This is a genomic window from Bacillus sp. F2HM (genome assembly GCF_019266135.1).
Classification (GTDB): domain Bacteria; phylum Bacillota; class Bacilli; order Bacillales; family Bacillaceae; genus Bacillus; species Bacillus safensis.
Genome location: NZ_LRMO01000009.1, coordinates 55,473 through 170,815 on the forward strand (window position 1 = coordinate 55,473; position 115,343 = coordinate 170,815).

The 115,343-nt window shown below is 41.4% G+C and carries 118 protein-coding genes and 1 pseudogene (1 of these 119 only partly in view); 42 read left to right on the plus strand and 77 right to left on the minus strand.

Annotation, left to right across the window (positions count from 1 at the left end):
- Positions 1 to 51: 51 nt before the first annotated feature.
- Entirely contained in the window at positions 52 to 276 is a 225-nt protein-coding gene (locus AWT60_RS05465) for a YuzI family membrane protein (RefSeq protein ID WP_041107610.1), read from the minus strand.
- Between the two features lie 126 nt (positions 277 to 402).
- Here AWT60_RS05465 and AWT60_RS05470 point away from each other — a divergent pair, with 126 nt between their 5' ends.
- Positions 403 to 1,389 (plus strand): potassium channel family protein, encoded by a 987-nt coding sequence (locus AWT60_RS05470; protein ID WP_041107611.1) that lies wholly within the window; start codon positions 403 to 405, stop codon positions 1,387 to 1,389.
- Here AWT60_RS05470 and AWT60_RS05475 read toward each other — a convergent pair.
- From AWT60_RS05475 to AWT60_RS05495, 5 genes are all read right to left on the minus strand, one after another.
- Positions 1,386 to 1,787, minus strand: coding sequence for a YugN-like family protein (locus tag AWT60_RS05475; RefSeq protein ID WP_024423291.1), 402 nt, complete (start codon positions 1,785 to 1,787; stop codon positions 1,386 to 1,388). The two genes, AWT60_RS05470 and AWT60_RS05475, sit on opposite strands and share 4 nt — an antisense overlap.
- Before the next feature lie 44 nt (positions 1,788 to 1,831).
- Complete coding sequence (locus tag AWT60_RS05480) at positions 1,832 to 2,035, minus strand: spore germination protein (protein ID WP_226015519.1); 204 nt, start codon at positions 2,033 to 2,035, stop codon at positions 1,832 to 1,834.
- A 111-nt stretch (positions 2,036 to 2,146) separates the two neighbouring features.
- The gene (locus AWT60_RS05485; protein WP_041107612.1) at positions 2,147 to 3,502 is read right to left on the minus strand and encodes a glucose-6-phosphate isomerase; all 1,356 of its coding nucleotides are present in this window, start codon (positions 3,500 to 3,502) and stop codon (positions 2,147 to 2,149) included.
- Positions 3,503 to 3,628: 126 nt separating this feature from the next.
- Positions 3,629 to 4,801: an iron-containing alcohol dehydrogenase gene (locus AWT60_RS05490; RefSeq protein ID WP_041107613.1), complete on the minus strand. Its 1,173-nt coding sequence runs from the start codon at positions 4,799 to 4,801 to the stop codon at positions 3,629 to 3,631.
- 121 nt (positions 4,802 to 4,922) lie between these two features.
- Entirely contained in the window at positions 4,923 to 6,086 is a 1,164-nt protein-coding gene (locus AWT60_RS05495) for an iron-containing alcohol dehydrogenase (RefSeq protein WP_041107614.1), read from the minus strand.
- 144 nt (positions 6,087 to 6,230) lie between these two features.
- Here AWT60_RS05495 and AWT60_RS05500 point away from each other — a divergent pair, with 144 nt between their 5' ends.
- Complete coding sequence (locus tag AWT60_RS05500) at positions 6,231 to 6,467, plus strand: DUF378 domain-containing protein (protein WP_003212952.1); 237 nt, start codon at positions 6,231 to 6,233, stop codon at positions 6,465 to 6,467.
- Between the two features lie 243 nt (positions 6,468 to 6,710).
- Here the strand turns inward: AWT60_RS05500 and yugI are convergent, their stop codons facing one another.
- From yugI to AWT60_RS05515, 3 genes are all read right to left on the minus strand, one after another.
- Positions 6,711 to 7,103 (minus strand): S1 domain-containing post-transcriptional regulator GSP13, encoded by a 393-nt coding sequence (gene yugI / locus AWT60_RS05505; protein ID WP_007500519.1) that lies wholly within the window; start codon positions 7,101 to 7,103, stop codon positions 6,711 to 6,713.
- Positions 7,104 to 7,301: 198 nt separating this feature from the next.
- Positions 7,302 to 8,495, minus strand: coding sequence for an aminotransferase (locus AWT60_RS05510; protein ID WP_041107615.1), 1,194 nt, complete (start codon positions 8,493 to 8,495; stop codon positions 7,302 to 7,304).
- Positions 8,496 to 8,996, minus strand: a complete 501-nt coding sequence (locus AWT60_RS05515) for an Lrp/AsnC family transcriptional regulator (RefSeq protein WP_003213765.1) — start codon at positions 8,994 to 8,996, stop codon at positions 8,496 to 8,498.
- A 175-nt stretch (positions 8,997 to 9,171) separates the two neighbouring features.
- On the opposite strand from AWT60_RS05515, the gene AWT60_RS05520 reads away from it, so the two are divergent.
- Positions 9,172 to 9,996, plus strand: a complete 825-nt coding sequence (locus AWT60_RS05520) for an alpha/beta fold hydrolase (RefSeq protein ID WP_041107616.1) — start codon at positions 9,172 to 9,174, stop codon at positions 9,994 to 9,996.
- Here the strand turns inward: AWT60_RS05520 and AWT60_RS05525 are convergent.
- Positions 9,993 to 10,253: a YugE family protein gene (locus tag AWT60_RS05525; protein WP_041107617.1), complete on the minus strand. Its 261-nt coding sequence runs from the start codon at positions 10,251 to 10,253 to the stop codon at positions 9,993 to 9,995. The genes AWT60_RS05520 and AWT60_RS05525 overlap by 4 nt on opposite strands.
- Before the next feature lie 83 nt (positions 10,254 to 10,336).
- On the opposite strand from AWT60_RS05525, the gene AWT60_RS05530 reads away from it, so the two are divergent.
- Positions 10,337 to 11,512: a MalY/PatB family protein gene (locus AWT60_RS05530; protein WP_218677006.1), complete on the plus strand. Its 1,176-nt coding sequence runs from the start codon at positions 10,337 to 10,339 to the stop codon at positions 11,510 to 11,512.
- Between the two features lie 133 nt (positions 11,513 to 11,645).
- Positions 11,646 to 12,938 carry a sensor histidine kinase gene (locus tag AWT60_RS05535; protein ID WP_041107619.1) on the plus strand — a complete coding sequence of 431 codons (1,293 nt, stop codon included), beginning with the start codon at positions 11,646 to 11,648 and terminating at the stop codon, positions 12,936 to 12,938.
- On the opposite strand, the gene AWT60_RS05540 is transcribed toward AWT60_RS05535, so the two are convergent.
- Positions 12,939 to 13,115 (minus strand): hypothetical protein, encoded by a 177-nt coding sequence (locus tag AWT60_RS05540; RefSeq protein WP_162860193.1) that lies wholly within the window; start codon positions 13,113 to 13,115, stop codon positions 12,939 to 12,941.
- 91 nt (positions 13,116 to 13,206) lie between these two features.
- Between AWT60_RS05540 and kapB the strand changes: the two genes are divergently transcribed.
- Positions 13,207 to 13,599: a kinase-associated lipoprotein KapB gene (kapB, locus tag AWT60_RS05545; RefSeq protein ID WP_056765914.1), complete on the plus strand. Its 393-nt coding sequence runs from the start codon at positions 13,207 to 13,209 to the stop codon at positions 13,597 to 13,599.
- Here the strand turns inward: kapB and kapD are convergent.
- Positions 13,596 to 14,213, minus strand: a complete 618-nt coding sequence (gene kapD, locus AWT60_RS05550; protein WP_041107621.1) for a 3'-5' exonuclease KapD — start codon at positions 14,211 to 14,213, stop codon at positions 13,596 to 13,598. The two genes, kapB and kapD, sit on opposite strands and share 4 nt — an antisense overlap.
- Positions 14,214 to 14,431: 218 nt before the next feature.
- Between kapD and AWT60_RS05555 the strand changes: the two genes are divergently transcribed.
- The 3 genes from AWT60_RS05555 to AWT60_RS05565 all read left to right on the plus strand — a co-directional run bounded on the left by AWT60_RS05555 (position 14,432) and on the right by AWT60_RS05565 (position 18,048).
- On the plus strand, positions 14,432 to 15,610 hold the full coding sequence (locus AWT60_RS05555; protein ID WP_024423302.1) for an MFS transporter: 1,179 nt from the start codon (positions 14,432 to 14,434) through the stop codon (positions 15,608 to 15,610).
- Positions 15,611 to 15,717: 107 nt separating this feature from the next.
- Positions 15,718 to 17,619: a transglycosylase domain-containing protein gene (locus tag AWT60_RS05560; protein ID WP_076839908.1), complete on the plus strand. Its 1,902-nt coding sequence runs from the start codon at positions 15,718 to 15,720 to the stop codon at positions 17,617 to 17,619.
- Positions 17,620 to 17,637: 18 nt separating this feature from the next.
- Positions 17,638 to 18,048, plus strand: coding sequence for a thiol-disulfide oxidoreductase DCC family protein (locus tag AWT60_RS05565; RefSeq protein ID WP_056765908.1), 411 nt, complete (start codon positions 17,638 to 17,640; stop codon positions 18,046 to 18,048).
- Between the two features lie 42 nt (positions 18,049 to 18,090).
- Here the strand turns inward: AWT60_RS05565 and AWT60_RS05570 are convergent, their stop codons facing one another.
- A complete protein-coding gene (locus AWT60_RS05570; protein WP_024423305.1) occupies positions 18,091 to 18,648 on the minus strand; it encodes a YufK family protein in 558 nt (185 codons plus the stop codon).
- A gap of 185 nt (positions 18,649 to 18,833) precedes the next feature.
- Between AWT60_RS05570 and malK the strand changes: the two genes are divergently transcribed.
- From malK to AWT60_RS05605, 7 genes are all read left to right on the plus strand, one after another.
- A complete protein-coding gene (gene malK, locus AWT60_RS05575) occupies positions 18,834 to 20,432 on the plus strand; it encodes a malate sensor histidine kinase MalK (RefSeq protein WP_024423306.1) in 1,599 nt (532 codons plus the stop codon).
- A complete protein-coding gene (locus AWT60_RS05580) occupies positions 20,425 to 21,132 on the plus strand; it encodes a response regulator (RefSeq protein ID WP_024423307.1) in 708 nt (235 codons plus the stop codon). The genes malK and AWT60_RS05580 overlap by 8 nt, the downstream gene beginning before the upstream one ends.
- Before the next feature lie 394 nt (positions 21,133 to 21,526).
- Complete coding sequence (locus tag AWT60_RS05585; RefSeq protein ID WP_024425935.1) at positions 21,527 to 22,609, plus strand: BMP family lipoprotein; 1,083 nt, start codon at positions 21,527 to 21,529, stop codon at positions 22,607 to 22,609.
- A gap of 159 nt (positions 22,610 to 22,768) precedes the next feature.
- Complete coding sequence (locus AWT60_RS05590; protein ID WP_075621899.1) at positions 22,769 to 24,304, plus strand: ABC transporter ATP-binding protein; 1,536 nt, start codon at positions 22,769 to 22,771, stop codon at positions 24,302 to 24,304.
- Positions 24,297 to 25,343 (plus strand): ABC transporter permease, encoded by a 1,047-nt coding sequence (locus AWT60_RS05595; RefSeq protein ID WP_075621898.1) that lies wholly within the window; start codon positions 24,297 to 24,299, stop codon positions 25,341 to 25,343. The genes AWT60_RS05590 and AWT60_RS05595 overlap by 8 nt, the downstream gene beginning before the upstream one ends.
- Entirely contained in the window at positions 25,344 to 26,303 is a 960-nt protein-coding gene (locus AWT60_RS05600) for an ABC transporter permease (RefSeq protein ID WP_024423311.1), read from the plus strand. It abuts the gene before it with no gap.
- A gap of 176 nt (positions 26,304 to 26,479) precedes the next feature.
- Positions 26,480 to 27,817, plus strand: coding sequence for a 2-hydroxycarboxylate transporter family protein (locus AWT60_RS05605; RefSeq protein WP_024423312.1), 1,338 nt, complete (start codon positions 26,480 to 26,482; stop codon positions 27,815 to 27,817).
- A gap of 74 nt (positions 27,818 to 27,891) precedes the next feature.
- Here the strand turns inward: AWT60_RS05605 and AWT60_RS05610 are convergent, their stop codons facing one another.
- Positions 27,892 to 28,101 (minus strand): hypothetical protein, encoded by a 210-nt coding sequence (locus AWT60_RS05610; RefSeq protein ID WP_024423313.1) that lies wholly within the window; start codon positions 28,099 to 28,101, stop codon positions 27,892 to 27,894.
- A gap of 219 nt (positions 28,102 to 28,320) precedes the next feature.
- Between AWT60_RS05610 and AWT60_RS05615 the strand changes: the two genes are divergently transcribed.
- The 7 genes from AWT60_RS05615 to mnhG are packed head-to-tail and all read left to right on the plus strand — an operon-like array spanning position 28,321 to position 34,091.
- On the plus strand, positions 28,321 to 30,726 hold the full coding sequence (locus tag AWT60_RS05615) for a Na+/H+ antiporter subunit A (RefSeq protein ID WP_103131552.1): 2,406 nt from the start codon (positions 28,321 to 28,323) through the stop codon (positions 30,724 to 30,726).
- A complete protein-coding gene (locus AWT60_RS05620) occupies positions 30,723 to 31,154 on the plus strand; it encodes a Na(+)/H(+) antiporter subunit B (protein ID WP_024423315.1) in 432 nt (143 codons plus the stop codon). Before AWT60_RS05615 ends, AWT60_RS05620 begins: the two co-directional genes overlap by 4 nt.
- Positions 31,154 to 31,495 (plus strand): Na(+)/H(+) antiporter subunit C, encoded by a 342-nt coding sequence (locus AWT60_RS05625; RefSeq protein ID WP_024423316.1) that lies wholly within the window; start codon positions 31,154 to 31,156, stop codon positions 31,493 to 31,495. The genes AWT60_RS05620 and AWT60_RS05625 overlap by 1 nt, the downstream gene beginning before the upstream one ends.
- Positions 31,488 to 32,966 carry a Na+/H+ antiporter subunit D gene (locus tag AWT60_RS05630; protein ID WP_202738662.1) on the plus strand — a complete coding sequence of 493 codons (1,479 nt, stop codon included), beginning with the start codon at positions 31,488 to 31,490 and terminating at the stop codon, positions 32,964 to 32,966. Before AWT60_RS05625 ends, AWT60_RS05630 begins: the two co-directional genes overlap by 8 nt.
- Positions 32,967 to 32,972: 6 nt before the next feature.
- A complete protein-coding gene (locus AWT60_RS05635) occupies positions 32,973 to 33,452 on the plus strand; it encodes a Na+/H+ antiporter subunit E (RefSeq protein WP_024425941.1) in 480 nt (159 codons plus the stop codon).
- Positions 33,452 to 33,733 (plus strand): Na(+)/H(+) antiporter subunit F1, encoded by a 282-nt coding sequence (locus AWT60_RS05640; RefSeq protein WP_024425942.1) that lies wholly within the window; start codon positions 33,452 to 33,454, stop codon positions 33,731 to 33,733. The genes AWT60_RS05635 and AWT60_RS05640 overlap by 1 nt, the downstream gene beginning before the upstream one ends.
- Positions 33,717 to 34,091 (plus strand): monovalent cation/H(+) antiporter subunit G, encoded by a 375-nt coding sequence (gene mnhG, locus AWT60_RS05645; RefSeq protein ID WP_024423320.1) that lies wholly within the window; start codon positions 33,717 to 33,719, stop codon positions 34,089 to 34,091. The genes AWT60_RS05640 and mnhG overlap by 17 nt, the downstream gene beginning before the upstream one ends.
- Positions 34,092 to 34,183: 92 nt before the next feature.
- Here the strand turns inward: mnhG and AWT60_RS05650 are convergent, their stop codons facing one another.
- The 6 genes from AWT60_RS05650 to degQ form a co-directional block, all read right to left on the minus strand.
- On the minus strand, positions 34,184 to 34,573 hold the full coding sequence (locus AWT60_RS05650; protein WP_024423321.1) for a hotdog fold thioesterase: 390 nt from the start codon (positions 34,571 to 34,573) through the stop codon (positions 34,184 to 34,186).
- A 23-nt stretch (positions 34,574 to 34,596) separates the two neighbouring features.
- On the minus strand, positions 34,597 to 35,238 hold the full coding sequence (gene comA, locus AWT60_RS05655) for a two-component system response regulator ComA (RefSeq protein ID WP_024423322.1): 642 nt from the start codon (positions 35,236 to 35,238) through the stop codon (positions 34,597 to 34,599).
- Positions 35,239 to 35,318: 80 nt separating this feature from the next.
- Positions 35,319 to 37,610: an ATP-binding protein gene (locus AWT60_RS05660; RefSeq protein WP_218677007.1), complete on the minus strand. Its 2,292-nt coding sequence runs from the start codon at positions 37,608 to 37,610 to the stop codon at positions 35,319 to 35,321.
- A 13-nt stretch (positions 37,611 to 37,623) separates the two neighbouring features.
- The gene (gene comX, locus AWT60_RS05665) at positions 37,624 to 37,797 is read right to left on the minus strand and encodes a competence pheromone ComX (RefSeq protein WP_041107629.1); all 174 of its coding nucleotides are present in this window, start codon (positions 37,795 to 37,797) and stop codon (positions 37,624 to 37,626) included.
- Entirely contained in the window at positions 37,775 to 38,698 is a 924-nt protein-coding gene (locus AWT60_RS05670; RefSeq protein ID WP_218677008.1) for a polyprenyl synthetase family protein, read from the minus strand. Before AWT60_RS05670 ends, comX begins: the two co-directional genes overlap by 23 nt.
- A 151-nt stretch (positions 38,699 to 38,849) precedes the next feature.
- Complete coding sequence (degQ, locus tag AWT60_RS05675; RefSeq protein WP_003213123.1) at positions 38,850 to 38,990, minus strand: degradation enzyme regulation protein DegQ; 141 nt, start codon at positions 38,988 to 38,990, stop codon at positions 38,850 to 38,852.
- A 505-nt stretch (positions 38,991 to 39,495) separates the two neighbouring features.
- Between degQ and AWT60_RS05680 the strand changes: the two genes are divergently transcribed.
- Positions 39,496 to 39,852, plus strand: a complete 357-nt coding sequence (locus AWT60_RS05680; RefSeq protein ID WP_041107631.1) for a YuzC family spore coat inner layer protein — start codon at positions 39,496 to 39,498, stop codon at positions 39,850 to 39,852.
- 35 nt (positions 39,853 to 39,887) lie between these two features.
- On the opposite strand, the gene AWT60_RS05685 is transcribed toward AWT60_RS05680, so the two are convergent.
- The 9 genes from AWT60_RS05685 to AWT60_RS05725 all read right to left on the minus strand — a co-directional run bounded on the left by AWT60_RS05685 (position 39,888) and on the right by AWT60_RS05725 (position 46,266).
- Positions 39,888 to 41,114 (minus strand): EAL and HDOD domain-containing protein, encoded by a 1,227-nt coding sequence (locus AWT60_RS05685; protein ID WP_041107632.1) that lies wholly within the window; start codon positions 41,112 to 41,114, stop codon positions 39,888 to 39,890.
- A gap of 137 nt (positions 41,115 to 41,251) precedes the next feature.
- Complete coding sequence (locus AWT60_RS05690) at positions 41,252 to 42,724, minus strand: nicotinate phosphoribosyltransferase (protein WP_024423327.1); 1,473 nt, start codon at positions 42,722 to 42,724, stop codon at positions 41,252 to 41,254.
- Between the two features lie 17 nt (positions 42,725 to 42,741).
- Entirely contained in the window at positions 42,742 to 43,293 is a 552-nt protein-coding gene (locus tag AWT60_RS05695; RefSeq protein ID WP_024425949.1) for a cysteine hydrolase family protein, read from the minus strand.
- A gap of 60 nt (positions 43,294 to 43,353) precedes the next feature.
- Positions 43,354 to 43,761: a YueI family protein gene (locus AWT60_RS05700; RefSeq protein ID WP_163114982.1), complete on the minus strand. Its 408-nt coding sequence runs from the start codon at positions 43,759 to 43,761 to the stop codon at positions 43,354 to 43,356.
- 27 nt (positions 43,762 to 43,788) lie between these two features.
- On the minus strand, positions 43,789 to 44,037 hold the full coding sequence (locus tag AWT60_RS05705; RefSeq protein ID WP_076840239.1) for a YueH family protein: 249 nt from the start codon (positions 44,035 to 44,037) through the stop codon (positions 43,789 to 43,791).
- A 96-nt stretch (positions 44,038 to 44,133) separates the two neighbouring features.
- Positions 44,134 to 44,355: a spore germination protein gene (locus AWT60_RS05710; protein ID WP_024425952.1), complete on the minus strand. Its 222-nt coding sequence runs from the start codon at positions 44,353 to 44,355 to the stop codon at positions 44,134 to 44,136.
- Between the two features lie 98 nt (positions 44,356 to 44,453).
- The gene (locus tag AWT60_RS05715; protein WP_024423332.1) at positions 44,454 to 44,675 is read right to left on the minus strand and encodes a spore germination protein; all 222 of its coding nucleotides are present in this window, start codon (positions 44,673 to 44,675) and stop codon (positions 44,454 to 44,456) included.
- A 67-nt stretch (positions 44,676 to 44,742) separates the two neighbouring features.
- The gene (locus AWT60_RS05720; RefSeq protein ID WP_024423333.1) at positions 44,743 to 45,846 is read right to left on the minus strand and encodes an AI-2E family transporter; all 1,104 of its coding nucleotides are present in this window, start codon (positions 45,844 to 45,846) and stop codon (positions 44,743 to 44,745) included.
- A gap of 183 nt (positions 45,847 to 46,029) precedes the next feature.
- Complete coding sequence (locus AWT60_RS05725) at positions 46,030 to 46,266, minus strand: YuzF family protein (RefSeq protein WP_024423334.1); 237 nt, start codon at positions 46,264 to 46,266, stop codon at positions 46,030 to 46,032.
- 176 nt (positions 46,267 to 46,442) lie between these two features.
- Here AWT60_RS05725 and AWT60_RS05730 point away from each other — a divergent pair, with 176 nt between their 5' ends.
- Entirely contained in the window at positions 46,443 to 47,930 is a 1,488-nt protein-coding gene (locus AWT60_RS05730; protein ID WP_256928325.1) for an esterase/lipase family protein, read from the plus strand.
- On the opposite strand, the gene AWT60_RS05735 is transcribed toward AWT60_RS05730, so the two are convergent.
- From AWT60_RS05735 to AWT60_RS05770, 8 genes are all read right to left on the minus strand, one after another.
- Positions 47,927 to 48,460 (minus strand): HD domain-containing protein, encoded by a 534-nt coding sequence (locus AWT60_RS05735; protein ID WP_024425954.1) that lies wholly within the window; start codon positions 48,458 to 48,460, stop codon positions 47,927 to 47,929. The two genes, AWT60_RS05730 and AWT60_RS05735, sit on opposite strands and share 4 nt — an antisense overlap.
- Before the next feature lie 299 nt (positions 48,461 to 48,759).
- Complete coding sequence (locus AWT60_RS05740; RefSeq protein WP_229137107.1) at positions 48,760 to 49,503, minus strand: (S)-benzoin forming benzil reductase; 744 nt, start codon at positions 49,501 to 49,503, stop codon at positions 48,760 to 48,762.
- A gap of 102 nt (positions 49,504 to 49,605) precedes the next feature.
- A complete protein-coding gene (essA, locus tag AWT60_RS05745; RefSeq protein ID WP_041107636.1) occupies positions 49,606 to 50,088 on the minus strand; it encodes a type VII secretion protein EssA in 483 nt (160 codons plus the stop codon).
- A complete protein-coding gene (gene esaA, locus AWT60_RS05750; protein WP_218677010.1) occupies positions 50,078 to 52,975 on the minus strand; it encodes a type VII secretion protein EsaA in 2,898 nt (965 codons plus the stop codon). The genes essA and esaA overlap by 11 nt, the downstream gene beginning before the upstream one ends.
- On the minus strand, positions 52,972 to 57,447 hold the full coding sequence (essC, locus tag AWT60_RS05755; RefSeq protein WP_218677011.1) for a type VII secretion protein EssC: 4,476 nt from the start codon (positions 57,445 to 57,447) through the stop codon (positions 52,972 to 52,974). The genes esaA and essC overlap by 4 nt, the downstream gene beginning before the upstream one ends.
- A gap of 51 nt (positions 57,448 to 57,498) precedes the next feature.
- Entirely contained in the window at positions 57,499 to 58,812 is a 1,314-nt protein-coding gene (essB, locus tag AWT60_RS05760) for a type VII secretion protein EssB (protein WP_076839926.1), read from the minus strand.
- A gap of 14 nt (positions 58,813 to 58,826) precedes the next feature.
- Positions 58,827 to 59,066 carry an ESX secretion system protein YukD gene (gene yukD / locus AWT60_RS05765; RefSeq protein ID WP_003213579.1) on the minus strand — a complete coding sequence of 80 codons (240 nt, stop codon included), beginning with the start codon at positions 59,064 to 59,066 and terminating at the stop codon, positions 58,827 to 58,829.
- Between the two features lie 95 nt (positions 59,067 to 59,161).
- Positions 59,162 to 59,455 (minus strand): WXG100 family type VII secretion target, encoded by a 294-nt coding sequence (locus AWT60_RS05770; protein WP_003213769.1) that lies wholly within the window; start codon positions 59,453 to 59,455, stop codon positions 59,162 to 59,164.
- Between the two features lie 406 nt (positions 59,456 to 59,861).
- Here AWT60_RS05770 and AWT60_RS05775 point away from each other — a divergent pair, with 406 nt between their 5' ends.
- From AWT60_RS05775 to AWT60_RS05785, 3 genes are all read left to right on the plus strand, one after another.
- Positions 59,862 to 61,091 carry a sporulation transcriptional activator AdeR gene (locus AWT60_RS05775; RefSeq protein ID WP_024423341.1) on the plus strand — a complete coding sequence of 410 codons (1,230 nt, stop codon included), beginning with the start codon at positions 59,862 to 59,864 and terminating at the stop codon, positions 61,089 to 61,091.
- 110 nt (positions 61,092 to 61,201) lie between these two features.
- The gene (gene ald, locus AWT60_RS05780) at positions 61,202 to 62,338 is read left to right on the plus strand and encodes an alanine dehydrogenase (RefSeq protein WP_076839928.1); all 1,137 of its coding nucleotides are present in this window, start codon (positions 61,202 to 61,204) and stop codon (positions 62,336 to 62,338) included.
- Between the two features lie 116 nt (positions 62,339 to 62,454).
- Positions 62,455 to 63,051: a biotin transporter BioY gene (locus AWT60_RS05785; protein ID WP_034282595.1), complete on the plus strand. Its 597-nt coding sequence runs from the start codon at positions 62,455 to 62,457 to the stop codon at positions 63,049 to 63,051.
- Between the two features lie 39 nt (positions 63,052 to 63,090).
- Here AWT60_RS05785 and AWT60_RS05790 read toward each other — a convergent pair whose 3' ends face one another.
- From AWT60_RS05790 to AWT60_RS05800, 3 genes are all read right to left on the minus strand, one after another.
- On the minus strand, positions 63,091 to 63,867 hold the full coding sequence (locus AWT60_RS05790; RefSeq protein WP_041107645.1) for a sporulation protein: 777 nt from the start codon (positions 63,865 to 63,867) through the stop codon (positions 63,091 to 63,093).
- A gap of 158 nt (positions 63,868 to 64,025) precedes the next feature.
- Complete coding sequence (locus tag AWT60_RS05795) at positions 64,026 to 65,354, minus strand: Na+/H+ antiporter family protein (RefSeq protein ID WP_041107647.1); 1,329 nt, start codon at positions 65,352 to 65,354, stop codon at positions 64,026 to 64,028.
- 140 nt (positions 65,355 to 65,494) lie between these two features.
- A complete protein-coding gene (locus AWT60_RS05800) occupies positions 65,495 to 66,985 on the minus strand; it encodes a leucyl aminopeptidase (RefSeq protein WP_076839930.1) in 1,491 nt (496 codons plus the stop codon).
- Between the two features lie 322 nt (positions 66,986 to 67,307).
- Here AWT60_RS05800 and AWT60_RS05805 point away from each other — a divergent pair, with 322 nt between their 5' ends.
- Complete coding sequence (locus AWT60_RS05805; protein ID WP_218677012.1) at positions 67,308 to 67,784, plus strand: divergent PAP2 family protein; 477 nt, start codon at positions 67,308 to 67,310, stop codon at positions 67,782 to 67,784.
- A 40-nt stretch (positions 67,785 to 67,824) separates the two neighbouring features.
- On the opposite strand, the gene AWT60_RS05810 is transcribed toward AWT60_RS05805, so the two are convergent.
- The 4 genes from AWT60_RS05810 to AWT60_RS05825 form a co-directional block, all read right to left on the minus strand.
- Complete coding sequence (locus AWT60_RS05810; protein ID WP_163114991.1) at positions 67,825 to 68,469, minus strand: 3D domain-containing protein; 645 nt, start codon at positions 68,467 to 68,469, stop codon at positions 67,825 to 67,827.
- 99 nt (positions 68,470 to 68,568) lie between these two features.
- The gene (locus AWT60_RS05815; RefSeq protein ID WP_024423349.1) at positions 68,569 to 68,889 is read right to left on the minus strand and encodes a YuiB family protein; all 321 of its coding nucleotides are present in this window, start codon (positions 68,887 to 68,889) and stop codon (positions 68,569 to 68,571) included.
- Between the two features lie 81 nt (positions 68,890 to 68,970).
- Positions 68,971 to 69,096, minus strand: a complete 126-nt coding sequence (locus AWT60_RS05820) for a YuiA family protein (RefSeq protein ID WP_157834354.1) — start codon at positions 69,094 to 69,096, stop codon at positions 68,971 to 68,973.
- Between the two features lie 135 nt (positions 69,097 to 69,231).
- The gene (locus AWT60_RS05825; protein ID WP_024423350.1) at positions 69,232 to 70,449 is read right to left on the minus strand and encodes an NAD(P)/FAD-dependent oxidoreductase; all 1,218 of its coding nucleotides are present in this window, start codon (positions 70,447 to 70,449) and stop codon (positions 69,232 to 69,234) included.
- Positions 70,450 to 70,840: 391 nt separating this feature from the next.
- On the opposite strand from AWT60_RS05825, the gene yumC reads away from it, so the two are divergent.
- Positions 70,841 to 71,839 (plus strand): ferredoxin--NADP reductase 2, encoded by a 999-nt coding sequence (gene yumC, locus AWT60_RS05830; protein ID WP_034282604.1) that lies wholly within the window; start codon positions 70,841 to 70,843, stop codon positions 71,837 to 71,839.
- 46 nt (positions 71,840 to 71,885) lie between these two features.
- Here yumC and AWT60_RS05835 read toward each other — a convergent pair whose 3' ends face one another.
- Entirely contained in the window at positions 71,886 to 72,092 is a 207-nt protein-coding gene (locus AWT60_RS05835; protein ID WP_024425965.1) for a hypothetical protein, read from the minus strand.
- Positions 72,093 to 72,331: 239 nt separating this feature from the next.
- On the opposite strand from AWT60_RS05835, the gene AWT60_RS05840 reads away from it, so the two are divergent.
- A complete protein-coding gene (locus AWT60_RS05840) occupies positions 72,332 to 73,099 on the plus strand; it encodes a MerR family transcriptional regulator (protein WP_218677013.1) in 768 nt (255 codons plus the stop codon).
- 297 nt (positions 73,100 to 73,396) lie between these two features.
- Here AWT60_RS05840 and AWT60_RS05845 read toward each other — a convergent pair whose 3' ends face one another.
- The 3 genes from AWT60_RS05845 to AWT60_RS05855 all read right to left on the minus strand — a co-directional run bounded on the left by AWT60_RS05845 (position 73,397) and on the right by AWT60_RS05855 (position 75,194).
- The gene (locus tag AWT60_RS05845) at positions 73,397 to 73,759 is read right to left on the minus strand and encodes a HesB/IscA family protein (RefSeq protein ID WP_024423354.1); all 363 of its coding nucleotides are present in this window, start codon (positions 73,757 to 73,759) and stop codon (positions 73,397 to 73,399) included.
- 73 nt (positions 73,760 to 73,832) lie between these two features.
- Entirely contained in the window at positions 73,833 to 74,687 is an 855-nt protein-coding gene (dapF, locus tag AWT60_RS05850) for a diaminopimelate epimerase (RefSeq protein WP_218677014.1), read from the minus strand.
- Positions 74,688 to 74,957: 270 nt separating this feature from the next.
- Complete coding sequence (locus tag AWT60_RS05855) at positions 74,958 to 75,194, minus strand: YuzB family protein (RefSeq protein WP_008346813.1); 237 nt, start codon at positions 75,192 to 75,194, stop codon at positions 74,958 to 74,960.
- A gap of 255 nt (positions 75,195 to 75,449) precedes the next feature.
- Here AWT60_RS05855 and AWT60_RS05860 point away from each other — a divergent pair, with 255 nt between their 5' ends.
- Complete coding sequence (locus tag AWT60_RS05860; protein WP_218677015.1) at positions 75,450 to 76,517, plus strand: NAD(P)/FAD-dependent oxidoreductase; 1,068 nt, start codon at positions 75,450 to 75,452, stop codon at positions 76,515 to 76,517.
- Positions 76,518 to 76,567: 50 nt separating this feature from the next.
- Here the strand turns inward: AWT60_RS05860 and AWT60_RS05865 are convergent, their stop codons facing one another.
- Positions 76,568 to 76,798, minus strand: a complete 231-nt coding sequence (locus AWT60_RS05865) for a WYL domain-containing protein (protein ID WP_041107660.1) — start codon at positions 76,796 to 76,798, stop codon at positions 76,568 to 76,570.
- Positions 76,799 to 76,899: 101 nt separating this feature from the next.
- Positions 76,900 to 77,229 carry a YuzD family protein gene (locus AWT60_RS05870; protein ID WP_034282615.1) on the minus strand — a complete coding sequence of 110 codons (330 nt, stop codon included), beginning with the start codon at positions 77,227 to 77,229 and terminating at the stop codon, positions 76,900 to 76,902.
- Between the two features lie 121 nt (positions 77,230 to 77,350).
- On the opposite strand from AWT60_RS05870, the pseudogene AWT60_RS05875 reads away from it, so the two are divergent.
- Positions 77,351 to 77,650, plus strand: a pseudogene (locus tag AWT60_RS05875) (NifU family protein).
- A gap of 224 nt (positions 77,651 to 77,874) precedes the next feature.
- On the opposite strand, the gene AWT60_RS05880 reads toward AWT60_RS05875, so the two are convergent.
- From AWT60_RS05880 to yutH, 6 genes are all read right to left on the minus strand, one after another.
- Complete coding sequence (locus tag AWT60_RS05880; RefSeq protein ID WP_218677016.1) at positions 77,875 to 79,848, minus strand: S9 family peptidase; 1,974 nt, start codon at positions 79,846 to 79,848, stop codon at positions 77,875 to 77,877.
- Positions 79,849 to 80,152: 304 nt separating this feature from the next.
- Positions 80,153 to 81,085 carry a homoserine kinase gene (gene thrB, locus AWT60_RS05885; RefSeq protein ID WP_218677017.1) on the minus strand — a complete coding sequence of 311 codons (933 nt, stop codon included), beginning with the start codon at positions 81,083 to 81,085 and terminating at the stop codon, positions 80,153 to 80,155.
- On the minus strand, positions 81,082 to 82,143 hold the full coding sequence (thrC, locus tag AWT60_RS05890; RefSeq protein WP_024423361.1) for a threonine synthase: 1,062 nt from the start codon (positions 82,141 to 82,143) through the stop codon (positions 81,082 to 81,084). The genes thrB and thrC overlap by 4 nt, the downstream gene beginning before the upstream one ends.
- The gene (locus AWT60_RS05895) at positions 82,143 to 83,444 is read right to left on the minus strand and encodes a homoserine dehydrogenase (protein ID WP_076839942.1); all 1,302 of its coding nucleotides are present in this window, start codon (positions 83,442 to 83,444) and stop codon (positions 82,143 to 82,145) included. Before AWT60_RS05895 ends, thrC begins: the two co-directional genes overlap by 1 nt.
- A gap of 223 nt (positions 83,445 to 83,667) precedes the next feature.
- A complete protein-coding gene (locus AWT60_RS05900; RefSeq protein ID WP_076839944.1) occupies positions 83,668 to 84,636 on the minus strand; it encodes a 2-hydroxyacid dehydrogenase in 969 nt (322 codons plus the stop codon).
- A gap of 74 nt (positions 84,637 to 84,710) precedes the next feature.
- Positions 84,711 to 85,733, minus strand: coding sequence for a spore coat putative kinase YutH (gene yutH, locus AWT60_RS05905; RefSeq protein ID WP_076839947.1), 1,023 nt, complete (start codon positions 85,731 to 85,733; stop codon positions 84,711 to 84,713).
- Positions 85,734 to 85,865: 132 nt separating this feature from the next.
- Between yutH and AWT60_RS05910 the strand changes: the two genes are divergently transcribed.
- Positions 85,866 to 86,366 (plus strand): phosphatidylglycerophosphatase A family protein, encoded by a 501-nt coding sequence (locus AWT60_RS05910; RefSeq protein ID WP_041107672.1) that lies wholly within the window; start codon positions 85,866 to 85,868, stop codon positions 86,364 to 86,366.
- A gap of 39 nt (positions 86,367 to 86,405) precedes the next feature.
- Here AWT60_RS05910 and AWT60_RS05915 read toward each other — a convergent pair whose 3' ends face one another.
- Genes AWT60_RS05915 through AWT60_RS05925 form a run of 3 tightly spaced genes read right to left on the minus strand, consistent with a single transcriptional unit; the run spans position 86,406 to position 87,927 of the window.
- Positions 86,406 to 87,179 (minus strand): TIGR01457 family HAD-type hydrolase, encoded by a 774-nt coding sequence (locus tag AWT60_RS05915; RefSeq protein WP_087978090.1) that lies wholly within the window; start codon positions 87,177 to 87,179, stop codon positions 86,406 to 86,408.
- Between the two features lie 18 nt (positions 87,180 to 87,197).
- Positions 87,198 to 87,632: a DUF86 domain-containing protein gene (locus AWT60_RS05920; RefSeq protein WP_076839949.1), complete on the minus strand. Its 435-nt coding sequence runs from the start codon at positions 87,630 to 87,632 to the stop codon at positions 87,198 to 87,200.
- Positions 87,633 to 87,651: 19 nt separating this feature from the next.
- Positions 87,652 to 87,927, minus strand: coding sequence for a YutD family protein (locus tag AWT60_RS05925; RefSeq protein WP_024423368.1), 276 nt, complete (start codon positions 87,925 to 87,927; stop codon positions 87,652 to 87,654).
- 120 nt (positions 87,928 to 88,047) lie between these two features.
- On the opposite strand from AWT60_RS05925, the gene AWT60_RS05930 reads away from it, so the two are divergent.
- Positions 88,048 to 88,683 (plus strand): YhcN/YlaJ family sporulation lipoprotein, encoded by a 636-nt coding sequence (locus AWT60_RS05930; RefSeq protein ID WP_024425978.1) that lies wholly within the window; start codon positions 88,048 to 88,050, stop codon positions 88,681 to 88,683.
- Positions 88,684 to 88,722: 39 nt separating this feature from the next.
- Here the strand turns inward: AWT60_RS05930 and lipA are convergent, their stop codons facing one another.
- Positions 88,723 to 89,619 (minus strand): lipoyl synthase, encoded by an 897-nt coding sequence (lipA, locus tag AWT60_RS05935; RefSeq protein ID WP_008360456.1) that lies wholly within the window; start codon positions 89,617 to 89,619, stop codon positions 88,723 to 88,725.
- Between the two features lie 326 nt (positions 89,620 to 89,945).
- Between lipA and AWT60_RS05940 the strand changes: the two genes are divergently transcribed.
- Positions 89,946 to 90,890, plus strand: coding sequence for a M23 family metallopeptidase (locus AWT60_RS05940; protein WP_239500369.1), 945 nt, complete (start codon positions 89,946 to 89,948; stop codon positions 90,888 to 90,890).
- Positions 90,891 to 90,916: 26 nt separating this feature from the next.
- Here AWT60_RS05940 and yunB read toward each other — a convergent pair whose 3' ends face one another.
- The 4 genes from yunB to AWT60_RS05960 form a co-directional block, all read right to left on the minus strand.
- Entirely contained in the window at positions 90,917 to 91,681 is a 765-nt protein-coding gene (gene yunB / locus AWT60_RS05945) for a sporulation protein YunB (protein WP_034282711.1), read from the minus strand.
- A gap of 75 nt (positions 91,682 to 91,756) precedes the next feature.
- Complete coding sequence (locus tag AWT60_RS05950; RefSeq protein ID WP_024425980.1) at positions 91,757 to 92,062, minus strand: YunC family protein; 306 nt, start codon at positions 92,060 to 92,062, stop codon at positions 91,757 to 91,759.
- Positions 92,063 to 92,129: 67 nt separating this feature from the next.
- Positions 92,130 to 93,503, minus strand: a complete 1,374-nt coding sequence (locus tag AWT60_RS05955) for a bifunctional metallophosphatase/5'-nucleotidase (RefSeq protein WP_076839953.1) — start codon at positions 93,501 to 93,503, stop codon at positions 92,130 to 92,132.
- A gap of 66 nt (positions 93,504 to 93,569) precedes the next feature.
- Positions 93,570 to 94,421 (minus strand): DUF72 domain-containing protein, encoded by an 852-nt coding sequence (locus AWT60_RS05960; RefSeq protein ID WP_218677018.1) that lies wholly within the window; start codon positions 94,419 to 94,421, stop codon positions 93,570 to 93,572.
- A 305-nt stretch (positions 94,422 to 94,726) separates the two neighbouring features.
- Between AWT60_RS05960 and AWT60_RS05965 the strand changes: the two genes are divergently transcribed.
- On the plus strand, positions 94,727 to 95,896 hold the full coding sequence (locus tag AWT60_RS05965) for a PucR family transcriptional regulator (protein ID WP_218677019.1): 1,170 nt from the start codon (positions 94,727 to 94,729) through the stop codon (positions 95,894 to 95,896).
- Between the two features lie 64 nt (positions 95,897 to 95,960).
- Complete coding sequence (locus tag AWT60_RS05970; RefSeq protein ID WP_218677020.1) at positions 95,961 to 97,118, plus strand: oxalate decarboxylase family bicupin; 1,158 nt, start codon at positions 95,961 to 95,963, stop codon at positions 97,116 to 97,118.
- 52 nt (positions 97,119 to 97,170) lie between these two features.
- Here AWT60_RS05970 and AWT60_RS05975 read toward each other — a convergent pair whose 3' ends face one another.
- On the minus strand, positions 97,171 to 98,361 hold the full coding sequence (locus tag AWT60_RS05975; RefSeq protein ID WP_041107682.1) for a tetracycline resistance MFS efflux pump: 1,191 nt from the start codon (positions 98,359 to 98,361) through the stop codon (positions 97,171 to 97,173).
- A gap of 167 nt (positions 98,362 to 98,528) precedes the next feature.
- Positions 98,529 to 99,755 carry a pyridoxal-phosphate-dependent aminotransferase family protein gene (locus tag AWT60_RS05980; protein ID WP_218677021.1) on the minus strand — a complete coding sequence of 409 codons (1,227 nt, stop codon included), beginning with the start codon at positions 99,753 to 99,755 and terminating at the stop codon, positions 98,529 to 98,531.
- A gap of 175 nt (positions 99,756 to 99,930) precedes the next feature.
- On the opposite strand from AWT60_RS05980, the gene AWT60_RS05985 reads away from it, so the two are divergent.
- Positions 99,931 to 100,809 (plus strand): endonuclease I family protein, encoded by an 879-nt coding sequence (locus AWT60_RS05985; protein WP_218677022.1) that lies wholly within the window; start codon positions 99,931 to 99,933, stop codon positions 100,807 to 100,809.
- Positions 100,810 to 100,821: 12 nt separating this feature from the next.
- On the opposite strand, the gene AWT60_RS05990 is transcribed toward AWT60_RS05985, so the two are convergent.
- From AWT60_RS05990 to AWT60_RS06025, 8 genes are all read right to left on the minus strand, one after another.
- Positions 100,822 to 101,565 (minus strand): IucA/IucC family C-terminal-domain containing protein, encoded by a 744-nt coding sequence (locus tag AWT60_RS05990; RefSeq protein ID WP_218677023.1) that lies wholly within the window; start codon positions 101,563 to 101,565, stop codon positions 100,822 to 100,824.
- A 21-nt stretch (positions 101,566 to 101,586) separates the two neighbouring features.
- A complete protein-coding gene (locus AWT60_RS05995) occupies positions 101,587 to 102,624 on the minus strand; it encodes a FecCD family ABC transporter permease (protein WP_041107690.1) in 1,038 nt (345 codons plus the stop codon).
- Positions 102,617 to 103,633, minus strand: coding sequence for a FecCD family ABC transporter permease (locus AWT60_RS06000; RefSeq protein ID WP_041107692.1), 1,017 nt, complete (start codon positions 103,631 to 103,633; stop codon positions 102,617 to 102,619). Before AWT60_RS06000 ends, AWT60_RS05995 begins: the two co-directional genes overlap by 8 nt.
- Positions 103,634 to 103,706: 73 nt before the next feature.
- Positions 103,707 to 104,663, minus strand: coding sequence for an ABC transporter substrate-binding protein (locus AWT60_RS06005; RefSeq protein ID WP_218677024.1), 957 nt, complete (start codon positions 104,661 to 104,663; stop codon positions 103,707 to 103,709).
- A gap of 563 nt (positions 104,664 to 105,226) precedes the next feature.
- The gene (locus AWT60_RS06010; protein ID WP_218677067.1) at positions 105,227 to 105,787 is read right to left on the minus strand and encodes a cupin domain-containing protein; all 561 of its coding nucleotides are present in this window, start codon (positions 105,785 to 105,787) and stop codon (positions 105,227 to 105,229) included.
- 356 nt (positions 105,788 to 106,143) lie between these two features.
- On the minus strand, positions 106,144 to 106,572 hold the full coding sequence (gene psiE / locus AWT60_RS06015; RefSeq protein WP_024423385.1) for a phosphate-starvation-inducible protein PsiE: 429 nt from the start codon (positions 106,570 to 106,572) through the stop codon (positions 106,144 to 106,146).
- Between the two features lie 37 nt (positions 106,573 to 106,609).
- Positions 106,610 to 107,923, minus strand: coding sequence for a HAMP domain-containing sensor histidine kinase (locus AWT60_RS06020; RefSeq protein ID WP_218677025.1), 1,314 nt, complete (start codon positions 107,921 to 107,923; stop codon positions 106,610 to 106,612).
- A complete protein-coding gene (locus AWT60_RS06025; RefSeq protein ID WP_218677026.1) occupies positions 107,904 to 108,605 on the minus strand; it encodes a response regulator transcription factor in 702 nt (233 codons plus the stop codon). Before AWT60_RS06025 ends, AWT60_RS06020 begins: the two co-directional genes overlap by 20 nt.
- 249 nt (positions 108,606 to 108,854) lie before the next feature.
- On the opposite strand from AWT60_RS06025, the gene AWT60_RS06030 reads away from it, so the two are divergent.
- Both AWT60_RS06030 and AWT60_RS06035 read left to right on the plus strand, forming a co-directional pair.
- On the plus strand, positions 108,855 to 110,060 hold the full coding sequence (locus tag AWT60_RS06030) for a DUF418 domain-containing protein (protein ID WP_218677027.1): 1,206 nt from the start codon (positions 108,855 to 108,857) through the stop codon (positions 110,058 to 110,060).
- A gap of 324 nt (positions 110,061 to 110,384) precedes the next feature.
- Positions 110,385 to 110,957 (plus strand): peptide arginase family protein, encoded by a 573-nt coding sequence (locus AWT60_RS06035; RefSeq protein WP_218677028.1) that lies wholly within the window; start codon positions 110,385 to 110,387, stop codon positions 110,955 to 110,957.
- A gap of 275 nt (positions 110,958 to 111,232) precedes the next feature.
- Here the strand turns inward: AWT60_RS06035 and AWT60_RS06040 are convergent, their stop codons facing one another.
- Together AWT60_RS06040 and AWT60_RS06045 are read right to left on the minus strand one after the other, a co-directional pair.
- Positions 111,233 to 113,101, minus strand: coding sequence for an alpha/beta fold hydrolase (locus tag AWT60_RS06040; RefSeq protein ID WP_218677029.1), 1,869 nt, complete (start codon positions 113,099 to 113,101; stop codon positions 111,233 to 111,235).
- Between the two features lie 58 nt (positions 113,102 to 113,159).
- Positions 113,160 to 113,726 (minus strand): TetR/AcrR family transcriptional regulator, encoded by a 567-nt coding sequence (locus AWT60_RS06045; RefSeq protein WP_218677030.1) that lies wholly within the window; start codon positions 113,724 to 113,726, stop codon positions 113,160 to 113,162.
- Between the two features lie 465 nt (positions 113,727 to 114,191).
- Here AWT60_RS06045 and AWT60_RS06050 point away from each other — a divergent pair, with 465 nt between their 5' ends.
- Positions 114,192 to 114,620: a hypothetical protein gene (locus AWT60_RS06050; RefSeq protein ID WP_218677031.1), complete on the plus strand. Its 429-nt coding sequence runs from the start codon at positions 114,192 to 114,194 to the stop codon at positions 114,618 to 114,620.
- A gap of 415 nt (positions 114,621 to 115,035) precedes the next feature.
- Here AWT60_RS06050 and sufB read toward each other — a convergent pair whose 3' ends face one another.
- On the minus strand, positions 115,036 to 115,343 hold the end of the coding sequence (gene sufB, locus AWT60_RS06055; RefSeq protein WP_007500362.1) for a Fe-S cluster assembly protein SufB. Its footprint extends 1,090 nt past the window's final position; only the last 308 of its 1,398 coding nucleotides appear in the window; its start codon lies off the right edge, out of view; the stop codon is at positions 115,036 to 115,038.

Consider the following 115,343-nt stretch of genomic DNA (forward strand, 5'->3'; position numbering starts at 1 on the left):
TATTTATTTACAATTTTAATGACTTTTATGTACCATGTACAGCAAAAAGCACTAGGTCTTTTTTAGGGGAATAACCGCACCAATGAAAAAGAAGAACACACCTAAGCAAGCTGTATAAAAGGTCCCTGTACCATAAAGGTCTTGAAAAAAGTGCAGCCATGAAAAATCATTCATAAAATGATTCACAGCATTTAAATCAAACACGAGTAAGATGACAGCTGATGATAAAAAGTGCGCGCCAATAAAAAGAAGTACGGTCTTTTGAACAAACGACATTCGAATTCCCTCCTTCTTCTCCCTTATTTTAAGATATGGGTTCTATTTCAATACATGACGAAGATGAAAAATTGTTTCCTCAATCGGGCATACTGACATTAGCAGTCTCCTGAAAGGAAGAGTCCGATGAAATCAAACCGTATCTTTATCGCTTGGCTAAGGTGGCCACTTTATCTTCGAATTGCCATTATCATCTGTTTCTTGCTTCTCTTTTTTGGACAATTAATCGTTTTACTTGAACCGAAGCAGTATCATACGATCTTTGATGGGATCTGGTGGGCACTCATTACAGTCTCTACGGTTGGCTACGGTGATTTTGTGCCGCAAACCATGCCAGGGCAGGTGGCAGGTATGGCGCTCATTTTTATCGGAGCCAGCTTTGTCACCGCTTATTTCGCCACACTTGCCGCCGCTGTGTTCAGCAAGCAGCACCATTATGTTGAGGGCAAGGTAGCCTTTAAGGGGAAAGGACACCTCATTATCGTCGGCTGGAATGAGAAAACGAACAAACTGCTTCAGTCGTTTCAAACGATTGATCCAGCCATGCCGATTGTGCTGATTGATGACTCCTTGAAAGAAGGGCCTCTTTTGGAAAATGTTCATTTTATTAAAGGACATGGGACTGAAGATGTCACACTGCGTAAAGCCAACATTACCGGTGCAGATGCAATCATGATTACCGCGGATCAGCATGAAAATGAAGTGACAGCCGATATGCAGAGTGTTTTAACCTTACTTGCAGCAAAAGGATTAAATCCTTCGCTATATTGTTTAATTGAAATCTTAACAGATCGTTACGTGAAAAATGCCGAACGTGCTGGTGCCAACCAAGTCATTCATACCTCTGATGCTGTCAATCATTTAATGGTTGAACATTTTCTAATAAAGGAACAGCTTACGGCATTAACAAAAAAACGACAAATGACCTTGCATAAAAACGTCACCATCATACCTGTACCAGCTTCATTAGCCGGAGAAACCTTCTTAACAGCGCTCCATCATTTTTTAGAGCATCATGTGATCATCGTCGGCGTACAAAAAAAAGAAGGACCCATGATGAATCCTCCCTTTGGCTATGAGCTTCATCCAGAGGATGAACTGATCAGCCTTTAAAGCAGTGCGTCTTCTAATTCCTTGACGAGCGAAAAGCCAATCTCAGCATAAGCCTTTGATACATCCCCATCTTTCTCTTTTGGCTCTTGGAATTGGTTAAAGGATGCGCCCACATTTCCAACCATCGCATGATCATCTAACTTGTCTTGATAGACATGCTTTAAGAGAAATGGATGTCCCATTTTCACCACAACACCTGGCTGATCGAGCTGGCCTTTCTCGGCTGTAAAAGGAACTCTGAGAAAGGTATAGCCATCACGGTTATCAATTTTATAATCAAAATACCCGTGATCATAATCCCAGTTCCCATTAATGACATAACCGAGCGGCTTCATCGTTTCTTCTAAATGGTAAAGTGAAAAGCTTTCACCAGGCAGCCTGGATGGTACATGAATCATACGAAACCCTCCTTTTTGTATTAGGGTTCGTTAAAGAGAGGAATTCATACATTTCCTCTCGCGATTTGGACATTGTTTGTAAACGCGGCATCAAATAAGCTTTGATTGGTTGATTGATTCGTCTCGTTATCACTGCCGGAACCTGCTGTTTCCTTCGTAGCACTCTTAGAACAAATGCGTCCGACATTACCAAAGTTCACGATCGCCTGGCCAGAAATATCATGAATATAAATATGATTCGTCCTCATTTTTCACCCTCCTCCATTCATTATTCTATGTACAGAACACAGGAAAGCTTGCACAGGAACCTGAAGAAAACAAAAAAGGCACACCTTTATGAAAAGGTGTGCTTTTTGTTCTTATGATTGTTTTAAACGGCTTTCAAGCTCTGCTTTTTTCTCTTCGAAGCCTGGTTTTCCTAGTAAAGCAAACATATTCACTTTATAAGCTTCTACTCCAGGCTGATCAAATGGATTGACGCCTAGTAAATATCCAGACATCGCACATGCTTTCTCAAAGAAGTACACGAGGTATCCGAATGTATAAGCATCCATCTCAGGAATTGTCACGATAAGGTTCGGTACTTTTCCATCTGTATGGGCAAGCATCGTTCCTTCAAATGCTTTTTTATTGACGAAATCAACCGTTTTTCCTGCTAGATAGTTCAAGCCATCAAGGTCTTGTTCTTCTGCTTCAATTACAAGCTCATGTCGAGGCTTGTCTACACTCACGATTGTTTCAAACAAGTCTCTTCTTCCTTCTTGAACATATTGGCCAAGTGAATGAAGATCTGTTGAGAAGTTAGCAGATGAAGGATAGATTCCTTTTTCATCTTTCCCTTCACTTTCACCGAATAATTGCTTCCACCATTCTGCGAAATATTGCAGGCCTGGCTCATAGTTAATCAGCATTTCAATTGTTCTGCCTTTATTGTAAAGGACATTGCGGACGACAGCATATTGGTAAGCTGCATTTTCAGAAAGCTCAGATGAAGCGAAGTCTTCGCTTGCTTTTGCCGCACCTTCCATCATCTGATCAATGTCTGCACCGCTCACAGCGATTGGCAAAAGACCGACTGCTGTTAATACAGAATAGCGTCCACCAACATCATCAGGGATGATAAATGATTCGTAGCCTTCTTCAGTTGCTAATGTTTTAAGTGCACCGCGTGCCTTGTCAGTTGTCGCATAAATACGTTTTTTCGCTTCTTCAGCACCGTATTTTTCAATAAGGAGCTTTTTAAAGATGCGGAACGCAATGGCTGGCTCTGTTGTTGTACCAGATTTTGAAATCACGTTAATGGAGAAATCTGCATCTTCCAATAGATCCATCACATCTGTTAAATAAGAAGAACTGATGTTGTTTCCAATAAAAATGATTTGCGGTGTCTTGCGCTTGCCTTTTGGCAAAGTGTTATAGAAAGAATGGTTCAAAAACTCAATCGCCGCACGTGCACCTAGATATGACCCGCCGATTCCGACAACGAGCAGGACGTCAGAGTCAGACTTAATTTTATCTGCACTTTTTTTAATGCGGGCAAATTCTTCACGGTCATATTGCTTCGGCAAGTCCACCCAGCCTAAATAGTCACTGCCTGCACCCGTTTGTTCATGAATATTATGATGGGCTACCTTCACAAAATCTTTTAAATATGTAAGCTCATGTTCTTGAAAGAAAGGTAACGCTTTCGAGTAGTCAAATTGAATATGTGTCATCGCTTGTAAGCCCTCCATTACGTTAGTTCTGTCCCTTTCACTTTAGCGGAACTAGCTATTGAAATCAAGTGATCGTCACTGGCATGGCAAAAAGCCGCTTCTCTGGATGAAAAGCGGCAATCTGGATTATAAAGAAGCTTTCAAAATCGCTAGAATATCATCACGGTTAAGTTTCATAAAGTTTCCAAAACCACCGTATTCCATTTCTTTTGCTGCAATGTCGGCAATTTTGTCCAGCTGATCCTCACCAATGTCATAATCAGCTAAACGGCTTGGTGCACCAAGGCTTGTCCAGAAAGCTGACAGTTTGTCGATTCCTTCTAATGCGATGTCACGATCTGATTTTCCTTCTGTTTCAATGTCAAACATGTTCAGCATAAGATTTTTAAAGCGTTCTACATTATGATCGAGCGTGTGGCGCATCCAGTTTGGGAAGAGGATAGCAAGCCCGCCTGCATGCGGAATGTCATAGACAGCTGATACAGCATGCTCAATCGTATGGGACGCCCAGTCGCCAAAGTAACCCATTTGCAGCGTGCCATTTAAAGCAATCGTTCCTGCATAGAGAATCGTTTCACGATGCTCATAGTTTTGTAAGTCTTCCAGCAGTTTTGGTGCTGTCTCGATAACTGTTTGAAGAACAGCAAAACACATCCGGTCCTGTAAAGGCGTGTTTTTCACATTATGGAAGTATTGCTCAAAAACGTGGCTCATCATATCGACCATGCCATACACCGTCTGGTTTTCTGGCACAGAGTACGTATGCTCAGGATCTAGAATTGAAAAAGCAGGGTGAGTGACAGAGCTGCCCCACACATATTTTTCATTCGTTTCCCAGTTTGTGATGACAGAGTCAGGGTTCATTTCTGAACCAGTTGCTGCAAGTGTCAGCACTGTGCCAAACGGCAATGCTTTTTGAGCGGTTGTTTTCTTTGAAATAATATCCCATACATCACCGTTATACTCTGCTCCGGCTGCAATCGCTTTTGTACAGTCGATCACACTTCCGCCGCCAACGGCTAATAAGAAATCAATGTTCTCCTTTTGGCAGATATCGATTCCCTTTTTCACTGTTGTGAGGCGCGGGTTTGGTTCAACGCCAGACAGCTCAAACACTTCAGCATCTGCTTCTTTTAACGCACTGATGACATTGTCATAAAGACCATTTTTCTTAATGCTGCCGCCGCCATATACAAGTAACACTCGTTTTCCATAACGAGCGAGTTCGCTTTTGAGTCCTTCTAGCTGTCCTTTTCCAAACATCAATTTTGTTGGATTATAATAAATAAAATTCTCCATCTGTTGAAACATCTCCTTACAACGAATATATCCAAAAACATGAAAGACTACTGTAACATATGTACACGATGAACTCAAAAAAAGATAACTGCCCGCAAGCAGCTATCCCTTTGTTGTTCAATTATAAAGAAGCGTTCAAAATGGCTAAAACATCTTCTTTGTTTAGCTTTTTAAATTGACCAAATTCACCTCGTGCCATTGCACGGTCTGCAATTAAATCAATTTTCTCATCGTTGATGTCATAATCCGCTAAACGGCTTGGTGCACCAAGACTTGTCCAGAAAGCTGACAGCTTGTCGATTCCTTCTAAGCCAACTTCTTCGTCTGTTTTGCCCGCAGGATCTACATCAAATACACGCACCGCTAATTGTTTAAAACGGCCTGGGTTTTCTTGAATCACATGTTTCATCCAGTTCGGGAACAAGATCGCAAGACCGCCTGCATGAGGAATATCATAGACAGCAGATACTGCATGCTCAATGTTATGAGATGCCCAATCACCACGTGCCCCCATTGAAAGCATGCCATTAAGCGCAATAGTGCCAGTGAATAAAATCGTTTCACGCAGCTCGTAGTTCTCTAGATCGTTGATCAACTTCGGTGCCGTTTCAATGACAGTGCGAAGAAGTCCTTCACACATACGATCTTGATAAGGTGTATTTTCTGTGTGATGGAAATATTGTTCGAACACATGTGACATCATGTCAACCATTCCATAAATCGTATGGTTCTTAGGCACAGTGAATGTGTTGACTGGATCAAGAATAGAGAATTTCGGGAAAACTGCTGGACTTCCCCAGCCATACTTCTCATTTGTTTCCCAGTTTGTGATAACTGATCCAGAGTTCATTTCAGAGCCTGTTGCGGCAAGTGTTAACACCGTACCGAACGGAATAGCTTCCATTGGGACGTGTTTGCGTGTCACGATATCCCAAGCATCTCCATCGTACTTCGCACCAGCTGCGATTGCTTTCGTCGCATCAATGACACTGCCGCCGCCAACTGCCAAAATAAAATCAATGCCGTTCTCTTTGCAAAGCTCGACCCCTTTTCTTACTGTTGTTAAGCGCGGGTTAGGCTCTACACCAGCAAGTTCAGTGATTGCAGCTCCTGATTCTTTTAGGATGCTGACAACTTGGTCATAAAGGCCGTTTCGTTTAATACTGCCTCCACCATATACAAGTAATACGTTTTTTCCGTAGTGTTTGAGTTCATCTGAAAGGGCTGATACTTCTCCCTTTCCAAAAATTAATTTCGTTGGGTTCCAATAAGTAAATCGATCCATGTGATCTCCTCCTCGCGCTACATTATGCGCCTCATTCATTCCAAAAGTAAAGTAATTTGCTTTCATCCATTTTCTTACGCATAGTTTGGCTAAAAATCTGCAAAATATAAATGTATTGATGCTGTAGCGAAAGGAGGAATCACGATGAGTGCTATTCAGCGTATTGCCCTCGTGCTCACGATTATCGGTGCTATTAACTGGGGACTAATCGGCTTTTTTCAATTTGACTTAGTAGCAGCGATCTTTGGCGGACAAGGTTCTGCATTATCACGTATTATTTATGGTCTTGTTGGAATTGCAGGTCTTGTCAACCTTGGTCTGTTGTTCAAACCAAGCGAAGAAGCTGTTCGCCGTGACGAGCCAAACCCAGAAGTTCGTTAAATAAAAGGGCATAAAAAAGGCTGCCTACATGAGGCAGCCTCAGCGTGTAGACAAACCCTCGCATTCTTTGTCAGGTCTGCGCGCTGGTGCTCACGAATGCTAAATTCGTCCGCAAAAGTAGCCGCCCTTCCTAGACTTCAAAGGTTTTCTATCACGCCGAAAAAGAAGACAAAGGGCTAAAATAAAGATCATTTTAGCCCTTTGTCAACAATCTAAGGCACCGTTTGAAGCGGTGCTTTTTTATTATTTCTTGATAAGGTCTTTACGGTTTGATTGCTCAATCCACTCTTCAAGTTTATCTTTAAGCGTATTGAAACCTTGTGGTGCAGCAGCTTCTTCTTTCACTTGCTGTGGTCTTTGTTTCTTTGGTTTGCTTTCTTTTCTTTCAGGTGCATCTTGTGTCGCACGGATAGAAAGGCTGATTTTACCTGCATTTTCATCAACAGAAAGAACTTTTACTTGTACTTCGTCACCAATTGAAAGGTGCTCGTTGATGTCTTTTACAAAGCCATGTGTTACTTCAGAAATATGCACAAGTCCTTGAGTTTCTTCATCTAATGCAACAAACGCACCATACGCTTGTAATCCTGTTACTTTACCAGTGTAAACACTGCCTACTTCAAACTTTGTCGCCATGATAACAACTCCTAAATAAATGTTTTAATATTCGTTTATACGCAATTAAAAACTATATCACAGAACGGGCAGTTACGCAAAATATTTTTTAAATAGGTTTAGATGAGAACAAAAGGGGGAATACCTGAAAACAAGAATGCTTTCTAGTATTCCCCCCTAATTTGTGAGGCATGAGTCCATTTGGATTGATGCCTTTTTTTATTTTAAAATGGCTGATGCTTCTTCCTTCACTTGTCGAGCCTGCAAAAAGCGCTGAATTCTTGAAAGTGATTCCTGAAGATGATCAAGTGACGAAGCATATGAACAGCGGATATGGCCCTCACCGCTCGGTCCGAATACATTCCCAGGAACAACGGCCACTTTTTCGCTTAGGAGCAGCTCCTCAGCAAATTGTTCTGACGTCATGCCTGTGCTTTTAATCGATGGGAATGCGTAAAACGCTCCGTTTGGCTGGTGGCATGTGAGTCCTAGTTCATTTAAGGAGCCGACAAACAAATTACGGCGCCTTCTGTAGCTTTTCTTCATTTTCTCTACATCTTCAAGCCCATTTTTTAATGCTTCTTCTGCCGCATATTGTGCCATCGCCGGTGCGCACATCATAGAATATTGATGTATTTTCAGCATGGCATCCCGCAATACAGGTGGTGCTGCCACATATCCTAAACGCCAGCCCGTCATGGCAAAACCTTTAGAAAAGCCTGAAATCAAGATCGTTCTTTCCTTCATATCTTGAATGGCCGCGACGCTTGTAAAAGCTTCATCGTACGTCAGCTCTGCATAAATCTCATCCGTAATAATGAGCAGGTCATGCTCTTTCGCAAATTGAGCAATATCTTCAAGCTCTTCCTTTGAATAAACAGACCCAGTCGGATTTGATGGCGAGCAAAGCAAAATAGCTTTTGTCTTCGGCGTCAGCTTCGTGCGAAGATCCGCAGAATCTGCTTTGAAATCTTTTTCAGCGGATGTACTTAAATAGACAGGCACTCCGCCTGCAAGTGTCGTAAGTGCCCCGTATGCTACGAAACAAGGCTCTGGAATGATCACTTCATCCCCGCTGTTTAAAATCGCACGAAAGGCCAAATCAAGTGCCTGGCTTCCGCCAACTGTGATAATGAGTTCTTCTTCTGGACTGTAGTTAATGTGAAACCGCTTATATAAATAGTGGCTCAGTTCTTTTCGCAAAGAAATTAAACCTGCATTCGCCGTATAAGAGGTCAGCCCTTGTTCTAATGACATAATACTTGCCTCTCTGACATTCCAAGCTGTCACGAAATCTGGCTCGCCGACACCAAGGGAGATGACCCCTTCCATTGTGGCAGCCAAATCAAAGAATTTCCGAATACCTGACGGCTGAATGCTTTGTACCGTTTCAGATAAATAAGACTTTTTCATTTAAGGAGACACCACGATTCTTTTGTCATCGTCTCCTGTTTCAAACACTTTCCCATCATGTTTATATCTTTTTAAAATAAAGTGGGTAGTTGTTGAAACAACGGAATCAAGTGTCGATAATTTTTCAGATACGAAGCGGGCAATATCAGACATTGATCTTCCGCGAATCACAACGGAAAGATCATAAACACCTGACATGAGATAGACAGACTCCACTTCCTGAAACCGATAAATCCGTTCAGCAATTTCATCGAATCCGACGCCTCTTTTTGGTGTCACTTTAACATCAATCATTGCTGTAACGCCTTCATGACCATCCACTTTTCGCCAGTCAATCATGGTTGAATAATCAATAATGACTTTTTGATCTTCAAGTTTTTGAATGATGGCTTCGGCTTCTTCTGTTGTCACACCTGCCATTTTTGCAATTGTATTTAAATCGGCGCGGCTGTTTTCATCTAAAATCTCTAATATTTCAGTTTCTTTTTCTGTTAGTTTCATTTGATTTCACACCTCAGATTATAAAAGCTAGTTTTAAAAAATCTTCTGAACATTATAGCACGTTTTTCCCATTATGCTAAGCAGGGAAAAGATTCTAATGATAGCTTAAAATCCACTTTTTAGGGTACAATACAGTCACCTAACAGAGAGAGTATCTAGTATCGGAGTGAAGAATGTGGACATTGTTCAGCCAGCTTATATGAAAAGTACATTCGGTTTAGATATCTATTACGAGCACTATCCAAATGAAGGCAAGAAGACATTGATCTTAATTCACGGTCTCTTTTCTTCTACCTTCAGCTATCGAAAGCTCATCCCGCTTCTGAAACAGGATTTCAATTTAATTGCAATCGATCTGCCGCCATTTGGACAGTCCGAGAAGTCGAATACGTTTATTTACAGCTATCGCAACATGGGAAAAATTATTATAGAGCTAGCTGGTTATTTACAGATTCAGCATGCGATTCTAGTGGGTCATTCAATGGGTGGACAGATCGCCTTATACGCTGCATCTGAACGGCCGGATTTATTTGAAAAGGCGGTTCTATTGTGCAGCTCAGGCTATTTGAATAAGTCAAAAAGATCACTTGTTTACAGCACATATATTCCTTATTTTTATCTGTATCTAAAAAGAAAGCTTTTAAAGCAGGGCATTATGAAAAATTTAACAGCCGTTGTACATGATCATTCCATCATTGATCAAGAGATGGTCGACGGCTATTTAAAGCCGTTTTCAGATGATCAAATCTTTCGGGGGATATTTCGTTTGATTCGGCACCGGGAAGGAGATTTAACCTCGGACGTTTTAAAGAAAATGGAAACACCCGTGCTGCTCATTTGGGGCGAGGAAGATCGAATCGTTCCCATTCAAATAGGCGAAAGACTGCACAAAGATCTGCCTAATTCGACCTTACATGCATTAAAAAAAACCGGGCACCTCATTCCTGAGGAAAATCCGGTCTTTGTGTCTGATCAAATCGGACATTTCAGCCTGTCTTAGCGTGAACAGGAGCTGCTGTCTCGTATGACAAAAAGCTGATTCGCTGTATGCTGACAGCTCTCTATCGGAAGAAGCTGTTCAAATGAGTGATGATAGATGGCTTGAATCTCTTTTGCTAAAGATAACGGGTCTTCTGCGTCGTATAATGCACTGATGACGTCAGCAGGCTCCGTTTCATAAAAATCCTCTCCATAATGAAAAGGGTCCCATGCCTTAATAAATTGAATCATCTCTTCTACAGCTTGACTATCTTTCATCGGTATCACCGCTTATAATAAATTTTGTGATGTTTATTTTAGCACAACCAAGAATGGTTGAAAAACAGCTAGAGGTGGGTTTCATGAATTTCGACGAACAAATCATACGTAAAGGTTCAAAATCAGTGAAATGGGATCAAGCAGAGTCTTTGTTCCTGACAACAGATGCCCTCCCGATGTGGGTGGCTGATATGGATTTTAAAGCCCCGCAGGTCGTCCTTGATGCATTGAAAGAGCGATTAGATCACGGTGTATTTGGCTATGCATTTCAGGATCAGGATACGCAGCAGGCAGTCGCTGGCTGGCTCAAAAGAAGACATGGATGGACAATCCAGACAGATGCCGTCACCTTCACACCAGGAATTGTAACGGCACTTAGTTTTGCTGTTCAAGCCTTTACAGCACCGCACGACGAAGTAGTTATACAGTCACCAGTGTATACACCTTTTTATCAAATGATTGAACGAAATGGACGTACAGTCTCAACCAATCCTTTAAAAATAGAAAACAACCGCTATATGATGGATTTTGATGATTTAGAGAAAAAACTGAGCAGACCACAAGCAAAGCTCATGTTCTTTTGCCATCCGCATAATCCGTCCGGAAGAGCATGGTCAAAAGAGGAATTAAAGCGAGTCGGAGACCTATGTGTAAAGCATGGAGTCACAGTCGTTTCAGATGAGATTCACTCGGATTTGATGCTTTACGGGAAACAGCATGTGCCCTTCGCCAGCCTTTCTGACGACATTGCACATATCACGGTAACGTGTATTGCGCCGAGTAAAACCTTTAATCTAGCGGGGCTCCAGGCATCTGCTATTATCATTTCAGATGAAGAAAAAAGAACCCTTTTCAACAATGAAGTGCAAAGAAACGGACTGTCCAAACTGAATGCCTTTGCGATTCCAGCGATGGAAGCAGCATACCGCCACGGGGATGAGTGGCTCGATGCCCTTGTTCTTTATCTCGAAGGCAATATGAAGACGGCGATGGACTATATCGACGAAAATCTTCCAAATATGCGTTATATGAAACCAGATGCTTCTTATTTATTGTGGCTGGACATTCGGGATTATCAATTCAGTCAAGCGGAATTGAAACGGAATCTGCTGAAAAAAGGGAAAGTGATCCTAGAGCTTGGCCACGTGTACGGACACGAAGGAGACGGCTTTATTCGGATGAATCTCGGCTGTCCTGCTGCAACAGTCAGAGAAGGACTGAAACGTCTCCACCAAGCGTTCACGCTATCAGCTGAATAAGACCTATACGATAGAAAGAACATCCTAACGGGTGTTCTTTTTAAAGAAAAAAACCCTCCTTTTATCATATCTACTTTGTACATGAAATGATATAATGAGAGGAATTACAATTATTTACGAGGAGAGCATTTAAATGGAAATGTTCAAGGATTTTCTGCTCCATGTATCTTTTATTCTATTTCCAATCTTTTTATATCATGCGCTATGGTTAAGCCGGACCCCTGCTCATTTCCCAAAAACGAATAAACTGCTCATCACAGTATTCGCATCCATCTCTTCAGCACTATGTATTATGTATCCAGTTGGTTCGATTTTAGATTTGCAGACTGGGCTTCAATCCATTCCCCTTGTACTTGCTATTTTATACGGAGGATATATGGCGGGGATCGTTGCCATCTTGATAAGCATCATTGTCAAATTCGTGATGTACGGCTCTTTCTTATGGATTGGACTCATCGTTGTCCCAATTTACTTTTTTATCCCATTTCTGTTCTACCGAAAATGGCATCAATATTCGAAGCTAAATAAGCTGTTTTACGGAGTGCTTATCGGTTTATCCAAAGGATTCTTTATTTACATTGGACTGCTTGCGGTCAGCTTAATGGCTTACAGCCCAGCTTTTATTATGCAGCAAAAGCTCCTTGAGTTATTTTTCTCAACTCTTTACTACATATTCTTTCTTGTGCTCAGTATCTATTCCATTGAATTCGTTAAGGAAAATGCGGAAATGAGATCACAGCTTGTCCAGTCAGAAAAACTGACCATTGTAAGTGAACTTGCTGCAAGTGTTGCCCATGAAGTACGCAATCCGCTGACAGTTGTGAGAGGCTTTATTCAATTGCTCTTTTCGAGTGATCATACAAAAGAGCCACCTGCCAATAAAGATTATAAAAATCTCGTTCTGTCCGAGTTAGACCGGGCGCAGGACATTATCACGAGCTATCTTGACATTGCAAAACAAAACTATTATCAAATTGAATCTCTTAATCTCTCTAAATTACTTGAGGAATGTGCATCACTGATGACATCCTATGCGAATTTTAAATCGGTCACGATTCATCAATCCATTGAACCTGACTTATACATTCAAGGTGACGTAACGAAGATCAAGCAAGTCATGATTAATTTAATCAAAAATGCGATAGAAGCGGCTCCTGAACATGAAGGGAAAATTGAACTTTTTGCTTCAAAAGAAAATCATAAAATCTGCCTTTATTTCGTTGATAACGGTGTAGGTATGACAGAAAGTCAGATGAAAAAGCTTGGCGAACCCTATTACACCTTGAAAAATAAAGGGACTGGACTTGGGCTGACAGTGACTTTTTCAATTATTGAAAATCACCATGGAACGATTCGTTTCAAAAGCTCGCTGCAGTCTGGAACAACCGTCACCGTGAAATTTCCTGAAGATACAAGAAGAAAATGATTAATCCATTTTTTTTGTTCTTTTTTCATCTATCCGCTCCTGCTTCTTAGACGCACGAACGATGAGACGAAAACAAATAAACGCAGCAATAAAGAAAATCACCGTGGTGATAGCCGCTGGGATGTACTCCCTTTTATCTTCAGGAAAATATAGTAGAAAAAGTACGATGAATGACATCTCGCCATTCCCCCTTTTGCTCGTTTACTTCACTATATTGGCTAAAAGAAATGAAATACCTTCCTATGAGAAGGAAATGGAGGAATTTCACATGACCGACATTCAAATTGGACAAGTTGTGAAAGGTTTTTATAAAACAGGTGTATACGTTGGGGAAGTGACAGCAGTGAAACCATCGACCTATCTCGTTCAAGTAAAAGCCGTTCTGACACATCCCACTCAAGGCGACCTGCATCATCCAAAAGAAGCAGACGTGCCTTTTTTCCAAGAGAGGCGGGCTTTGGCCTATAGAGAACAGACAAATATCCCTCATCATATGGTGAAGCCTTATGATGGCGATATCCCTGATTATGAAGAGTCACTGAAAGAAGCTGTAGATAAATTGAAACAAGCACTCCGTGCGGATAATTCTAAATGGGCTGAAAAATCAAGAGCGTGCCTATCTTCTCTTGAGAAAGATTATTTTCCAGAAGACGTCCGCTAATCAGCCGAATCAAAAAAATGTGAGAAATCGATCAGCTCACCAATTTTGGTTGTTTGTGGATTTTCCACATAGGCTCTGTCTTTTTCAAAAAGGGTGAACAGCTGATAAGTCGTCATGGCATCATCGAGTGCTTTATGATGCTTACCAGCTCCTTCACTGCCGTATTCCTTTGCTGCTTTTCGAAGCCCTGTCAGTGTGCGGTCACCAAAAAAGGTTTTATATTCAAAGGCCAGGTCCCTCAGCTTCCCCTTAAAAGGAAAGGCAATGTGATTGAGCATACAATTTTGCTTCAATACCTTCATGTCCATATTGCCCCACGTAATAATTTCACAATTCTCTCCCCCATCAAGTGACACGAGCTTCTCGATAAATTCCTCAAATGAAATTCCGCTCTCTACATCCTCCTGCGTAATTCCGAGGAAAGATTTACAGCGCTTCGTCAGCTTCGGGAACTTTTTCGGTTTGACGTAGCTAGAGAATGTGTCTATGATCGTTTCATCTGCTGCTTTCACTGCCCCAGCTTCAATAATTTCAGGAAAAAAGTTTTGTGGATGATATTTTCCATCAGGCATCGTAAATTCAAAATCGACCACAAGCACTGTCTTCTGTTCCACCAGTTTCACCTCACTTTTTCGTCAGCTTTTCATTCTCATACCATTATATTAAGACGGACCTTGAAATCACTTCATTTTCGTGAAAATAATGCAGATTCACTATGCCCAACCTATTCATCTGATGAAAGATCGTTTATTTTCCTTTATAATTATTAAGGAACACGAAATAAATAAAGAAGGTGATCTCTATCACAAACAGGAAGAAAAACTTGTACATCATGTGGTTTGTGAACTTTTTTGTATCTGCGAGCATTACAATGATCGTCCCTTTTTTATCACTTTACATAGAATCTCTTGATAGCAGCTATTCAAATGAATTTGTTCAAAGATGGAGCGGCTATGTCTTTGGGGTCACGTTTTTAACAGCCTTCCTGATTTCTCCGATTTGGGGACGGATTGGCGACCGGCATGGCTATAAAAAGATTTTATTAATTAACGGAATTGGCATCGCCACAAGTATTCTATTAATGGGGCTTGTGAACACCGTGTATCAGCTATTCGCACTAAGGCTCTTCATGGGGCTTGTCACAGGCTTTATCTCGACTTCAATGGCACTGATTTCTGCACAGACCGAAAAGGCAACTGCCGGTAAAACCCTTGGCACGATGCAAATGAGTAATGTTGCCGGAGGATTGTTTGGTCCATTAATGGGTGGATTCATGGCAGACAGCGTCGGATTTATTTATACGTTTTTCCTTACAGCGGCTGTCATTTATGTGTCAGCTATTGTAATTATCTTCGGAGTGAAAGAACAGCCGATCCGATCAAAAGAAGCAAAGCGTGTTTCTTACTCACGGAAGGATGTACTCTTTCACATTTTCAAACAGCCTTTGCTTGTGGTCACGATGCTTTTAACGTTTATTACACAAGTAGGGAACTTTAGCATTCAGCCGCTTTTGGCTTTATACATTCATGATTTACATGGTCCTGTCAATCTCGCTTTTTATGCGGGCCTTGCTTTTTCTGCAACTGGACTTGGCAATTTGCTGTTTACGCGAAAATGGGGAGATCTCGGAGATCGAATTGGTCACGACAAGGTGCTGCTTGCCCTTCTCATTCTCTCCTCTATTTTATTTATCCCGCAAGCGATGGCGGATTCGTACGTCATGTTAGTCATTTTCCGTTTCCTATACGGGATGGCACTTGGCGGAATTATTCCGTGTACGACGGCGTATATCCGGATTAAAGCACCTGCTTCTATGCAAGGGGAAGTGCTCGGATACAATGTCAGCTTCCGCTTTCTTGGGAATGTCGTCGGTCCGGTAATCGGCGGCATTGTGGCGAGTCATTACGGGATTCCAGCTGTCTTTTATGTCACTGCCGGCATTTTTCTGTTTGGCGCGTTATTTTTATGGGCGGTCCGCTCGCATGCGAAAACAAAGGAAAGGAGTGTCTGATCATCTTCAGATACTCTTTTTTCTTGCGGAAAAGCCTTATTCACTAGACTTCACGCCCTTTCTTTTCTAAAAATAACCTTCTCGTATCCGCAAAAGAATGGTACGATATGGCTAGAAAATTGAAGAAAGTGAGTGACCTCATGTTTCGTGCAATCATTGGTTGGTTATTACTTGCTGCCCTCATCCCATTATTTGCTCTGACTTTTTATCTATCAAAGGAAGAAGCTGCAAGTGTAAAGCCTGTTAACGAAGTGCTTGATCAAAAAATCAAGCTGGAAAAGATAGATTTTTCCCAAAACAGTTATATGTATGACCGGGATGGTTCTCTTATCTCCGAGATCGTCTCAAACGATGAGAACCGAGTGTTCGTGAAATACGATAACATTCCTGAACCTGTGAAGGAGCTGTTCCTTCGTTCAGAGGACCGCAACTTTTATGACCATAAGGGAATTGACTTTATGGGGGTTGTTCGTGCCCTTGCTGCAAATGTCAAAAACCATGGCATCAGCCAAGGAGCGAGTACGATCACACAGCAGCTGTCCCGCAACTTATATTTAAGCCATGAACGTTCGTTCAGCCGAAAGTTTACGGAGCTACTCTATTCCTATGAACTTGAGCGGAAATTCTCGAAGGATGAAATTCTCGAAAGCTATTTAAATACGATTTATTTCAGTAATGGTGTTTACGGTGTTGGTTCAGCGGCTAATTACTATTTTGATAAGCCGCTTAGTTCTTTAACACTGGCACAAATGGCATTTATCTCTGCTATTCCAAACAACCCAACACTGTATGACCCATTAAAACAGTTCAAGCACACAAAGAAACGCCAAGAACGACTGCTTGGTATCTTGAAGAAAGATGGCGTCATCACCAAAAAGCAATACAAAAAAGCCGTCAAAGAAAAAATCAGCCTTTCTTTAAGTGAAAAGAAAAACCTATACCCTGACTATGTGACATATGCCAATGAAGAGTTTACCGATCTTGTGTCTGATCAGGAGGGCTTTACAAAACGATTGAAGAAAGCCAAAACAGCTGAAGCGAAAAAGGCGATTCAAAAGGAATTATCTGAAAAGGTCAGTGCCCTGCTCCAGGATGGTGTGAAAATTTATACGGCGCTTGATCCTTCCTTACAGCAAAGAGCCGTCTATCAGCTTAATGCTCAATTGCCTTACCAAGGTGTGGAAGGCGGATCAGCCGTCATTAATCATGAAACGCATCAAATTGTTGCACTTGCTGGCGGGAAAAACTATAAGAAATTTGATTTTAACTACGCTTATCAAGCGCAAAGACAGCCTGGTTCTGCGATTAAGCCGCTTTTAGACTATGCGCCTTATATTGATCAAACCGGCGCAACGGCTTCAAGCACCATCAGTGCCGGCAAGTTTTGCAGCAGCGGATACTGTCCGCAGAACTATAATCATAAAACGTATGGAACAGTCACACTTGAAACAGCCTTTAAACATTCTTACAATACCCCTGCGATCCGAATGCTGGATACAGTAGGTGTCAAAAAAGGCTTCAGCTATTTAGAGAAGTTCTCATTCGAGCATATCGTAGCGGATGATTACCGCCTTCCTTCTGCACTTGGCGGATTTACGAAAGGCTTCTCACCGCTAGAAATAACAGATGCGTATACCGTCTTTGGCAACCAAGGAGCCTACACACAAAGTCATTCGATCACAAAAGTGACAGACTTAAACGGTAAGACCCTTTACAAGTGGAAAGAGTCGCCAAAGCAAGTATATTCTCAGCGTACAAATGAAACGATGCGTAAGCTGCTTACCTCTGTTGTGAAGAGTGGGACAGGGAAAAAAGCGAATTTCAACGCCCCTTACATCGGTGGTAAAACAGGGACATCCAATGACTACAAAGATATTTGGTTTGTGGGACTGACAGATCAGTACACAATGGGTGTCTGGGTTGGAAGAGATAGAGGAACGGTGGAATCGATTTATCAATCAAGCCCGCACTTACGTATTTGGAAAAATACGATGCAATACGCCAGATAAACAGGAGGTTTGATTGCGATGCATTCAACACATCCACCCCATTTAATCTTATTTGACGGTGTCTGCAACGTGTGCAGCGGCGCTGTTCAGTTTGTGATTAAGCGCGATCCGAATGAACGGATGATGTTCGCTTCCTTACAATCAGATACAGGGCAGCATATTTTAAAGGAAAACGGTTTGCCTTTAGATGAGTTCAATTCATTCATTTATATCGAAAAAGGGACCCTTTATACGAAATCAACAGGCATCTTAAAAGCCGCGCGGCATTTAAAAGGGATATACAGATGGAGCTTTTTACTCCTAGCCATACCTCGCCCAATCCGTGATTGGTTTTATCAGTTGATAGCAAAAAATCGCTACAAATGGTTTGGTCAAAAAACATCTTGTATGATGCCTACACCCGATATTCAAAAACGGTTTCTTTCATAAAAAAAGCATCCTCCATCATTGGAGGATGCTTTCTTTGTCTGCTTATGAAGGCAGACTTGCCATCACACTGTTATAAAGCTTAATAAATAAGTACAAAATACCGATCAAAAACGTCGCCCAGAACAGCAGAATAAACATCATAAATCCAATCAAATTCAGCATAGAAAGCGATTGATAAATGCGAACCACAACCCAGATAAAATAGACAAGACTTGCTAATGCAAAAAGTCCGACTAGCAGAATGAGCTGCTGCGTCAACAGAAATGCTAGCAAGCTGGCAAATAAATAAACAACGGATGCAATCCGAATTTTCTTTAAGTTCTCCCCTTCAGGGTCCTTAGCGAAAAAGAGCAACGCCAGCTCTAATACCGTATCTGCAATCAGTTTTAAGGCAGATAAGATCATAAAATAAACAAGTGCAAAAGCAGCAAAGAGAGCAAGACGAATGCCCTGTTCAGAGAAAAATTCAAGCATTCCTTTTAAAATGCCTGCTTGAGTCAAGAAATCAGTTGTGATACCTACTGTGAAAATCGAAAAAGCAGAGCTGAATAGTAAAATTGAAATCAGCGGAAAATATCCAGTCAAATATGTATTTTTCATAAATAGATCCTTTCTCATAAGCTCACATTTATTATGGCTCACTTAAAACGGATTGACAAGATGCTTTCAAAGTAAACCGACAGCAAAATCAAATTTATGATTTTGCACGTACATTCCTTCACAAACTTACATTTTCCCGTTAAAGTATTACTGTTACGAAAAAATCGTGCGTTAGGGGTATACTCGTGAAAAAAACTTTAAGACTGCAAACACGGCTGACGATCTTTGTGTGCATCGTTGTCCTGATCTCCCTTTGTATCACATTCTTTACGATATGGTCGGAAACAGCCAAGAACATCCATCAGCAGGAACGTGACATTGCTCTTTCTACTGCCAAAATGGTCGCAGAGGCACCGATCACAGCACAATCATTAGAAGATCATTCATATTCCGCATTACGAAAATATACAACAAGTGTTCAGCAAATCACCAAAACCGAATTCGTTGTCGTCATGGATATGAACGGTATCCGCAAAACACACCCGAATCCGCAGAAAATTGGAAAGCGGTTTGCCGGCGGTGATGAAAAAGCAGCATTACAGGGAAAAGAACATATTAGTACGGCTTCTGGAACACTCGGCAGATCCATGCGTGCTTTTGTTCCTGTTTATGATCAAAATGGAAAGCAGCTTGGGGCTGTGGCCGTAGGGATTACGCTAAAGGAAATTGACTTGATTATTCATCAAAGCTTACTTCCACTCTACTTCGTCACATCACTCAGCCTTCTATCTGGCATCATCGGAGCACTCATTGTGGCAAGAAAAGTGAAGAAGATTATGTTTGGACTTGAGCCGGATGAGATCGCCACATTGTTAAAAGAACGAAGTGCCATGCTAGAATCAACAAAAGAAGGGATTCTGGCCGTCGATCAGCACGGTAAAATCAAACTGGCCAATGCAGAGGCAAAACGGCTCTTTCATAATATGGGCATTATGGTTGATCCTAGAGAACAAGATGTACAAACTCTCCTCCCTTCAAGCGGCTTAAAACAGGTCATTGAAACACGCAAGCCGCTGCTTGATCGTGACGTGAGAATGAATGGACTGGAGCTCGTCTTTAATGAAGTGCCAATTACGGTAAAAGGTGAAATTGTCGGAGCCATCGCCACCTTCCGTGACAAAACAGAAGTGAAACATCTGGCTGAGCAGCTTAGCGGGGTCAAAATGTATGCGAATGCGCTCCGTGCCCAGTCCCATGAATTTATGAACAAGCTGCATGTCATTTTAGGATTGGTTCAGCTCAAAAACTACGATGACCTTGGCACCTATATCAAAGATATTGCTATCTATCAGCAAACGGAAACAAATGAAATCATCAACCATGTGAAAAACTCTGTTTTAGCAGGATTTTTACTAGGAAAACAAAGCTATATCAGGGAACAAGGCGCTGCCTTGGAGGTTATTTGCAGCACACAAGTGCCAAATACGGAGGACCCGGCAGTGACGCATGATCTCATTACCGTGATTGGCAACTTGTTAAATAACGCACTCGATGCTGTTTCACATACTGACACGAAAAACATCTCGATCTCCTTCAGATACGTCCATGAGCAGCTTCACATTGAAATCACGGACACAGGTGTTGGTCTCACGAAAGAAGAACAAGACATCATGTTTGATCAAGGCTTTTCAACTAAAGGAGAAGACCGAGGGTTCGGACTCTACTTCGTTGACCAAAGCATCAAGAAATTGAACGGACATATGATTGTCACGAGTGAAAAAGGAGAAGGAACGACCTTTAGTCTCCGCATTCCGTATAAACAAAAGGAGGATTCACATGATTAATGTGTTAATAGTAGAAGATGATCCAATGGTTGGGGAGCTGAACAAACGCTACCTGACCCAAATCGACGGCTTTGAGTTAAAGGGGATTGCCACCTCCTTTCAGCAGGCACTTGAAGTGTTAAAAACAGAAGTCATTCACCTCGTACTGCTCGATATTTATATGCCTGGACAAAATGGACTGGCATTACTAACAGAAATTCGCCAGCAAAATCATGCCGTTGATGTCATTGTCATTTCGGCTGCAAATGAAGTCGATGTTGTACAGCAAACGATGCGAAATGGAGCAGTTGATTATTTAATTAAGCCGTTTGAGTTCGAACGATTCCAATCAGCACTGGCAGAGTATAAACGGAAACACGCCCTGTATCAATCCATGAACAGCATTTCGCAAAATGATTTAGATGCGAAGCTTTTTCATAAAAAAGCAGAGGCGGAAAAAGTCCTCTTGCCAAAAGGACTGACCAAAAGCACACTTAAACTCATCTGGACAAGCATTCAATCATTTGGCCAGCAGGCTTTCACAACCGAAGACCTAGCCAATCATACAGAAATCTCTCAAGTCTCCATTAGAAAATACTTGAAATTCCTTGAGGATATCGAAGTGGTGGATGTTGAAATGGCATATGGGACAATTGGACGTCCTGTTTTCCAATATAAACTGAACACGAGCAATATGAATTTGATTCAGCAATATCTTTAAAATACTACATCTGACCTTTCACAAAGGCCAGATGTTTTTTTATGGCATAAGATGTAACAAACCCCTTGATATCAGTGGTTCTGCTGTAGCGGAGCACATCACAAAAGCGGCATTATATCATATTTCAGCAGATAAAAAGACATCAAATAAAGCCATTTAACATTTTTTTAAAAATAAAACAAATTTCTATTTATTTATTCGATCGGAAATGATAAATTATGATTGATTAGTTCAACGAGATATAAGTCTGATGTCTTACATCTTCTCTCCTGCCCTCCATAAGTTTCATGAGAAAGCAGGATAAAATACCCTCTTCAGAAGGGTGAGAAGAGATAGATCGGTCTTTTTTCGCGAGACTTTTCTGAAACTTTTAAATTTTATAGGGGGTTATGTTTTGAAGAAGCGCAAAATTGGACTAGCATTGTCCTTAGTCGTAGCAGCAGGAACCATCCTTGGAGCATGCGGCAACTCTGGCTCAAACAGCGGTGAAAGCAAAAAAGATAAAGATCAATTCACTGTTGCAATGGTAACTGATGTCGGTGGTGTCGATGACAAATCGTTTAACCAATCAGCTTGGGAAGGTTTACAAGCATTTGGGAAAGACAACAATCTAAAAAAAGGTAAAAACGGCTTTGATTACTTACAATCTAAATCAGATGCTGACTATACAACAAACTTAAACACACTTGCTCGTGAGAAATTCGACCTGATTTACGGAATTGGTTTCTTAATGGAAGATGCTATTTCTGAAATTGCGGATCAACGTAAGAAAAACCACTTTGCGATCGTTGATGCCGTCGTGAAAAAAGACAACGTAGCCAGCATTGTATTTAACGAAAACGAAGGATCATTCCTTGTGGGTGTTGCGGCTGCTCTTTCTACAAAATCAAACAAAATTGGATTCGTCGGCGGCGTTGATTCTGAATTAGTCAGAAAATTCGAAGTTGGCTTCCGCGCAGGTGTTGAAGCAGCTAATCCGAAAGCAAAAGTTGAAGTGAAATATGCCGGTGCATTCGATAAGGCTGACATCGGGAAAGCAACAGCTGAAAGCATGTACAAATCTGGCGTCGACATCATCTATCATGCTGCTGGCGGCACTGGAACTGGTGTCTTCACGGAAGCGAAAAACCTGAAAAAAGCAGATCCTAACCGTAAAGTTTGGGTTATCGGTGTAGATAAAGACCAGTATGACGAAGGAAAAGTACCTGGAACAAAACAAAGTGTCACCCTTACTTCTATGGTTAAGAAAGTAGACACAGCGGTACAAGACTTAACAACGAAAGCAAAAGAAGGTAAGTTCCCTGGCGGCGAAGTAATCACATACGGTCTGAAAGAAGGCGCTCTTGACATCTCTCCATCTAAGGAAAACCTTGATAAAGATGTATTAAAGAAAGTTGAAGAATGGAAACAAAAAATCATCAAGGGTGAAGTGAAAATCCCTGCAACACGTGATGAACTAAAAGATTTTAAAGCTTAATTTGAGCATCGGGATAAGCGCGCCTTATCCCCTTGCCTCTCCTTTACCTCCTCTTTATTCGTAAAAGGTGGTAAAAGAAAAGCTGCAGCCTCGTTTTGCAGCTTTTCTTTTGCTAGTTTTTATCTTTATCAGCACCCTAAAAAAGGAGCGGTTAAACCTGTGGATTATGTCATTGAAATGTTGAATATACGCAAAGAATTCCCTGGCATTGTAGCAAACGACAACATTACGCTGCAGCTAAAAAAGGGCGAAATTCATGCGCTGCTTGGTGAAAACGGCGCTGGAAAATCAACGCTCATGAACGTGCTTTTCGGACTGTACCAGCCTGAAAAAGGTGAAATCAAGGTACACGGAAAACCTGTGACCATCTCTAGTCCAAATGATGCTAGTGATTTAGGCATCGGAATGGTGCATCAGCACTTTATGCTTGTCGATACCTTCACTGTCGCTGAAAACATCATTTTAGGTAAAGAGCCCAAGAAGTTTGGAAAGATTGACAAAGAACAAGCCATACAGCAAGTACAAGAGCTTTCTGACCGCTATGGTTTGAAAATAGATCCTGCCGCAAAAGTATCTGACATCTCTGTCGGCATGCAGCAGCGTGCAGAAATCTTAAAAACACTTTACCGCGGCGCTGACATTTTGATCTTCGACGAACCAACGGCCGTTTTAACACCTCAAGAAATCAAAGAACTCATACAAATTATGAAAAACTTAATCAATGAAGGCAAATCCATTATTTTAATCACCCATAAGCTGAAAGAAATTATGGATGCCTGTCATCGCGTGACCATTATCCGAAAAGGCCAAGGCATTCGTACACTTGATGTGGAAAGCACAAATAAAGACGAACTTGCAAGCCTCATGGTTGGCCGTGAAGTGTCATTTAAAACAGACAAAAAAGCTGCTTCTCCTGCTGAGGAGGTTCTTCAAATTCAAGACCTCACAGTAAAAGACGCCAGAGGAATTGAAGCTGTCAAACAGTTGAACCTCTCAGTGAAGGCTGGCGAAATTGTCGGAATTGCTGGGGTAGATGGCAATGGCCAGTCTGAATTAATTGAAGCCATTACTGGTCTAAAAAAATCAGAATCTGGCACAATCATGCTGAACGGGAAAGCCATTCAAAATCTCCCGCCTCGTAAAGTGACCGAATCTGGGATTGGACATATTCCTCAGGACCGTCATAAACATGGACTTGTACTCGATTTTTCAATTGGAGAAAACATTTCCTTACAAACGTATTATCAGCGTCCTTATTCAAAATTCGGCTTATTGAATATGAAAAATATTTATCAAAAAGCAAAACGAATCATTGCGGAATATGACGTCAGAACACCGAGTGAATATACAGAAGCGCGCGCTCTGTCAGGCGGTAACCAGCAAAAAGCCATTATCGGCCGTGAAGTTGACCGCAATCCTGATTTATTAATTGCCGCTCAGCCGACACGAGGACTTGATGTTGGTGCGATTGAATTTGTTCATAAACGTCTAATCGAGCAAAGAGACGCAGGCAAAGCCGTTTTGCTCATCTCCTTTGAGCTTGATGAAATTATTAATGTCAGTGATAAGATCGCTGTTATTTTCGAAGGCAGCATTGTCGCCATTGTTGATCCAAAAGAAACAACAGAGCAAGAGCTTGGTCTATTAATGGCTGGAAGTACGCAACAGGAAGTGGGGAAAGAAGCAAATGTCTAATCGCTTAACAAATCTGCTGATTCCGCTTATAGCCATTGTACTTGGTCTTTTGGTTGGGGCCATTATTATGCTGGCAAGCGGTTATAGTGTCATCGAAGGCTATAGCGCCCTTTGGAATGGCGTTTTCGGTGAAACCTATTATATGGGAGAAACCATCAGGCAAGTGACACCTTATATTTTATCAGGGCTTGCTGTTGCCTTTGCATTTCGGACAGGCCTGTTTAATATCGGTGTAGAAGGTCAAATGCTTGTTGGCTGGGTAGCTGCTGTATGGATTGGAACAACTGTCCATGCACCTATGTATATTCATCTACCGCTTGCACTCATCACCGCAGCTGCTGCAGGTGCTTTATGGGGCTTTATTCCCGGTTTTTTAAAAGCTCGTTTTTATGTGCATGAGGTCATCGTTACTATCATGATGAACTACATTGCCCTTCATGTCACAAACTATTTAATCTCAAATGTCTTAACAGATAATAAAGATAAAACAGATAAAATCGATGCCACTGCCTCGCTCCGCTCTGGATTTTTTGAGCAGATCACTGATTTTTCCCGAATGCATAACGGTATTTTTGTTGCCATTATTGCTGCGGTCGTGATGTGGATCATTATCCAAAAAACGTCTAAAGGGTTTGAATTACGAGCAGTTGGAATGAACCAGCAAGCATCACATTATGCTGGTATGACCGTTCGCCGCAATATCATTTATGCGATGCTCATTTCAGGTGCTTTTGCAGGTCTTGCAGGCGCTATGGAAGGTCTTGGTACATTTGAATATGCCTCTATTAAAGGCTCGTTTACTGGCGTAGGTTTTGATGGAATTGCCGTCGCTTTATTAGGTGGAAATACGGCTGTTGGTGTTGTCCTTGCTGCATTATTGCTTGGTGGATTGAAGGTCGGTGCATTAAATATGCCGCTTGAATCAGGCGTACCGACTGAGGTTGTTGATATTGTCATTGCGATCATCATTCTTTTCGTCGCCTCAAGCTATATTATCCGTCTTGTGATTCAACAAATGAAGAAAAAGGGGGGAAAATAAGTGGGATTTCTGCAAATACTTGAAATCATCGTCCCAGCTACACTTGTTTATGCTGCACCACTTATTTTAACCGCTCTTGGAGGCGTCTTTTCAGAAAGATCAGGTGTTGTCAATATCGGTCTTGAAGGGTTGATGGTCGTCGGAGCATTTTCCAGTATTATCTTTAACTTGTTTTTTGCTGATACGTTTGGAGCCTTGACCCCGTGGCTTGGGCTTCTCGTCGGAATGGCCGTTGGCGGATTGTTCTCACTGATTCATGCAGTGGCGACCATTACCTTCCGAGCTGATCAAACGGTCAGTGGTGTGGCGATTAACATGCTGGCACTTGGCGCAACATTGTTTGTCGTCAAACTGATTTACGGAAAAGCACAAACTGATAAAATTACAGAGCCTTTCTATAAAGGAGATATTCCCCTTTTAAGTGACATTCCGATCATTGGTGATATTTTCTTTAAAGATGTTTATTATACGTCTATACTCGCCTTAGCTCTTGCGGTTGTTGCTTGGTTTGTTTTATTTAAAATGCCGTTTGGTCTTCGTCTTCGTGCAGTCGGAGAGCATCCAATGGCAGCTGATACAATGGGTATCAAAGTGTACCGGATGCGTTACATTGCTGTTTTCATTAGTGGACTGTTTGGCGGTCTTGGCGGAGCTGTTTATGCCTCAACGATCGCGCTTGATTTCTCACATGCCACCATTACTGGACAAGGCTTCATCGCACTAGCTGCGCTTGTATTCGGTAAATGGCATCCATTTGGCGCAATGGGCGCTGCTTTATTCTTTGGATTTGCTCAAAGTTTAAGCATCATTGGCTCTCTCCTGCCGCTGTTCCAAGATATACCGAATGTGTATATGCTCATAGCACCATATGTGCTCACCATTTTAGCACTTACTGGCTTCATCGGACGTGCCGATGCACCGAAAGCACTTGGTACGCCTTATCTAAAAGGAAAACGATAAATACGATGTATGATCAATCCCCTGAAGGACAAACTACCTTCAGGGGATTTTTGTATGATAAAAAACTCAAAAACTCCTGTTTATTTTACTTTTATTACACTTATTTTAGTTTAATAAATAGAAGAGTGTCATTGAATCTTCTACAATTGAGACAAATAGCATTTGGGGGTGTTTATGTGGCTAATGCACAACAATTGAAATCGATTACAGACGATTCTGACAATAATAAAAGCGTTTTCCGTAAGATCATGTCTTGGAAAATTGGTGTTATTGATCTACCTGTGTATTTAGTACTTGCAGCGATTATTTTAACTGCCGCTTATTTCAATAAAATTCCAGCAAATATGCTTGGTGGTTTCGCTGTTATTATGATTTTGGGGATTTTCCTTGGAGATGTAGGACAACGTATTCCAATCTTAAAAGATATTGGTGGACCGGCGATTCTTTCTTTATTCGTACCATCGTTCCTGGTCTTTTTTAATGTTCTGAATCCGAACTCATTGGAAGCGGTTACGTCTCTTATGAAAACGTCGAACTTCCTTTACTTCTATATCTCTGCTCTTGTAGTAGGTAGTATTCTTGGGATGCAGCGAACTGTTTTAGTACAAGGCCTTATTCGTATGTTTGTTCCTCTCGTTGCAGGTACAATTGCAGCTGTGAGTGCTGGTATCCTTGTTGGCCTTTTAGTTGGTTACACACCGCATCATTCATTCTTCTTTATTATTGTACCGATTATTGCCGGTGGTGTTGGAGAAGGGATTTTGCCATTATCTATCGCTTATTCACAAATTCTTGATGTATCAGCAGAGTCATTAATTTCTCAATTAATTCCTGCGGCTGTCATTGGGAACGTCATTGCCATTATCTGTGCTGGCGCATTGAAGAAGCTTGGTGAAAAACGTCCTGAACTAAACGGAAATGGCCGTCTTGTGAAATCTAAAGAAGCAAACGAAATTTTCGAGCAGCCAGATTTGGATGCAAAAGTTGATTTCGGGTTAATGGGTGCTGGTGTACTCGTTGCTTGTACAACCTTCATCTTTGGTGGTTTGTTAGAAAGCTTTGTTCATATTCCAGGTCCAATCTTAATGATTGTTCTTGCTGCTTTAATCAAATACTTAAACGTGATGCCTCAGCATCTTCAAAACGGCTCACAGCAGTTCTACAAGTTTGTATCTAAAAGCTTTACATGGCCGCTAATGGTTGGTCTTGGTATTCTATACATTCCACTTGATGATGTAGCAACTGTCATCTCCATTCCATTCGTATGCGTATGTATCGCTGTTGTACTCGCAATGGTTGGTTCTGGTTACTTCGTTGGAAAACTAATGAACATGTATCCAGTAGAATCTGCTATTGTCACTGGCTGTCACAGCGGACTTGGCGGTACTGGCGACGTTGCGATTCTTTCAGCTTCTGGAAGAATGGGTCTTATGCCTTTCGCACAAGTATCTACACGACTTGGCGGAGCAGCAACTGTTATCTGTGCAACGATCTTACTCAGAGTGTTTAGTTAAACTACCACACATAAAAAGCATGGGCTCTCACATGGGCCCATGCTTTTTTTATATTTCTTTTCTCCTATAGGATCTTATTCATCAGCTAATACAATTCGTAAATATTCCCTGGGCTGAAAAGGATACAGCTTGGTTTCTTGATAGCTCATGTGAAGAAGATGCTCAGAAAACAGCGGCCATTCACTCCCGGCCTGCCACCTTTTTTGATCATTTCGGTCAATCAAGAATGCTCCTCCTAAAATCGTGCAGAATAGGCTTAAGCTGATGGCGATCTTTCGTTTCATTTGATCAGCTCCTTTAGGAAAAGCATGTACGAAAAACAAAACAATATACAATGAGTATCATTTTTGATAAAATTATTTTTGTGGTCAAAAGAACCTAAAACAAATACAGTTTGCTTGAAATCGTTTCAAACCAATGCACTATGGCTGTATTTACGCTATAATTTTAATTACCAGTTCTTTAGAACGTGAATTTATATTGATCAAAGGAGGTTCATTTTCTTGCAGCTTATTCACTTCGCCATCCTATCACCTTTTTTACTCGCTTTTGTTGTACCTTTCCTTTACAAATATGTGAGGCGTATACATACAGGATGGTTTGTTCTCATCTTGCCGATTCTTTTATTTACCTATTTCATCCAAATGTTACACATCACTTCGAATGGACGAACGCTTTTCTCACAGGCTGAATGGATTCCATCTTTAGGGATGAATTTCACTGTGTATGTCGATGGTCTCAGCCTGTTATTTGCTTTATTAATTACAGGTATCGGCTCACTAGTGGTGCTGTACAGTATTTTCTACTTATCAAAGGAAAAAGAACAGCTTGGCTCTTTCTACACGTATTTGCTCATGTTTATGACCGCGATGCTGGGTGTCGTTCTTTCTGACAACATGGTGGTTTTATACTTGTTTTGGGAGTTAACGAGTATCTCTTCCTTCCTCTTAATTGGGTATTGGTATAAGCGGGAGCGCTCTAGGTATGGAGCAACGAAATCACTGCTTATTACTGTTTTTGGCGGATTAGCTATGCTTGGTGGCTTCATCCTCATTTACCTGATTACTGATTCATTCAGTATTCGTGAAGCAGTCAATCAGCTTCAGCTCATCATGGCATCACCTTACTTTATCCCTGCCATGATCCTAATCTTACTAGGTGCCTTTACGAAATCAGCGCAATTCCCATTCTATATCTGGCTGCCTGATGCAATGGAAGCACCAACCCCTGTGAGCAGTTATCTGCATTCTGCTACGATGGTGAAAGCCGGTATTTATCTTGTTGCCCGCTTCAGTCCAATCTTTGCTATATCAGAGGTATGGTTCTGGACCATTTCCATTGTTGGGCTTGTCACATTATTCTGGGGATCATTCCACGCCGTCCGGCAAAACGATTTGAAAGCCATTCTGGCCTATTCGACAGTGAGTCAGCTCGGCATGATTATGCTCATGCTTGGCGTCGGCGCAGCTGCGATTCATGAAAACAATCCTGCCTTTTTTGGCGCAGCCGTTCTTGCAGCTATTTTTCACCTCATTAACCATGCTACGTTTAAAGGCAGTCTCTTTATGGCAGCTGGTATTATCGATCATGAAACAGGAACTCGTGACATTCGGAAATTAGGCGGATTAATGACGATCATGCCGATTACCTTCACAATTACGTTAATCGGTACATTTTCAATGGCCGGATTACCGCCATTTAACGGTTTCCTAAGTAAAGAGCTATTTTTCACAAGTATGATACGGATTTCTGATATCAGCTTTACGGACGTTTCAACATGGGGTGCCATCTTCCCAGCACTCGCTTGGCTCGCTAGTGTCTTTACGTTCATTTATAGTATGATGCTCCTCTTTAAAACTTTTAGAGGCCGTCTGAATATAGACCAATTGGAGAAAAAACCGCATGAAGCACCGATCGGCATGCTCATTCCGCCCATCATTCTAGCTGCACTTGTGGTCACCTTCTTCTTTTTCCCTAATATTCTTGCCTATTCTGTCATTGAACCTGCAATTGCGGCGATCATTCCTGAAGCGATTGAAACAGGAAGCCGTTTTTCTGTGAAAATTGAAGCATGGCATGGCTTCCAGCCAGAACTCTATATGACAATAGGTGTCGTTGTACTCGGCACAATCGGCTACTTGACGCTTTCAAAATGGCGTCCAATGTACAACATCTTTAAGGAAAAGTGGTCATTTAACGCTTTATACGACCGCTCTCTTATCGGTTTAGAAAAAGGTTCATACCGCCTGACAAACAGTTATATGACTGGTTTTCTTCGTGACTATCTTGTCTATGTGTTTGGGTTCATGATTATCGTCATTGGCGGCGTGATGTTTTATCAGCAGGCCTTTTCATTTCAAACTGATCAGGCTGCCTCAATTGGCACGTATGAGGTGATTCTTTCACTTGTGATGGTGGCGGCGACGATTGCCACAGTATTCGCAAGTTCACGATTAACAGCTATTATTGCACTAGGTGTCATGGGCTACACGCTGTCATTATTCTTCGTGATTTTCAGAGCACCTGACCTTGCGCTGACGCAGCTGATTATTGAAACGATTTCTGTCGCACTGTTTTTGCTTTGCTTCTATCATTTGCCGAAGCTGAGCTTAAAACAAAAAACAAGAAGATTCAAAATGACCAATTTCATCATTTCATTAGGTGTTGGGGTTGTTGTCACTTGTCTAGCTTTCGCTTCCACAAGTCAGCAGTCACTTGACACCATCTCAACTTACTTTATTGAAAACAGCTACAAACTTGCTGGCGGGGACAATATTGTCAATGTCATTCTTGTAGATTTCAGGGGATTTGATACCCTTTTTGAAATTACTGTGCTCGCCATTGCGGCACTTGGTATTTATGGGTTATTAAAAACACAAGCAAAACGGAAGAGAGGTGTGCGGCGATGAGAAAGATTGATACGAATGATATGCTTTTGCAAGTCACAACAAAAATCACAGCATTCATCATCTTGCTTTTCTCCCTTCACCTATTTCTTGCGGGACATAACAATCCTGGCGGCGGATTCATAGGCGGCCTGATGAGTGCTGCGGCTGTCGTTCTTCTGCTTTTAGCCTATGATCTGAAGACAGTAAGACGCATTTTGCCATTTGACTTTATTTATGTAACTGGAGCCGGTTTGCTCGTTGCGATCCTGACAGGTATGGGATCCTTTCTATTCGGTGCACCTTTTCTATCCCATGCATTTGATTATTTCCAATTACCATTTTTAGGGAAAACCGAACTGGCGACAGCCGTCCTGTTTGATATCGGTGTGTATTTGGTTGTTGTCGGTGTCACCATGACCATTATTCAAATGATTGGAGAGAAGGAATAATGGAATTTCTAATGTCTATTATCGTTGGAATTATTTTTATGGCGGCGACTTATTTGATGCTGTCAAAGAGCCTTCTGCGGGTCATCGTCGGTACTGCTGTTTTGAGTCACGGCGTCCACTTGCTTCTTTTAACAATGGGCGGTTTAAAAAAAGGAGCGCCTCCCGTTCTAAAAGAGGGGCTCACATCCTATGTAGATCCATTGCCACAAGCATTAATTTTAACAGCCATTGTCATTGCTTTTGGTGTGACATCCTTATTACTTGTCATGGCCTTCCGTGCCTTCCAAGAGCTGCGAACAGATGACATGGATCAAATGAGAGGAAATGATCAGCATGAATAATCTCGTGATCCTGCCTATTTTAATTCCATTACTAGCTGCTACACTATTGATCTTTATGAATAAAAACATCATGCTGTCAAGAGTCTTTAGTGTCTTGGCATCTCTTTCAGCCATTATATGTAATGCATATTTGGTTCAAACGATTTTCACAAACGGGATACAAACCCTTTATTTGGGCGGCTGGAAAGCGCCATTTGGGATTGCCCTTGTCGCCGATCAATTTGCTGCACTCCTTGTGCTGACCGCTTCCGTTGTCGGGCTTGTGACAGTCCTCTTCTCCTTTCAAACGATTGGGAAAGAAAGAGAGCGGCTCTTCTATTATTCTGGCGTACAGTTTTTGTTAGCTGGCGTGAGCGGAGCCTTTTTAACGGGAGATATTTTCAACCTGTTTGTATTCTTTGAATTACTGCTGATGGCATCTTATATGCTCATTGTATTAGGCGGATCAAAGCCTCAGCTTCGTGAATCACTCAAATATATTGTGTTTAATATCATCTCGTCGGCATTATTTATTGTTGGAGTCGCCTGTTTATATGCAGTGACGGGTACGCTCAATATGGCTGATTTAAGTGTGAAAATAGCTGAATCAGGGCAAACAGGATTAATCACTGTTATTTCCATCCTGTTCCTCATTGTATTCGGCTTAAAAGCTGGGATCTTCCCGCTTTATTTCTGGCTGCCAGGATCGTATCACGCGCCGCCAGCAGCGATTTCAGCTCTATTTGGGGCTTTGCTGACAAAGGTTGGCTTATATGCGATTGCCAGAGTCTTTACATTAATTTTTATACACGATACAGGTTTCACCCATACACTCATGGCGTGGCTTGCCGCACTGACGGTGATATTCGGTGTGATAGGCTCGATCGCCTATTCTGATGTGCAGAAGATCGTGATTTATAACATTGTCACAGCTGTTGGGGTCATTTTGTTTGGATTTGCAGCCAACACACCTGCATCACTCCAAGGTGCCATTTATTATCTCATTCACGACATGGTGATCAAAGGAGCATTATTTATGCTGGCAGGTGCCCTCTTTGTGTACGCTGGTACAAACCAACTGAAAAAAATGGGCGGGCTGATTCAATCCCAGCCTCTATTAGGATGGATGTTTTTCATATCGGCTTTATCGCTTGCAGGAATTCCGCCGCTGAGTGGCTTTGTTGGAAAACTAAAAATTGTGGAAGGTGGATTTTCTGCTGGATACATGACGTTTTCTATCTTGGTCTTATTGTCCAGTCTTCTTGTCCTCTACTCTATTATGAAGATTTTCATATCCGCATTTTGGGGCGAGGAACAGGATATGCGAAGAAGAAAGCCGTCAATTAAAGGAATGGTGTACCCTGGCGTACTGCTTGTCGTCTTATCGCTTGCCATTGGGTTAGGGACAGAGTTCATTGCCCCTTATATCAATCAAGCAGCGGAAATGCTCTCTACACCAGAAAAATATATTCAAGCTGTGCTGAAGGAGTAGATGAACATGGCCTTTCAAATATTACTAAACGCACTCCTCGCCTTTACATGGATGTTTATGAATGATACATACAGAGCCGCAGACTTTGTATCAGGTTTTGCATTAGGGATGATCGCCATTTTTATGCTGCGTCGATTTTTCCCGCAGCGTTTTTACGGCTATGCCCTTTATGCGATTTTCAAGCTGATCATCATTTTTATTCGCGAGCTGCTTCTTGCCAATTTAAGTGTATTAAAGACCGTATTATCTCCAAAGCTCACGATTAAGCCCGGTATTTTCGCCTTTCGTACGGACTTGAAAACAGATTGGGAAATCACCATACTGGCAAATATGATTACATTGACACCAGGTACACTAGTGATTGATATTTCCGATGATCGGTCCATTTTATACATTCATGCGATGGATATTGAAGATGCGGAAAAAGCCATTCACGATATCCGGGTTTCATTTGAAAAAGCGATTCAGGAGGTGAGCGGTAAGTAATGGAACTCATTTTGCAAATGTCACTTGGCATTCTTGCGCTGTCTACCTTGCTTTTTGTGATACGAGTGATCAAAGGTCCCTCTATTCCTGATCGTGTAAGTGCACTAGATGCGATAGGAATCAATTTAATTGGGATGACAGCCATCGTTTCAATTTTACTGAAAACCACTGCATTCTTTGAGATTATTTTACTGCTCGGTATCCTTGCCTTTATCGGTACTGTCGCTTTTTCCAAATTCCTTGAGAAAGGGGAAGTGATTGAAAATGATCGTCATCGCTAAAGCCATCGTGATTTTCTTTATCCTGCTAGGCGCTATCCTCTGTTTGATTTCAGCCATTGGTGTCCTTCGCCTGCCGGATGTTTACACACGTATGCATGCTGCATCAAAAGCATCGACCCTTGGCGTTGTTCTGATTTTAGTAGGTGTGTTTTTTCACGAATGGTTTCTTGCAGGCGTTATTTCTGCAAAAATCCTTCTCGGCATCGTATTCATCTTCCTGACAGCACCAGTCGGCGCACACTTAATCGGAAGAGCCGCCTACAATACTGGTGTTAAGCTCGACAAACGCAGCGTTCAAGATGATTATGGCGGTTTCCGTAACTTTGTGATTAAGCGAAAAGAAGATTCTTATTTATAAAAAGCAAAAAAGAATGGCCTGCCATGTTGGGCCATTCTTTTTTTACCGCACAACAGCATACAAAAAAAGCTTCCGCTGCACCGGGAGCTTTTTTATATGCGATCAATGACAGCAAGTGTGCATCTTGACGTACAGATGTGCCGGTCTCGATCATCTTTTATATCGATTTGAAATACCATTGTACGACGTCCTACATGCACAGGAACAGCTGTCGCTGTCACCACTCCATCGCGTACAGATTTTAAATGATTGGCATTGATTTCAATACCTGAGCAAACTTGCTGCGTTAAGTCTAAATGAGCCGCAGCCCCCATGCTCGCCACTGTTTCTGCTAGAGCAGCAGATGCTCCTCCGTGCAGCAGTCCAAATGGCTGTTTTGTTCTGTGATCGACTGGCATTGTTGCAACGCATCGTGATTTATTGCACTCTACAATCTCAATACCTAGTGCCTCAAGCAGTGTATTTGATCCGCTCACATCCATTAAGGCCCTCTCCCTTCACACGTTTACAGCACACTTTCAGACTTGGCAATTAACACCGCTTCTGTACGAGATCCAACATTCAGCTTATTAAAGATGGATGTCAAACTGTACTCAATTGACCGTTTGCTCAAATGAAGCACATCGGCAATCTCCTGGTTCGTGTATCCTTTTTCTACTTCTCTAAGAATCAAACACTCCCGTTCGGTTAAGAGGTCGTGATCAGTCTGCTGTGCCTGTTCTGGCTTTTCTTGCTGCTGTGAAATTAATTTCTTTAAATAAGACAGCTGAATGACAACTTCTCCTTGTAATGTGCGGTGTATGTATTCAATAATTTTGTCTTTCGTCTCTGTTTTGCTAATTGCACCGTGTAATCCAGCCCGAATAGCCTCTTCAAAATAATCATCTACTTCATACCCTGTATAAATGATAATTTTCACTTGATGGTTGGTTTCTAAAATTTGTTTCGCAATGTCCATTCCATTGATATCCCCGAGATTTAAATCCATTAAAATCACATCATAGATGGAAAAGTCATGCGTCTTTAAAAAGGCGGCTTCTGCATCAGGACTTAAACAATCGACTGATAGCTGCTGGTCTGATTCTAATATGCTTTTTGTCCCTTCCATGACAGCCGGATGATCATCAATGACCAATATCTTCTTCATGTCTTCCTCCCTTTAAATCACTCACTTCCATTTTATATAAAAGACTTGGCTGATGCCAAGTCTTAATCATTAATAAATCGTTACAATTCCATTTCAATTTTCACCTTAAGCCCTTTTTCCGGTGCTGTGTGAATTTGAAGCTTTCCATTTAACGCTTTCACTCGTTCTCTAATTCCCGATAGCCCCATGCTCATTGTATGCTGATCAAGATGACTGGCATCAAAACCGACTCCATCATCCTCATAGTGAAGAACAACCTGATCTTTAATACAAATCAGCATCACTAACACTTGAGTGGCTTTTGAATGCTTCAGGGCATTGGATAACAGCTCCTGAACAATTCGGTAAATATTCAGCTGTGAATCAATATCAATGTCCAATTCTTTATCAAAGCGTGTCGTATTCAGCCTAATATGAAACGGCGCTTCCTCCTGAATTTGAGAAGTCAGCTTCGATATCGCCTTTACTAAACCTAAATCATACAGCAGCTGCGGCCGAAGCTCATGACACGTTTCTCTCGTCGTTTGAATGACTTTGGACATTTGATCATTCCATGAGATAAGCGAATTTTCAATAGATGTCGGGCATTGGTTATTTTGGAAATTCGTTAAAAACATCTCCGACTGCCTTTTTAGTGATATCAAGTCCTGCAGCACGGAATCATGAAGATCTCTCGCTAAATCTGAACGCTGCTTTTCTTCCATAGCAAACATGATTTTCTTCAGCCATGCAGGATTGGCCTCGCGCTGTTTCAAATCGTCAAGATGCTCCATCAACTCTTCGATTTTAACGACATTTTCCAAACTGACACTTGTATAAAAGGCCAATGTTTTCAGCCAAGAAATCTCATCACGCGACAATTTTGGTGTCCGTAAATGAGATAAACAGCAAATCACAAAAGAGTGACCGCCCCGCTCACCAATTTTCATCATGAATCCTTTATCAAGCGCAATGATTTTTCCGACTTCACCTAATAATTCTTGAAATTGGTCTACATACTTTTTCCATAGCTTACTTTCCTCTGTCGATTCATCAATCTCTTCAACCTGTCCATCTGCCTTCACTTCAAGCACAAAGGCTTTGTTCACAACAAGTACTTCTAAAATGGTGTATTTTAAATGATATAACACTTGGTGAAGTGATGACGCCTCACGAATGAGCTGCGTGAATTTAAACACGCTATCTTGGTAATTATGCTTCTCTGAAAAACGCTTCAGACGAAAACGAAAATCGATGATTTCTTTAAAATAGAAGACAGTGAGCATAAGAATATACGTGATAATTGTAAATTTCATTGTATAAAAGTTAGCACTTGGCTTCTGAATGAAATCAAAGATAACGACTACCACTATAGTAGGTGTGATGGCTAAAAGACTATAATATTTGATTCTCCCCAAGAAGAAATCAACATTATATAATTTATTTGTCATAAATTGATAGACTAAGAAAAACGGAATCAATAGAGCGAACGATGCTAGGATATAAGGTGAAATAAAATATTTATGAAATAAATAAGGAATAATAAAAAATAGCATAAATGGACTGAATGAGGAGATCAAAATAAGTGCAAAGGCACTAAGGACATTTCCGATTTCAGTCCCCTTCAACTTTTTAGCAGCCCTTAATGTGATAATAATCGTAATAAATGCAAGTGCAAAGAATGAAAGCAAGTTAAAAGCAGCTAAAACCATATCTTTAAACAGAATTTCTAATACAATATTTATAAAAGGGACGGCATACAAACAAAGAAGTACACGCCAACTAATAATTACCGTTCCTAATTCCTTTAAATATTGATACATAAAGTGCATATACAACGGGGGTACACAAGTCATCGTAGAAATGACGATAAAACCGCTAATATATTCCCCTTTACCAGAGCCGCCAGAGCTTACATAGGCTACAGCAACAGCTAGCAAAAAGAGAGCAAGAATATATGCAGACTCTTTTTTCCTAGCTTTATTGATTTTTAAAATCATAAATATACAGAATAGACTGATCGAATAAAAAATGATAGGTATTAAATAAATAAACAAATTTTCTTGACTTAATAAGCTTACATTCTCTATTTCAATTTCATCACCATGTCTATCAACAACTAAGCTCTTGACATTCGCTAAATAACCTCGTCTTACTTCTTTGGTTGGTTCTTTGTTACCGTTCACTTCAAGGATGATATCGCCTTTTCTCACACCAGCATAATAGCTGTCTGTAAAGTCTACAACATCCTCTATTTCAAGTTGTCCGTCACTATTCACCGAAACGACTGCCCCTACAAAAATATTAAACACATTGATGTAGGAAATATAAATCACATAAATGAAGCTAAGGATCAGTAAAATAACAGTTAATTTCGAGTAAAATTTTTGCATAGAACCTCTATACTCACCCAGCATCTCTCCATTTTTTTGATCTAATGGTATCTTCTTTCTGAAAACCTTCAACAATAATGCTTGCAGTCACTTGATCAACGTGAAGCAACGATGCATTTCCATGAGCAACTTGCTTTAATGCCGAGGGATTCTCCACTAGATAACTAACTAGTTTCTGAATGTTCATCTTCTCCATCTCCAATTAAAAAAAGTATCAGCTTTTCCTTTTTAGAAGCCTCTAAATGTAGTATTTTGAATGCTTCTTTAAACTTATTTCTGAGAAGGTTTCTCATAATAAATACATATTGTTGAACGCCAGATTCTTTTAATTTATCCTTTAATTCTTCAGAGCCAATGCTCTTATCCTCTGATTGATAATAACTGAGCAAGTCTGAACTGGATGGATTAAATTCATTTTTTAAATATAATAGCGGTAATGTTTGCATTCTTTTAAAATCAATATTCTTTTTATTAAAAAGGGCCACATAGTCATTTTCAAGCTGCTCTGCCATGCCTAGATAATAAGCATATTCTTCTACATTTTTTTCAAATGAACCTGTTGCCAAAATAACCCCTAATATACAGGGTAACACAAACAGTGATCCTGCCTTTAACTTCATGATATTTAAACAATCCTGCTCATTCTCTGGCTCCAGTGTCATATCTATATGCTGTCCTTGCATTGACTGAATGGAATAGGAGTATATACTGTTTAAAAGCTCCGTTGCATGATCAAGCTTTGAAAAGACTTCAAAGCTCAATACAAAAAGAACATTTGCTGCATTCATTGCAATTCCGCTCTGACACTTCATCCAAGGGTACGAATCTTTGTCCTGATCTTCAATATCATCTAATATATCGGCTGATAAGATGAGAAGTTCAATCCCTGCTGCCAGTTTTGTAATCGCTTGCTTGTCTTGACCGCCAAATGCCTTATAATGTTGGTAAGCTAATTGTCCAAAAGGGAATTCATTCTTTATATCTGTAAATTCAAGAAGCAGTTTTTGTAAATCATTCTGCCTGACTGCATGTTGAATAAAATCAGACATATTCTGCTTGATTTTTGTATTCTCTAGATAGTTTAGCATACTCGATCTTGTACCTCACCCTTTCGTCTTTTATTTTACTAAAAAGACATGAGCAAATGTCCACTGACATCACTATTTAACAATTATATAATAATATATCCTTTTTTTGTATGTATTTGGATAAAAAAAAGACTTGATGATTATCAAGTCTTTAAGAAATTTTCACATATTCATATTTGTCGTATTGATCAATGCTTTTGTTAATGTTATGAAGAGAAGCCGTTGTTTCTCTGATTTCGTTTTCAAGTTTCCATAATAATTGTTTAAGTTCTTCGATTTCATACTTTTCCATCGATTCCACTCTCCTTTTTTGGAAGATCAATGTATTTGTGTATGGTGATTGGGTCATAAGTATTTGATCTGTTACTAACAGTGTAAATGTAATTGAGTATTTTTTCACCGAAAAGTATGCACAAAACGTGTGCGTGATACCGCAAAATTCAATAGGTCTTTTTTCATCATTTTCTGACTTTTCAAATCATACTTTTATCTCAATTTCAAAGGAATTGCGTCATTTTTGCGACAGGAATAGGCATCATTCGTCACACTTCTCTCCCGACAGAACGTACGATCCCCTCTGTATCTTCGGTTTTGCGTGTCATAGGTCAGACGACAGACACTATTGTGGACACCGCAATTTTTTGGCGACATTCACCGAAATTGACCGCAAAAGTACCTATTTTTATGCTGGAATTACAAAGATAGAAAGATCATTTTGATTCTTTATTCTGATTTTCTACATACATTTAGAACAGATATCCGTCCAATTTCACGTCAATAAGAGAAGAGGTGACCATGTGTTTTACTATGTTCCTTATTCTGCTTTGCAGGTTCCCGCAATGAACCGCGCATATCCGCCGCGCACGCCAATGACTTTTCCTCCAGTAGATGCCCACTCATTTCAACGAGCCGCAAAAGAATCAGCCCGCCTCGTTGCTGATGCTTCACTCATTACACAGCAAATTTCCAGCTCCCTTCCGTTTGCGCAGCGCATCATGGAGGCTGCTGAGCGCTCTGATTCAACAAGTGTCATCCGAATGCTGAAGCAAATCGGTGTGAAAAGCGGCATTGATATCCGCTTTAGTCCAGAAGGGATTCGCATCTACTTGTCTCTTGCCTCCAGCAGACTTTTTCTTCTTTTAAAATGGGCATGACAAAGAAAAAGCCGCTCTCACACGAGCGGCTTTTCTTAAGATTCAAACATTTTATGGCACCATTCAATGGCTTCTATATAACACCCATAGGCCTCCTGTTTCGGGAGATTTCCATCTAACATTTCATCATCCCATTCATTTCGTTCAATACGTTTGGCCACACCTAGCACAAAAGAATAATCATTTTCATAGCCAAGCAGTGCCTCGCCAACTTCATCAGAAAGCGGCAGTTCCTTCACAAGTTCTGTGATATCTGCCCTGACAAGCGTATCAATGAGAGAAAACATACCTGTCAGCATATAAGAGGCGGGATGCTCTCGTTCAGTACGAGAAGCAATCAACTCACACGTTTTGGCACGAATGAATGACATTTTGATAATTTCTTTTTGGCTTGAGTTAGCTTGGACATTCAGTTCTTTAAATGAAAGGATAAAGATCCAGCGCCGAATTTCATTAAATCCAAGCAGGATAATCGCCTGCCTGATACTTTTAATTTGATATAGACGTCTCATGCTGCCTGAATTCAGCATTTTTAATAATTGATATGATAGCGAAAGGTCACTTTCAATAAAATGGGTCACGGTCTGGATATTCGGCTGGTCCTTGCTTAACTCATTTAAAAGCTGATGGTACGCATGGAAGCTGGTCGATAATGCTCGGCCCGATATCACATGCGGCTCACTAAAGAAATACCCTTGAAACAAGTGGAAGCCCGCTTCAAGCGCCTCTTCATATTCTCTTCTCGTTTCTACCTTTTCTGCTAGGAATCGAAGGCGATACTTTTTATACGAATGCAGAATATCTCTTCGTTCTTGCGTTGTGGTTTTCAGAAAGTCAATTTTTAAAATATCTATGCAGTAGAGGAGTTCCTCAAGTAGCTTGTCACTATAATGTGTTCCGTTTAGGAAGAAATCATCGAGTGCAATCGTATATCCCCATTTTTTTAACTGCTTACATCTCATAATAAGTGCCGGGGTAATCGGTACATTTTCTAATATCTCGATCACAAGCTGATGCGGATCAAAATAGGTGAGCAGATCAGATGAAAGCAAGCTTTCGGTGAAATTAATATAGCATCGTTTTCCTTCTGTCAGTGTTTCGATGCCGATATTTAGAAAACTATTGATAATGAGGTCCGTTGTCGCTTGATCACCGTCTTCAGCGCTATATGTATTGGTTTCACTATCTCTATAAAGCAGCTCATATGATACGACTTGTTCTTTTCTGTTAAAAATAGGCTGTCTCGCAACAAACACCCTCAACTGCTCCAATCCTCCTTTATGCCATGACAAACAAGATGTGCTTTCAGTATACCAAATGATTGCGCTTTTAGTTCAATTTCAATCGGTCAAAATAAAAAAAAGAGACCATCTGGCTTGATGGTCTCCCTTTCTTCAAATTATTCGCTTTCATAAAGCTCTTTTTTGATTTTATTTTTCACATCATGGATAAACTGCATTTTATTATCCCAGCATTTTTGACTCAAATCGACTGGATATTCTTCTGGTTTGCTGATTCGTTTGTATTCCTCCCAGAAGAGTCCAAGACTGTCCTGCACGTAGGCTTGAATCGTTTGAATATCTGGGTTGTCATAGACAAGTTTTCCTTGCTCAAAAATCGGGACGTGAAGATCTTTCGCCACAAAGTTTGTCACGAATTTACTAATAAATGTATGTACAGGATGGAACATTTTTAGTTTATCCTCACTATGAACATCTTCCTCTTCAAGCGCAATGTAGTCACCCTCAGAATGATGATTCAATTGATTGATAATGCGGTACACACGTTTACGGCCTGGTGTTGTCACTTTCTCTGGGTTGGATGAAATTTTGATGGTATCATTCATTTTGCCGTTTTCTTCAATGGACACCAGTTTATACACTGCACCGAGGGCTGGCTGATCGAATGCTGTGATCAGTTTTGTTCCAACACCCCACACATCAATTTTGGCGCCCTGTGCCTTTAAGTTCATAATGGTGTGTTCATCAAGATCGCTTGATGCAATGACTTTGGCATCATGGAAACCTGCTTCATCAAGCATTGTTCTAGCTTTTTTAGACAAGTATGCAAGGTCTCCGCTATCAAGTCTGACACCAATGAAGTTGATTTTATCTCCAAATTCTTTCGCTACCTTAATCGCATTCGGAATACCTGATCTGACGGTATCATACGTATCGACTAAAAAGACACAGTCTGTATGTGTTTCAGCATATTTTTTAAATGCCGTATATTCATCGCGGTATGCTTGTACAAGTGCGTGGGCATGTGTTCCTGATACTGGTATGTTGAAGCGTTTCCCAGCACGAACATTACTTGTCGCCTGAAAGCCGCCGATGAGTGCCGCTCTTGCTCCCCACATCGCTGCATCCATTTCATGCGCACGTCTTGTTCCGAATTCTAATGCTGTCTCATCTTCTATGATTCCTTTAATCCGGGCCGCTTTTGTTGCAATCAGCGTCTGGAAATTCACGATATTGAGCAATGCCGTTTCGATTAACTGAGCTTCAACAAGCGTTGCCTCGATGCGCATAATCGGTTCATTCGCAAAGACAATTTCCCCTTCTCGCATTGAATGAAGTGTACCTGTAAAGGACAATCCGCTTAAATAGTCAATGAAATCGCTTTTATAACCGAGTTCATCTTTTAAATACGCCAGATCGCTTTCGGTGAAAGAAAAGTCCGATAAATATTCAATCGCTTTCTCTAAGCCAGCAAATACAGCGAAGCCATTGTCAAATGGAAGCTTTCTAAAGAAGAGTTCAAAGACTGCCTTCTTCTCATGAATGCCGTCTCTCCAATACGTTTCTGCCATGTTAATTTGATAAAGATCTGTATGTAGTGATAAACTGTCGTCATTAAACCGATGCTCCAACTTCCATTCTCCTTCCCTTACTTAACCACTTTCGCACCAAGCGACTGCTCAAAGTGAGAAAGTGCCCACTCGTGCCCCGCTTCATTAAAACTCGCCACAGCATTTTGGTGAATCACAAGTTCGAAGCCTTTATTGTACGCATCAACAGCTGTATGAAGTACACAAATATCGGTACATACGCCGGCTAAGTGAAGTTCCGTGATGCCGCGCTCGCGCAGTTTCATTTCTAATTGAGTGCCTGCAAAAGCAGAGTATCTTGTTTTTTCCATATAGTAGACATGTTTTAAATGTTTTGACGTGTGAAATAGTGAACTTAGTTGTCCATAAAGTTCAATACCCTCTGTTCCGCGAATATTATGGGGCGGAAATAACTTTGTCTCTGGATGATAAGGGTCCTCTTCTTCATGATGATCGACAGCAAAGACGACAAAGTGGCCTTCATCAATAAATGAAGAAGTGATCTCTGTGATCTTAGACTCAATCGCCTGTCCAGGCTTTCCGCATGTCAGTTTTCCATCGTCTGCAACAAAATCAACTGTATAATCAATACAAATCAACGCTTTGCCCATCCGCATCTCTCCCATATGCTCTTTTGAATCATTATAGCTTATTCATTTCACTAGGGAAACCTATTCAACAGATTCATGAGAAAAAGCTTTTTGAAACAGCTCATCCTCTATATAGATATGCTCCTGATTGACCGCACCAGGCATCTCTATGACAAGACCAAAAGGAGAGTGTGCTTCGTGATGATTCACCACTTTAAAGGAACATCCAGCGGCATTTGCCATTTTCACATATTGAGAATAAGAAGCATAGGACAGTTCACCATTTAAAAGAAGGGAGGCCTGTCCATTGGCCTTCAATACTTGTTCCACCTCTTGATACGGTTTATTTCTTGATACCTGTCCCTTTGTCAGGGCGAGAAGCGCTCGTTCCCTTAATGAACCAAGAAACATCCTTCGTTCATCAGGTTTTGTTTCAGCATGTCCAAATATCCCTTGCTGCAAATAAAAGTCTACGGATTCTTCTTTCATCGCTGTTTTCACTCCTGGTTTCTAAATTTACATTTCTGTGACCCAATGCACAACCTTGAGTGCGAGTTCACGGGCTTCGTCTGTTTCTATTCTTTCCATTAAGGATTGTTCAAGCGTATGGATGAGCTGCTCCTTTTCATCCTCATACGCAATGGAAATACTCCATTCAATGTCAGGTACGGCTACAAGCGTTTTATATTCTTTTTTATTTTCATGTAAATATACATTGTAGGTCTTTGGTTGTCCGCTTGTGATGTGTGCTTTTCTAATTTTCATTTGACTCTGTTCACACCTCTTTTTTCTTCTTACATCCATATCCATTGTACCATAAAAAAAGACAGCTTCTGAAAAGGAACTCCCTTTCAAAGCTGGCTATGCATTAAAGCTCTTTTGCTGGCTGATCAGGTCTATATCCCACATAAACGTAACGTTTGGACTGCTAAAAAATTGGACAAAGTCCCCTGCATTATAGGTACCTGATCCACCGGCGGAGTGATCGACACTTTTTGGCGAAATGGCAAAAACATCACCGAAATGTGCAGAACCATTTCCAATCACACGGTCAATATGAATAGGTCCAACAATCGCTGGCATCTTTCCACCACCTTTTCTCCCCACATCATATGCCCAGCTCAAAAATACGTGTATGAAAAATAAAAAAGACAGCTGATCTGTGACCATCAGCTGCCTTTCTATGCGTTAAATGATTGAGGCTGGCCAAACAATGTAAAGTCCCAAAGCATCGTGGCATTCGGATTACTTGTAAGTGACATATAATCACCTGAATTAAAGGCTCCCGCACCGCCAGTAGAATGGTCTACAGCCAAAGGTGCAATGGCCAGGACATCACCGAAAGTAGCTGCACCGTTTCCTCCTAACGACTCGATATGAATAGGTCCAACGATTGCAGGCATCAGAATCTCCCCCCTATCTGCTTATCTCAATCATCTTATGCAAGTAGGGAAAAGGTGTGCATCTGTCCTAGACGTTTAAATGCTGTTCTTTGCGAGATCGCTGACGCAGCTGCACCAATCTGACAATATTCAAGGTGATGGCTTTAAGCAGTGCATAGACAGGGACCGCAAAGATCATGCCAAGGATTCCGCCAAAGCTTCCTGCCCCAATTAATAGCAGGATTATGGTCAAAGGATGTGTGTTGAGGCGTTTCCCAATGATCAATGGAGAAATGACATTTCCGTCAATTTGCTGAACGACAAGAATGACAATGACTGTCACCACCGCTTTTCCAGGCGAATCAAGAAACGCAATAAGCACAGCTGGTGCCGCGCCAAGATATGGCCCAAGGTACGGAATCACATTTGTGACCGCAATGATAATGCCAAGAATGAGCGCATATTTCACACCGATTAATAAGTATCCGATAAAACAAGCCACTCCAACAAATAAACAGACAACAATCTGCCCTTGTATGTAAGCCGCAAGTGTATCGTTTAATTCTTTAAAGATTTTCAATCCTTCCTTACGGTAAGGCATTGGCAAAAATTGAACGAGCTTGTCCGGAAACTTATGTCCGTCTTTCAACATATAAAACAAAATGAAAGGAACTGTGATCACAGCTAAAGCAATATTAGCAATCACGCCAAACACAGCAGACATGCTTGACGCAATATTTTCCGGCAAACCTTTTAATGTCGAAACAATTGTCTGTTCAAACTTCGAGACAGAGACATAATCTTGGTTCATCATCCAAGTAAATGTTTTAGAATGCGAGAAGTCGTTGATAAATTTCTGCATATCCGTCACATAACCAGGGAAGCTTTTGACAAGTCCACCGACCTGCGTGACAATAACCGGTCCCGCAGCATTCACAATGAATGTGATGAGTCCGATGAACAAAAGATAAATGATCAGGATAGCAAGTGTCCTAGGAATTTTCTTGGACAAAAATCGAACAATTGGATTAAAGATGAAAAAGAGAATCCCAGCCAGCAAGATGGGAACAAACAAGGTAGATGCAAATAAAATAATCGGCTGAAATAAAAACGAAACCTTTGTTGATACATAAACAATGAGTAAAACAAGTAATATTTGGAATGTCCAAAAATGAACTTTAGATTTTAACAAAGATGCTCCTCCTGTTACGTATTGATCTTATTAAAAAACTACTATTCAACCCACCTTCTGTCAACTGCTTCTTGTTTTAGAACCTTATTTTTTGTAAAAAAAAGAACAATTGGTATATCATGCACTTTTTCCAGATATACATTCTATAAGCATGAAAAAAGCAGACACCTATGCGTCTGCTTGTTACACTCTTTCACTGTGATCAGGCATCACCGATACAATTTGCTGGATCCGCACATAAAAAACTGATTTTGCCCCCGCCTCAATCACAATATGATCCGGCATGACTTCCTTCAATTTTCCGCGCACTGTATCTTTCACTGTTTGAACAATTAATCTCATACCGATCACTTTCTGCAATGTTTGATAAACATATGGATCAACTAATGAAACAAGCTGCGGACTTCCTTGTTGTGCCATCCTACCTGCCCCTTTACTTGTGTATTTACCCACAGCGTATGCAATGACCCATGTGAATGTCACTCAGGGCAAACCCACAACTCAAATACCATATTTTAACATTTTATATAATTTTACATCTTTTGGAAGTATAATAGATTGGTGCTGCCAACAACTTAAAACATTTGAAGAGGTGAATGATCTTGAAAAAACTCATCTGTCTCGCTGCTGTCATGCTCTTTTTTTCCTTTGCAAGTGATGCGTATGCAGGATCAATTGGGGATGAGCCTGGGACACCAGGAAAGTGGTTTAAAGGAGAAGAGCCGGTTCAAAAAGACGAGTCAAAACCGCCACTTGTTTTTGTTCACGGCATTAACAGCTCCTCCTCCACATGGTTCGACCGAAACGACATGGCAAAGCAAGCTGTTCTGAACGGATACGAAAGCGCATTCATAGATTTGTATCCAGATCAGGATACGAAAAAGAATGGCAAACTATTAGCAGAAAAGTTAAAAGAAATCTATGATGTGTTCGGTCGAAAACTCATTGTGATTGGTCATAGTAAAGGCGGGGTGGATACACAGTCCGCACTCGTGTATCACAATGCCCATCCATATGTAGAGAAGGTCATCACACTCGGCTCCCCTCATTACGGGACGCCGCTGGCAGATTTAGCGTATAGCAAGGGCGGAAGCTGGCTCGCGGAAATTCTTGGACAAAAAAGCGACGCGCTCTATTCTTTGCAAACGGGGCTCATGGCGGCTTTTCGAAGTGAAACCGACAAGCTGGAGAAGTTTCCTCATAAATACATCACGTATTCGGGATCGGAATGGGGAACATTTGGCGGGGTGCTGTACTTAGGCGGCATGTATTTAAAGAGCTTTGGTGCAAATGATGGCGCCGTCACGGTAAGCAGCACAAGACTATCATATGCAAACAATATTTTAACAGGGAAATGGGATCACAACTCAATTAAAAACGGCACAAGCATGTTCCCTGTGTTTCAGCATCAGCTGCTGGCAAATGCCGCAAGCGCTGAAAAAGAAAATATAGAGAGCCCGAACTCTACTGAGCTGAATACAGATGTTTATGTGAAAGGCGGAGAAAGTGAAAAGGATAAAACAGAAGCGTTCTATGTAGAGGAAGGAACGAATGGCTTATCGATTCAGTGGTTAAATGAAAGTCATGAGGCGCGGCCAGAAATCATCGCCCCAAATGGAGACGTCTTAACAAATCTGAAGACATCGGAAGCATCTTTCCCATATGAAGGCGCATTTTCGCACCATGTACAAATCAATAAACCCGTTCCTGGAAAATGGACGATTCAATCAAATTCAGGAAAAAAGGCTCCTTATTTGCTGCTCGTATCCTTTGATTCACCATTAAATGACGAAATCAAAGCAGAGGCAGCGAAATCAGGGGATGATGCATCGACCCATTCAAGCGGTCTGATTAAACGATTAAGCAAGAAAGTAGAAACCTTTTACTTTAAGGATGCCCAAAAAGATCATCCTCTCAAAACAACTGCTTCATCAGCTGTTCAATTGAAAAAAGAAGGTGCTTATTCTGTCACGGTTCATTACACCGGACTCACTGCATCAGGTACATCTGCATTTAACCGTACCATTATTCGCACATTGTATGTCGATCAGGATGGAAATATTCATGGAGACATTCCATACTAAACAGAACGTTTCATGGGCTGAAGTGCCTGCTGCACTTTCTGATCCAATTCCGTGATTTTTTTCATTGCAAGTGATTCGTCTATTTGTCTGTAATGATGATGTCCGCCAGGCTCTTCATCCATTTCATCTGCTTTCTTGACGATTTGCTGAAGTGTGTCCTTATGAAGGTCGCCCTCTGGCAAATATGAATCTGTATGAAGCAGAATCGCAAGCGCAATATCTTTAGCTGCCTTTGGTTCCTCACCGAGGCGTATGAGCAGTTTGTGAGCCCGCTCTGCGCCTTTAATGGCATGAATATCATTCCGTCTATATGTCTCGTAATCCCATTCTCCGCCATCTGTATACCATTCATAGTGGCCGATGTCATGCAAGAGGGCTGCTTTCACAGCGAGATCTGGATTAATCCCAGCCTGCACCGCCAGTTTGAATGCGTGATAAGCACAAGCAATCGCATGGGCTTTTCCTGAACGATTTAAATATTTTTGAGCGACTGGATGGGTGTAAACATCCATTAATGTAACCTTTCTCATGGAAACCCCTCCTTATCTATATTTTTAGCATCCTAACATATTCTGAAAAGAAACTCAAATGTTCTGTTATATTTTCTATGAGTCTCAAGAATAGCTTATGTCAAATGAGCTGTTTTTGCTTGTACAATACGAAAAAAGCAGTCGCTGTGACTGCTTTTTTTCTCCTTTTCAGCGTGATATGAAAACCCTTAAAGTATAGGAAGACCGGGTACTGGCGCGGAGCGAATTTGAGATTCGTGAGCACCGGCACCGAGGCCTGACACCGCATGCGAGGGTTTGTCTTCACGATGCAGCCGTCGTTATGACTGCTTTTTCACATACTCACGTGCATCGTAGACACATCCGCCAGCTGGATCACCCGCTAAAAGATCGAGCAAAATACCTGCGACTTCATCTGGACTCTTCAGTGTGCCTGTTTCATATAATTGCTGAAAACGGTCTATTTGTTCAAAGTCTTGTTTTGATGATTTCCGAATTTCCCCCTGCATATCTGTATCGATCGTGCCGGGTGAAAAGGAAAACGTGTTGATCGGATGCGCCTCGTCCTGTTGTTCCTCATGAAAAGTCCTCATAAACATATCGAGTCCTGCCTTTGAACTGCAATACGCACTCCAGCCTTTGTATGGGTTTTTCGCCGCTCCAGAAGAGAGATGAACGATCGTTTTCTTTCCGTTAAATGATTGAGTCTGCTTGGCAAACACATGGCTCAGCAAAACAGGAATGACAAGATTCAACTTGTAATGCTGATGAAGTGTATCCTGTCCGCCTTGTCCAACGCGCTTGATAGGTGTGACCATTCCTGCATTGTTGACAAGTAAGATGTCATCAGCATCTGCCAGAGTTTGCGGCGTAAGACTATGTTGAAGCCATTTGGCCGCTGCTTCTTCATCGGTCAGATCAACCTGGGTATGTGTGAGCTTCGGATGGGATATCGGCGATGCACTTCTTGCTGCTGTGTACACATGATCCCCGCGTGAAAGCAGCCTGTTCACAAGTGCTAGGCCAAAACCTTTTGATCCGCCTGTAACGATTGAAATTCGAATGACAATCTCCTCCCTTGATATCACTATTTTACGTAGTGAAACGGTATGACATCAAGCAATCTGCATAAAGAAAAGCCTGCCTCTTTTAAAAGAGACAGACTATTACTTTTCAGCCTTCACATTCACCTTTGGAATCAGGATGATCATCACAACGAGACCAAGGGCTATCAAGAAACCAAAGATCATCGGAAGCAGTGCCGATGTCTGCTTCTCATGTTCATCCTCAGAAGGTGCTGATACAGCCGAATCACTAAAAGAGATATTCATTTCTTTCATCATACGAGCTGGTGTTTTGGGCGGGTTCTCCTTTAGATCACTAAATAGCTGCGGAGAAAGAGATCCCCCCGGGGCTTTAGGCGGTTTAGCAAAATGAATGTCTGTTTTGATTTTTGATGTCGTTTTGCTTTGTTCGTATTTCGTTTGATCCCTCAATATACTCGAGTTAATATTGAGTTCCTTTTCCTGATATTCATTCGGCTTGACATTCGTATCCGTATCTTCACCAGCAGCGAAAGCAGCAGGGATGAGGAGAAAAAGGGAAACGGCAACGAGTGCCGTCCCTTTCACGAATAGATTAAGCTTCATGAGTCACATCACGTTCCTCTGTTTTATCTTTCCATAGCTTTTTCACAAGCGGTACGACCATGAAAAGAACAGTTAAAATCACTAACCCTGTGACGCCCATTCCAAAGGTGTCTCCATTTCCATATTGGATCGACAGGTACAAGTCTGTCACTGGATTGGTAAAGTGGAAATTCGGCATCACCAAATCAATTAACGGTGCGACAAAGAAGAAAATCAGCGCTGTTGCTGCCATCCACCCGGCAATAGAACCGAATAGGAAGCCCGTGCGAATAAAAGCAGAGCACGCCACTAATAACAAAATGGTGAAGATCGACCATTGAATGGCTTGATCATCTGCAAGCTTGTAAATGTTCAGTCCAAACAAGCTGATCATGAGTCCGACTAATAGATTCAAGATGCCAAACAGTGCACCTTTAACCAGCATCGGAGCTGACGCATAATACGAGCTGAAAAAGCCAATTAACAAACTGCTGATCATCACAATGACCAAAATGACGACCGGCGGTACAGTCTGCGTTTTTTCTTCCGGCACATCGCCGCTGATTTTCAGCGGATTGGCTAAATGGTTATACACATAGTTGCTGTTGCCTTGATCACTTAATGTATTTCCTAAAATACCCTTTAAATCTTGCTGAACAAGCTTTGTAGAGTCGACATTCTTGCTCCAGTTTTCATTCAGCGTATCTGCTTTTTCTTGAACTGTTGTGACACTCTCTTCAATGTTATTCGTATAATCCGCCACCCCTTTTTGGCGGTCGGTTAACGAACTCATATTTTCAGAAAGACGAAGCACTTCCTGACCAATTGAATCCTGTGCACTGACAACAATTGAACTGCCTGCAAGGTCTGCTGTATATACCGCATCTCCTTGATCAGCCATTTGCTCAGCTACATTGTCCGCACTTTCAGCAATTGTCTGTAATTCCTGTTCCATGCTTGCCTGCTGAGTCGTGATGTACTCCGCATAGCCATCTGAGAACTTCTGCATCTCATCAATAAAAGTAGACACATCATCGTTTGATGTCAGCATCTGGTTTTTGAGCTTATCCCAGTTTTCTGTTTCTTCTTTTTTGATGGAGAGGATGGATTGAATTTCTTCTCCTTTTGTGTCATATAGAGAAGAGTTATTAGATGGTTGATAGACATTTGCGATCATCAGCTCTAGCTGAGAGAGTTGATTTGAATAGTCCATTAATTTTCTAGTTCTTGTTGATTTTGTTTCGAATTTTTTCTCAAAAAGATTATCGCTAAAGACATTACTAATCGGTGAGTTCCTGCGCTTCAGCTCTTTTACTTTGCTTACAATGGATGATTCCTGATTTTTGATTTCATTTGGAATAACATTATATCGATCTTGTAACCATAGAATCATCTTTTCAAGTTTATCTACTTTTTTCGTCAGACTCTCGAGCTCTTTACTCATTTGACTCACTTTGTCTTTCAATTCGTCATTATGAGCAGCAGCTTTTTCTTGAATTTTCTTTTTCACTTCATCTAAGCGAGTTGAGAGTGCTTTTAGGTCATCCTGCGATGAATTCTTACTGCTGGTATCTGGCTGAGCAGGATTTTCACCGCTTTCACCTTGTTCCCCATCTTCAGTGGAAGGCGGTGTTTCCTGTTCTCCTAATTGATCCGCAAGCTCATTCATCTCTATTGAAATTTGTGAGAGTTCATTTGTTTCTTCATCTAAGTTAATCCCAATCTCTTCTGGGTTTTCATTATCTTGGTCTGATGGCCCGTCATCATCAGAATCAACTGGCGGTTCCGGCTCGTCCATTAACTCTTGCCTTTTTGCTAATAGCTTTGTCTGAAGGGCTGATATTTTATTTCGATAATCTTCTAAGTAACGCTCTTCATACTTTTTAATCAGTTCTTCCTGAGACGTCTTCACAAGTTCCGTTAATCCCGTTGATTGCTTAGGCATAGCCTCTTCTCTCGACTTTTGAACAGATTGGATGGCGCTGTCAGTTGTTTTCAGCTGGCTTTGTACCCCGTTGATGTCTGTTTTGAGTCCACCCATTTGATCACTAAAGCTGCGGACATTTTGGTTTTGAATGTCAGCGAGCTGTTTGAGCCCTTGCTGGATTTGCTTTTGGTTTGTTGATTGCGCTTTGATCAAAAGATCCTTTTGTTTGTCTTGATACTGCTGGTATTGATCGACTACTTTCACAAAGTCCTTTAACTGGTTCTTTGCTTCTTCTGTTGTACTCAAGCCGTCTTTATATTGTTTCTGTGAATCGGCCATTGCATTCTTTAATTCTTCTATTTGTTTCTTCTGCTGCTGTACGGCATCTGATAGTTTGTTCGAGTTCGGCTTATAGAAGTTGTACATCGTATTTTGGAATTCGACTTCTTTGCCGACAATATGCTCAAACTCTTCTCTTACATTGCCAATCTCCTGTGATACAAAACTCCAGTATAACGTCGACATCTGTTCATTCATTTTCTTTTGCGCATTTTCCAGCTCTCTCTGCACTTTCTCTTTATTGACTGCATTGAGCTGATCTTGAATTGAAAATTGAATGGACGCCTTTTCAGGATGGTCTTTATCATAGCTCAGCACATTTTTAGAGAAGTCAGACGGAATATAGAGGACAGCGTCATACTTTCTGTTTTTCAGTCCATTTTCCGCCGCACTGCGATTCACTACAGTCCATGTATAATCAGGACGTTCTGACAATGCTGCCACAACATCCTGTCCGAAACGAGCCGTGTTTTCACTTTCGCTCGCTCCCATATCCTCATTGACCACTGCAATATTTCGTGTGGCATTCTTCTTCTGTTTTGCCGGGTCATCTCCAATTAGGTGGAAAAATAAAACCGGCAGCACAAGAATCAATATCATCGTGGATACGATTTTGATGGAACTTTTTTGCTGCTCTGTCATTGAACACTCTTCCTTTCTACCGCACATAAAGGAACCTGGATTTTCTTCTCTTTTCCGTTTTCAACCAAATACCCGAAGCCTGGCTGAATCTCTGGTTCTTGTCTTGCATACGGAAGCGGTATGATGTTTTGCTCTGATTTTTTCATGAGTAACATAGCATGACGAACTTGTTTGATTTCGTTTGTGAGTGCATCATAGCCCTTACTGAACTCGGTATGGTTCCCTGATGCAATCAGGCTGAAGCCTAAGTGTGCATATGACTTCATGAAATCAGCTAATTGATCTTGAAGACGCGGATCGATCGTCTGCTGAAAACGCGTAATGCCATCAATGACAAGCACAATTTGAGGAAATAACAGCTGGTCGGTCTCCCCTCGGCGCACAGCTTCGACGTACATTTCTTCCCGCACCTTGAATATTCGGTCCATTTCTTCTGCCCATTCGGTGATATCATCCTTTGTTTCAAGGTAATCAATGTTCTCTTCTTTTGCATAATGGGATAGACCTCGATCAATTGAATCAAAGACAGCCAGCTTTTCAGGCTTTGCCACTAAAAGCTGATCAAGCATCAGTTTTGTCACATTTGTTTTACCTCGCTGCGTTTGACCGATAATGAGGCAATGTTTATTCTTTTTCAAGTCAAAATAAACAGGTGCCACAGATTCCTCATCTAATCCGACTGGAATGTCATAAGGCGGTTTTTGTTCATCTAAACGACTCTCAAGCTCCCAAACTGTCAGCTTATCAGGAAGCATTGGCACAGGCTTTGGTTTTTCAGATGCTTCAAAGCGGTCATGAAGAAGCTGTATCTCTTGTTTCAGATGCTCAAACAATTCGAGATCATTCTCTCCTTCAACTGGCAGGAACATTTGCGCGAAATAAAGCTCTTCTTTGTTAATAATAACTCGGCCTGGGATCGGCTCTAAGCTGAATTTCGGTCTGCCAATAATCGAGTACGCCTCTCCTTGATCCATTAAGTAATGGACAATCTTTGTTTTCAGATTGTTCATCAGCGATTGACGCACTGCATTTACACGGGTCGCTGTAATCAAGAAGTATATACCTAGTGATTGTCCATCACGGCTCAGCTGAATAAATTCAGATTCAAGATCATGCATTTCGTCTTTCACAATGTCAAAGTTGTCAATCACGATAAAAATGAATGGAAGCTTTTTCTCATTTAAGGCGTTGTACATTTTGATATGACTCATTTCTTGCTGTCTAAATAACCGCTTGCGATATTCAACCTCTTCCCGCAGACGCTTCATTGATTTTTGAATCTTTCTCATCTGATCCATTAAGAAATAATCCGCCGTATGCGGCAGTTTGGCTAACGGAAGCAATGTTCCGTTTCCGAAGTCATAAATATATGCGTGCCATTCTTCAGGTGAATACCTCTCCGCAAAGCTCATCAACAGTGTTGTAGCAGCAAGTGATTTGCCGTAGCCGGAGGAACCGAAGATGCCAATGTTCCCATCTTCCATCATTTGATAAGAAAGTGGATGCTGGCTTTGCTGATCTGGTTCATCAACAAGCGCAAAATGAAAGACATGCTCTTCACTCGACGCATAACGCGTTTTTGGAATCCGTTCTTCAAGCGGTGGAAGCCATGGACTTGGCAGCTTCTCAATTCCAAGCTCCTGCTGCATACGTTCAATTTCATCCACAACAGCGGAAATCTCCGTCACTGTCTCTTTTTTCACTGCTGGCTCTGTGCTTACGCCTGATAACGGAATAAGACCAGTATCTGTCACAATGGCAATGTCATCTTCTGAGCCGTAGCCATCTTCCATATATGGTGCACCACTCCAAGCCGATTGGAACAATTCATAAATTTCATTGTTGCCCACTTGTAAATAACCGCGGCCTGTGACGGTAATGGACGCTGCATCACTATTTTTCAAAATTTCCTTACTGTCTGACGCATCTTGCACTTTTAGTGCGACCTTAAAACGGGAGTTACTCCAAATCTGATCATCAATGACCCCGCCTGGCTTTTGGGTAGCCAAAATGAGATGGACCCCGAGGCTTCGACCGATACGTGCAGCACTGACAAGCTCTCTAATAAAGTCTGGCTCTTCACTTTTTAATTCAGCAAACTCATCAGAGATTAAGAACAAGTGAGGCATTGCCTGCTCAGCCTTTTTCTCCTTGTAGAGCTTCGTATAATCATTGATGTGATTCACATGATACTGATCAAACAGCCGCTGTCTTTTCTTCAATTCACTTTTAATTGAGGCAAGCGCTCTTTCACTAAAGTTCTTGCTGCCTTCAATATTGGTGATCGTTCCAAGTAAATGAGGAATATTTCGGAACGGCTGTGCCATTCCGCCTCCTTTGTAGTCAATCAACAGGAAAGCAACTTCGTGCGGGTGAAAATGTACAGCGAGCGATAAAATATATGTCTGTAAAAATTCACTTTTCCCTGATCCCGTTGTTCCCGCCAATAGTCCGTGCGGGCCGTGTGCTTTTTCATGCAGGTTCAGATCGACAATGTCGTTTTTCCCTTTATAACCGATTGGCACTGATAATGATTTGGCCGTTTCTGAAGTCAGCCATTTTTCACGAATGCCAATGTCATCTACATGTTTGGCATGGAAAAGATCAAGGAATGAGACCGTCTCAGGAATCGAATTGGTCATGCCAACTTGATGATCTAATGTTCTCAAGGTTCTGGCAAACAGTTCATTGTCCCCGCGCTGATGTGTATCAAGTTGAAACGGAATTCGTACTGCCTTCTTGTGCTGAATGAGAATATCTCCTTCTTCTTCGTTAATATAACGGACAAGCGTCGAAATATTTTCAGCTAAGCTTTCCTTTGTTTCTGCTGCAAAGATGATGGAGATACCAAGATCTGTCCGGCTGCCTTCTAAGTATTCTAAAATCACATGCTCGGCAATGAGCTCATGATTTGTCACGATGAACACAAAATGAGGCGTAAAGATTTTCTTCTCTTTTTCTTCTTCTAAATCACGCTCACGTAAAATTTCATAAATCGAGGACAACAGCTGATCGCGTGTTTGTTCGTTGTAAATAAACCCTTTGCCATATGTATGAGGCAGCTGGAGGTGCGGAAGCCATTTCATCCATTCCCAATTCTCATACTCCTGCTCATGAAAGATAAAGACAAATCTCAAATCGTGATAGCTGTGCGAGAAAGCAAGCTGTCCGACAAGCTGATGAAGCTCATTTTTCACAATCGCAGGCTTCCCAATTAATCCTGTTGGACCATCCGCAAGGCCGAATGTAATCGGGACATTCTTCACTTCACGATATACTTTTTGCATGTGCTGCGTTTGTTCAATTAAGTCATCAACATCTCGATTGGCCATATCGCCGCCGCTCATCGATAATTCATAGCTTGATGGGACTGCTCCCGTTCCAAGACGCAGATGCAAGAAGTCGTCACTCACAAGTGTCTTTTCCCAAATGCGGCCGCTGATTTCTGATGTTAAATACTTCATTTGTTCAAATGACGGATAATGATATGTCAAAATATATTGCTGGCGGTCATACAGCTCCTGCAGCTCTTTCCGCTTATTTTCTAAATAAAGAGAATAGACTCGCTGCCGCTTCTCTTCTCGTCTTTTGCGCTGTGATTTTTCTTTAAAGTATTGAACGGACGATGTAATTAACGTCATGATAAACATCGCCATCGACACGATAATAAAGATTCCTCGCGGCTGGATAAGGGCAACAATCCCCATCACAAGGAGCATCACAAGCGGCGGAAGGACAACAAGCCAAAGCCCTCTGCTGTTATTTTCACTCTCCTGCGAAGGAAAGCTAAAGGATACCCGGTCATCTGGCAAATCATAAATCAAACGCGGTGTACGTCTGTATGAAGGGTATTTTTGTTTTGTTTCTGTACTTGGCGGTCTTGTTTTTTCCAAACGTGTATGAAAAGGTTCGTAAGCTGTCACCTGTAATAAATCATCATCTTTAAATGTCACCGTCAGAAAGTTCCAGAACAGCTCATCTCCTGCATAAATCTTCTCTGGACCGTGGATTTTCTTTCCGTTCACGTAAATTGCCTCGTCCTGAGGCATGACATACCATGTTCCTTCGATTTTCTCTAAAGTGAACTGGCTGGCATCTTGAAACATGGAATGAGCTTGTTCTTTCCACACATCAATCTCATCTTTCTCTTCACGTGAAAAAGACAGCTCGACTCTATTTCCTAGGTAATAAATATGTTGATCATGATGTGCATCCATTAAAATAAGTGTGAGTGAACCAAGCTGATATGGTTCATGTGGAAGTAATTTCCCCTTCTTCTCATCTCCCTGATAAATATAAAAACCATCATTCGGTTCATCAGGAGATAAACGAATGAACCCTTCATCAAACGAAAGTGAAGGGATTGTCACTGTATGCTCTATTTCAGGTCCAATCAGAGCTTCTCGATTGAACTGCTCATCTAAACGGACAGTTTGATAATCCTCCTCATAAAAAACCCAAAGAAGACTCAAACGCTCCACCTCCTCATGGGACAGCACCAACTGTCAGTTGTATCGAAAGAATTATTTCTTCTCATCTTTTTTCGTCTGAGAGGTTTTCTTTTTCGCTTCAGATTCTTTCTCTTTTTTCTCTTGATCGGCTTTTGACTGCTCTTTTTGTTCAGCTGTTTCATCTGTTTGGCTTGCGTCTGAGGAGTCATTTGTGCTTGTCTCGGTTGTTTCTTTTTCTTCATATTTCGCCATTTCCTTAATGATCGGATCTAGCTGTTTTTGTTTTTCTTCAGCAGAAAGGCTGTCATCGTTTTGAATTTCATTGCGGTAGGCGACGAGTGCCGTAAATATGTACCTGTCGTCTCCAAGCACCCGTGCAATATCAAGTGCTTCCTTGCTATTTCCTTGTCCAATATGAATCCAAAAAAGGAAGTATTGCGGATCTGTCTGCAATGTGTACGTTTCTGTGATTTCTTTTTTATGCTGATCAAGCAACAAACTGCCTTGGTTCGTTTGTACATACGAAATGGCCAGTTCATATTGTAGAGAGACTGGCATTTGATTGGCTGGATATTTCTCTAACGTATCCACCACTTGACTGTACTGTTTGTTGAGATAATATTTGTTTGCCTCGACGTACGCTTCTTGTTTTGGCATGGCAAAAAAGAAGGTGTAAATGGTGTACACCAATGCAGGGATTAACAGGACAAGCAGACCTAATCCGATGTATCGCTCGATCTTCCATTTCTTTTTAGGAATGGTTAAGAGCGTTTTTTCTTTCGCATCGATTGCTTTGATCTTTTGCTCAATCAAAGCTGACAATTCTTCCAGCGACTTCTTTTCACTAATTTCTTTTGCCAGCTCAGATAATTTCAACGTTTCATTGTAAGCCACATATTCTTGAAATTGATATTCATGGTCAACCACTCGAAGAACGACGGCCTTGACCTCTTTTAACAGGCGTTGCTCATCGGTTTCATATGGCGGAATGCTTTCTTTAACCCCATAATGCAAAAATGCAGGAGCTAAGCCTTGATGAAAAACAATGTTTTCAGGAGAAACAATAGGATGCAGCCGCTTCACGTCGTGTTTAAGAACTGCATCGACAAGCTGGTATGAAAAAATCCATTTGCTTTTTTCATCCTTTGCATGGATGAAACGAAATTCCTGATAGGCAGGAGGCGGTTGTATAGAAATGATGACCTCATCTTCAGTTAATTGAATCTCTTTCTGAAATGATGGATTGATGTCTTTGATCGGTGCCGCTTCTAAACCGTCTAAGAGTTTAATCGTCTCTTTTTGAAAAATAAAGGTATAGGTGCCTCCCTCTTTTTTCATGACTGCTTCTAATTGTTCTTCTAAATAGGAACTCTTTTTATCTGCCATTTACAAAAGTCCTTTCATAGTATTTCCAGCCTGTCTCCTGTGGTAATTCCACAGTCTGACAGCTTATATTCGCCTGAAAACACAGCTTTCTTATTCACTACCCGCACCCATCCGCCTTCTCGCTTTGGAAGTGAGATTTGTTTTGCCTGCCAGGCGATATGGATGACTTGTTTAATATGTAAATAATTTGATAGTCTCAAATCAAACACACTGCCATCATAATTTTTTAAGTCGATGGTAATATCGATATACACAAATTTCCACCTCACAAAATAGAAAGAGCGCCGGCATCCATTGACAGACTCGGCGCTGTTTCTGCTTTTCACACTTAGAAAGGAAATCCCTTTGATTAGCCGCGGATTTGGCTTGCGATGTCTTGGTCAGTGCTTTCAAGTGTATTTGCCGTTTGATCAAGCTGATTGCTGACATCTGTTAATAGATCAGACATTTTGATAAATGAAGGCTTAAGCTGTTCGTATTGATCAGCAAATGCTTCACTAGAAGCACCTTCCCACATTCCTTTTAAATCAGAGATCATTCTATTTAGACGATCAACTTGGTTTAACACTTCTTGACTTTCAACACCATATTGCTTAGCGGTCGCTCTTAGTTCTTCTGGGGTTACGCGAATAATTCCTGACATATTCCTCATTACCTCCCGTGCATAGCCGCCATATAATGGGCTAATCCACTTATTTTTTGACGTTATTATTATAAAAACAGAAATGATACACAGTCAAACAAATCTGTTTTTATTTTACAAAATGAGTCTATAGAATTACTGTTTTTTCGCTTTTTATCTAGTATTTAACATTTTTTTGGTCATATATTCATAATAAGTGTCCACCTACTTTGGTAGACCTTTCCGCCTATTGATTTTTTACTACGTTATTATTGTACTATTTCTTTTTCATCGTGCTTCACCATCCATTTGCTTGCTTCTCACATTTTTTGTTTTTTTAAGTTTATGGCAGTTTTTTGTTGATTTACGTACCTCATTCTCTTCATAATGTAAGTACGTGAAATATTCGAAAAAGCAGGGGTTTTTTATGACAAAAAAGACAGATCCGTTTAAGTATAGTCTTGATCGTTTAGAGGATGTGGCAGACCAAATTAGTGATGTGCTCAATTGCCCTATTACTATAGAAGATACTCATCATCGATTATTGGCATATAGCACACACAATGATTTTACTGATCCCGCCAGAACTTCAACCATTATCTCCCGCCGGGTACCGGAAAAAGTCATTAATCGGCTTTGGAAGGACGGCATCATTCCTACACTCCTTAAAACAGACGAACCGCTTCGTGTCCCTCAAATTGCAGAAGTGGGTTTATCTAGCAGGGTCGCCATTTCGATCTGGAAGGACAAAGAAGTGCTCGGATTTATTTGGGCGATTGAATCCGCACAGCCTTTTTCAGAAGAAGAAATGGACCTTCTCAAAATGGCAGCACATGCCGTGAAAAACAAATTACTCAATTTACAAATTCGAAAAACGAAAACAGAAGAACGTAATCAGGAGCTTTTCTGGAAGATGCTCACAGGTCATATTCATGAAAAGGATGAGATGCTTGACCTATTTTTAAGGCTTGGCATCAGATGTCCAGACACATATGCCATCATCATCTTCCGTCTTCGTGACGAACTCACAGAGGAGACAGAAAAAAAGCTGTCCTATCTGCTTGAAACAACACAGCAAGTACAGGTACTGTTAACGACTGTTGATTTTCACGAATTCATTATTCTTGTCTCACCAAAAACAGAACATCCGCTTCAAGATATTAAGCAATTCACAAGCGGCATGCTGCAGCAGCTTGCGGACCGGTATCATATTCAGCATGTTCAGGCAGCAATTGGAGGAATTTACGATAACATCTCTCAAATTCAGCCTTCCTATAAAGAAGCACTGGCTGTATTAAAGACGAAAGAACGCTTTCCAGTTGAAACAGAACGTTTAAACAGCTTTTCCGAACTAGGCATTTATCAATATCTTGATGTGCTTGCTGAGAAGCGAAAGGGCTCTTCTTACTCCAGTTACTCTTTATCGAAGCTGGAGGATTACGACCTGAGGCATCATTCCAACCTTGTCGAAACCCTTGAGCGGTTTATTGACTGTGACAGCAATGCCAATATTGCCGCAAAGCAATTAAACATCCACATCAATACCTTAAATTATCGATTAAAACGGATTACAGACATCGCAGAAATTGATTTAAAAAACATGAATGAGAAAATGACCATCTACCTTGATATGAAGCTAAAAAACGTCCATTTGTGAAATTTCACAAAGAGGCGTTTTTTTATTTTTTATTTCAACCGAAGAATTTTCTAAACTTTCCGGATACACTAGACATACAATATCAATAGATAAGCATAGGAGGAATAAACATGATCATCGGCATTCCGAAAGAAATTAAGAACAATGAAAACCGAGTGGCTTTAACACCAGGAGCAGCTTCTCAATTGCTTTCAGCTGGACATCAGATTTTAATTGAAACAAACGCTGGTTTTGGAAGCGGATTCACTGATGACGATTATGTATCTGTTGGTGCAGAGATTCTTGATCAGGCGAAAGATGTATGGGCATCTTCTGATATGATCATGAAAGTAAAAGAACCATTACCTGAGGAATATCCTTATTTCAGAGAAGGACTCATCTTATTTACGTACCTGCATCTAGCCGCAGAGCCCTCCTTGGCTGAAGCATTAAAACAAAAAGGCGTTACAGCCATTGCTTACGAAACAGTAACGGACGGAAAAACACTCCCTCTTCTCACACCAATGTCTGAAGTAGCAGGCAGAATGGCTGCTCAAATTGGGGCACAATTTTTAGAAAAACCAAAAGGCGGAAAGGGTATTTTACTTGCAGGTGTACCAGGGGTATCAAGAGGAAAGGTCACCATTATTGGCGGCGGTGTTGTTGGAACAAACGCAGCGAAAATGGCGATCGGACTTGGCGCAGATGTCACCCTGATTGATGTAAACGCAGAACGGCTGCGTCAGCTGGACGACCAATTTGGCCATCAAATGAAAACGTTAATGTCCAATCCTGTCAACATTGCAGATTCAGTCAGTGAGGCAGACCTTCTTATTTGTGCGGTGCTGATTCCTGGTGCCAAAGCACCGACGCTTGTGACAGAAGAAATGGTCAAACAAATGAAGCCTGGTTCTGTCATTGTGGATGTAGCGATTGATCAAGGCGGCATTGTCGAAACCATTGATCATATCACAACCCATGATCAGCCTACTTATGAAAAACACGGCATATTACATTATGCTGTCGCCAACATGCCAGGCGCCGTTCCGCGGACATCAACTGTTGCGTTAACGAACGTCACTGTTCCATATGCGCTGCAAATTGCGAATAAAGGCGCTGCAAAAGCTATTAGAGAAAACAATGCCATCGCAGAAGGTGTCAATGTGATGAACGGACATATCACGTACGAAGCGGTCGCTCGTGATCTCGGCTATGATTACGTACCTGTCAGCAAAGCCATCGATGCCACTTTTATAACCGAAGCTTAATCAGCTACCCGCCCTATTGATGGGCGGGTTTTATTGTTAACCTAAAATAAAAATAAGTTGACAAATATCCTTCTTCCCCTTAATCTATTTGTACAGATAAGACAGGGGGAAACATCATGCAAAAGAAGACAAGAACTGCTGACTTTGTGCTAGTGGGAATGTTTGCTGCACTCATGGCTATCGGAGCCAATATCACATCCATTGTGCCATTTTTACAGGTCGGCGGAATTCCACTTACGATGCAGCCGTTTTTTTGTGTGCTTGCTGGTCTCTTACTCGGCAGACGGCTTGGCGCATTAGCTATGATTGTCTATGCCTTGGTTGGAATTGCTGGTGCACCTGTATTCGCCCAGTTCTCTGCGGGCTTTGGGGTCATTTTAGGCAAAAGCGGTGGCTTTGTATTATCGTACATCCCTGCTGCCTGGCTTGCTGGATTCATTCTAGAGAAAAGAAAAAATCCTGGCTTTGGCCGCTTTTTGCTTGCAGCCATTGCTGGTACGACCGTGATGTATGTGATCGGAACCACCTATACATACCTCGCATTAAATGTATGGCTCAATGCACCGATTTCCTATCAAACCACGTGGTTCTTTATGATCTGGTTTATGGTAAAAGACTATGCATTGACCATATTACTTGCGATGCTGGCACCTAAAATTTATCGCTCTGTTTCCAAAGCCACATCCTTTCGAAAACAAGAAGCTGTATCATAGAAAAAAGAGCCTGTCTTCATTCAGGCTCTTTTTTCATCATTACTCAGCATATTGGTCTATGATTTCTTCTAGCATTCCTTCAAGCACTTCTATATCTTCAAGATCTGATGGACTGAAGCGGTAGCGTACAAGCTGTTCTCCATCATTATACATCTCCTCAAGCCAGCCTCTCAGGCCTCTTGCTCTACGGTCGACTTCGAAAACAATGTCTAATCCGCCTTCATCTATCAGAAAAATCAGCTCTAACTCATCAAGCATATAGCGATAGTAGTCTGATGTCGGTATGAACTCGAATTCTTGGACGAATGGCAGGCGCCGCTGGAAGTAAGGTGCCTGTTCACAGTCTGCTTCGTTCAGGTGGAAGCCTAGATTTCTAGTGGCTTCCAGCACATTTTTCACCCAAGGATGAGCTTCAACGAAAATGCGGTCATAGTCAGATTTATCGATTCCGCCTTGGATATCAAGGTCTGTCTCTACTGCAATTTCTACTTTTCCAATCGTCATCGGGGTATCAATAGGAAGAATAAATGAAAACGGAAATTCATGCTTTTCTCCAGGCTGGATGGTAAAAGAATCCGTTACCCGTAAAGTATAGATGTTCGCATATTTTCTACGCTCTTCATCATCTTTCACAATCACATACTGTGTTTCAATCTTGACATTGATATAGCGTATTTCCTGAGCGACTTTACCGCCCTTTACATGGACAGTTCCCGTTACTTCTTGTCCTGGATAATAAGCGTTTTTCTCTAAAATAGTATCTACCTTTGCCGCACCAATTCCTGCACTTGCCGCTAGCTTTTTAAAAAATGACATGTCCCATCTTCCCCTTTTCATTTTTATCAGCATATATACGTAAGATAGAGGAAGAAAGATTCATTTAATTCATACTTTTGTCCTAATTATTTTTTCATCTGCGAACAACAAAAAGCTTATAGAAAAAACATCATCGTTTTCTCTACAAGCTTTTCATCTTACAGAATAATGGCCGCCAGCCAGCCGAACAGAACAAGCGGAATATTATAATAGATAAAAGTCGGGACACAAGTTCCCCAAATGTGGTGATGCTGTCCATCCATATTCAATCCAGATGTTGGTCCAAGCGTACTGTCACTTGCAGGTGAACCTGCATCTCCAACAGCCGCAGCAGAGCCAATAATGGCAATGGTAGCCATTGGACTAAAACCTAAGTGTAAGCAAAGTGGAACAAAAATGGTTGTAATAATTGGAATCGTTGCAAATGATGATCCGATCCCCATTGTCACAACCAGGCCAACGAGCAGCATTAAAATCGCTGCAAGGCTGTGGCTGTTGCCAATATATTGGGAAGATGCTTTGACAAGAGCTTCAATGTCTCCTGTTTTTGTTAAAACATTGGCAAATCCAGCGGCAACAAGCATGACAAAACCGATAAATGCCATCATATTCATTCCAGATGTAATCAGTTCATCTGCTTCATCGCGTTTCATCATTCCAGTCACAAACAAGACAAGCAGTCCTGAGAGTGCACCGAAGATCATTCCTTCCACACCAAGGCTTTGCGATAAATAAAGCTGGACAATCAACGAAACGAGAATAGCAAGACCGGCAAAGAATAAGCTTTTTTTCGTATAAGCCGATTTTTCTACATCTGTAATTTCACGATCCTCATATACTTTCGGCTTTCGATACACAAAAATGGAAACGATCAATCCAAGAACCATACCCGCAACAGGAATCAGCATCGCATACGGAATATCTGCAAGGTCTACGGTCAGACCCGCTTCCTTCATATTGTCACGAAGCATTCCGTGGAAAATCTGTCCAAAACCGACTGGAAGTAATATATATGGTGCAGTGAGTCCGAAGGTCATGACACACGCTAGCAGTCTGCGGTCAATTTGAAGCTCGTTAAACACCTTTAATAACGGCGGAATGAGGACTGGGATAAAGGCAATATGAACAGGAACGACGTTCTGTGAAAAACAAGATACGATCAAAATGACAAGAACGATGAGCACTTTTGATAGTGTTTTCCGTCTTGAATCGCCTTCTTTTCCTAAAAGCTTCACTGCTCCTTCAACCATGGCATCTGGAAGACCTGTTTTCGTCAGTGCCGCAGCAAATGCCCCTAATAACGCATAACTAATCGCCACTGTTGCATTTCCTCCGAGTCCGTCCGTAAAGGCGTCCACTGTTCCTCCCAAGCCTAATCCACCTGCAAGTCCGCCAGCTAAAGCGCCAATTGCCAGCGCAATCACGACATTGACCCGCAGCAAGCTTAATATCAACATTAAAACAACCGCTAAAACAACTGCATTCATGGTGAAACCTCCGAAATCCTTTAGTTTACTAATGTAGTAGATAATTAAAGTACCAACGTATGTTACCATAGAAAAAAAACTTCGTCAAATGGCGTATGTCCTACATAAAAAAGCTCTGCCACTTGGCAGAGCCTTCTCCTTTATTTTGTTCCTTCAAATCGTTCCACAAATGTTGCGAGTGATCTCACCATTACTCCTGTTGCCCCTGTTGGTCCAAAGCATGAAGGTTTTTCTGTTGTTGCAGTTCCTGCAATATCTAAATGAACCCAAGGCGTATCTTCTGCGAATTCTCCAATGAAAGCACCTGCCATAATCGCATGACCATCACGGCCTGGTGAGTTATTGAGATCCGCCATTTTGCTGTTTCGTACTCGTTTCTTATCTTTTTCCGTGATGGGCAGCTGCCAGATCATTTCACCGCATTCTTCTGATGCTTCTTTAAACTGAGCGTACAGCTCATCGTTATTGGTCATCGCGCCTGTTGTCTCATTTCCAAGCGCCACAATGACACCGCCTGTTAATGTGGCCACATCTACAAGGACAGAGGCACCGTGCTGCTTCGCATATGTCACCCCATCTGCTAAAACAAGACGGCCTTCTGCATCCGTATTAAGCACTTCGATTGTTTTACCGCTTAGTGACACGATGACATCATCCGGCTTCATAGCGTCTGCTGAAATCATATTATCGGTTGAGGCAATGACCGCAATGACATTTTGCTCTGGACGAAGTTCGCCGATGATTTCCATTGCGCCTAAAACAGAGGCTGAGCCGCCCATATCTGTTTTCATGCCAACCATACTCGCTCTTGGCTTTAAAGAATAGCCGCCGGTATCATACGTGATGCCTTTACCGACAAGACCGATGACGTCTGTCCATTCTTCCTTGCCTTGATATTTCAATACGATGAGTTTTGGCGGTTCTGTTGAGCCTCTATTGACGGCTAAAATACCGCCCATTCCGAGCTCTTCCATTTGTTCTTTATCTAAGATTTCAATCTCAAATTCGTATTTATATGCAAGCTCTGCCGCATACGAAGCCAGATCAGAGGATGTGAGCATATTCGGCGGCATATTCACAAGGGTACGGGCCGAATTGACTGACTGTCCGTACACTTCGCCGACTTTCAAACTCGCCTGAATTTCAGCTGTATCATGATCCGTCGTAGCATAAACAAACTCGATGAAGCGATCCGGTTCATTTGTTTTATGTTTAAAATCCTGTAATTCATATGTAGCTAAAAGGCAGCTTTCAGAAAGGGCATGGGCCGCATCTTGAGCAGGCAGATCCTTTCCAATAAACGTATCCAGCAAGACAGAAACCGCTTGCTTTTTATCTTGATGAAGCTTTTTGAATAAATGGGCAAACACTTCTTTTGCCTCTTCAAACGTGTAATCTGATTCCTTCCCAAGCCCGACAAAATAAATGCGTTTGATGCCTGTTTCAGGGGATGGGAAAAACTTCGTAAGCTGATTTCGTTTGGAAGAAATGTCGCCTTCTTTTAATAATTCAGTGATTCTTCCTTCAAGTAATTCATCCATTTCTTTTGCTTTTCCTGATAATTGGCTCTTTTGAAAAAGTCCGATCGCCAGTGTATCTTTATGCTGCAATTCATTTGTCGAGAAAAACATATTTATCACACGCTCCTTAATGAACTCCATTTTTCACATTGGAACTTCTATTATATCAAAATTTGCGTGCCTATACGATCATTGCCAGGCTGTCTTTACTTGATGAACATTTATATTTTCATACGCGGAAGGGCATCATGAAAAAGCGGCGAAACCTGAGCAGCCTGTCCGTGTTCTCCTCATTCCACATCTACTTTCTTTAATGTTATAATGAACATGGACTTGGCAGCTTTTTTACTGCTATCATTTTTTCATCATACTAGGATTTTTAGTCCACCATTTCGCACGATATTTTTTCTTAAAGAGAGGATGTTTCTTGTTCATGAGCGTACTGACGAATTTTCCGCTGCTTGCCAGCCTTGCAGCCATCTTTTTTGCTCAATTTGTAAAAGTACCGATTCAATTTATCATTTCTAGACGACTACATTGGTCGCTCATTACAAGCACAGGCGGAATGCCAAGTTCACACTCCGCAGCAGTAACAGCACTCTCAACAGCAGTGGCTTTAGAGCACGGGCTAGATACATCTATCTTTGCCATTTCCGCCATCTTTGCCATTATTACGATGTTTGATGCGACAGGCGTTCGCAGACAGGCAGGAGAACAGGCGACTGTTCTCAACAAGCTCGTAACAGATTTTAACCGATTTGTTTCCGAAGCAAAGAATTTCCCAAATGCGGAAGAAAAAGAAAAGCAAAAGAAATTAAAAGAGCTTCTTGGTCATAAGCCGATTGAAGTCTTCTTCGGCGGCTTAACAGGGATCTTGCTGACACTCATCTTAGATTATTACTTCATGTAGAAGCGAAAAAGCTTTGGACCTTAAACGGCCCAAAGCTTTTTTATTCTTTATTGGCTTGAAACTGCTGACGGAATACTTGCATCGATTCTGCTTCATTAAGCTGATTTAAGTCTTTTTCCGTTAACGTCCCTTCACCCTTTTTGATGATATACACATCGAGCACTTTTTTACCCCATTCTCTATACACATCATCAACGGTTTCATAGTATAAATCAAGCTTATGACCTTTAATGGCTTTGCCGGTATCTGCAACCACACCGTAGCCATAGTTTGGGATAAACAGCACCGTTCCAATTGGAAAAACAGATGGATCGGCTGCCACTGTTGAGTATAAATCACGTTTCACTTTGACGCCTGAATATGTAATGCCATATGCATGATGTTCCTTCGTTTTGCCTGTTGATTCCACACCTGCTGTATAGCCGGTTGCAACAACTTTCTGTTTCGGGTAATCGTTCCAATTAAACGCTTCTTCGAGAGAAACAGCCCGCGAATCTTCACTTTTGAGTGCGATCGTTTCCCTTTTTTGCTGCTGAAAAAAAGAAGATACTTGCTTGCCCGCATCGGTCTCTTTCACCCATACAGCTAAATCACTTGGTTCGACTCCAGATATGCCCGTAAAGCTTGTCAAAAGTGCAAGCATGAATAGGGCGGTCATGAACAATCGTTTCATCCATGTTTTCATCTCTATTTGTCACTCCTCTACCCATCTATTTGTTTCCAAACAAAATGGAAACTATGCAAAGGAGAAACAAAAAAACCCACTTGCGTGTCCACAAGTGAGTTAAAACATTTGATACCCTCTTTTTCGTAGTGCATTAATGACAAAACCTGATGTGATTGCACCGATCAGGCCGCTTAATAAGATGATGATATCTGCCGCAGCGAGTGAGACGATCCGGTCTCCTATTCCTGAAAAAGCGGTGCCAGGCTCTCTTACATAAGCGATCATCTTTTGATTGTTGATAATGAAAAGGCATACAATTGGATATAAAATAGCCATAATCCATGACATTCTCAGCAGCATATTGAGCAAAAAGCCAATGCCGAAGAATAACACGAAAAATAAAATAACTGAAATGATAACGACTGGTAAACTGATCACTTCATCTCCACCCCCAAATATCCCATCATTAGTTTAACTTGGAAATAGAGATGAAGTCAATCAATGGAAAAAGCAGATCGATTAACGCTTCTTTCCTGTCCCTTTACATTCCTCACACGTTTCAGATCCGCCGAGCAATAGCTGAAAATACCCTTTTCCTGAACAATATTGACAGATTGATGTTTTTTCCTTTGTTTGTGCATTCATATTGCTCACTCCTTAATCTAAATTTTCTGATAATTCATCATAACATATTTTACTGCCAATGACCAAGTGAGAAAATATACCACAACTTATAAAAAAACGTGTATCACGAGGATACACGTTTTTGTCTATGATGGTTTAGAAGAACTTGAATTTTCCTTTTTTCAGAACAAGTCCTGGTCCGCCAACCATGAATAAAGAACGGTTGTCGATGATTTTCTTCATTGCAGAAGCTTTTGTTCCTTGAAGTTTTTTACCAAACGCAACACCTACAGCGTCGTGTTCACCAAGAGAAGCAACTGTTCCTTTGATGTCTGGCTTAAAGCTTTCAAGAGAACCGCCTTTTACTAGTGCTGCAAGGTTTTTCGCTACTGTTTCACCTTGCTGCATAGCGATTTGTGCAGTTGGTGGGTATGGACGGTTGATTTCTTCATTGATAATCAATGAACAGTCACCAATGATGAAGACATCATCATTTTCTGGTACACGAAGATCTGGAGAAACTTTTACGCGGCCGCGCATGTTTTCAAAACCAGCTTCTTCAACGATTGGGTTACCGCGTACACCTGCAGCCCAAACAACAGTTGCAGCTTTGATTTCTTCTGTATCATCGTCTTTTCCAACAATGATCCCCTCAGGCGTACATTCTTTGATCGCTGTACCGATTTTGAACTCAACACCTTTACCTTGAAGGTAGTTCATCGCATAGTCGATCAATTCTGGATCGAATCCAGGAAGAGCTGTTGGCGCAGCTTCTACACAGATGATACGCACGTCTTTTTGATCAATGTCATACTCTTTGCAAAGCTCAGGCACACGGTTTCCAAGCTCACCAAGGAACTCAATACCTGTGAATCCTGCGCCGCCGACAACGATCGTCAATCGCTCTGGACGTTTTTCAGCATCCGTATTATACGTTGCAAATTGAAGCTCAATGTGCTCACGAAGCTGACGAGCAGAGTTAATGTTAGAGATTGAGAATGCGTATTCTTTCAGTCCTGCAATACCAAATGTTTCAGGAACAGCACCAAGTGCAACAACAAGGTAGTCATAAGAAAGTTCGCCATCTGATGTCACAACTTTCTTTGCTTCCTTATCAATGCTTTCAACTGTTGCTTGTACAAAGTTGACACGGGAACTGTTAATCACATCTTTGATTTGATAACGACAGCGGTCATGATGAAGTGTACCTGCACTTGCTTCATGAAGCCATGTTGTTTCGTAATGATAATTATGCTTGTTCACAAGAGTAATGTCCGCATCATTTGTGCCAAGCTGTTTTGTTAATCTTGTTACAGTCATTAATCCGCCATAACCTGCACCTAATACAACGATTTTCGGTTTATTCACTGGAATCACATCCACCTTTTTTAAATTTGCTGTAAAACGGATAAAGAATTACATATCGTTATTCTCAACCGCTTTGCGGCATTTTATGAAATTTAAACAAAAAAATAAGTATGTGAAAATCTGAACTTTCACCTACATAAAACGAAAGCATTTGACCGTATCCGACAAAAATTCATAAAAAATTAATATTTAGTTCCCTTAACAATAATAGCGAGTTCTGCTCCAATTTTCAAGGCTTTAAACTGAAAATCCTTATGATAAACGGTCTTTCTCACTTTTTCCTCCTTTTCAAAGCTTCAGCATCAAAAAACGACAAGTTTTTCAAAACAAGTCAAACGACGATATGTGGTATGATATGATATAGTGATAACAATTTTCATTTGGGAGGATTAAAGGAATGCAAGAAGATTCTAAGGTATATGACATTACCGTTATCGGGGGCGGCCCAGTTGGATTGTTTACTGCGTTTTACGGAGGCATGAGACAGGCAAGTGTGAAAATCATTGAAAGCCTTCCTCAGCTCGGCGGTCAACTATCCGCTCTTTACCCTGAAAAATATATTTATGATGTGGCTGGATTTCCAAAAATCCGCGCACAAGAATTAGTTGATAACTTAAAGGAACAAATGGATAAATTTGATCAAACCATTTGCTTAGAGCAGGCAGTTGAAACGGTTGAAAAGCAGGCAGATGGGATCTTTAAACTTGTGACAAATCAAGAGATTCATTATTCTAAAACAATTATCATCACAGCTGGTAACGGTGCATTCCAACCGAGAAAGCTTGAGCTAGATGCAGCAGAATCATTTGAAGGAAGCAACCTGCATTACTTCATTAATGACTTGAACCAATTTGCCGGCAGACGTGTGGCCGTTCTTGGCGGCGGAGACTCTGCGGTGGACTGGGCACTTATGCTTGAACCAATCGCAAAAGAAGTATCCATTATTCACCGCCGCGATAAATTCCGCGCGCATGAGCACAGTGTAGAAAACCTGCACAACTCGAAAGTCAATGTACTGACACCATTTGTACCAACTGAGCTCATTGGTGAAGACCGCATTGAACAAATCGTGCTCGAAGAAGTCAAAGGCGACAAAAAACAAGTGCTTGATGTGGACGACGTGATCGTCAACTTCGGTTTTGTTTCCTCCCTTGGACCAATCAAACAATGGGGTCTTGAAATCGAAAAGAACTCCATCGTGGTGAAATCTACAATGGAAACAAACATTGAAGGCTTCTATGCGGCAGGAGACATCTGTACGTATGAAGGAAAAGTCAAATTGATTGCAAGCGGATTTGGTGAAGCACCAACTGCTGTCAACAATGCGAAAGCTTACATGGACCCGAAAGCCCGTGTACAGCCTCTCCATTCCACAAGCTTATTTGAAAACAAATAAGAACGGATCAAAAAAGGAGTTCCCACTCGCGGAACTCCTTTTTCGTTTATTTAAAAATCCCAATATAGGCATTTGCCATTCCAAGTACCATTGCAGCAAGCAGCACCACAACAATCCCTGCCACAACCAAAATCACCCGATCCTTCACACGTTCCTTTTTCGGAAGCGGCTTCTCAATCCCGCAAGACGGACACGTTTTGGAACGATACGGAATCAGTTCATGACAGTTCCTGCAATTGATTTGTTCACTCAAACCTCAGCAACCTCTTTTCTCACTACAGTTTATGTTTGGTTCTCATGATACTCTTTTCGAGTGGAAATAGCCAGTTGTTCGGGCCAGCTGTAACAAAATTGAGCGATTTGCGAAAAAAAACATAGCTCCTTGAATTCGCTGCTTCAAACAAGATCAACAATGATATAACTTTTTAAAAAGATGATTGACCCTAACGCAACGTCATATTTTATAGTGGATATCAAGAGAGGTGAATTGAAATGAAAGTAAAAGAAGTAGCTGAATTATTTGGTATTAGCATTCGTACACTTCATCATTACGACAAGATTGGTTTATTGACCCCAAGTGAAGTCACAGAAAATCGTTATCGACTTTATTCAGAAGAAAACCTTGAAACATTGCAGCAAATACTATTTTTCAGGGAACTTGGATTTCCATTGAAGGAAATTCACAAAATGATGCACAATCCTTCATTTAACAAGAAAGAAGCATTTATGCTACAAAGAAGAATGTTAATAGAGAAACGAAATAATCTCGATAAAATGATCGGAAATATTGATAAAACGCTACAGCATTTAACGGGAGAAACTCAATACACCTATAAAGAAAGGTTTGAGAATATGAATATGAAATTTAGTCAATATGAAGAAGAAGCTCGTCACCGTTGGGGACATCAAGCTGTTGATGAAGTCAGCTCAAAACTAAATCATTTGTCTAAAGATGAACAAATTGAATTATCCGATAGCTGGGATAGTATATTTAACAAGCTAGCCTCTCTTCGCAGCCATTCCCCTAAATCCAAAGAGGTGCAAATCGTCATCAAACAATGGTATGACTTTTTAAACGAAAACTTCAGTTATTACTCTCTTGATGCTTTTTACGGTTTAGGCCAACTCTATATTCAAGATGAACGTTTCACAAAGAATATAGATCGTTATGGTGAGGGCTTGACATCATTTATGAGCGAAGCGATGAAAGTCTTTACTACTCTTCATAAAAGAGGGGACAGCTTTAAAAATGGTGATTGAGAATACAATCGATTAATACGAAACGTTATTCTCAACCAAACACAATCAAGAGCATTTTTTCCGACACACCATGATGAAACCTTTTGAAAAGATGTGGAAGATGAACAGAGGAAATACTAAGAAACTGCGAGCTTTTTTCTAATTAAATATCTTTATAAAGAGGACGTGCTGAGTGATTGAAGTCATGTCCTTTTTTTGCATCTTTAAAAACAACACAAAAAACCTCCTCAAGAAAATGATTAATATGAGGAGGTCTTCATTATACAAATGGTTTTACAGAATGAATCGTTTTAACCCTTAACACTCTTCCGGCGTACCGGTATTCGTTGCTGTTCTGAAAGAAGAACCGCATCCGCATGACGCGATGGCGTTTGGATTGTCGATGGTGAAACCGCCGCCCATGAGTGATTGTTTGAAATCAATGATAGTTCCGTTCATGATATCAAGGCTTTCGGAATCGACAAGGACATTGATGCCGTGCTGTTCGAACTGCGTGTCTTTCTCTGAGACTTCATGGTCAAAGCCCATGCCGTATGAGAGACCGCTGCAGCCGCCGCCTTTTACGCCCACTCGAAGGAACGCATTTTCTTCTTCATGCTCTTTCATCATATCTTTAATCTGCAGTGCAGCAGCTTCTGTAATGGTTACTGGTGTACTCATGATCATCCCTCCTTTTGACTGGATGTTTCTTTTCAATTATAAACGTGATGATGCCTTTTCTCAAATAAATGGTTTAGAGATAAAATGTGCCGTCACAAATCGTTTCAGCAGGTCCTGTCATGAGCACGTGGTCATTGTCTTTCCAGCGAATGATGAGGTCTCCGCCTGCTAAATGAACGGTCATGTCTGTTTCTTTTTTTGCCTGACCATTCATAATTGTGGATACAGCCGCAGCACAGGCCCCAGTTCCGCAGGCCTGGGTAATTCCTGAACCTCTTTCCCACACGCGAAAATGCAGTTCTGTTTCACTGACAACTTCAACAAATTCTACATTGACGCCTTCTGGGAACATGTCGTGTTTTTCGATGATCGGCCCAAGTGTATGAAGCGGCGCTTTTTCAATGTCCTCTAAATAAAAAACGATGTGCGGGTTTCCCATCGAAACGGCCGTTCCATTTAATTTCGCAGTGCCAAAATCAAGTGGCTCATTAACCGTTGTGCTAGCCGGTTCACCAAGCATCGGCATTGCTTCTTTTTCAAAACGTGGTTTTCCCATATCTACTGTGACTAGCTGAACGTGACCATCCTGAGCATGAACGGTCGCTTCAACGAGTCCTGACAATGTTTCAATCTGGAACGTTGTGTCCGTCACAATTTGATGCTCATACACATACTTTGCAACGCAGCGCAGCCCATTACCACAGTTTTTGCCCTCAGATCCATCATTGTTGAAAATGCGCATCTTCACAGGTGCAACATCTGATGGGCAAATAAGAATCATCCCGTCAGAACCGATTCCTGTATAAACAGAAGAAACGCGAATCGCTATCTCTGATAGCTGCTCTTCCGGAAGCTGTTCCTTCATCTGATTGACGTAAATATAATTATTTCCTAATCCGTGCATTTTCGTGAATTGAAATGATGTCATGAGCTTCCTCCAAAAATGTTGTTTCTTTATAGTATAAAAGGAGTCGATTCAGGAGACAATCTTATCATCCCCCGTTTTTCATACATAGAAGCTCTTTGCTGCCATGGCAAAGGGCTTTTATTATGCATATGCCTCTTTTTCTCTCGTGTGATGCTTCATATTGATGATATTTTATTAGCATAACATATTGGATGCGCTTTCTATCGATTCTCCTTAAAAATGGAAGATGAAAATGTAAAAAAAATGCACCTCATGACCCATGTGGTGCATTTAAAACATGTCGTTTTCCTCTATAAATGCATAAATACGCTCGACTAGCTGCTCTGCATTTTCTCCTGAAACAAATTCTCCATTCACAAGCGCAAATGGGGAGTCCATACATTTGCCGCAATAGCTTAAACAGCCGTATTCCATTACGTCTAGGTTTGGGTCTTTTTCAAGCTTCTCTTTTGCTTCTTGAGACCCTTGTGCAAGATTACTTACACAAAATTCGATCAGTGGAAACACTGTGCTTCACCTCACATTGCCTTACCATCCTACCGAAATTCCTTGTATTAGTCAAAATATGAGCTTCGCCTATATCGTTACGCCTATTCCTCATAAAATGTTTTACTATTTAGGACTAACTGATGAATATGTAGGTTATTTTGAAACAATTATTGTGGTTTCACAGTAAATTCGATATAATTTTATTTGGTATTTTAACTTAAAGTTTTTTAGTATAAGTGTTTTTCAATGTCTACGGGGAAAAGGAGAATCGTCATGAAAAATTTAGTCTTGATCGGCGGAGGTTACGGGAATATGCGGGTTCTCCACCGCTTATTGCCAAATCAATTACCTGATGATGTCACTATCACATTAATTGATCGAAATCCTTACCACTGTTTAAAAACAGAATATTATGCACTTGCTGCTGGAACGATCTCTGATCATCACATTCGAGTATCTTTTCCAGAGCATCCGAAGCTGGATATTCAATACGGGGAAGTAGAAAAAATTGATATTGAAAACAAACAGATCTTATTCAGCGACCGTGAACCGATTCCGTATGATGATACGGTGATTGGACTCGGCTGCGAGGACAAGTATCATAATGTCCCTGGTGCGAAAGAACATACATACAGCATTCAAACCATTGATCAGTCAAGACATGCGTATAACAAATTAAACAATTTGAGCGCAGGTGCAACGGTTTGCATCGTCGGTGCTGGACTTAGCGGGGTAGAGCTGGCCAGTGAATTAAGAGAAAGCCGTGCTGATTTAAACATTATTCTTTTTGACCGCGGAGAGCTGATTCTATCAAGCTTCCCAAAAAGATTAAGTTTGTATGTGCAAAAGTGGTTTGAAGAAAATGACGTAAAGATCATTAACTGTGCCAATATTACAAAGGTTGAAGAAGGTCTTGTTTATAACCATGATAACGCGATTGAAGCTGATGTCATCGTGTGGACAGCAGGAATACAGCCAAGCAAAGTGGTACGAGAGATGGATGTTGAAAAAGACGCACAAGGCCGCGTCATATTAACTCCTCATCACAATCTCCCAGGGGATGAGCATGTATATGTTGTAGGTGACTGCGCAAGTCTGCCTCATGCCCCAAGTGCACAGCTTGCCGAAGCGCAGGCAGAACAAATTGTCCAATCTCTGCAAAAACGCTGGAAAAATGAGCCGCTTCCTGAGGCTTATCCACAGTTTAAGCTAAAAGGTGTTTTAGGTTCTTTAGGGAAAAAAGCCGGCTTTGGCTTAGTGGCTGATCGTCCACTTGTTGGCCGGGTGCCAAGACTCCTGAAATCTGGACTCCTTTGGATGTACAAGCATCACAATGGCTAAAATCATGTGAATTTTTTCTCAAAGCTCCTTCGTGACGAGGGAGCTTTTTTCTATGAAACAGCATGTGCCGATGAGTTGGTCCATTTGATCGGAGCAAGAGCAAGAATGCAGTCTTTACGAAAGGTTCTCATCGTTTTCTTCGATAAACAATACGCTTGGATAAGCTGATCCGTTTGACGGTGGACAATGATTTTTCTCTTTGTGCAGTCTCCATTTTTCTTCATATAAATCATCTCAATCGGTATTTGCTGATGAAGAGATTGTTTAAGTAAATAATTCATGATGCTCACACTCCTTTCCTTTCATTATAAACGAACAAACGTTCTTTTTCAACCCGAAAAAGGAACACTTGTTCGTTTATATTTCTCAAAAAAAGAACAGCTTATTCACTGCTCTCCTTGTACCCGTATTTCTCCATTTCTTGATAAATGTCTTTTAATTTCGGATTGCCCTCTCCAACGATTTGATCCTCTACTAAAACAAGCGGATAAAAGAATTCATCATCAAGAATTCGTTCAGACAATTCCTTTTGTTGTTCATTTTCTGGCGGGTGCTCAATATCAATATATGTGATGCGAAATGGCTGATTCGGATATTTTCGTTTTAATGCTGCATCTAACCATTCAAACGTATCTTTTGAAGAAGGCAGATTCACGCAGCTAGCGCACAAGACATCTCTTCCATATACATAAAGATCGACGGTTTTGTTCATTTGACAAGCCCCCTATTCTTTCTTCATTTTAGCTGAATTTTATGGATGAAAAAAGTCAAAATCACTTTTTGTTTCAAGATGAGATTGTGCTATAATGAGAAGGAAACTTTGAAACCAATCAATAGATTTTTATCGTCCAGATGAATATAATGGTGATATGTTGTGAAAGGAGCGATTATATCTAATGACTGAAGTCGAAATGAAAGACCAAGTACAGGAAGTACTGGACAAACTTCGTCCATTTCTATTACGTGATGGTGGAGACTGTGAGCTTGTAGACATTGAAGATGGCATTGTAAAATTACGTCTTCTTGGTGCATGCGGCAGCTGCCCAAGTTCAACCATTACATTGAAAGCCGGTATTGAGCGCGCATTATTAGAAGAAGTGCCTGGCGTTGTAGAAGTTGAACAGGTTTTCTAATTCATATATGACATGAAAACGACCCGATTTGGGTCGTTTTTTTCATGATTGAAAAAGGCTTTAGCCCTTTGTCTTCTTTTCTGCGTGATATGAAAACCCTTGAAGTCTAGGAAGGACGAGTACTGGTGCGGAGCGAATTTTCTATTCGTGAGCACCGCACGCAGGACTGACACCGAATGCAAGGGTTTGTCAGCACGCTGAAGCGGCCCGATTTGGGTCGTTTTTTATTCGGCTAGCTTTTCTCTAAACCATTCCTTTATAAAAGTCAGTCTTTGAATACGCTGTCCCGGGTGGCCGCTTCTGGATAAATCATGAGATGCCTTCGGGAATTTGACCAATCTTGTGTCTTTCCCAAGCTCCTTCAATGCCACAAAAAGCTGCTCTGCTTGATCAACTGGGCAGCGATAATCTTCATCGCTGTGCAAGATGAGCAGCGGTGTGTTCATCTGCTTCACATATTTTAGCGGAGAGCGATCCCATAGCTTATCGACAGAGTCATAAATATCCCCATCAATCTGCCACCTTGTAAAGAAATAACCGATATCACTGATGCCATAAAAGCTAATCCAGTTTGAAATGGAGCGCTGTGTGACAGCTGCGCGAAAGCGGTCGGTCTGACCGACAATCCAGTTGGTCATAAAACCCCCATAGCTGCCGCCTGTCACGCCAAGTCTTGTTTCATCAAGGAAATCATAGGCTTTGAGCACATGATCAACAGCCTGCATGACATCGTCATAATCAACGTCACCATAGTTTCCTCTCACACGGTCAGTAAACATCTGTCCATATCCATGACTGCCATGCGGGTTGATATACACGATGGCATAGCCTTCAGAAGCGAGCATTTGAAATTCATGAAAATACGTATGACCATACATCGCATGCGGTCCGCCATGAACCTCTAGAATGAGCGGATATTTTTTCCCCTCTTCCATCTTGGAAGGCTTCATAAACCAGCCATGCACTTCGTCGCCATCTTTTGACTGAAAAGAAAATGGTTCAGGTTCGGATACGATATGCTCCTTTAGAAAATCATGATGCTCAAACGTGATTTGCTTTAGTTCTGTCTCCCCTAATGTCATCTCATACAGCTCGCTTGGTGAAACAGGTGTAAGCCGGCTGAGCAGCAGTTTGGATTCATCTGGATGAAGGCTGAAATTGGTGATATGTTCCGCCTCTAGTCGAACAGGATAGGCTAAACCTTCAATAGAGAAATAATAAATCCCTGTACTGCCTTGATCAGAAACAAGCGCATAAAACCCTTGGCTATCCTTTGTCCACTGCGGAAGCTGATAGACCTCTCCCATCACGCTATCTCCTGCCATACAGTTCCCAACATACATATCGAGCATTTCTGACAGTTGAACCGCCTTTTCTTCCTTCAGATCATACAGCCATATTGATGGGAAGGTGGCATTTTGAAATTCGTACTCATGTCCAATATACAAAAGACTCTCTCCATTTGGAGAAAAAGATACGGTCGAATAAGCGCCGTTTGCTTGTGTGATCTTTTTTGTCTGACCATCTTCTAATGACAGAAGACACACGTCACTTATGTAAGGTATCTGCGGATTTAATTGAATAAAGGCAAGCCATTTGCCGCAAGGAGAAACCGTATGATTCATATGATGAACCTGCTCGCTCGTGACAGGCTCTATCTCTCCTGAATCGATATCCACCTTCACAATCTGTGTGACACGTCCATCTAAAAAGCCTCTTCCATCTGCTTTATAGGTCAAATCATCATATACCGCTGGAGCAAAGTCATCTTGCTCTTCCTTTTTTTCATCATGAACAGATTCTGATTGTTTCAATGACACAGCCGTATAAAGAAAAGCGCCATCTGGGGAAAAAACAGGATGAGATACTCCGTAAGGAATCGTCGTTAAGGTTCGCACGCCGCCTCCTTCGCTCTTCATGAGCGCCAGCTGAGGGACTTCCTTTGGCTTTTGTAAAATAAAAGCAAGCTGCCTGCCATCTTTTGACCAAACTGGCTGATGATGCTTTCCATCCTCAAATGTCCATTGTGCCAGCTCCTCTGTCTCTTCATCTCGAACCCATAAATGGATGTTGTAATCGTCCTTTTTCTCATTCACAGAGACTTTTGTAAAGACTGCCTTTTTTCCATCTGGTGAATAAACCGGATGAGAAACAGAAACAATCTTCGTTAAATCTTCTGCCGTCATCAATTTCTTCATGAACGTACCTCCCCCTTTTATGCTTAAAAAATAGTTCGATCCTCTAAATAATAATCCCTGCTTCTTCCCATAAAAACAAGCTTAAAAAAGAACGTGCAGATTCACTGCACGTTCTCAGATTGTTGAAAAAGGGCTAAAATGATCTTTATTTTAGCTCTTTTTCTTCTTTTCAGCGTGACCTGAAAACCTTTGCAGTCTAGGAAGAACAGCTACTTTTGCGGAGCGAATTTAACATTCGTGAGCACCAGCGCGCAGGACTGACAAAGAATGCGAGGGTTTGTCTACACGCTGGGAACATGCAGATTCACAGCACGTTCTTTACTTGATTAACAGGATGATACTGCACGACAACACCTTCTACTGGCACCGTCAGTAAATCAACTTCGCAATGCGGGAAATTTTGGGCTAGCTGCTCTTTCAGCGCTTCTCCCTTCCCTTTTTCCACTAAGGTAAGGATCGTCGGCCCAGCACCGCTCAAAGCCGTTCCATACGCTCCTTTGAGCGAAGCGACATGCTCTACCTTCGACAGCTCTGGCACGAGCATTGTGCGGTAAGGCTGATGAAATAAATCCTTATTCATCATTTCTCCAACAAGCGGCCAGTTTTGCGTCATTAAGGCGGCAACTAGGACGTTGCTCACAGCACTCGCACTGACGGCATGTTTATAAGAGAAATCCTCTGGCAGGACATCACGGGCATCCTTTGTGAGCACTTCATAAAAAGGAATCACCACGACGACATCTACATCCACATGCTGCACTTTAACGGCATGTGTTTTGTCTTCTTCATGGAGACCAATCAATAAACCACCAAATAAAGAGGCTCCCGCATTATCTGGATGACCTTCTACCTCACTTGCATAAAAGAGCTTCTGATCATCTGTCATGTTTAATTCAAGAAGCTGATTGGCGAGTTCAATGGCGGCCACGATGGCAGCAGCACTGCTGCCAAGCCCCCGTGCCAATGGAATATCACTCCACACTTTGACATGAACAGGCGGGAGTGTTTTTCCAAAGTCATCTGCGACCTTTTTGGCTGTTTGATAAATCAGGTTGTCGGTGCCTGATGGAATTCCAGACACGACATCTGTTTCTGCTTCAAACAGCCAGCTATCATGGTCATAGACCGATAGCTTTAAATAGCGGCTGAGCGCCATTCCAACTGAATCAAAGCCTGGTCCTAAATTGGCAGTGCTTCCCGGTACTGTGATTGAAAAAAGCATGGAGGCTTCACTCATACGCGTGCGGCCTTTTCTAAGTGTTCAAGAATTTGATCTTCATCTGCATCGAGTGTGACCGGCTTGATTTGTGAAATATCAATAGCCGTATTTGGATCTTTCAGGCCGTTGCCTGTTAGTACCGCAACAACTTTACTGCCTGGCTTGATTTCTCCAGATTTCACCTGCTTTAACACGCCCGCAATCGACGCACATGAACCCGGCTCTGCAAACACACCTTCCTCACGTGCAATCAATTGATATGCATGAAGAATTTCTTCATCAGTTACTTCATCAATCTTACCGTTTGATTCATCTGCGGCTGCCACAGCTTGTTTCCAGCTCGCTGGATTTCCGATACGGATAGCCGTTGCCACTGTTTCTGGCTGCTCAATCACTTCATTTCGAACGATTGCCGCTGCACCTTCTGCTTCAAAACCACGCATGACAGGCAGTCCAGTTCCTTTTTTCTCGTGATATTCCTTGAAGCCTTTCCAGTAGGCCGTGATGTTCCCGGCATTTCCGACAGGAATTGCCAGTACGTCCGGGGCAGAGCCCAGCTGCTCACAGATTTCAAATGCTGCTGTCTTTTGTCCTTCAATTCGATAAGGATTGACAGAGTTAACAAGGGCAATCGGTGCTTTTTCACAGATGCTGCGGACGATTTTCAGTGCATCATCAAAGTTGCCGTCAATGGCAATGATCTCTGCTCCGTACATGACGGCCTGTGCAAGCTTACCGAAGGCAATTTTCCCGTCTGGAATGATGACAATACATTTCATATCCGCACGGGCTGCATAAGCCGCTGCTGCTGCAGAGGTATTCCCTGTTGAAGCGCACATAATTGTATCGTTGCCTTCTTCTTTAGCCTTTGCAACAGCCATGACCATTCCTCGATCCTTGAAAGAGCCTGTTGGATTGACGCCTTCTGTTTTCACATGAAGCTCGATTCCCAGCTTTTCTGAAAGCTTGGCGAGATGGATCAGCGGTGTATTCCCTTCATTTAATGTTAGTTTAGGTGTAGATTCGTTTACTGGTAAGAATTCTTGAAATTCTTCAATGAGTCCATTCCATTTCATCAGCTTAAACCGTTCCCTTCTACTCGGTACGTGCTCTTCACTTGAACCACCACGTCGAGGTCGTTTAATTTTTGCAGGATATTTGAGAAATCTTCTTCTGAGGTCTGATGTGTAATAATCACAATTTCAGCCAGCTCATCATGTCCTTTCACAGGAAGCTGAAGGATCTTTTCAAAGCTGATGCCTCTTTCAGAAAAAATAGATGTAATGCGGGAGAATGCCCCGACTTGATCTCTAACATGAATTCTTAAAAATTGCTGAGCAAATATTTCTGATGAGGATTTGATCTTCTTCTCAAACTGCGGTGCGATAAATCCGCTTCCGTTCACGCCAAGGCGCATGTTTTTCATCACTGCCACTAAGTCTGATACAACAGCTGTTGCTGTTGGCAAACTTCCTGCTCCAGGTCCGTAAAACATCGTTTCTCCTACAGCACTTCCGTAGACATACACAGCATTGAATTCATTGTTGACGGATGATAATGGATGATGATCAGGAAGTAAGGTTGGCTGAACGCTGACCTCCACTTTCTCTCCGTCTCTCTGAGCAATTCCAATCAGCTTCATTGTATAGCCAAACCGCTTACTGAAATTAATATCCTCATCAGAGATATCAGAAATACCTTTCACCTTTACGTCCTCTAAATCTACATTCATAGAAAAGCCGAGTCTTGCAAGAATGGCCATTTTCCTTGCTGCATCCAGTCCTTCTACATCGGCTGTCGGGTCTGCTTCTGCAAAGCCTAGATCCTGTGCTTCTTTTAAGACATCCTCATATGCGCTTTTATCGACATTCATTTTCGTTAAAATAAAATTCGTTGTACCGTTCACAATCCCCATCATCTTCGTGATTCGGTCAGAGGCCAGCCCTTCCTCCAGCGTACGCAGAATCGGAATTCCTCCGGCGACACTTGCTTCATAATAAAGATCACAGCCATTTTCTTTCGCTACATGTAAAAGCTCCGTACCGTAAAGCGCCATTAAATCTTTATTGGCTGTAATGACATGCTTCTTCTCATTCAACGCATCTATTAAATATTGTTTAGTCTCTTCAATGCCGCCCATCACTTCAATGATGACGTCGACCTCTGGATCTCTAATCACATCGTATACTTCAGTTGTGAAGACCTCTCTTGCGACATCCACATCTCTTTTTTTATCGGGATTGCTCACAAGCACTTTTTGTATTAATATCGGACAGCCGATTTGGTGCATTAATTTATCCTGATGGTCTTGGATAATTTTTACGACACCGCTTCCCACTGTTCCTAATCCTAATAGCCCAACTCGAATTGCCTTCACCTGAAATTCCACCTTTCTCCGTAAATGTCCTCTCTAAAAAGACATTTGTTAACCTTACACAGACATTCAATGTACACACATTATAAAGGGGTATCCTCATTTTGACAAGGTAATAAAATAAGAGATTGTCAGAATGAAACCGCTTAACAGCTATTTACATCAAGATTCTATATTTTCAAAATATTTTTGTCAGAAAAGCTCCCGAACACCGGGAAGCCTTATATTATGAACGAACCGGCGTTTTGGCTGGCTCGTCTTGTAAGACAAGCGCAATATTTTCAGCACATAAACGCATCATCGTTTTTCTCGTTTCGACACTAGCACTTCCAATATGAGGGAGGACTGTGACGTTACGTAATGTCGTTAACGGATGAGACGGACTGACAGGTTCCTCTCTAAATACATCCAGACCAGCGCCGGCAATTTTTCCTGTTGTGACAGCCTCGTATAAAGCATCCTCATCCACAGTCTGTCCTCTTGATACGTTAATGAAATAAGCAGAGTTCTTCATCAGATCAAATGCTTTTTCATTAAACATGTCTTTCGTTTCCGGAGTTAACGGCGTCAGACAAACGATGAAATCAGACTGCTTGAGCAGTTCCTCAAAAGCCGCATAGGTCACACCAAGCTGCGCTTCTGCCTCGGGTTTTCTGGAACGATTATGATAAAGGACATTCATATTAAAGCCTTTGGCCCGCTTGGCTAGTGCTGTTCCAATGCTGCCCATTCCGACAATCCCGAGTGTTTTGTGATGAACATCAGCACCGGCAAGAAGAAGCGGCCCCCAGCCTGTCCAGTTTCCATCCTTAATCCAATCACTCGCCTCGACAATGCGTCTAGCTGATGCCATCAGAAGGGCAAAGGCTAAATCAGCCGTCGATTCTGTTAAGACGTCTGGTGTATGACATACGGTGATTCCGTGCTTTTTGGCTGCTTCAAGATCAATATTGTCATAGCCAACAGCAAGGTTTGCGACCACCTTGATATTTGGAGCCTTTGATAAAAGCGGCTCATCTATTTGATCTGACAGCATGGTGAGAAGCGCATCCGCTTTAGCAGATTGTGTTTCTAACTCTTCTCTTGGACACGGCTCATCCTCGCTTGGCCACATCTCAACATGAGCGACTTCTTTTAATGGTGTAAGTGATGCTTCATCCAGTTTTCTTGTGATATAGACGTAAGGTTTCGTCAAGAAGAACACTCCTTTTATCGATTTCTTTAAGCATAACGAAAAACGCCTCAAGAGAAAAGAGACGTTTCGTCTGTTCACTGAAACTTCAAATCAGCTGCAGGCTGAATCCAGCCAACAGCCGGAATGGGGCTCCCGCCGCTTCGCATGGCACTCATTTCTTGAAAGACCTTCAGAAAGTATTCATAACGATTGGCATCATTTAAGACGTAATCTAACCGCTCTTCATAATATGACTTTTCATTTTCTCCAGACATGTAGTAGCCTTCTACAATTTCAAAGTAATGAAGCGGAAACAGCAGGCGGCTGTATAACAAACGCTTTGAAAAGGAGGAAAGAGGTGTCACCTCCTCATATTGCTGAAGAAAGGAAAAGCCTTCTTCAATTAAATCTTCCTTATGCTGTACAAAGGTTTCTCTTAAGTATTCAGCAATATCACGGGTTGGATGATCAAAGACCCAATCCACAGGTAAACGAAGCGGCTGCTCATGCGGCCATGTCATACGTGAAAAGCGCTGATGACAGACAGTGCCTGAGTCACCTTCTTTCGGTTCATCATCAAGCTCAGTATCGACTAAATATTGAATGGCATTCTCCGTTAATCCAAGATAATACGGAAACGATTCAATGAATTTTTGTTCAAACCGTTCCAGCGGTTTTTGATGCATTTGCTGCATCCAAAAGCCTTCGAGCTGATCTAATCGTTTTGCCCATAATTCCTTCCAGGCACCGACACGTTTTGTTTCGGATACTTCATATGGAAATCCTCTTCCCCTGACATGGAAGGCTGCCAGCTCTGACGCTTGCTGAAACGAGCGGCTTGAGAGCGGAGGCGCTGCTTTTAATAAAGCATACCGCTCCTTCCCATGAGTAAAGGTGGGTTTCTCTTCATTTGTTAATTCGAACACAGCGACGTATGGGTCTCCAGCATTCAGTAAATACTGACTGATATGATACAACTCTGAGAGTTCTTCTTCTCGCAAATGAGACACAGGAACAATGAGGAAGAAAGCCTCCGCCGTTTGAAAGCTCTGATAACTGCCATATGGCGTAAATTGACGAACATCAATACCAAATGTGTGATAGATGGTTTCTTTCATGTTTTCACCTGCGTTCCTATGATCAATCTCTTATCATATCGTAGTCGCAGGTTGAGGGATTTATGAATACTATTTACTATCCGAAGCTTTTTACACGTTGTGGACAAATTACGAGGATTGGGTGAGGAATACATGCCGCATCATCATGAGATGAACGAAGTAGAAAAAACAGCAAGACGCCGTTTACAAGAACGTGGCGTAACCATTCAAGATATAGCAGACCTTGTCTACTTTTTACAGGAAAAATATCATCCTGGCTTAGACATGACAGAGTGCATCCACAATGTGGAGCGTGTCATCGCAAAACGTGAAGTTCAAAATGCGATATTAACGGGCGTCGAACTCGACGTACTCGCCGAGCAAAAAAAACTAACTGAGCCGCTTCAATCAATACTTGAAACGGACGAGAGCCTGTATGGCGTTGATGAAATTTTATCCTTTGCTATCGTCAATATTTATGGTTCGATCGGCTTTACGAATTACGGATATATCGATAAAGAAAAACCAGGAATTCTGGGGAAACTCAACGATAAATCCACGGGCGAATGCCACACCTTTTTAGATGACATTGTCGGCGCTATTGCTGCTGCCGCATCAAGCAGGCTGGCACATAGTGCAAGAAATGCGAAATAAAGAAAAAGAGGACGCGCGCGTAACGCTTGTCCTCTTTTTCTATGATAATCGCTCAATCCACTCGGATAATGAATCAATGACATAGGTTGGCTGCTTTTCATACTTCTGAAGCAGCTCTTTTGTTGTCACACCTGTATGGACGAGTAATGTGTCCATTCCTGCATTCATTCCTGCCATAATATCCGTATCATAGTTATCACCCACCATGAGCGTCTCAGACACATCTGTCCCAAGTACACGCATCGCTTGTTCCATAATAATGGATTCCGGCTTTCCGATAAATGTCGGCTGAACCGTTGTTGTCACGGTCAGTACAGATGTTAATGAGCCGTTCCCTGGCAAAAGCCCTCTCTCTGTTGGAATGGCAATATCCCCATTTGTTGAGACAAATTGTGCGCCTTGACGGATGGCAATCGCACCTACTGCTAATTTTTCATATGTAATGCCACGATCAATTCCAACAACAACGAAATCAGCGTCTTCCTGACCAAACGTCAGCCCTTTTTCTTCAATGGCCTGCTTGATTCCTTCTTCACCGATCACATAAACGGACGCATCTTTCTTTTGCTCAGCGATATAATTAGCCGTCGCCATACTTGTTGTAAAAACTTGTTCTTCTGTTGCTGGGATATCAAATGAAACGAGTTTTTCCGCTACCTGCTTTGGCGTGCGTGAAGAGTTATTCGTGACAAACAAGTAAGGGATGTTCAATTCATTTAACTTTTGAACAAATTGACCTGCTTCCTCGATCTTTTCTGTTCCTTTATACATGGTCCCGTCTAAATCAATTAAATAGCCTTTGTATTTCATGATGCTCACAACTCCAATGGTTTATTTAAACGCTGATACTGGGCCAAGCTCCTGTTCCAAGTAGGTACGGATGCGGCTTGGAAAGACCTCTAGCGCCTGCTCTACTTCGCTGATCACCTGCAATAAGTCATGATGAACCACTTCCTGATATTGCTGCACAAGTGTTTTGCGGGATGAGACAAGCTTTTTCAGCTGACTTCCTTCTTCTTCTGGTACAACCTTTTCATCAACAAGTATATCCATGATGTCATCATAGCTTCCTGGGTCACGCATAATAAAGCCATCAATCATGTCATTTCCGGTATCAAGAATACATTCGACGAGCAAATGAACAATTCGTTCCAGCGCTTTTTTCTCTAGAGGACTTGTCCATGTTTGATGACTCTGCATCAACTCATATTGCTCCTCGAAAAAACGTAAAGTCTCTTCAATCTTTTTTCTGTCTACGAAATACATTATGACGCTCCCCTTTGCGTTATTTTCTAATTCGCTTTAAGACAAAATAGGCACAGCCAAAATTACAGTATTCATAAATGTATTCATCGAGTGTGCTGATTTTAGTATCAAATGTGGCCTTTTGGTTTTGGTCATCAAAGAACCCTTTCAGCCTGAGCTGATTATAGCCCCAGTCCCCCACAATATAATCATACTTATTTAAAATATCTGAGTACCTTGCTTTAAACGCTTCTTCATTAAAGCCGTCTTTGATATCTCTTACAAGATCAAAGGTAGCATTCTGAACGACGATCATCTTCTCACCTCTTTTTAAACGATCCATCTTTAATGATAATTCATTGGAAGAACTCCATCAATTGCTAAAGCATGTTTTTTCTGATTTAGCCGAAGCTAAAGGAAAAAGGAGGTCACATTTATGAAGAAACAACTGACAGCCGCGATTCTCCTCAGCATGCTTTTAGGCGGGTGCGGCTTTCAATCAGGTATGAACCGGCAAGTGGATGAAGATTCTTCAAGTAAAACCATCCGTCTGTCGGATCGTCATGAAGGAAATAATTCCAACATGCCAGAAGCAGATACAAACAGAGCAGGATATGTTCGTTATCAGCGCCAGCAAGTAACGGATCAGAAAGAAAGAACCCCTGCTTTAAATCGTGAGCATCTTGCCCACGTGATTACAAGTCTAACGGTGCAGCTGCCAAACATCAAAGATGCAGCCACACTTGTGACAGATGAGGATGCACTCATCGTGTATCGAACAGGAAACAAAAACCGTGATGAATCTGCCGATCAAGTAAAGAAAACGGCGGTTTCTGTTCTCCCTCGTTATTATCATGTATACGTCTCTGATAATCCAGAGCACTTTCAATCCATTGCCAATTTTTCACGTCTTCAAACCAATTCACGTGATTTTGACCAAATTTTAACCAAAACGATTCAGCAAATGAAGTATTCCCCTCAAGGCGGGAACATATCGAATCAAGAAGATGCAAATGGGATGACGAATTCCGACCGTACGATGAGAAGAAACGCCCCTTACGGCCAAAATTAATACGAGAAAAAACGCCAGAGAGCTCTGGCGTTTTCTTTGTTACGCTTGCGCCTGACGCTTTTTAGACGCTTCGTTTACTTGTTCATCTGCATGGTAGGAAGAGCGCACAAGCGGCCCAGCTTCACAGTGGCTAAAGCCTTTTGACATCGCAATTTCCTTCAGCTCTGCAAACTCATCCGGATGGTAGTATTTTTGAACTTTCAAATGCTTTTTCGAAGGCTGTAAGTACTGACCAATTGCCATAATATCCACATTATTGGCAAGAAGATCATCCATGACTTCAATGATTTCTTCCTTCGTTTCACCAAGTCCAATCATAATGCTTGATTTTGTTGGAATATCGGGCTGCATTTCTTTTGCACGACGCAAGAATTCTAATGAACGATCATATGTAGCACGCGCACGAACTCTTGGCGTTAATCTGCGAACTGTTTCAATGTTGTGATTTAAAATGTCAGGACGAGTGTCCATTAACGTCTTCAAGTTATCATAATTACCGCCCATGTCTGAAGGGAGAACTTCAATGGTCGTGAATGGGCTTTTTCTTCTTATCGCACGAACGGTTTCAGCGAACACACCTGCGCCGCCATCCTTTTGATCATCCCTTGCAACCGCTGTTATAACAGCGTGCTTTAAGTTCATTAAGGCTACTGAATCTGCCACGCGTTCTGGCTCTTGCAGATCAAGCTCAGTTGGAAGTCCAGTTTTCACCGCACAGAAACGGCATGCGCGCGTACAAACAGATCCAAGGATCATAAATGTAGCGGTTCTTCTCACTGCCCAGCATTCGTGAATATTCGGACATTTTGCTTCCTCACAAACAGTATGCAGGTTGTTTTCCCGCATCATTTTCTTTAAACCGGTATAGTTTTCATTCGTATTCAGCTTAATTTTAAGCCAGTCCGGTTTTCTTACGTGCTCTTCCTTCTTTGCCAATTCCATCATCTCCATATGAATTCGTTAAAGGTGCATCTACAAAAATCTTCCTGCTATATACGATGGATGCAGCTAAGAAGCTGCAAAAAATTGAATCTTCGGCCTAAAGCCTTTTCTTTAGACACTTTAACATAGTACAGATTGAACAACAAGGGAATGAGCTGCAAAAATACCCAAAAGCCTCCTAAAAAAACAGAAGAAAATTACTAACATTTTCTTCTTATGAAATAGAGTGATCTAACCACACTAAACGGTAGAAGACGATGCTCGATGAAAGGAGATGGACGTTTGTGAAAGTGGTTTTAGCCATCATGATTGCTCTTTCAATGCTCCCTTTACCTGTTCATGCAAAAGGGACGGACAAGCAGCCAGATGAATTGATGCAAAGAATGGCCCTATATGAAAAAGTCTCCATCACAACACAGGTTCCATGGTATGTACTTGCTGCAGTTGATCAGTATGAACACAATATTCGAAAAAGCAGAAGAGATTTACCGAAACAAAAAGGCGTCATTGGCATCTACATTCCCCGGGAAATGTGGATTGGACCAGAAAACCCGAATAAACAGGATACCTCTCCTTTAAGCATTAAAGTGTTTGACGGAATTGGTCTTGATGGGAATGGGGATGGCAAAGCAAGCAGCGATGACGATGAGGATGTATTGTTCACGTTTGCTCAATACTTGCTTCACTACGGCAGCAGCATTGATCAATTAAAAATTGGCTTATGGGACTATTATGGACGTGATCAAACCGTTGGAATCATTTCATCTTTTATGAAGCTATATAAGCACTACGGCCATCTTGATCTTGGAAAGCATGCTTTTCCTCTTCCGGTTGGAGCTGACTACAGCTACCGAAGTACATGGGGAGATGCGAGAGGGTTTGGAGGAAGGAGAATTCATGAGGGAACCGATTTATTTGCCCATTATGGACTTCCCGTTCGTGCGACATCGTATGGCGTAATTGAAATGAAAGGCTGGAACCGCTTCGGCGGCTGGCGGATAGGCATTCGAGATATTCATAATCATTATCATTACTTCGCTCACTTAAATGGTTTTGCGAAAGGACTCAAGACAGGTCAAATTGTTGAACCCGGTCAGGTGATTGGGTCTGTCGGAAGCTCCGGCTACGGCCCTCCAGGCACCGCAGGAAAGTTTCCGCCGCATCTTCACTATGGCATGTACAAAGACAACGGCAGAACCGAATGGTCATTTGATCCATATCCTCATTTGAGGGCGTGGGAAAGAGCTGAACGGAAACGAAAGTAAATAACAGCCCAATCATTGTTGGGCTGTTATTCCTTTTTCTCCTTTTTCTCTGGGAGAACAATTGATGGAGCACCTGAGTTTGTTCCGCTGCCATTATAATAATCTGGTACGTCTCCTTGAACGGCTTGTATGGAGACAGGAACAGAGTTTTTAACTACGATTGTTTCAGAAGCAAATGGGATAATGACTCTTACCTTGACCTCGATCAGAACACTAATATCAATCAAGGCATTGTTGATGCCATAAGGCTTAATGTTTTTTTCAACGTCCGTATGCGGATCACCAATCACACTAAAACGTACAGGCACTTTGGGTCCGAGGTTGGCGATGAGTGCATTTCCGGATGCTTGCCCAAGCGGAATGTTATATATAATGCCGTCATGTCCATCTGTTTGATCCTTTAATGCTTCTTTTGCCTCTTTTTGAAAGTTCCCCTTTTCAATGTCCTCTAAATTTTTTTGAAGATGACGCGAGAGGTCAGCCATTGCTTTCGATGTTGCTTGCGCATTAAAATCGATGGTCGTCACTTTTCCGTTCTCACTTGTATTCATGACCACCATATCCTTCATATTCTCCTGATCGTCTGCAAAGTCTTGGACTGAATATTGTATGAGGTGATTGGCGATGCGCTCTGTTTCTAGTTCAGCAATGTGAATAAGGGTAGGTTTAATGGATCGGTTGATAAAAAATAAACTAATTACGGTTGAGAGCACAAAGAATAAGATCGCAAGCAGCATGACGTAACGAAATGGCAAAGGGCCCTTCTTGTAGGGGCGATAACGGCGGTTCATTCTCAATAAAAAATCCCCCCTTCTCCATTACATGTGTATGCAGACAGGCGGGGGGATAGGAATCATCTCTCTATTTTATTTCACCATTTTTAATAATGCATCTCTTCCAATTGTTCCAGCTGAGATGCCCAGCGCTTCTGCGGCGTATGTCACAGATTCTAAAGGAGCATCAAGCAATTGCTCAATGGTTCTTACACCAACTGCTCTTCCTGCAATAATTCCTCTATCTGCAAGCTTTTCATTCAAGAGCCCGACATCCAGTGCACCGCACATGATATATCCATGTTCATTTGTTACTGCCATGAAATTTGTCTTCGGCAGCTTGACGGTGACCGCTGTAAAGGAATGGCCATCAATTGTAATAGGTGTTAAATTCACCAAATCCCTTCACTCCTCTCACCACAATCTATGTGAAAAGAGGGCGCGAGTTGTTAGGCTGAAGCGGATTTCATGTTGCTTCCTTCAAGCGCCATGTCAGAACATCACGTAAAAATTCAGGCATAAAATATTCAATGTGTTCGTGATCACGGATATGAGGAAAAAGAGAGCCTAATGTATACATATCGACTGTGCCAACAGTATAGGAGGCGTCTTTTTTGATCAATTGACCATGTACAAAGACATCCTTCACCCGTTTGGCCTCGCCTTCTTCTAATGTATAGCTGAGGCCGCTATATAGCATTTTCCCCATCAGCTCACCTCTAAAGCCGAAGCCCTTGATGCGCAGCTGTTCCATTTTTTCTTCACAGCCCCGCTGAACCGTTTCGATGAGCTGTTGACCGGTAAGCGTCACCCGAATGGGATTAATGGGATGCGGACATATCCGGTGGATTTCTTCTCTTGTAACAATCCCTGCCTCTAATGAATCAAGCACCATACCTGCATTCATCATCCCAATATCTGCTCCGCACCAATCTTTAATGGCATCTGTTAAGAGCTGCGGAAGCGGAGAATCGTCGAACCACTTCGTTTCTAGCTTCGACTCAATCGTTGTCACTTTTTCCTGCATGAGTGCTTTCGCTCTTCTTTCTGCCTGCTGCAAGGTGGTGATGGCTTCATCTGATTCACTAATGAGCTGATCCACTGACTGTACTGTCGCTTTTTTCTCTATCAGCTCTTTGCGCGCTGTATCGATCGTCAGCTCAACGCATCCAATATAATGCCCATACTTTTCAGCGCATGCAAGCAGCACACCATTGTCCATTTCACCTTGTTCTAACAGATGATGCGTGTGTGAGCCTAGGATGATGTCGATTTCAGGGAAGTCTCGGGCAACCTCCCGATCATGGATGATACCGAGATGGGATAAGAGCACAATGACATCTGCCTGTCCCTTCACTTCACGCAGCATGTCCCGTATGCTGTCAAACGGATCAGTAATGTTCCAGCCCAGCTTTTCATATACAGGTGTATACGCAATAGTCACGCCTAAGAGACAGAGCTTCAGTCCGCTTTCCATTGTGATCATATGATAGGGCTTTGCCCATGATGGCCTTTTGCCTTTCTCAAATAAATTAGACAGGACCACTGGAAATTGTGCATTCTCATACAAGTGATCCAGCTGATCATGAGGCAGCGTAATGCCTTCATTATTCCCGATCGTGACTCCATCATAGCCAAGCTGATTGAGGAGCTTGACATTTACCTTTCCATAATCCGCTTCGGATACGAGGTTCACTCGATCCATATGGTCGCCAATATCAAACAAGAGCATCTGATCGTGAACTTGACGCTTTTCTTCAATATAAGCTGCAATTTTTGGCCAGTTCTCAAAGTGGCTGTGCAAGTCGTTTGTATGATATAACCATAGCTTCTGCAGCATGTTGATCTCTCCCTCAAGTTGTCACTGACCGTCTCATTCAGGTTGAAAGCTTCAGTCAGCTCTCGGTTAACTAAATAAATCTAACTGCTTCGGAGACAGGTTTGAATAGGTGATATCCAGCAAATCAATCATCTGCTGGCCATTTGCCGCTGCATCTCCGCCGGAGTTATTATTAAACACGACATAGACATCTTTCGATTGCTGATGCAGAATGTCGAGATTCTTTTTCCACTCTTTTAATTCAGCTTCATTATATAAATATAAGTATCTCACTTCACGCCAATTCTCATGGTCTGCCGGGTGAAGCCAGCCCTGTTTATTCCTGCCGTGAAATCGGACCAATGTTTTATCACGGTGTGTAGCTTGTATGACTGGCGGAATGGAGCCTTCTCCGACTTGCGGTTCATCACAGACAGAATGAATCCATCCTTCCTTTTCCATAAAGGACAAAGTCTGCTCATAAAATTCATCTGAAAACCATGTACGGTTTCGGAATTCGAGAGCACATGGAATATCGCCCATCTTCTCCTTACACCATCTTAAATAGTGGACGTGCTCTTTTTTGCAATCAAACCAAGGTGGAAATTGAAAGAGCACCATGGCCAGTTTCCCTTCACGAATGAGCGGAGTCAGCGAAAGAATAAATGCATCAAACATGTCCTCCTTTGAAGCAAACGGAATCTCGCCCCTTTGATGTCCAGTCATTCCTTGGTATGCTTTCACAACAAATTGAAATTCATCTGGCGTATCCTTTATCCACTTTTCATGATTACGCTCAGGCTGAACCGCATAAAAGCTGGCATCCAGTTCCACAATCGGAAACGTTGACGCATAGTGAAACAGCTTTTGCGCGCTGCCGATTCTTGGCGGATAAAGACTGTCATGATCTCCCCAGCCAGTTAATCCGATATAAATCATGTTCCTCACCTCTTGCCACTCTCATGTATAGACGGCTTACTCATTCGAAGCCTTTGTTTCTTGTGATACCCATATTTTCTGAAAGAAATTCTTTTGTCTACAACATATCATATTTGCTCGTAATTCTGAATGAAGATGACTGGCGGCACGTGATTTTGTCCTGACGCTCTGTTTGTTTGTTATATGAATTGACAACTTTCTATCTAAAATGATTTTAGCTGATAACATAAAATGCATATCAGAGATGTTGTCAGTGATTGTCCATTTTTTTATTCATCTTCACCAATAAAGGAGACCCAGTGGATATGAGCATAGACGATAACCAGTTTGAAATTTTACAAAAAATGGCCAAAAAGATTCACAAGCCCATCTATTTGTTTAACCAGCATGGACGTATTCTCTATACCTCGCGCCCCATGATCACAAGCTCAGAATGGATGCACATTCTCCCCTTTTTTCAAAGCAGGACTACTCATTCTTTTTCAATGATACATGCAAAACAAACCTTTTCCATCTTTCCAATTGATCTAAACGAACAAACATGTGATTATCTGGTCATCCTTTCTTTCATTCACCCGCAGAATAAAACTTTGCATGGGATCATTGCAAAAGCAGTAAACGAAATGTCGATTGCACGTATGAGACAATATGCCGCCCTGCAAACGGCCAAGCGTGCTAGAAATGAGGGCTTTCGCAAATGGATAGAGAGGGCATCGTCTTCCCAGCAAGATCCCTTACATTTTGCTCAGGCATTTGGATTAAACGCCGAATGCCGCTATCTATGTATGATCTGTCAGCTTGACGAGCGCAGTGATACCACATGTTTTATGAAGCAGCAAATGGTTTTGGATCAAGTGGTTGATCTGCTCGAAAGTGCACTTCCAAGCTGCCCATTTCCTGCCTTTCTGTTTTTAAAAGGTGATATGGGTGTTGTATTGATGGAGGAGACTGGCAGTTGGCCGGAGGTTAGCGACAGGCTCAGCTCTTTTTTAAAACAATTGCAGATGCTTGTTAAACTGCAAGTGAATCATACTATTTCTTTTGGGGTGAGCTTGACGGGCTGCCTCATCTCCCATCTGTCTGAAGGATACAATGAAGCATTAGAGGCTCTTCAAACCGGACATCTCTCATTACGGACTGAATATATTCAATTTTATCAAGCCAAGGATGTGCCAGATTTACTAAGGCTCATTCCAAGAAAGGATATGATCACGTTTCACCAACTGCACCTTCACCCGTTATCTGAACCATCACAAGTCGATCAAAGCCTTCTTCACACCTTATCTGTTTATTTAGAAACCCATTGCCACATTTCAGAAACAGCCAAACGATTGTCCATTCATCGCAACACGGTCATTTATCGCCTCGAGAAGTGTGAAGAATTGCTTCGAATCAGCTTAAAAAATTCTGACGCAACATTGCGGCTGCGCTTAGCCTTCCGTATTCAAATGTTTCTCTCATCCCATCCTGATTGAATTTTTTCTTCTGAAACCTCATATAGTTTGGAGGAGAAAAATGAGACTTAAGGAGGGATGATAAATGGATGATGAGCTCCGTCACATCCCGCAGCCCATTCGAAAGGATGGCGCGGGTGCCACCGACTTAGGCCCGCGCGATGTCCTTCGAGATATAGAGAACCCAGATATGCTCGTTCCCCCTAAAACCGATGCCGGAACAATCCCCAATTTAAAATTTTCATTTTCTGATACACACATGCATTTGAATCACGGCGGCTGGTCGAGGGAAATTACAAAGCGGGAGCTGCCTGTTTCAACAACGATTGCAGGTGTCAACATGCGGCTCACACGCGGAGGTGTTCGTGAACTTCATTGGCATAAGCAGGCTGAATGGGCGTATATGATTTTAGGTAAAGCCCGCATCACATCTGTAGATGCAGAAGGGCGAAATATGATCGCTGATCTAGAAGAAGGCGATTTGTGGTATTTTCCACCTGGTATCCCGCACTCTATTCAAGGACTTGAGGATGGTTGTGAATTTCTTCTTGTATTTGATGATGGCGATTTTTCTGAATTTGATACATTCACGATCACAGACTGGTTTGCCCATACACCGAAAGAGATTCTCTCCGCCAATTTTGGTGTTCCTAAGAAATTGTTTGACCATATTCCGAATAAGCAGCGCTATATGTTTCAAGGCTCACCGCCGTCATCCTTAGAAAGCCAAATGGTATCTGATCCATACGGGAGCATTAAGCCGCCATTTACGCACCAGCTCCTTCGTCAAAACCCGATAACGACCTCTGGCGGAACCGTCCGAATTGTCGATTCACGGAATTTCCCGATTTCAAAAATGATTGCGGCTGCACTTGTTGAAGTAAAACCTGTCGGCATGAGAGAAATGCACTGGCACCCTAATAATGATGAGTGGCAATACTATTTAACAGGTACAGCTAAAATGACGGTCTTTGGAGCAGGAGGTACTGCCCGCACCTTTAATTACAGAGCAGGTGATGTTGGATATGTTCCTTTTGGCATGGGGCATTACATCCAAAATATCGGCCAAACGAGCCTTTGGTTTTTAGAGATTTTTAAAAGTGACCGGTTTGCAGATATTTCGTTGAATCAGTGGATGGCCTTAACCCCGCCTCAATTAGTGAAAGAGCATTTACACGTAGATGAAGCGATGATTCGTGCGCTTCATAAAGAAAAATCACCTGTCGTGAAATATGAGAGATGATGCCCATCATAAAAAACCGATCAATTCGTCCTGATCGGTTTTTTTATCAATTTTAAGAAGCTGCCGAAGCATGCTGCACTTTTTTCCCCCACACGATGGATGCAGCGAAGCTTACGCAAAGCACTAGTGTTCCAAACATAAAAGGAAACTCAATATTCACATCAAATAATATACCCGCAAGACTCGGTCCGACGATATTGGCAAGGCTCATAAAGGATGTATTGAGACCGCCTGCTACCCCTTGCTGATTGCCTGCCATCTTGGACAGCAATGTATTGAGGGCTGGTCGGACAAATGACGTAGCCGATAAAAATAAAATCGAACCCGTAAAGATCAACCAAAAGGACGGCGCATAACGGCAGGCGATCAGCATGAAAGCCGCACCTAACAGCGCATAACGGACGACTCTCATCTCTCCAAATCGTTTCACGCAGGCATTCACTAACGCCCCTTGAACAAGCACCCCGGCAAGACCCGCAACCGTAATCACAAACGCAATATCCTTCGGTGAAAATCCGTGTTTTTGGTCTACATATAAGCCGAAAATCGATTCAAAATGAATGATTCCGAAATTGAGGACAAAGGCCAATATAAACAAAAAGCCGTACGATGTCTTTAGAGCCTTGATCATTTGTACAAAAGGATTGAAATGAATATCCTTGTTGAGCCGTGCCTCTTCCTGTTTTTCCTTTGTTAATGTTTCAGGTAAGAAGAGGATGGATAACAAAGTAGAAAGAGCAGCAAAGGAACCGGCAATAAGAAATGGAAATGCGATCCCGTACTCAACCAAATAGCCGCCTACGCCCGGCCCAATGACAAAACCTAGTGTCATCGCTGCACTGAATAGACCCATTCCTTTCCCTCGGTCCTTTTCACTTGTAATATCAGCGATGTATGCAAACATGGCCGGCATAAGCAAAGCCCCTGCAGCACCGCCTAAAAACCGAGACACAAATAGCATCCAAAGCTGATCAGCAAAAGCAAAAATAAACTGAGCAATCGTAAAGCCGGCAATCCCGGCAATGATCAATTTTCTTCGTCCAAATCGATCGGTCAGTGCCCCGGCAACCGGAGATAACGCAAATTGTGTAAAACCTGTTGCAGCGACAAGAAAACCGAGTGTTTTTCCTGTTGCACCAAAGGCTTCAATATAACTCGGCATAACAGGTACAATGAGGCCAAAACCAAGCATGGCAATAAAAATATTGAGCATCAAAATGTATAATCTGCCCATCTTCTTCATATAAAAACCTCTTTCTGCATATAAATGAAAATGATGACAAAAAATGATGAGAACCTCTCCAGTATAGCGATAACCTCATCTATAAGTCTAGTTTTTCAAAAATTAGCGTTCTTTTCCAAATAAAAAATACCCGCCAATGGCGAGTATGTTGGAGCTCGTTATTCAGCTTATTCATAGATAGAAAGAGCCGCCTGAAGTCCTGCTCCGCAACGGATAGACGCACCGTGTTTGATGAGAATCGCTTCAAGCCCTGCTAACACAAACAGCACATTTTCCTTTCGGCAGCTGTAGCCCATTGTCCCAATTCTCCATATACGGCCGGCAAGCGGTCCAAAGGAGCTTGCAATCTCAATTCCAAAATGATGAAGCAGGTCGGCACGGACCGCTTCTCCGTCAATACCGCTTGGAATGACAACACAGGTCACAACCGGCATTTTACAATCTGGATCACCAAACAATTCAAGCCCCATCGCTTCAAGACCTTTCATCAAGGCTTTTTCATGATACGCGTGTCTTTGAAAACGTTCAGACAGCCCTTCTTCCAGCACAAGACGAACCCCTTCTCGCAGTGCATAGAGCATCGTTGTCGCTTCTGTATGATGATTTAATCGTCTTGGGCTCCAATAATCCTGAAGCTGGCTTAAATCAAAATAATTGCTTTTGATTGGAGAAATATCGATCTGTTTTTGTAATTCATCCTGTGTCGCTATCCCTTTTTCTACTTTCTTTCTCGATTCAATGACAGCTGCGACTCGGTCATTATATGTAATAGGTGACATGCCTGATGGAACAGATAAACATTTCTGCGTGCCGCCAATCGCCGCATCAATTTTCCATTCGTCCACTTTTACCTCGACACCGCCAATGGTTGCCACAGCGTCTACAATGAATAGCGCATCAAGAGCTCGGCATGCTTCACCGATTTGCTTGAGCGGCTGCAATCGTCCGGTGGATGTTTCACCATGAACCATGGCAACGATTTTAGGCTTGACCTGCTTTATTTCTTGGATGATGTCGGCAGGATCAAAAACCGTCCCCCATTCACATTCCATAGTATGTACCTCAGCACCGTAGCGCTGCCCTATTTCAATGAGCAGGTGACCGAAGCGTCCAAAGACAGGCACAAGCATCGAATCTCCCGGCTCAATCACACTGGCGAGCACAGCTTCAAGCCCTGAACGGGACGTACCATCAATTGGATAAGCCCATTTGTTTTCTGTTTGAAAAAGTGACCGCAATAAGGTCATTGTTTCGTTCATTATGTGTGTAAATGCTGGATCAAATTGACCGAGAATAGGGGTGCTCATCACACGGAGCACTCTCGGGTCTACTTCTACGGGCCCCGGTGTCATTATCGTTCTTGAAGGTGTTTGCAGTTCTTTCACGTTATCCATCCTCTCTCTCCCTTGCTGTCCATCCTTATAAGCCCACTTATACAGGAATGCTCCTAAAATAGCAATCTCTTTTCCTACGAACTTATTACATAAAATTTACGAGAAATCCATTTATTTCTTCATAACAATATGATAGAAATAAAGAGAATACATTCCCTATCAAGGAGGAAATCGAATGAAAAGAACTTTATTTGGAACTGTGGCCGCCGGAATCATGATATTCGGCACATTCGCCGCCCCACTGCCTCCAGCTGCAAATGCTCAAGCCTTCACGCTGAATGAACCAAGTCAAACGATCACCTTTTCCCCGTTCCAGCTTCAAAACGAAACATCTGCTCAACAAACGCAAACTGCCGCCACAAGTCAAATCGATTCCTATTACCAATCTGCTGCTGGCAAATCAGGACCCGCTCTTAAAAAGGCTTTACACGATATCATTGATGATCATACGCAGCTATCCTACAGCCAGGTTTGGGATGCATTAAAGAAAACAGATGAAGACCCCAATAACCCAAACAATGTGCTGCTGCTTTATAGTGGTGCCTCCCGCTCAAAGCAAGCGAATGGTGGAAATGTCGGCCAGTGGAACAGAGAGCATGTCTGGGCCAAGTCTCATGGCAATTTTGGGACAAGCCAAGGGCCTGGGACAGATATTCACCACCTTCGTGCGACAGATGTGCAAACGAACAGCACACGTGGAAATTTAGATTTTGATACAGGCGGTAATGAATACAAAGGGGCGCCGGGCAATTTCTATGACAGCGACTCATTCGAACCTCACAGCAGGGTCAAAGGAGATGTTGCGAGAATGCTCTTTTATATGGCGGTTCGCTACGAGGGTGATGACCGCTTTCCAGATTTAGAATTAAACGACAAAGTGAATAATGGAAGCTCCCCTCTTCACGGCAAAATGTCTGTGCTTCTCAAATGGCACAAGCAGGATCCAGTCGATCAACTCGAACGGAACCGCAATGAGATCATATATCAAACGTATCAGCACAACCGCAATCCTTTTATCGATCACCCTGAATGGGCAAGTGAGATTTGCGAATAAAAAAGGGCACTGCTACGAGCAAGCAGTGCCTTTCTTTTGTTCAAGAGGACAAACAAGACAATAATCGAGACTCTCCGATTTTTTCCCAAGCTTATAATACATACAGCAGGTTTTCCGGTTGGATGTTTCAAGTAAGCTGTCGTCTAGGTTTAAACTGTGCTGAAATGGATTTTGCTGAGCTCCAAATACATCCCCAGCCGCCTGCTTCAGGTACAGATAATCCTCCCGCACGCGCTGCTTCACCGCAGGTTCTTCCGCTTCCCGCATCATGCTTCGATAAAGAGAGTTGATTCGAACCGCTACATTTTCCCATAAAATACGATAAGAGAGTTTTGATGTGCGGTTCAGCACGTCTAAAAGAGGCGTGACACACTCCGTAAACAGCGCACGCACGACCTTCTCTCTCCACTCATGCCGATCTCCTTCTAGTGGAACAAACGAACACGCCGCCTCATCCACTTCAATTTTCCGATCCTCTCTAAATGCACATGCTGCTGGTGGAAACTGATAGACACCGTCATACAGCGTCATCAAGTATAAAGAGGAACTGACGGCTAAGTAGGCGTACCGTTTTGAAAACATAGAAGCTGCTACCGCAAGATTCGGTGCATGCATCGCTTCCTTTTCAGCTTCTAATAAACGCATGACGGCTGCTTCTGAAAAAAGCGCAGCAAGTGTGCGATCAGATGTCATTGGTCCATTTGTGATGTGTACCCCAAAATCAAGTAATTCTCTCTCAACCCACTCTGGCCCCATATCAAAACCCCCATCTTCTGTTTATCGATTACGCTGTTGATATAACAAATAAATAAAGAACGGTGCACCAATGGCCGCTGTAAATACACCTGCTGGAACATCTAACGGTAGAAATGCGGTTCTAGCCACAAGATCAGCCAGCATCACGAGAATACTTCCAACTAGCGCAGATGCTGGAACAAGCGCTATGAATGAACGTCCAATGATCATCCGTGCAACATGCGGCGCCATGAGTCCAACAAATTCAATGCCGCCTGCAAATGCGACTGCAACACCAGCCAATGTCACACTCATCAGGAGAAAGAATAATCGTTTCGCCTGCACTTTTACCCCGAGACCTGTTGCAAGATCATCGCCAAGTTCTTTTACATTCATCGTTCTTGCTAACACCATGACAATCGGTAAAATGATCATCACCCAAGGAAGCATCGCAGTGACGTCTTTCATCGTAGAACCATATAAGCTCCCCGTCAGCCAGATGTAAGACTTGGTCGTTGTCATCGTATCACTAAGAACAAGCGTAAACGTCACACAAGCCTTCATAATGGCAGAAATCCCAATTCCCATTAGGACAAGTGTGATCGGCTTGACCCCTTTTTTCCATGAAAGCAAATAGATCAGGCACGATACCGCAAAAGCACCTGCAATCGCCCATAAGGATTGATAAGCAATAGGCACAGTGCCCATCCAAAAGACGATGAACATAATCGCACCAAACGAAGCACCACTTGTAATTCCAATGATATCAGGTGATGCCAGCGGGTTGCGGATCAACCCTTGCAAAATAAGCCCTGATACCGCAAGTGCGGATCCAACTAAGACAGCCAGCAGCGTTCGTGGAATCCTCAGTGTATTTAACACAAAGGAATTCCCCTCTCCCTGACCGATTAAATGAAGCAGCACATCGACCGGCTGAATGAACCGGCTTCCCATACTGAGACTGAGAATAAATAAGCCAAAGGCAATGACCGTCAATAAAAGTAAAATCAAAAACGTCCGCTTTGAAAATTGAAATGAAATGCGCCCGCCTTTAGAACGCACTGTATATGTTTTAGCCACCTGTCTTCAACCCCTTGCGCACGAGATAAACAAATAGAGGCGCTCCTGCTACCGCCGTCATGACACCAATCGGCACTTCTTGCGGCATGATCAGAAAACGAGCCGCCAGATCTGCGGCAAGTAAAAGCGACGCCCCCACAACGGCACAATACGGCAGTACCCAGCGGTGGTCAGGCCCGACGAGCTTTTTCACAATATGCGGCACAAGAAAACCAACAAAACCAATTGAACCAGCAACAGCGACGGAACCACCTGCTAAAAAGACAACGAGTACACCCATCGTGATTTTCAGCAGCAGTGTACGCTGGCCAAGTCCTTTGGCAATATCATCTCCCGACAAAAGAACATTAATAGAACGTCCAAGAAGCAGCGCCACTACAGTCGCACCTAAAATATAAGGCAAAACAGGGATTAACATATCAATGCTTCTTCCAGACACTGAACCAGCCATCCAGAACAAAATGCTTTGAATCGACTGTTCATTCACGATTAAAAGACCTTGTGTAAAAGACGCAAACAGTGCAGATATTGCCGCACCTGCAAGGACTATTTTAACCGGCGTCAATCCATCTCTTCCAATGGAGCCCAATAGAAAAACGAGCATCCCTGCAATCGCTGCGCCTAGAAAGGCTGTCCACATATAGCTTGTTAACGACTCTGTTGAAAAGAAAACAATCGAAATCACGATAAAAAATAGTCCACCTGCATTAATTCCTAATAAATCGGGCGCCGCAAGCGGATTTCTTGTCAATGCCTGCATGAGTGCACCTGAAATCGCCAGGCTTGAGCCAACGACCGTTGCGATTAATGCTCTTGATAATCTGGATGTCATGACAATGACACTGTTTGGATCCGATTCATCAAATTGAAGAAAAGCATGGATGGTGGCTTTGAGGGAAATTGAGGTTTGCCCAAGGGAAATACTGAGCATAAAAAAGACCAACATCAACACAATGAATCCAGCAAAAAGCAGTGCCTTGCTTGAATCCTTTTTTAATAAACTTCTCATCTGATTCCCGCTTTCAATCTGTTATGGAAAAAAGGAGAAAATGGTATATTCACATTTTCTCCTCTGTTATGTCTTATTTATCAATTCCTAGACGATCGTAAATATCATCAAGCATCATGTTTGCAGCGATAATACCGCCGCCCATGTTCCAAGTGATTTCATCTACTTTATGCACTTGTTTCGCTTTCACTGCGTCAAGCTGCTTCCATAAAGGATGACTTGTCCACTCTTTATATGCTTTTTCAACCGCTTTATCCTTTTCATCCATAAAGTAATAGATCACATCTGCATCCATTTGCGGAATGCTCTCTTTGTCTGTAAGTGTAATGATGTCTTGCTTTTTATCTTTGACATTCTTAGGTCCTTCAAAGCCTAGCTCTGTTAAAATGGACCCTGCGAAACCAGTTTGATAGATTCTAGCATGATCTGCACGGAAGTTCACCACAGATACACTCATCGGCCAGTTTTTGATGTCTTTTTTCGCTTTTTCTTTGAAATCAGCGACGCGGTCATCCCACTTCGTCAGCAATTCTTTTGATTTGTCTTGCTTGTTTAATGCTTCACCCATTAATTTCACTGTATCTTTAAAGGTGAACACTGTTTCTGTTGCAACAGTTGGAGCGATTTCTTGCAGCTGATCAAAAATTTGCTCATGGCGGATTTTTGATGCAATGATCAAATCAGGCTTGAGCTTTTCAATTTCCTCTAAGTTTGGCTGTGTTTCCTGCCCAACAATTTTAACATCCTTTAAGTCATCTCTTAAATATTTATACGTAGGCGCTTCAAGCCAAGATTCTACAACACCCACTGGTTTAATGCCCATAGCGACTGCTGCATCCGTTGCTCCTTGGTACAGCGTCACAATACGCTTTGGTTTATCCTTAATATTGTCAGTTGAACCGATAGCGCTTTCAACGGTCCTTGTTTTCTCTTTATTACCTGACTTGCCGTCACTGCTATTACTGCCGCAAGCTGCAAGTAAAACGATGGAGAGCACAACTACCAGCGACCAAAAAGATTTCTTGAACATGTACCTCACCTATCCATTCTATATGTAGTCATATCGTTTGATAACGATTCTCATTATCACACTATGATTTTATCATAGAAAAGGATGGTGTCAATGTAAAATATAAAAATAACAACTGATCATCGCCTCATCACATCATGACATATTATAGGAAAACACAATTCTTTCATCTTTTTTACCGTCTTCTATTTCTTTCTGCGATGGAGTGAAATGATTTTTTAAAGGAAGCTTTGAACTCTATGCTTATGTTGGCTAAAGTATAAGCAATAAATTAAAAAACACCGACAAGAAATGCTGGGATGTATTTCACAGCACCTCTTTTTATCGGTGTTTCTTTAATGAGTGATACTATCTTTGTTGAAAAAGTTTCGATTCTCCTGTACGTTTCATATGCTTTTTCAGGAGTATAGTCTTTTCCTATAAGAACTTCCTATTGGGAAAAATTCTTGAAGAATGTGTATATAGTGTAATCCTCCTTTTAATATCCTCCAGTCCTTCAAATTCAGTGCACTGCATCCACTCATTCTCATCTAACATCTTGTCAAAAATAACTAAATTCTATTTCAATGACCATGACCTTCTTCCGAAGCTATGGCGTCTTTTTTGGTTACATGGACAGTCCCAAATGGATGATTAGGAGGTGCATATATCGAATAAAGTTTTAACGGAATATTCCCTCTATTAGTTACGTTATGCCATGTTCCAGCTGGTATAAATATGGCATAATCATCATGCACATTTCTATAGAAATTTAAATTATATTTACTTTTTCCCATTTGGACAATCCCATGTCCTTGATCAATTCTTAAGAATTGATCAAGGTCAGGATGCATTTCCAACCCTATATCTTCACCAACGCCAATACTCATTAAAGTGGTTTGCAAATGTGTTCCTGTCCATAAGGCAGTGCGATAAGTATGATTTTGCTTTGTTGCTTCATTGATATTGATGACAAATGGTTGGGTGCCATAATCTTTTAACCGTCTTTTTCCATCAACGTTAAAGTTTTCAAGCCTTCTTTCATGAGGGAAATTCCAGTAACCAGGATGCACACTATGATGATGCCTCGGGGCACTTACATAATAAGGATATTCATATGGATAAAAATAAGGATTATAGTACATTTTCAATCAATCCCTTCACCTTGATATAAAACCATCCTATGCAATGGGTAAGGAATTGTACTCTGGTTACATGAAAATCAAGATGATAAAAAGAGAGACAACCACTTCACTTATAGCGAATAAGTGCAACAAGAACAAAAAACTTGCACAGCGACATAACCTACAATGAATAAGATTTGTTGATGGTTGAAAAGGGAATAAACATGCATTTCCTCAATATGCACCAAATTATGTTGATTTTTATCGTGTGCCAGTTAATTTATTAATGCTATTCAAAAAGCCATAAAACTAGGCAGAAGCTATTGAATGGAAAACGAAAACCTCATTAATCAAGCGTTTTGAATATCCCTCTTCCCTCACTTCACTTCTTCATGCTCCTGAACCGCATGTCGCTTACTGGCGATAAAGAGTGCAACGGTCATGGCTAAAATGGTCAGCGCCCACCAGAACGTCGATACTGCCTCCTTATGATCGATGATAATCAAACGGATGACGGCTGTGATGCCAATATAAATAAAATAGCGAAGCGGAAAATGAAAATTTGATTTAAAGTACTTAATAATTAAGGCAATAAACTCAAAGTACATAAAGAAGATCAGCAGCTCACCAAGCATTTCATAATAACTGTCTTCTTTGCTGAGCAAATTCTTGTAGACGAATTGGACAATATACCAAGTTTCACTAATTAAGAGGACGCTTAAAGCAATAGCAAGAAAGAATAAACAAATATTCAGAAGGCCTTGCAAGAGATCCGGTACCTTTTGGAAGTTGTTGAATCGTTTCATTAGATTATCTCTCCATTCCATGTTATTCATTTGCCACCTATATTTTGATGTGCCAGAAACGCAGCACGATGTAGTAAACGCCGTTCTTTTCCATCCTTTCAAACTGCCCGTGCATGCGGGACATCATTCGTTTTATGCTTCGTTCACCAAGTCCAGTGCTTTCCTGCGTGTCATTTGTCTCGTTTATCGCATTGCTGATATGGATCTCAAAGATTTCTTGGTCGGATAGAAACGTGAGATTGATATCTTTTTTCGGGTCAGCGTATTTCAGTATGTTCGACATCAGATTATCAAACACTCGGCCAAGCTCCTCGACATTCACATTGATATAACTGTCTGGCAGCTCTCCTAAAAGATGAACCTTAAATGTCTCTTGATGCAAGATCGCCACCTGATCTGATAAGAGATCGTAAATGACCTCTTTGACTGCAACTGTCTCAAGCTCAGGTTCATGTTCTTTATCAAGTAGAAAATAGGCGAACAGATTATCAGATAGATTTTTCAATTGCAGTGCTTTTTCATAAGCACTCGCTATATATTGATCTTTACGGGTATCCGCTCCAGCCTCCTCTTTTTTCGCAAACTCCAGATTCATCATCAGCGACGTCAGTGGTGTCCTCATATCATGAGACATTTCGGTGACCAAGCTGCGGCTCTCTTCTTGCAACTCGTCGATGGCTTGAAGCTTGTCCAAAAAAGCTTTACGAAGGTCCTCAATACTTTTGGCAATCATCGCTAATTCATCGTGCCCTTTTATCGTCATCTCATAGTCCAGCTCTCCGCCTTCAAGAACATGTATCTCTTGGTGAATCGTTTGCAGGTAGCGTAAACTTTTGCGAATACCGAGAAGGACAATGAGGAGAAAAATAAGCGTTGCTCCGAGCAGCTCGAGTGTAAAGGCAAGATCGTGGTAGCGAGATGAATAGAACCCGTCCACCATGACGCGGCCTTTACCGTCGCTAAACTGAACCGGATACGAATGTTGCTCAGCGTACTGGGTCATCCTTTCTTTTCCGTACGCCGATTCATCGGCAGCGGAATAAATAGAGTCATATTGCAGCACTTGATCCTTGAAGATGGTCAAATTAATGTAATTCTCTTTTTTCACCCACTCACCAAACGCTTTTCGATCCGTTGAAGACAGCTCATTCTCAGACACGTAGCGGCTGAATTTTTGAATGTACTTGGCTGACTCCTGATCGTAATACTCATCCGAACTCAAATATCCATCGATCAAATCATTGGTGATCTTTTGCAGCGTCAAAAAGACAATACCACTCACAATTGCAGCCGCCAAAATCAGCAGTGCAAGCTTTTTGGCCAGTGTATATTTACGATGTGGATGTGCCAAATCGATATCCTCTTCCCCATTCAGTTTTGATATATACAGGACGTGCCGGATCATCTTCAATTTTGGCACGCAGCTTTCGAATATGCACCATCACCGTATTGTTGGAACAATAGAAATAAGGCTGTCCCCACACGCTTTCATAAATATTTTGAGCTGAAAAGATTTTGTTTCGCCTGCTCATAAGCAGTTTTAACATCCGATATTCTAGATCAGACAGCTTAATTTGCTGGTTTTCTTTCCATACTTCATTAAATTCTTCACTTACCTTCAGTTTGCCCCCAACAAGAAAGGTCTCTTCCTGTTCCTTCTTTTCCTGATAGACAGTATACCTGCGTAATTGTGCAATGACTCTAGCATGAAGTTCCTCTTGTGAAAAAGGTTTTGTCATATAATCATCCCCGCCGGCAAGTAAGCCTTCGGTTTTATCGAATGTACTTGATTTGGCTGTTAGAAATAGAATCGGGACATTAGAAGAGGCTCTTATCTGCTGGCACGTTTCGATGCCTGAGAGCCCCGGCATCATCACATCTAAAATCACCAAATCGAGCGAATCCTCCACAAGCTTCAATGCTTGCTCGCCATTCATCGCTCTTAGCACCTCATATCCTCCACGTGAAAGGGATTCCTGCAGAAGGTCACCAATATCCTGATCATCTTCTACGACTAATATTCGATGGGTCATGTCTCTCACCTCATGTAATGTGTTGCTCTTTCTTTTATGTCTTTACTATATATCATCTAGCTATGTGAAAAGATACAGCATAAACCTTAACAGTTTATGAATTTGACCATCTGCCATCAATTTGTCACATTTATTTTCAAAAAATTGGATCTTCATAAATTGTTAAGAATTGGGCCGTATATTGATTCATTGTAAGGATCAATGAATTGATCCGAATGACATTTATCATACAAGAAAAGGAGCATGGATATGAATGTAAACAAAGTAGCACACGGACAACCGATGAGTCTGCGGGAACGGGTTCATTTCTTGGACATCGTACGAGGGTTTGCCTTAATGGGGATTATTCTAGTCAATTACTTTTTGATCGTGGATTCGGCCAAGGGATTTGACATGCTGTCAAATGATGTCTTTCACAATGTGGTGAATTGGTTTGCCTCGGGGAAATTCATTACACTGTTTTCCTTTCTATTCGGGGTTGGTTTTATGATTTTTATGGACCGAGCTGCTCAGAAGGTGGACAGTCCGAACAAACTGTTTGCCCGCAGATTAACCATTCTCTTAGGATTTGGCCTTCTGCATTTGACCTTCGTTTGGATTGGTGACATTTTGGCCTATTATGCAGTCGCTGGCTTTTTATTGCTTTTCTTTTACAAACGCACAGCCAAAACCATCGGATACTGGCTCATCACACTCTTTGTGATTCAATTGCTCACACCTATTTTCACGATGCTGTTCAATACCGTCAGTTCAGGATCATCAGGCAAGCCGGACTTTGCTGATTTCGAGCTGACCAGCCACAACAGTCTGACTTATTTAGCATCGATTGGTGACAGGTGGACAGATATGGTCACGATGGCCTCAAGTTCTTTTTCCACCGTCTATTCTATGTTTTTCATGTTTTTACTCGGTGTGTATTTTGTGAAAATGAAGTTTTTCAAAAACATGGAGGCAAAAAAAGCGATTTGGAATCGCATTTGGATCATTTTTGCCATCGCTTTTCTCATCACCCAAGGCAGTACGATCATAGCAGCGGTCAATCCTTTTGAAAATACACTGTGGATGAACATAGCCTCTGCCCTTGAACAAAACGGCGGATTAACAGGCAGTATGTTCTATATGAGTACACTTGCGATGCTGTTTCTTCACGTCCCTCAGCTGCGAGGTGCTTTGATGGTCTTTACCAAAGTCGGACGCATGTCACTGACCTGCTATTTGCTTCACTCCATCATTGGCACAATGCTATTTCTGAAATACGGAGCCGGACTTGCCGATCATCTTCAGCCGGCTGGCACGTTTATGATTGGACTCGGGGTTTATGTCTTCCTCGTGCTCTTTAGTACATTATGGTTAAAGCGGTTTAAATATGGCCCGATGGAGTTTATCTGGCGTCAGCTGACATATGGGAAGGTTGATGATCAACCGAAAACAAATACAATGGATGTGGCGAAATAACTGAAATAATAGTAGTTAAAAAGAGTGGGAAAAGGCGAACTTTAGTGGTTCGCCTTTTTAATATTGATTTAACAAATCATATATTAATACTAATTGATATATAAAGATAAAGTTAGCACTTCGGAATTTCTAGATGTTGGTATAAATAAAAACCTAAGAGATTCTTAAAATAAATTCAACATTTAAAAATAAAGAAAAATATAATAAATCGTGCTACCATAACAGAGGTACAGTTGTTGTAACTCTCTGCCTAGAACAACTTAAACTGTTTTTTGAATCAAAAAAGGGCTGAGGTAGAAGCTCTCTATTACGAGGTGATAGTCATTGAGAGACTTGAATAAGATATACTTTCCAGAAAAGAAAATTTTTTTAATGGATCAGCACAAATGGGCCTTTTATATTTGGGAATTAGCAAGGGAAGAAGGATTAATTATGCCTAATGCAACCCTTTTTCATGTGGATGCCCATCTAGATGATGTGCCTTCTGTTCTACAAGATAATCCCGAATACATAGATATTGAAGGCCTAGAAAATATAAAATCCTTTACTGATAAATCTATACAAAATTTTACGTTCATCTGGCCCGCATTTGGGCGTGAAACAATCAACAATATTATCTACGTTTCTGATTTTTCACGTAGTGACCCTTTCGAGGAGTGGACCAGAGAAAATGTAGCGGGACGCATTTACGAAGGTATTAGAGTTCACTCTATTGAGGAATTAAAAGATTCAATCTTACTTGGGGAAGTAGAACCATATGTCCACAACAATTCACTAATACTCAATCTCGATTTGGACTTCTTTAATGAAGAAGAATTTTACGATCGTGACCCAAAAATAAAGTCGGATCAAGAAGTGATGGAATCGTTAACCTACCTTAAAAATTTGTATAAATAGGATTTGATAACAGTTTCACTTTCTCCTGAGTATTGTGGTGGCGAAGAAGCATGTGATCACTTGTTAAAACTATTCCTTAAAGTATTTAAACTCGATTTAAATACAGGCATACTATGGAACAAATAAAAACGCATAAGCTCCTATGCGTTTTTTTGTTTCTATTTTTTTAATTCAAACTCCATTTTAATAAGCCGTCATAAGTTTATGGGTGTTTTGTAGGTGTGCCCTCATCAACAGCAAGCTAAGAAAATACAACTACCCCAAGACCTTTTTATTTATCCCACACTCTCATCTGCTAGTATACTATTTTTTATAACCAATGCAGCCGTTTCACTCGGATGGCTAAGAGGAAAATGATGGCCGTATGGAACAACATCAACATTTCCAAGATGCAACGGAGCAGAATAGCCTTTGTCATACTCCCCCCAGATAATATGAGGATTATCCTTTGTTAATTCATTGAATTCACCTTGATCGGTGTTCAGTAGTAAATTGTTAAGCTGAACCGTCGTATTTAAAATTCTAGGAGAAGTAAAGCTATTTCTGATTTTTTCAATATAATGTTCAGGGATGTTCTCCGTCCTTTCAAACAAACCATTACTTAATAAATAATGCTCTATCATGTTAGGAGTTGCTAATTTTAATGACCATTTGTTCATCCATTGTGGAACATTTAGCGATTTAGCATTTTTTTTGGCAACAGGCGGCTGAAGTAAAGTGATTGAATACTTCTTATCTATGTACCCTTGTCCCAGTGCTTCCAGTAGAATAAACGCACCGAATGAATGGCCAATTAGATGTGCACCATGAGCCGCTTTCTCCAATACCTTTTTCACTACATTCAAATAGATATCTAGAAGATGTTTCTCTCGTTTAAATGGGGAACGCCCCAAACCTGGAAGATCCAAGATCCATACAGGCTGACCCGTTTTTTCATGAAGCTCTTGTGCTAAAGGGAATAAATCCTCTCCATCACTCAATAAACCATGTAATAAAATAAACGGTTTCCCTTCTCCTTGTAATTGGTAAAGGGTGTTGTTATCGCATAATGTTCGCTCAAATGCATGATAATGCTCACCATGTTGATTCATCATGCGATAATCCAGATCAGCTACTACAGCAGGGAAAAAGTTCATGACACTCGTCTTCTTAAACCAATCTTCTCCCATCATTTTTTTCACTGAAGCATTTGAAAATGTTCGTTTTGTCATAAAATTGAGGCCATCAGAAGGAATGTTTGTTATTTTACTTACTCCACTTTTCATCATTGCTTTCATAAGCGGCATTGGGACAGAGATTTTTGGTGCCCTCATATTCATACTTTCCGACATCACACTTAATAATTCAGCAATGTTCTGATCATGCTCTTTCTCTTCAACAAGTGTATATGTTTGAATAGCCGGCTGCTCCATCCTGAAAACCTGCACAATAAACTTCGCAAACTCATCGTTTGAAATAAGTGGCAGCCTATATCCTTTACCTCCAGGAATCACTGGCATAAGCCCTCTTCGCATACTTGTTACAAGCAAACCTAATCCTGCTATCTGTTCTGTACTCCCTGTTTTACTACTGCCGACCACAGTTGGCGGATTAATGACAGCCAGCGGATAACCGACAGCTGATGCTTGTTGACGGATATAAAGATCTGCTAAAAATTTTGTTCTCTCATATGGATTTTTTATTTTCAAGTAATCATTTCCTTCTTTAAACACATCAATTGCAATCTTGCTATTTTGATCATCAAAGGGGCTCATATAACCGACAACATGAATAAATTGCTGCAAGCCCTTCAATTGATGAATACTTTTAGCTAATTCACCAATATGTTTGGCACCATTTAAAAAGACGGAAGCTGCCTCTTTACTGGTTGCTTGAATATCCATGGGTCCTCCTGCGTGAATGATCACATCCGTTTTCATTACCCTCTCTTTATCTTCAGGACTTAGACCTAAATCTATTTTCGTCAAATCACCTTCAACAAAGTGCATCACTGACTCTTTTAAAATACCTCTTTCTTGAAAAATGCGTGTCGCTTTACTTTTCGACCTCACTAAAAGAAGAATGTTCACATCCTCTTTGGCTAATTCTTCGACTAATTGCTTTCCAATAAAGCCTGTTCCACCTGTTAAAAATACTGTTTTCATATGAAATCTCCTTTTTAGTACTAAACAGTACTAATTTGATGTAAAAAAAATGCTTCTATTATCGAAGCAAGTTAAATAAATGATCTGCTGTTTTTGTGATGACAGTGGCATCCTTCAATGTTTCTGAAATAAATAAAGCTCCTTCAAGATTTGTAATAAAAAGTGATGACACCTCATCAATCTGAATCGTATCCCTGAATTCCCCGTTCTCTACGCCTTGTTTCAGTAATAGAGCAACTTTCTTTTGTAATCCTGTAAAAAATAAACCTATTTTTTCTTTTATTTGTGTGGCCTGTGCAGGACTTTGAATATAAAGAGTAATAAATGGACAGCCGCCCTGATACTCTCTCGACTGAACGCCTTGTGATAATTGCTTTAAAAACATTTGGATACGATCTTCAACTGAAAATTGGGTCTGAGAAATTACGTCGTCTATTGAAGCTTGATACATGTCAATCCAATAATCAACGACCCCTTCTAATAATTCTTCCTTATTAGAAAAGTGATAATACACATTCGACTTTGACACTTTGCTTACACGAACTAATTCATCCATACTTGTATAAGCAAACCCTTTTTCCAAAAATAATGTTGCAGCTACTTCAAGTACACGTTTTTGATTCATTAATTTTGCCTTTGTCATAATTAGAACTATACAGTACTAATTTAAATGTTGCAAGTATTTATGTTCGTTTAGAAAAAAGTTTGATTAAGAAAGTTTCACTAACATTGATTTTACTGCAAAAATATCCTTATCTTTAGAAGAAATGATTATCAAAAACAATTTTAATAAAGGGTAATGTTATTTTTCAAGAGGTTTTGAACGTAATGATAGAGAAAATAGAGAAACTCGAAGCACTACACAAGAAATATAGACTGTATAACGAATAAACAAAAAAGGACCAGGTTCTCACTTTCATGAGTGCCTGGTTATTTATTTTGATGACTATTCAACAATACCTATACCTGTGTCTACGAGGTTTAATTGGTATATATACCTATTAAAAACTAATAATTGGTTTGATAACCAAAAATATCTATGTTATCATAACATTTCAATATATTTCTAAAAATAGGAGGTTTATTCTTTATGAAAAAGTTATTACTCACCCCCATTATTTCCCTGGGATTATTTAGTGGAATAACTGATGATGTATCTGCTGCTGAAACAAAAAACTACAATCAAAATCAAAATATTTCTACTATCATGAATACATCTAGCAGTATTCATGATAAAGCCTTTGAACTAAAAAATGGAGGTATAGGTAATTCTTATACCAACAAGTATAACCCCATTAAATATTATAAATTTTATTTTGATGGTTATGAAGGCGTCAGTGTAATATTTGATAGTAAGGGATCTCATAAAATAAGCATCTTAAACGGAAATTTTTTTGAAGTTGGAACAGACATTGCATTTTTTCCGGATATAACTTCAGGTTGGAATTATATTGAAGTAGTAGATACAAGACCTAGCCTTGGTGCATCATACTTTGATTTAAAAATACAATGGAATTAATTTGTTAGTACATATTTAGAAAAAAATACTTTTAAATGTTTATTTAAATGTGAGAATATAAGACCCAGACGGCAATTACGCTATCTAGGTCTTATTTTATTTATTATGTCTTTGTTGAATTGCAAGATACAATTCTACTTTGTTGAAAAACAGATTAGATGAGATACCAGCAATAAAGTAATTTTAACAACCTTAAAGAACACATCATCCTCTTATCACATGATTAAATGATGTAGTATTAAAAGAACTTAAAAATTTAAGGTAAAACAGAATGAAATGAAGTACTGAGAAAATAGAAGAAGACGAACTAAAAAGTTCGTCTCCAATCAAAAGATAAAATCTATATCGGCACGGCCGATTTTTATTATTCTTTTAAAACCTCTAAAATCATTTTAAATGAGGCGTTTCAGGTGTATTACCCGATACTGCCTTCCATTTCAAACTTAATCAAACGGTTCATTTCAACGGCGTATTCCATTGGCAGTTCTTTTGTGAATGGCTCGATGAAGCCCATGACGATCATTTCTGTTGCTTCTTCTTCAGAAATTCCGCGGCTCATCAAGTAGAATAGCTGTTCTTCTGATACTTTTGATACTTTTGCTTCGTGCTCTAATGAAATGTTGTCGTTTAAGATTTCATTGTAAGGGATCGTATCAGATGTTGATTTGTTATCCATGATGAGTGTATCACACTCGATGTTTGAGCGTGCACCCTCTGCTTTGC

Excerpts from the sequence above, each read along its gene's own strand:
- AWT60_RS05465 (WP_041107610.1), bottom strand. The coding sequence starts at position 276 with ATGTCGTTTGTTCAAAAGACCGTACTTCTTTTTATTGGCGCGCACTTT.
- AWT60_RS05470 (WP_041107611.1), top strand. The coding sequence starts at position 403 with ATGAAATCAAACCGTATCTTTATCGCTTGGCTAAGGTGGCCACTTTAT.
- AWT60_RS05475 (WP_024423291.1), bottom strand. The coding sequence starts at position 1,787 with ATGATTCATGTACCATCCAGGCTGCCTGGTGAAAGCTTTTCACTTTAC.
- AWT60_RS05480 (WP_226015519.1), bottom strand. The coding sequence starts at position 2,035 with ATGAGGACGAATCATATTTATATTCATGATATTTCTGGCCAGGCGATC.
- AWT60_RS05485 (WP_041107612.1), bottom strand. The coding sequence starts at position 3,502 with ATGACACATATTCAATTTGACTACTCGAAAGCGTTACCTTTCTTTCAA.
- AWT60_RS05490 (WP_041107613.1), bottom strand. The coding sequence starts at position 4,801 with ATGGAGAATTTTATTTATTATAATCCAACAAAATTGATGTTTGGAAAA.
- AWT60_RS05495 (WP_041107614.1), bottom strand. The coding sequence starts at position 6,086 with ATGGATCGATTTACTTATTGGAACCCAACGAAATTAATTTTTGGAAAG.
- AWT60_RS05500 (WP_003212952.1), top strand. The coding sequence starts at position 6,231 with ATGAGTGCTATTCAGCGTATTGCCCTCGTGCTCACGATTATCGGTGCT.
- yugI (WP_007500519.1), bottom strand. The coding sequence starts at position 7,103 with ATGGCGACAAAGTTTGAAGTAGGCAGTGTTTACACTGGTAAAGTAACA.
- AWT60_RS05510 (WP_041107615.1), bottom strand. The coding sequence starts at position 8,495 with ATGAAAAAGTCTTATTTATCTGAAACGGTACAAAGCATTCAGCCGTCA.
- AWT60_RS05515 (WP_003213765.1), bottom strand. The coding sequence starts at position 8,996 with ATGAAACTAACAGAAAAAGAAACTGAAATATTAGAGATTTTAGATGAA.
- AWT60_RS05525 (WP_041107617.1), bottom strand. The coding sequence starts at position 10,253 with ATGAAAGATAGTCAAGCTGTAGAAGAGATGATTCAATTTATTAAGGCA.
- AWT60_RS05530 (WP_218677006.1), top strand. The coding sequence starts at position 10,337 with ATGAATTTCGACGAACAAATCATACGTAAAGGTTCAAAATCAGTGAAA.
- AWT60_RS05535 (WP_041107619.1), top strand. The coding sequence starts at position 11,646 with ATGGAAATGTTCAAGGATTTTCTGCTCCATGTATCTTTTATTCTATTT.
- AWT60_RS05540 (WP_162860193.1), bottom strand. The coding sequence starts at position 13,115 with ATGTCATTCATCGTACTTTTTCTACTATATTTTCCTGAAGATAAAAGG.
- kapB (WP_056765914.1), top strand. The coding sequence starts at position 13,207 with ATGACCGACATTCAAATTGGACAAGTTGTGAAAGGTTTTTATAAAACA.
- AWT60_RS05555 (WP_024423302.1), top strand. The coding sequence starts at position 14,432 with ATGTGGTTTGTGAACTTTTTTGTATCTGCGAGCATTACAATGATCGTC.
- AWT60_RS05560 (WP_076839908.1), top strand. The coding sequence starts at position 15,718 with ATGGCTAGAAAATTGAAGAAAGTGAGTGACCTCATGTTTCGTGCAATC.
- AWT60_RS05565 (WP_056765908.1), top strand. The coding sequence starts at position 17,638 with ATGCATTCAACACATCCACCCCATTTAATCTTATTTGACGGTGTCTGC.
- AWT60_RS05570 (WP_024423305.1), bottom strand. The coding sequence starts at position 18,648 with ATGAAAAATACATATTTGACTGGATATTTTCCGCTGATTTCAATTTTA.
- AWT60_RS05580 (WP_024423307.1), top strand. The coding sequence starts at position 20,425 with ATGATTAATGTGTTAATAGTAGAAGATGATCCAATGGTTGGGGAGCTG.
- AWT60_RS05595 (WP_075621898.1), top strand. The coding sequence starts at position 24,297 with ATGTCTAATCGCTTAACAAATCTGCTGATTCCGCTTATAGCCATTGTA.
- AWT60_RS05610 (WP_024423313.1), bottom strand. The coding sequence starts at position 28,101 with ATGAAACGAAAGATCGCCATCAGCTTAAGCCTATTCTGCACGATTTTA.
- AWT60_RS05620 (WP_024423315.1), top strand. The coding sequence starts at position 30,723 with ATGAGAAAGATTGATACGAATGATATGCTTTTGCAAGTCACAACAAAA.
- AWT60_RS05625 (WP_024423316.1), top strand. The coding sequence starts at position 31,154 with ATGGAATTTCTAATGTCTATTATCGTTGGAATTATTTTTATGGCGGCG.
- AWT60_RS05630 (WP_202738662.1), top strand. The coding sequence starts at position 31,488 with ATGAATAATCTCGTGATCCTGCCTATTTTAATTCCATTACTAGCTGCT.
- AWT60_RS05635 (WP_024425941.1), top strand. The coding sequence starts at position 32,973 with ATGGCCTTTCAAATATTACTAAACGCACTCCTCGCCTTTACATGGATG.
- AWT60_RS05640 (WP_024425942.1), top strand. The coding sequence starts at position 33,452 with ATGGAACTCATTTTGCAAATGTCACTTGGCATTCTTGCGCTGTCTACC.
- mnhG (WP_024423320.1), top strand. The coding sequence starts at position 33,717 with ATGATCGTCATCGCTAAAGCCATCGTGATTTTCTTTATCCTGCTAGGC.
- AWT60_RS05650 (WP_024423321.1), bottom strand. The coding sequence starts at position 34,573 with ATGGATGTGAGCGGATCAAATACACTGCTTGAGGCACTAGGTATTGAG.
- comA (WP_024423322.1), bottom strand. The coding sequence starts at position 35,238 with ATGAAGAAGATATTGGTCATTGATGATCATCCGGCTGTCATGGAAGGG.
- AWT60_RS05660 (WP_218677007.1), bottom strand. The coding sequence starts at position 37,610 with ATGCAAAAATTTTACTCGAAATTAACTGTTATTTTACTGATCCTTAGC.
- comX (WP_041107629.1), bottom strand. The coding sequence starts at position 37,797 with ATGAACATTCAGAAACTAGTTAGTTATCTAGTGGAGAATCCCTCGGCA.
- AWT60_RS05670 (WP_218677008.1), bottom strand. The coding sequence starts at position 38,698 with ATGCTAAACTATCTAGAGAATACAAAAATCAAGCAGAATATGTCTGAT.
- degQ (WP_003213123.1), bottom strand. The coding sequence starts at position 38,990 with ATGGAAAAGTATGAAATCGAAGAACTTAAACAATTATTATGGAAACTT.
- AWT60_RS05695 (WP_024425949.1), bottom strand. The coding sequence starts at position 43,293 with ATGGGCAAAGCGTTGATTTGTATTGATTATACAGTTGATTTTGTTGCA.
- AWT60_RS05700 (WP_163114982.1), bottom strand. The coding sequence starts at position 43,761 with ATGAAAGAAGAATCCGTAGACTTTTATTTGCAGCAAGGGATATTTGGA.
- AWT60_RS05705 (WP_076840239.1), bottom strand. The coding sequence starts at position 44,037 with ATGAAAATTAGAAAAGCACACATCACAAGCGGACAACCAAAGACCTAC.
- AWT60_RS05710 (WP_024425952.1), bottom strand. The coding sequence starts at position 44,355 with ATGCCAGCGATTGTTGGACCTATTCATATTGACCGTGTGATTGGAAAT.
- AWT60_RS05715 (WP_024423332.1), bottom strand. The coding sequence starts at position 44,675 with ATGCCTGCAATCGTTGGACCTATTCATATCGAGTCGTTAGGAGGAAAC.
- AWT60_RS05725 (WP_024423334.1), bottom strand. The coding sequence starts at position 46,266 with ATGGCACAACAAGGAAGTCCGCAGCTTGTTTCATTAGTTGATCCATAT.
- AWT60_RS05730 (WP_256928325.1), top strand. The coding sequence starts at position 46,443 with ATGATCTTGAAAAAACTCATCTGTCTCGCTGCTGTCATGCTCTTTTTT.
- AWT60_RS05735 (WP_024425954.1), bottom strand. The coding sequence starts at position 48,460 with ATGAGAAAGGTTACATTAATGGATGTTTACACCCATCCAGTCGCTCAA.
- essA (WP_041107636.1), bottom strand. The coding sequence starts at position 50,088 with ATGAAGCTTAATCTATTCGTGAAAGGGACGGCACTCGTTGCCGTTTCC.
- esaA (WP_218677010.1), bottom strand. The coding sequence starts at position 52,975 with ATGACAGAGCAGCAAAAAAGTTCCATCAAAATCGTATCCACGATGATA.
- essB (WP_076839926.1), bottom strand. The coding sequence starts at position 58,812 with ATGGCAGATAAAAAGAGTTCCTATTTAGAAGAACAATTAGAAGCAGTC.
- AWT60_RS05770 (WP_003213769.1), bottom strand. The coding sequence starts at position 59,455 with ATGTCAGGAATTATTCGCGTAACCCCAGAAGAACTAAGAGCGACCGCT.
- AWT60_RS05775 (WP_024423341.1), top strand. The coding sequence starts at position 59,862 with ATGACAAAAAAGACAGATCCGTTTAAGTATAGTCTTGATCGTTTAGAG.
- ald (WP_076839928.1), top strand. The coding sequence starts at position 61,202 with ATGATCATCGGCATTCCGAAAGAAATTAAGAACAATGAAAACCGAGTG.
- AWT60_RS05785 (WP_034282595.1), top strand. The coding sequence starts at position 62,455 with ATGCAAAAGAAGACAAGAACTGCTGACTTTGTGCTAGTGGGAATGTTT.
- AWT60_RS05790 (WP_041107645.1), bottom strand. The coding sequence starts at position 63,867 with ATGTCATTTTTTAAAAAGCTAGCGGCAAGTGCAGGAATTGGTGCGGCA.
- AWT60_RS05795 (WP_041107647.1), bottom strand. The coding sequence starts at position 65,354 with ATGAATGCAGTTGTTTTAGCGGTTGTTTTAATGTTGATATTAAGCTTG.
- AWT60_RS05800 (WP_076839930.1), bottom strand. The coding sequence starts at position 66,985 with ATGTTTTTCTCGACAAATGAATTGCAGCATAAAGATACACTGGCGATC.
- AWT60_RS05805 (WP_218677012.1), top strand. The coding sequence starts at position 67,308 with ATGAGCGTACTGACGAATTTTCCGCTGCTTGCCAGCCTTGCAGCCATC.
- AWT60_RS05810 (WP_163114991.1), bottom strand. The coding sequence starts at position 68,469 with ATGAAAACATGGATGAAACGATTGTTCATGACCGCCCTATTCATGCTT.
- AWT60_RS05820 (WP_157834354.1), bottom strand. The coding sequence starts at position 69,096 with ATGAATGCACAAACAAAGGAAAAAACATCAATCTGTCAATATTGTTCA.
- yumC (WP_034282604.1), top strand. The coding sequence starts at position 70,841 with ATGCAAGAAGATTCTAAGGTATATGACATTACCGTTATCGGGGGCGGC.
- AWT60_RS05840 (WP_218677013.1), top strand. The coding sequence starts at position 72,332 with ATGAAAGTAAAAGAAGTAGCTGAATTATTTGGTATTAGCATTCGTACA.
- AWT60_RS05845 (WP_024423354.1), bottom strand. The coding sequence starts at position 73,759 with ATGAGTACACCAGTAACCATTACAGAAGCTGCTGCACTGCAGATTAAA.
- dapF (WP_218677014.1), bottom strand. The coding sequence starts at position 74,687 with ATGACATCATTTCAATTCACGAAAATGCACGGATTAGGAAATAATTAT.
- AWT60_RS05860 (WP_218677015.1), top strand. The coding sequence starts at position 75,450 with ATGAAAAATTTAGTCTTGATCGGCGGAGGTTACGGGAATATGCGGGTT.
- AWT60_RS05865 (WP_041107660.1), bottom strand. The coding sequence starts at position 76,798 with ATGAATTATTTACTTAAACAATCTCTTCATCAGCAAATACCGATTGAG.
- AWT60_RS05870 (WP_034282615.1), bottom strand. The coding sequence starts at position 77,229 with ATGAACAAAACCGTCGATCTTTATGTATATGGAAGAGATGTCTTGTGC.
- AWT60_RS05880 (WP_218677016.1), bottom strand. The coding sequence starts at position 79,848 with ATGAAGAAATTGATGACGGCAGAAGATTTAACGAAGATTGTTTCTGTT.
- thrB (WP_218677017.1), bottom strand. The coding sequence starts at position 81,085 with ATGAGTGAAGCCTCCATGCTTTTTTCAATCACAGTACCGGGAAGCACT.
- thrC (WP_024423361.1), bottom strand. The coding sequence starts at position 82,143 with ATGAAATGGAATGGACTCATTGAAGAATTTCAAGAATTCTTACCAGTA.
- yutH (WP_076839947.1), bottom strand. The coding sequence starts at position 85,733 with ATGAAAGAAACCATCTATCACACATTTGGTATTGATGTTCGTCAATTT.
- AWT60_RS05910 (WP_041107672.1), top strand. The coding sequence starts at position 85,866 with ATGCCGCATCATCATGAGATGAACGAAGTAGAAAAAACAGCAAGACGC.
- AWT60_RS05920 (WP_076839949.1), bottom strand. The coding sequence starts at position 87,632 with ATGTATTTCGTAGACAGAAAAAAGATTGAAGAGACTTTACGTTTTTTC.
- AWT60_RS05925 (WP_024423368.1), bottom strand. The coding sequence starts at position 87,927 with ATGATCGTCGTTCAGAATGCTACCTTTGATCTTGTAAGAGATATCAAA.
- AWT60_RS05930 (WP_024425978.1), top strand. The coding sequence starts at position 88,048 with ATGAAGAAACAACTGACAGCCGCGATTCTCCTCAGCATGCTTTTAGGC.
- AWT60_RS05940 (WP_239500369.1), top strand. The coding sequence starts at position 89,946 with ATGCTCCCTTTACCTGTTCATGCAAAAGGGACGGACAAGCAGCCAGAT.
- yunB (WP_034282711.1), bottom strand. The coding sequence starts at position 91,681 with ATGAACCGCCGTTATCGCCCCTACAAGAAGGGCCCTTTGCCATTTCGT.
- AWT60_RS05955 (WP_076839953.1), bottom strand. The coding sequence starts at position 93,503 with ATGCTGCAGAAGCTATGGTTATATCATACAAACGACTTGCACAGCCAC.
- AWT60_RS05960 (WP_218677018.1), bottom strand. The coding sequence starts at position 94,421 with ATGATTTATATCGGATTAACTGGCTGGGGAGATCATGACAGTCTTTAT.
- AWT60_RS05965 (WP_218677019.1), top strand. The coding sequence starts at position 94,727 with ATGAGCATAGACGATAACCAGTTTGAAATTTTACAAAAAATGGCCAAA.
- AWT60_RS05970 (WP_218677020.1), top strand. The coding sequence starts at position 95,961 with ATGGATGATGAGCTCCGTCACATCCCGCAGCCCATTCGAAAGGATGGC.
- AWT60_RS05975 (WP_041107682.1), bottom strand. The coding sequence starts at position 98,361 with ATGAAGAAGATGGGCAGATTATACATTTTGATGCTCAATATTTTTATT.
- AWT60_RS05980 (WP_218677021.1), bottom strand. The coding sequence starts at position 99,755 with ATGGATAACGTGAAAGAACTGCAAACACCTTCAAGAACGATAATGACA.
- AWT60_RS05985 (WP_218677022.1), top strand. The coding sequence starts at position 99,931 with ATGAAAAGAACTTTATTTGGAACTGTGGCCGCCGGAATCATGATATTC.
- AWT60_RS05990 (WP_218677023.1), bottom strand. The coding sequence starts at position 101,565 with ATGGGGCCAGAGTGGGTTGAGAGAGAATTACTTGATTTTGGGGTACAC.
- AWT60_RS06000 (WP_041107692.1), bottom strand. The coding sequence starts at position 103,633 with ATGAGAAGTTTATTAAAAAAGGATTCAAGCAAGGCACTGCTTTTTGCT.
- AWT60_RS06005 (WP_218677024.1), bottom strand. The coding sequence starts at position 104,663 with ATGTTCAAGAAATCTTTTTGGTCGCTGGTAGTTGTGCTCTCCATCGTT.
- AWT60_RS06010 (WP_218677067.1), bottom strand. The coding sequence starts at position 105,787 with ATGTACTATAATCCTTATTTTTATCCATATGAATATCCTTATTATGTA.
- psiE (WP_024423385.1), bottom strand. The coding sequence starts at position 106,572 with ATGAAACGATTCAACAACTTCCAAAAGGTACCGGATCTCTTGCAAGGC.
- AWT60_RS06025 (WP_218677026.1), bottom strand. The coding sequence starts at position 108,605 with ATGACCCATCGAATATTAGTCGTAGAAGATGATCAGGATATTGGTGAC.
- AWT60_RS06030 (WP_218677027.1), top strand. The coding sequence starts at position 108,855 with ATGAATGTAAACAAAGTAGCACACGGACAACCGATGAGTCTGCGGGAA.
- AWT60_RS06040 (WP_218677029.1), bottom strand. The coding sequence starts at position 113,101 with ATGAAAACAGTATTTTTAACAGGTGGAACAGGCTTTATTGGAAAGCAA.
- AWT60_RS06045 (WP_218677030.1), bottom strand. The coding sequence starts at position 113,726 with ATGAATCAAAAACGTGTACTTGAAGTAGCTGCAACATTATTTTTGGAA.
- AWT60_RS06050 (WP_218677031.1), top strand. The coding sequence starts at position 114,192 with ATGAAAAAGTTATTACTCACCCCCATTATTTCCCTGGGATTATTTAGT.